The organism is Geminicoccaceae bacterium (genome assembly GCA_020638465.1).
Classification (GTDB): Bacteria; Pseudomonadota; Alphaproteobacteria; order Geminicoccales; family Geminicoccaceae; genus JAGREO01.
Genome location: JACKIM010000001.1, coordinates 1 through 115,343 on the forward strand (window position 1 = coordinate 1; position 115,343 = coordinate 115,343).

Below are 115,343 nucleotides of genomic sequence, written 5' to 3' on the forward strand. Positions count from 1 at the left end.
CCTTGATGAACCCGCGGGTCGTCTCGACCCCGACCACTTGGTCGCCGTCGCGGCGGATGCCAGTCACTTCGCAATTCTGGATGATATCGACACCGAGACTGTCGGCGGCCCGAGCATATCCCCAGGCCACGGCATCATGCCGTGCGGTACCGCCGCGCCGCTGCAAGGCCGCCCCCACGACCGGGTAGCGCGCATCGCGACGGATATCGAGCGGCGGGCAGTAGGACTTCGCCTCCTCGGGGGAGAGCCACTCATTGTCCACGCCGTTCAGCCGGTTGGCATGGATATGCCGCTTGAACACCTGCACATCGTGGACATTGTGCGCCAGCATCATCACACCGCGCGGACTGTACATGGTGTTGTAGTTGAGCTCCTGCGACAGCCCCTCCCACAACTTCACCGCATGATCGTAGAGCCCGGCGCTCTCGTCATAGAGATAGTTCGAGCGGATGATGGTGGTGTTGCGGCCGGTATTGCCGCCACCCAGCCAGCCCTTCTCCAGCACTGCGACATTCGTCAGCCCGTGCTCCCTCGCCAGGTAATAGGCCGTGCCCAAGCCGTGACCGCCGCCACCGACGATAACAGCGTCATAGGCGGGCTGAGGCTCGGGACTGCGCCATGCGCGCTGCCAGTTGCGATGGCCGGTCAGCGCATTGCGGGCAATCGAGAATATCGAATATCGCTGCATGGTGGGCGTATTCTCCACTGCGAATTTCCGGCCTTTCAACTAAAGCAGAAGGCCGGAAACTCTTTTGTCGTCGCGACGCCCTCCTTTGCAGGCACGCCGCCGTTACATCACCGCGCCGATCTGCCACGGGATGAACTCGTGGTCGCCGATGCCGAGCGCCTCGGACTTGCTCTTTTCTCCCGATGCCACCCGCAGCAGCGTGTCGAGGATCTCACGGCCCTTGCTCTCGATAGTCGCTCCACCAGTGAGGATATCACCACAGTTGATGTCCATGTCCTCCTCCATGCGCTCGTACATGGCGGTGTTGGTGGCGAGCTTGATCGATGGCGCGGGCTTGTAGCCGAAGCACGAGCCGCGACCGGTCGTGAACGCGACGATGTTCGCCCCCGACGCCACCTGCCCCGTGACCGAGGCCGGATCGTAGCCGGGACTGTCCATGAACAGGAAACCGCGCTCGGTGGCCGGTTCCGCATATTTGAGCACCTGGTTGAGATTGGTCGTGCCCCCCTTGGCCGCGGCTCCGAGGCTCTTTTCCAGGATGGTGGTGAGCCCGCCCGCCTTGTTGCCCGGCGAGGGATTGTTGTTCATCTCGCCGCCATTGGATGCGGTGTAATGCTCCCACCACCTGATCCGCTCGATCAGCTTTTCCGCGACCTCCGGCTTCGCGGCTCGACGGGTGAGGAGATGCTCGGCACCGTAGATCTCCGGCGTCTCGGCAAGGATGCCCGTACCGCCCTGAGCCGCGAGAAGATCGGTCGCATAGCCCAGTGCGGGATTGGCGGTGATGCCCGAATAGGCATCCGAGCCGCCGCATTGCAGCGCCACCGACAGCTCGCTCGCCGATACGCGCTCACGCTTCGCCTGCGCCGCATGCGGCAGCATCTCGCGGATCATGCCGACCGCGCGCTCGACGGTCTTGCGCGTGCCGCCCGTCTCCTGCATCGTCATGTGCTGGAACAGCTCGCCACGCTTGATGCCGTAGGCTTCGAGCAGGAAGTCGATCTGGTTGACCTCGCAGCCCAGCCCGATCATCAGGATGCCGGCGAAATTCGGATGCCGCGCATACCCCCAGAGCGTGCGTTGCAACGCGGAGAAGCCCTCGCCGCGGTCGGCCATGCCGCAGCCGGTCGAATGGGTGAGCGCCACCACGCCGTCGACCCCCGGGAAATCCTTGAGCACGTCTTCCGGAAAGGTCTGCTGGATGAACTTGCACACCGATGCCGAACAGTTCACCGACGAGAGGATGCCTATATAGTTGCGCGTCCCGACCTTGCCCGACGGCCGCACGAAACCCTCGAACGTGTCCCGGTCGGCCTCGGCCACCATCGCCAGCGGCTTCGCGTCCTGCCCGATGGCATAGTCGCGCTCGAAGTCCTGCATCTCGACATTCTGCACATGGACGTGATCGCCCGGCAGGATGTCGCTGCTGGCAAAGCCGATGATCTGGCCGTAGCGGCGTACCGGCGCGCCCCTGTCGATCTTGCCGGTTGCAATCTTGTGACCAGCGGCAATCTTCTCCGTGGTGGTGACACCCTCGCCGGCGAGGGCGATTCCCTTGTCAATCGCCGTGCGGGCGATGACGACATTGTCGGAATCGTTCAGGCGTACTGTCTGCGGCAGCGAACTCATGACCTTTCTCCCCGTCTGAGCATCGTCTTTGCCCGGTTGAATAGCGCCGGCGGGCGCCCGTGGCCACTGCAATCGCCGGGAGAACACCGATCCGGCGCCATGCGGCCGGAATCCTCACGGCATCTTCCGGCCGCGCAGCAGGGCGAGCGGCAGGGCGCGCAGGAGCGCCAGCAGCAGCAGATAGGCCGTTCCGCCGATCGACAGCCCGGCGAACCAGTGCATGCCCAGGGCCGTACACGCCTGCATCGACAGCCAGCCGCCGGCTGCCGCCACCAGGATCCACCCGGCCCGCGACTGCGCGAACCCGGCCCTGCCCGTCGCGATGGCGGTCCGGGCGAGACCGATGGCGAGCCCCGTCTCGATGGTCGCCGTCGCAAGGGCGGCGCCGATGAAGGACAGCCAGGGGATCAGCAGGCCGTAGGTCGGGATGGCCATGGCCAGCAGCACGATGTCGACCCGCATCGCCCGGACCTGAAGGTCCACGGCCATCAGGAAATGACGGAAGATCTGGCCGCATGCATTGGCGGCGACCGCGACACCGATCAGGCACAGCGCCGGATAGGCATCGACGAATTCCGGTCCGGCCAGCAGCGCGAGGATGTCCCTGCCGAAACCGAGAAAGGCGATGACCGTGCCCGCTCCGAAGATCAGCATCGTGTCGAAGGAATCGGTCACCAGCCTGTTCGTGTGGCTGTCGTCGCCCCGGGCCATCGACGTCACGAGCATCGGCATCAGCATGCCGCCGAAGAGAGCCGCGATCCCGGCAAGGATCTCGAAGATCTTGCTGGGCACGCCATAGAGCCCGACAGCACTTGCGCTGCCCAGCAGCGAGAGCATCAGGATATCGCCGCGCAGGATGGCCATCAGCGCCAGCCTCGAACCGGCGATGGGCAATCCGTCCCTAAGGAGTCCGCGCCACTCGCGCGGAGCCAGCCGGGGACGGAACGGTTCGAGACGTGCGGCCAGCGTCCAGACCACGAGCAGTTGCACGATGCCGCCCGCGACCATGGCCATGACCATGGCGATGACGCCCGCCTCCGCACGCGCGGCCAGGTAGATCCCGCCGAGCATGACCAGGCCGCCCAGCGTCTCGGCCAGCATCTGCAGGTCCTGGCGCAGGTGCTTCTGGAAGACGCCCTGCAACAGCATGCAGGTCTGGAAGAGCACGTAATAGGGAGCGGCGACCAGCACGCCGGTCCAGACGACCGGCTCGTAGGGCAGCAGGTCGACGGCGATCGCCACGATCGCCATGATGGCCGTGGAAGCCACCAGCCGCAGCATCACGCCCGCACCGAGTATGAGGGAACTGTCGGCCGCAGGATCGGAAATGCGGCGCAGGACGATGAATTGCAGTCCCAGGTCGCCCAGCACGGCGCCGATCCCCGCCAGCGTCAGGATCGTGCGGTAGTGGCCGTAGCCCTCCTGGCCGAGGTGACGCGTCAGCAGGGCGATGGAAGCGAAGCCGATGACGATCGTGAAGACCCGGCCGACGAGAACCGCGACCATGTTGGTCGCAAGCCCCGATGACATGCCCGTTCGGCCGGTCATGGAACGCCTGCGGCCAGGCCGCTGTGGACCCGCTTTCCTGGCATGTCATGCATGTCGGGATTTCCCCACTTGCGAATTGACGGCGGAATGCCTCCGGGGCCGGCCCGAACGATAAAGGCTCTAGTGATAGCCGAGACGCGCCATCCCGTCGCCCATCACATCATGGAAATGCGCGGAGATCCTGTCGGTGAAATGATTGCGCCAGTCGCCGGCGACACCCTTGCGGTTGTGGGCGTGGATGTCCTCGTCCCCCTGCTCGCGCGGCCCGGTCAGCGTCTGGAAATTGTTGCGCGCATAGAGCGTCTCGAATGCCTCCGACGACATCGGCACCTTGAGGTAGTCGAGCAGCATGGCGAGAAAGGCGCGGTTGTCGGCGGCGAGATCCTCGTAGCGCATCAGGCGGACATGCCGGTCGCCATCGGCCTCCATCCACGAGAGCTGCGCTGTGAACGTTCCGTATTCGTGCAGCTTGTCGATCAGGAAGATCATGCCGTCCTCGAATTCGAGGGACTCCAGCCGGGGCCTGAGTTCATCGACCGGCCTCACCAGCGGATGCGAGTAACGCGCCGAGAAGTACCAGGAAACGATCAGGTCCCGGGGATCGCGCATGACGAAGAAGGTGCGGTAGCTTTCGGGCTTGGGAATGGCCCTGTAGGTTGGGTAGTCGATATACAGGTGGGTTCCGATGGTTCCCCTGTCGAGCGGTTCGTCGATCCGGGCATCCGCGAGGCCGAGGTCGATGAAGGGCACCGAAACCAGGCCGGTGTGGTCTGTGAACAGCGGATCGGCGAAGACACCGCGAAACCACTGGCTTGCCGTCTTCTGCGTGCAGCAGTGGTAGATATTATCGAAAGGTGAATATTCCTTGGTACGCAGGGACCGGTAGTTACGCCAGATCGGTGCGATCAGGGGTGCCCTGTTCGCGAATTCCACGATCTTCGTCCGCAAGGTTTTTGCTGCCAAGGTCTGTCTTCCCTTTGAGCCGCTGGAACAGACACCGTCCATGGCGCCCCGGAGCCATGGACGGTGGTCACCACGCTGCCAAGCCGGGGGGATGAAACCATCGGTCTTGCAGGTCGACTTCGATTTCATATCCGAAGTATTACAGGTCACGGCAGTAACTAAACGATACAGCCACCAGCCGTCCAGAGTCGAAGTGTAGAATCGGCGAAAACCATGGAGATCCGCACGGAGTACAGGGTACGGGTCGAAGCTTGCTTGTTATTAGGAAAATATACCTTGACAGACCATCGCACCATGTTGCATGCTTGATGCATGGTCACATCGAACGCTCATATGTCGACGCCGTCGGAGCGGCAGTCGCGCGGGATCCTGGAACGGCTGGCGGGTTTCTGCCTGCAGCTCGCCCGCAGGACCCGGGAGCGCGTGATGGCGGGCCACGATCGCCCGAATGCCGACAATGGCGCGGGCGCACCGGACGGTAGCCGCCGGAAGGGCGGTGTGTCCGGATCGGACGATGGCGCGAACCGCCGGGTCGGCGGCAGTCCGGATACCGACATGGGCGCGCGGATCCTGATGGCGCGCAAGCTGATCCCGTCGGCGCGATATTTCATCGAGGCCATGCACGGGCATTGCGGGCTCACCGGAAACCGCACCCTGCTGCTCGGCCGCATGTGGCTCGACGCCATGGCCCTCATGGAGCCGGACGAGGCGCTGAGGCGGCTGCTGTGCCGGGTCCTGCCGGGCCATGACGGCAGCGCGGCCGGGACCGCGGAGTTCCTCGGGCTGCTGATCGATGGCGGCGCGGACATCGCACCGGGCAATGCCGCCTCCCGGCAACCATCCCCGGATCCGGACCTTGCCCGCGGCGAGCGCATCGTCGCGCGGTGGTTCGTCCGCTTTTTCCTGAGCGAAATCGTCGGACTGGAGGAATATTCCCGCCGGGCCCGCCGCATCCGGCGGCGGATGGCGGGACGGGAGCGTGCCGGCGGGCTTGCAGATATCCGCACCCGTCCGGCCGGCGGTCGGTGGCTGCATTCTTGCAGCCCGCATCGGCATGGCCGTCGCGGGACGGTGTTGCCCCGAAGGCCGGACGTCCGTTCCGGGATGCACGGCCGCGGCATCGGTGGACGAGGTCCCCCGCCCGGTTCTCCGGGCGCGTTCTCGCGCGCCTCGCCGCATGTTTCCTTCCGGCGGGTCCCGGCCCGGCCGGCAACGTCCCGCATCCAATTTTCCTACACCTGAAGATAATCCCGAACAGGCGTCAGACGGGCGATGAAACTGTCCGGGTGACCGGCCCCGCCGGGCGACCGCCGCACCGGTCTGCCGCGGCACCGGGACTGAGCCTTTGCGCCAGCACGAGGATGCCCATCGCCAGCATCGCCGGGATGATCGCCACCGGGCTGCCATACTGCACCAGTCCGGCCGTGCCCGCCCAGGCGATCGTGGCCCCGGCCTCGCACAACGCGGCGATGCGCGAGGTGGTCTGGCGGTGGCGGAAGTGGCTGCGCCTGGCCTGCCCCCGGAACCAGAGCTGGATCGCCGTCGCCGAGGCGCAGGCGATCGTGACCGACACCAGGCCCACGAGTGCGGCGCGGGGCGAATGAAGGGCGAGCAGGCCGATGACCGGAAGGGCGAAGAGCGCGACCGCCCCCACCACGGCCTCGATCTTGGCGCGCAGGACACGACCCGGCTCGACGGGCGCGCTGGCCACCAGATCGGGGGCATCCTCGCCCGACACCGTGAGCCAGGCGAGCCCGCCGGCGAGCTGGCCCGCGGCCATCACCAGCACCGGCAGCACCACGACGTCGACATGCGACGACGAGCCGAACTGGAGCCACAGCAGGACAGCCGGCGGAATGAGGTAGAAGATCTGCATCAGCGATTGCGACACCAGCCACGGATCGCGGCGCAGCAGCAGCCACTCCTTCTGCCTCAGGGTGCGCGAGGGGCTGTCGGTGGCAAAGCGGTGACGCCGCGGCGGACGGGTGCTACGCGCCATCGATACCGCGCTGGCGTGAAGCACCAGCGGCCCGAACCGGTCGCGCAGGGCGTGAATGACGGCAAGGAGCATGGCCACGCAGACCGAGGCCAGCACCAGCAGCGGCAACGGATCGCCGGCAAGGGCGCGGATCGGCAGCCACAGCTCGCTGCCGGCATCGGGCATCGACCGCATCACCGCATCCGAGCCGAAGAAGGCGAAACGGGAATATCCCTGGAAGGAGATGATGGCCGCGAGATTGACGCCGACGATGAACACCGCGCCGATCACCGCCGAGACGATCTGCGCGGCAAGCCGCGTGCGCCGCGCACCCAGCCAGCGGAACAGCAGCAGCGTCACGACCACCGCCAGCGCCGTCGCCGCGGCGGCAAGGGCCGGGATGACGGCATAGCCGCACAGCCAGCCCCACCCCTGCAGCACGGCCATGACGTTGATGAACGGGCCCGCCGCCATCGCCGTCATCGCGCCGGAGGTGATGGCGATGGTGCCGATGCGCACCGCCGAGACGACGCCCGCATCCAGCGGCGAGGACAGCAGCAGGTCGAGATCGCCCCGGGCATAGAACACCCTCGTCACCTGCTCGATCGCCTGCGAGAGCATCATCATGAAGGAAAGCAGCAGCGTGCCGGCCAGGGGCACGAGCAACGCCTTGTCGGACAGCACGTCGCGACCCGCCAGCGACGAGAGCATGCCATAGGCGACGAGGTGCAGGAACGCGACACAGGCCAATGCCCACAGCACCACGGTGCGGCCCTTCCACCGTCGCCGGGCCGTCATCATCGAATGGAAGTCGCGCCAGGCCAGCCGGAGTTCGTGGCGGGCGATGAGCGCCAGATCCGACCGCCCGCTCAAGCCACCGGCTCCGGCTCGTCGACGAGTTTCAGGAATACTTCCTCAAGCGACGAGCCGCCATGCCCCGAGCGGTGGCGGAGATCCTCCAGTGTTCCCTCGGCCAGCAGCCGTCCGTCTCGGATCATGCCGATGCGTTCGGCCATGCGCTCGGCCACCTCGAGAATATGCGTGGTCAGAATCACCGTTGCCCCGCCGCGCACCCTCTCCAGCAGCACATCCTTCACCCGCCGCGCGGCACGGGCATCGAGCCCGGTGAGCGGTTCGTCGAGGATGATGAGCCTGGGATCGTGGATGAGCGCGCCGGCGAGCGCCACCTTCTGGCGCATGCCCTTGGAGAAGCTCTCGCAACGTTCATGGGCCTGCTCCCGCAACTCCAGCGTCTCGATCAGATCCCGCGCCGAACGTTCGGCAGCAGCGGCATCCAGCTTCCACAACCCCGCCACCAGTTCGAGATATTCCAGAGGCGTGAGGCGATCGTAGATCATCGGCTCGTCGGGCACCCAGGCCGTGATCCTCTTGGCCGCGACAGGATCGGCCAGCGCGTCGATCCCGAAGATGCGCACCGATCCGGCATCCGGAGGCAGCAGTCCCGCGACCATGCGCAGGGTCGTCGTCTTGCCCGCACCGTTGGGACCGAGCAATGCGTAGAACTCCCCGGGCGACACATCGAGATCGAGACGGTCGACGGCAGGCTTGTCATAGACCCTGGTCAGACCCCGGAGTTCCAGGGCAGGAGAATTCGAAGGCATGGCGGTATGGCAACCTCGCGTGCACCGGCGGAAAAATCCATGGCTACATCATCACGCCTAAGGAAGTGTGAAAATACGCCGGAAGTGATGCCCAATCCGATGCAAACAGGACGCAGCGGAAATTTGATCTTGCAAAAACGGCTATTATTCCTATAAATCCTCGTATCGAACATTCCCGCCGACAAGGCCTTGTTGACGGGCCACCGTCTTTGGGCAAATGACCAGCGGCACAATCAAATCAGAAGAAGATTTCTGGAAGGCCCGCGTCGCCAATGGGACAGAGGTGAAGGAATGTGGACGATATCGGTACCGGTCACGTCGAACTCGACCATGGCGGAATTTCGGCCATGAGCAGCAGGATGTCGAGAACAGCCTCCGCGGTCATCCGCGCCGCACTCCTGTGCCTGGGGGTCTTCGCAGCCGCCAACGGTCCGGCACGGGCCGCCGACCCGGTTTACGACTATCCGATCGACGATCCGTTCGCGGCCACGGTCGTCGGCACGCCGACCAGCCAGCAGGCGCCGCTGAACGTCCCCTCCTCGATCGGCGAGAACTACCTCGACGCCCGGCCGGACAGGGATTATCCGGACATCTTCTGGTATACCAGGAAGATGCGCTATCTGGTGGCGCTGCAGGATCATCCCGCACCGCTGGCCTTCGTGATCTCGGGAACCGGCAGCAATCACAAGTCCATCAGTACGGTGGCGCTGGCCTTCGCACTCTTCGACCAGGGCGCTCATGTGGTCACGCTGCCCTCGCCGACCCACCCCAATTTCATCGTCGCCGCCTCGCGCTATTCACGTCCCGGATCGACCGATGACGATGTCAGCGACCTCCTCGACGTGATGACGCAGATCCGCGACGAGCTCGTCGACGACGGTGCCCGGATCGACGGCTACCTGATCACCGGCTACAGCATGGGTGCCTTCCATGCCGCCGTGGTGGCGGAGGCGGATTCGCGGCTTCACAGGTTCGATTTCGACAAGGTGATGCTCGTCAATCCGCCGGTCAGCCTCTACGAATCGGCAAAGCGGCTGGATGCGATGCTGCTCGAAGGTATTCCCGGCGGAATGCTGCACTTCAACGAATTCTACAGCAAGTTCATGCAGGGATTTGCCGATGTCTATGTGGAGGCCAGGGACATCGACCTTACCGGCGACTTTCTCTACGACATCTACAAGGAGCGCGAGATCAAGGGCGAGGACATTGACTTCAAGGCCCTTATCGGTCTCAGTTTCCGGCTGAGCGCCGCCAACCTGATCTTCACGACCGATGTCATGAATCGTGCCGACTACGTGGTGCCGGCCAATGTCGAACTGGGAACCAGCACGTCGCTGACCGACTATTTCAAGGTCTGCGCGCAACTGGACTTCAACGACTACATCACCGAACTGTTCCTCCCGCTGGTCAAGAAGCAGAAGCCTCCCGGAATTCTCGAACAGCTGGTCGACAAGGCCAGCCTCCGCTCGATCGAGCCATACCTGCGCAATTCCCCGAATGTCGCGTTGATGACGAATGCGGATGACGTGATCCTCGGCGATGGCGACATCCAGTGGTTCGAGGATGTGTTCGGCGACCGCGCGAAGATATGGCCGAACGGCGGTCATCTGGGCAATCTCCGCCACCATTCGTTCATCGACTATTTCAAGGGTTTCTTCACCATCGGCGGGGAGGGCAAGTGATGAATGCGAAGACCCTGCGCGTCATGCTGGCCGCGTCCTTCCTCGGCGGTTGCGCCTCCACGTCCGAAGTCGTGACGGGCGGAACGGCGCCACAAAGGCCGATGCACAGCGCCGCGGACTACAACTTTCGCGACGATGGCCCCGCGGATATCTACGACCCGTTCGAGTCGGTCAACCGCACGATCTACACGTTCAATGCGCGTTTCGATGAATATGTCTTCCTGCCGATAGTCTACGCCTACGAAGCCGTCATGCCGGATCCCCTTGAAGACAGGATCAGCGATTTCTTCTCCAACCTGTCGGAAATTCCGACCTTCGCCAATTCCCTGCTGCAAGGCAACATGGACCATGCCGGCAGGGCGCTGCACCGGTTCGCCATCAACACCACGGTCGGCCTGCTCGGCTTCGTCGACATCGCGTCGGCCGCGGGCGTGCCCCAGGAGCGCGAGGATTTCGGCCAGACGCTGGGCGTATGGGGAATGGACAACGGTCCCTACATCGTCCTGCCGATCCTGGGCCCGTCCAATCTGCGCGATACAACCGGGCTGGCGGTGACGACACTCGCGACCATGACGGCGATCCCCGGCGATACCCAGGACACGACGGCGTACAAGGCCGCCAATTACGGGCTGCGGCCGGTGAATGTCCGGCGCAATATCGGCTTTCGCTACTACAATACATCTTCACCGTTCGAATACGATCTCGTCCGGTTGCTTTATACGCAGAAGCGGGAACTCGACATTGAGCGATAAGGGACGAAAGCACCGCGCATATCACACAACGACAAAAATTCCTTTTGAAGAGAACTTTTCAGAAAATCGGCGTGCCGGGGGCGAATTTCATCCCCCGAGAGCGTCAGGCTTGCCAAGACCGGACAGTGCCGGCAGTTTTGCGGTGCCATGACATGTCACAATGAGGAATCGCCCATGCTCATCAGCCGTCGTCTCCTCCTGCAATCCGCGGCCATGGCCGGGCTGGCGTCCGCGCCGGTACTGGCACAGGAGCCCCTGAAGATCGGGTTCGTCTATGTCGGCCCCATCGGCGACCATGGCTGGAGCTACCAGCATGAGCAGGGACGTCTCGCGGTCCAGGATCATTTCGGCGACAAGGTCAAGACCACCTATGTCGAGAATGTCTCCGAGGGACCGGACGCCGAACGGGTCATCCGCCAGCTTGCCAGCAGCGGCCACGACCTTGTCTTCACGACCTCCTTCGGTTTCATGAACGCCACCGACAAGGTCGCCCGACAGTTCCCCAAGGTGACATTCGAGCACGCCACCGGCTACAAGCAGCGCGCCAACCTGGCGACCTATCTGACCACCACCTATCAGGGCCGCTACGTTTCCGGTTTTCTCGGTGGAAAACTGTCGAAGACCGGCAAGATCGGTTACATCGCCTCGTTCCCCATCCCCGAGGTGGTTCGCGACATCAATGCCGTGCAGCTTGGCCTGCAGCGTGCCCGCGACGACGGCGAAATCGTCATCATCTGGGTCAACAGCTGGTACGATCCGGCCAAGGAAGGCGACGCCGCACGCGTGATGATGAACCAGGGCGTGGACTTCATCATCCAGCATACCGACAGCCCGGCGGCCATGCAGGTGGCGAACGAGAAGGGCATCTGGGCGGTGGGACAGGCCTCCGACATGAGCAAGTTCGGCCCCAAGGCGCAGGTGACGGCCGTCATCGACGACTGGGCTCCCTACTACATCCGCCGCACCCAGGAGGTGATGGACGGCACCTGGAAGACCGGCGACCACTGGGGCGGCCTGCAGGACGGCATGCTGAAGCTGTCGCCGATCAATCCGGCCGTTCCCCAGGAGATCGCGGACGAGGCGATGAAGATCGCCGGTTCCATCGCCGACGGCAGCTTCCACCCGTTCACCGGCCCGATCCGCAACCAGGCGGGCGAGGTCAAGGTCGCCGAAGGCACGGAGATGACGCACGAGGAACTGGCCGGCATGAACTGGTATGTCGAGGGAGTGAAGGGCGAACTGCCCCAGTAACCGGCCGGCATCGGAAGGATGCCTGAATAACAGCATTAAAACCGTGGAATCCGGTCGTCAGTATTTGCCGGGTTCCCTTGACGGGCGGTCCGTATCTCCGGGCCGCCCGGTCCAGCAACAGGGGAAGCCGGGCATGAACGATCCGGTCATATGGAACCAGTGGCATGTCGTCGGCATCGACAGCGAATTGAAGCCGTCGGCGAGATTGCGGACGCGGCTGCTCGACCGGCAACTGACGCTGGAGCGGGACTCCGGCGGCCAGCCATCCGCAACACTGGAAGATGATCGCAAACTGCCGACTTTCGCCCGTTACGGATTCATCTGGACGACGCTCGGCGAGCCCGTGGCGCCCTTGTTTCCCGTGCCGGAAGTGGACGAACCCGATCGCGTCAATGTCGTCACCGGCTCGGTAGCAGTACGCGCCTCAGCTCCGCGCTGTATCGAGAATTTCCTCGACATGGGACATTTCCCCTTTGTCCATACGGGGCTGCTCGGCGAGGAACCGCATACCGAGGTCAAGGACTACAAGGTCGAGATCGACGAGACCCGCGACGAGGTGATCGCGACCGAATGCCAGTTCTACCAGCCGCGCGCGGCTGCGGCGTCCAGCGGCGGTGCGCGGGTCGAGTACATCTACCGCGTGCCGCACCCCTATTGCAGCGTGCTCTACAAGTCCTGTCCCTTCGATGCCGCCCGCTTCGACATCGTCGCCATATTCGCCCAGCCGATGAGCGAGGAGCACACCTTCGCCCACACGCTGATGTCCATCGTCGACGACCGCAGCAGTCGCACCGACATCCGGCATTTCCAGCTCAGCATCTTCGGTCAGGACAAGCCCATTCTCGAAAACCAGCGGCCACGCCGCCTGCCCCTCGATCCGCGCGCCGAAACGCCGATCCGCGCGGACCGTTCGTCGATCTTCTACCGCCGCTGGCTGCGGGCGAAGAACGTCGCCTATGGCACCATCCCGGCCGGAACATGAACATGAACACACGCGATCCACGCCGGGACGGGTGGCATCCGGTGGCGAGTTCGGCGGACCTCGTCCGGCGCCACATCTTTCACGGCCGCCTGTGGGGGCAGGAACTCGCCATCTGGCGGGCCGACGACGGCAACGTCAATGTCTGGGAAAACCGCTGCCTGCATCGCGGCGTGCGACTGACCATCGGCGTCAACCTCGGCCACGAGCTGATGTGCCAGTACCATGGCTGGCGCTATGCCAACCGTTCCGCCGGCTGCACCTACATCCCGGCCCATCCCGCCGATGCGCCGGCACGCACGGTGTGCAACCGGACCTTCGCCGCCATCGAGTGCCACGGCCTTGTCTGGGCCTGTCTGGACAGCGGAAGCGAAGCTGCATCCCTCCCCGAAGTGCCGGAAGGCAGTTCCCTGCTGCGCGCCGTCAGTATCGACGCCCCCGCCGACGACGTCGCGGATGCGCTCAGGGAACGGGGAGCGCGGCAGGAAGATACTTTCCGTTTGTGGGACGAGGAATGCAAGGTTCGCTTCATCCTCCAGCCAGCCGATGCCGGGGTCACGATCGTGCGCGGCATTCTCGCCCCGGATGCCGCCTCCGGCCTCGACGATCTGCGGGCCCTCGATCATCGGCTCTGCCTGCTGCGTGACACGGTCGAAGCTGGCGTGCGCAAGCCCGTGGTCGCCATCGAACCCGAATTCTCCAGGGTCCCGGCCGAACTGGCGACCATGCCGGAGCGTGCGCCACGCAGTGCTGTCCATCGCATGCTGGTCGAGCGCAAGTGGCCGGTGGCCGGGGACGTCATGGCCTTCCGCCTGTCGCCGCTGGACGGGATGCTGCCATCGTTCCAGCCGGGTGCGCACATCGACGTTCACCTGCCCAACGGCCTCATCCGCCAGTATTCGCTGACCAACGGCCCCGATGACACGACCGCCTTCGTCATCGGCGTCAAGCGCGAACCGGACGGCAAGGGCGGATCGGCAGCATTGCACGACCATGTCCGCGAGGGCGACGTTCTGGCCGTGGGTGAGCCACGCAACAATTTCCCGTTGCGCCGCGACCAGCTCCACACCCGCCTCATCGCCGGCGGCATCGGCGTCACCCCGCTGCTGGCGATGGCCCGCACGCTGGACCTGTCCGGCGTTTCCTTCAGGATGCATGTCCTCGCGCGGACGAAAGGGGCCCTGCCCTTCGCCGGCGAGCTGGAACGGTTCGGCGACCGCGTGCAATTCCATCTCGGCCTCGACCCCGAACAGAGCTCGGCGGCATTTCGTGCGATCCTCGCCGGGCAGGGCGAAAAGGAGGCGGTCTATGTCTGCGGCCCGCCGGCGATGCTCGATGCCGTGCGGCGGATCGCAGCGGAAAGCGGATGGGATGACGACCAGGTCCACTTCGAGTATTTCGCCAACGAGCACGACCTGGACAAATCCAGCGGGTTCGCCGTGGATCTCGCGCGTTCCGCGCTCACCCTCGATGTCCCGCCCGGGCGCAGTATCGTCGAGGTCCTGCGCGACAACGGCATCGACCTTCCCACCTCCTGCGAGAAGGGAGCCTGCGGCACCTGCCGGGTCGAGGTGATCGAGGGGGAGATCGACCACCAGGACGTCTATCTTACCGAAGCCGAGAAGGCCGACGGTCGGTGCATGATGGCATGTGTGTCGAGAGCCCGCGGCGACCGTCTGGTGCTCGACCTGTGAGACGACCATGATCACGCTCTACGACTACGAACTGTCGGGCAATTGCTACAAGATCCGGCTGATGCTGGGTTTTCTCGGCCTCGACTACACCACCCGCCATGTGGATTTCTATCCGGGCCTCGAACACCGCAGCGATGCCTTCAGGGCCATCAACCCGCTGGCACAACTGCCGGTGCTCGACCATGACGGTTTCATCGTCCGCGATGCCCAGGCGATCCTCACCTATCTCGCCAGCGCCTTCGACGACGATCGCAACTGGGGCTTCGGCCGGAGCGCCCGCCGTGACGGCGATATCGCCCAGTGGCTCGCCTTCGGCAACGAACTCACCGGCAGCATCGGTGCCGCCCGCCTGCATGATGCGTTCCTGTTCGAACTCGACGCCGATGCCGCCCGCAAGCGCGGCAGGCAACTCCTGCGGATCCTCGACCAGCACCTGTGGTTCATGGAGCGGCAGGAGCAGGACTGGGTCGTCGCCGGCGATCGCCCGTCCATCGCCGATATCGCCTGCTTCCCCTATGTGGCGCTCAGTGAGGACGCCGGTCTCCCGCGCGAGGAGTGCCCGGCCGTGCGGCGCTGGATCGACCGTTTCAAGCGCATCGAGGGATTTCGCGTGATGTCGGGTGTGTTTCCCGCACGCTGATCCACGGCCGCGGTCCGTACAAAGGTTGAAAGCCCGAGGATCGGCGTACAATGTGATGGAACATCACGACAAGGGGGAGAACATCACGTGGCAGAATTCGACGATCGTATCGCCCTGGTCACCGGAACCACCGGAATTGGCCGGGCATCGGCACTCCGGCTGCAATCGGCCGGTGGACAGGTGGTGGCCCTGGGGATCGACGAAGCGGCCAACGAGGCGCTTGCCCGCGAAGGCGTGACGGTCATCGGCACCGATGTCGCCGATGCTGGACAAGTCGAGAAGGTCTTCGAACGAATAAAGTCACTTCACGGCGGCCTCGATATCATCGTCAATTGCGCCGCCATCCACCCTTATGCCGACCTGGTCGATACCACACCCGAGACCTTCGCCCGTTGCATGGCGGTCAATGTCGGCTCGATCCACCTCACCGCCCGTTACGGAGTGCCGCTGATGCGCGGTCGCGGCCATGGCAGCATCGTCAATCTCGCCAGCGTCCAGGGACATGCCTGCCAGAAGGGCGTGGCGGCCTATGTCGCCAGCAAGGGGGCGATCCATGCCCTCACCCGCGCGATGGCCCTCGAACTCGCACCCGCCGGCATTCGCGTGAACTCGGTGAGCCCCGGATCGGTGCGCACGCCGATCCTCGAACTGGCAGCCCGCACCTTCGACGGCCCGGACGCCGATGTCGAGGAAGCCTTCCGCCGCTTCGGCGCCTCCCACCCGCTGGGGCGCATCGGCGAACCGGAAGAGGTCGCCGAGATGGTCGCCTTCCTCGCCAGCGACCGCAGCTTGTTTTGCACAGGTGGAGATTATCTCATAGATGGTGGCTTGACCGCCGGTATCGGTGTCAGCTGAGACCTTGCCCGACTGACCTTTGCCGGACGTTTGCACCACGTTGCGCGTGGACAACCGGACGGCAATCGGACCGCAAGCGATAACCCATTGGTCCATGCCGATAAAAAGCGTCGCATTCGAGACTATTTTCAGTCGAATTGACAGCGTATTGAGGAAACGCCGACGGTTGTCACGGCCAAGGGTATTCCGCCAATGCGTTGTTAGGAGTTGCAATTGCATTCCGGATAGTGCCTCCTTCCCGTAACGATCAGGCTGAAGGCAGGTGTTTTTTCGTTACAGGATAACTTGCCGAAGAACAGAGGATTCACGGATGGCAATCATCTCTAATCGTTTCATGAAATCGCTGCTGACCGCCACCATGCTGGCCGCCGGCGTGACGGCACCGGCAATGGCCAAGACTCTGGTGTATTGTTCGGAAGGCTCGCCCGAGGGATTCGACCCCGCCCTCTACACCGCCGGCACGACCTTCGATGCTTCGTCGCGTCCGGTCTACAACCGTCTGGTCGAGTTCAAGCAGGGCACCACCGAGCTCATTCCCGGTCTTGCCGAAAGCTGGGAGATTTCCGACGACGGGCTGGAAATGACGTTTCACCTGCGTTCCGGGGTGAAGTTCCAGACGACCGACTGGTTCACGCCGACGCGCGACTTCAACGCCGACGACGTCCTCTTCAGCTTCAATCGCCAATTGAAGAAGGATGATCCCTGGAACCAGTATGTCGCCGGTGCCGCCTGGGAATATTTCGATGGCATGGACATGCCCAATATTCTCAAGGAGGTCGTCAAGGTCGACGACATGACGGTGAAGTTCGTCCTCAACAAGCCCGAAGCGCCGATGCTGGCCAATCTCGGCATGGACTTCGCCTCGATCATGTCGGCCGAATACGCCGCCCAGCTCGAAGCCTCGGGCGCCAAGGACGATCTCAACCAGCAGCCCGTGGGCACCGGTCCCTTCCAGTTCATCGCCTACCAGAAGGATGCCGTGATCCGCTACAGGGCCAACCCTGACTACTGGAACGGCAAGCAGGCGATCGACGACCTCGTGTTCGCCATCACGCCCGACAGCTCGGTCCGGATCCAGAAGCTGGTGGCCGGCGAGTGTCAGGTCGCCCCCTACCCCAACCCCGCCGACCTCGACATGCTCAAGGCCGACGAGAACCTTCAGGTCATGGAGCAGGAAGGCCTCAATGTCGGCTATCTCGCCTACAACACCCAGCAGGAGCCGTTCAACGATGCGAGGGTGCGCAAGGCCCTGAACATGGCGATCAACAAGCAGGCCATCATCGACGCCGTGTTCCAGGGACAGGGCCGGATCGCCAAGAACCCGATCCCGCCGACCATGTGGTCCTACAATGACGCGATTCAGGACGATCCCTACGATCCGGATCAGGCCAAGGCCCTGCTGAAGGAAGCCAACATCAACGACCTGAAGATGAAGATCTGGGCCATGCCGGTGGCCCGTCCCTACAATCCGAACGCGCGGCGCATGGCCGAGCTGATCCAGGAGGATTTCGCCAAGGTCGGCGTCACGGCCGAGATCGTTTCCTATGAATGGGGCGAATATCTCAAGAAGTCCCGGGAAATCAGCCGTGATGGCGCCGTGCTGCTGGGATGGACCGGCGACAATGGCGATCCCGACAACTTCCTTGCCACCTTGCTCAGCTGTTCGGCAGTGGAGAACTCCAACCGGGCGCAGTGGTGCTACCAGCCCTATGAGGAGCTGATCCAGAAGGCCAAGCAGATCTCCGACCAGTCCGAGCGCACGAAGCTCTACGAACAGGCCCAGGTGATCTTCAAGGAACAGGCACCGTGGGCGACCATCGCCCATTCGGTCGTGTTCATGCCGATGTCCAAGAAGGTCAAGAACTACATCATGAATCCCCTCGGCTCGCACCGTTTCGACGGCGTCGATATCGAGGAGTAGCAATCCCGCGAAACGGGTGGTGGCCGGAAGGCTGCCACCCGGCTTCCCACAAAACGCCGGTCCCGTTGCGCAATGACATGAAGGCCCTCCGGAAGGACAAGCAGAGACCATGAGTGCCGATCGTCGTCTCGACAGTGCCTTTTCCATCATGGACGGACATGGGCTGGATGCACTGGCCCTCGTTCCGGGCGTCAACTTCCTCCGCCTGATCGGCCGCGACTTTCACCAGAACGAACGCCCGCTGGTCGTCGTGATCACCCGGTCCGGCAAGGTCGCCTCGATAGTCCCGCATCTGGAAATGGCTTCCTTCGCCACTCTCAACCTCGATGGGGACGTCTTCGACTGGCGCGATGAGACCGGCTACGAAGCCGCCTTCGAAGCGGCCGGCAAGGCGCTGGGCGCCGTCGGCAAGCTCGGCGTCGAAGGCCAGCGCATGCGGGTGTTCGACTTCCTCGCCCTGCAGCGGCATCTTGATGCCACCGCCATCGTCGACGCCCATGCCGCGATCTCCTCGCTCCGCCTGCACAAGAGCGAAAGCGAACTCGCCACCCTTCGCGAAGCCATCCGCATTTCCGAGGCGGCACTGGAAGCGACGTTGCAGCAGGTGCGCGTCGGCCTCACCGAAACCGGGATCGAGGCCATTCTCGTACGCGAACTGTTCGCCCACGGTGCACAGGGCCTCGCCTTCAATCCGATTGTCGCGGCCGGCGCCAATTCCGCGCAACCGCACGCCCATGCCCGCCCGGACTACAACATCCGCCCCGGCGATGCGCTGCTGTTCGACTTCGGCGCCTGCTACAACGGCTTCAATGCCGATATCACACGCACCTTCTTCGTCGGGCAGGCGAGCGATGAGGACCGGGCATTCTACGAGACGGTGCTCGCCGCCAATCGCAAGGGCCGCGAGACAGCGGGTCCGGGCACCACTGCCTCCGACCTCGACGATGCCGTCCAGAACGTGCTCGAAGCCTCGCCCTATGCCCGCTTTCGCCGCCACAAGACCGGCCATGGCCTCGGTCTCGACGTTCATGAGGCGCCACAGATCATGCGCGGAAACCCACAGGTGCTGGAACCGGGCATGGTGTTCACCATCGAACCCGGACTCTATCGACTGGGTGAAACCGGCGTGCGCATCGAGGATGACGTCGCCATCACGCAGGATGGTTGCGAGGTGCTCACCAGCTTTCCACGGGAGCTTCGACTGGTCGCATGCTAGCGTATCTGGCAAAACGTCTTGGCCTGATCCTGCCGACAGCCTTCGGCATCACGCTGGTGTCCTTCGGCTTCATCCGCATCCTGCCCGGCGACCCGGTGCTGCTGATGGCAGGCGAGCGCGGGCTCAGCGACGAGCGCTACAACGCGCTGCTCAAGCAGTTCGGTTACGACCAGCCCTTGTGGCAGCAGTATTACCACTATGTCATCAATCTCCTTTCGGGGGATTTTGGCACATCGATCGTCACCAAGAAGCCGGTACTGACCGAGTTCCTGACGCTGTTCCCGGCAACGCTCGAACTCTCCATCTGCGCGATGCTGTTCGCCATCCTGCTGGGCATCCCGGCGGGCATCCTCGCAGCGACCAAACGCGGTTCGTTCCTCGACCAGACCGTCATGGGCACGGCCCTTGTCGGTTATTCCATGCCGATCTTCTGGTGGGGCCTGCTGCTGATCATCGTCTTTTCCGGCTTTCTCCAGTGGACACCCGTTTCCGGGCGCATTTCCCTGATCTATTTCTTCGAACCGGTCACGGGTTTCATGCTGGTCGACAGCCTGCTCTCGGGCCAGAAGGGCGCATTCGCTTCAGCGGTGAGCCACCTGATCCTGCCCTCGGTGGCGCTCGGCACCATACCGCTGGCGGTCATCGCCCGGCAGACGCGCTCGGCCATGCTGGAAGTACTGGGCGAGGACTATGTCCGCACCGCAAGGGCCAAGGGGCTGTCGCCCCTTCGGGTGGTGGGCCTGCACGCGTTGCGCAATGCCATGATCCCGGTCATCACCGTCATCGGCCTCATGGTGGGAAGCCTGCTCGCCGGCGCAATTCTCACCGAGACGATTTTCTCCTGGCCGGGAATCGGCAAGTGGATGGTCGATTCGATCTTCCGCCGTGACTATCCGGCCGTGCAGGGCGGACTGCTGCTGATCGCCGCCGTCGTGATGGTGGTCAACCTGCTGGTCGATGTCATGTATGGCGTCATCAATCCACGGATCAGGCACAACTGAGATGGCGACGACGACCGACACCTCCATCGCCAGCCGCGACCGCCGGCGCCGCCTCGCCGAATTCTGGTATTATTTCTCGGAGAACAAGGGGGCCGTGGGCGGCCTCGCAGTCTTCGCCCTCCTGGTCGTCATCGCCCTGTTCGCGCCGGTCATCGCACCGTTCGATCCCAGCGAACAGTTCCGCGACGCACTGCTTGTCCCGCCGTACTGGGAGGAAGGGGGGCGGATCGAATACCTGCTGGGAACCGACGCCATCGGCCGCGACATGCTTTCGCGGCTCCTGTATGGCGCACGCTACTCGTTGTTCATCGGTTGCATCGTGGTTTCGCTGGCCCTGGCAGGTGGCATCACCATCGGGCTCATCGCCGGGTTCCTGCGAGGCTGGGTCGACACGGTGATCATGCGGGTCATGGACGTGATCCTGGCCTTTCCCTCGCTGCTGCTCGCCCTCGTGCTGGTCGCGGTCCTGGGGCCGGGCCTGATCAATGCGATGATCTCCATCGCCATCGTCCTGCAACCCCAGTTCGTGCGGTTGACACGTGCGGCCGTCCTGTCGGAATCCACGCGCGAATATGTCACCGCAGCGCGGGTGGTCGGCGCTTCGCCCCTCTACCTGATGACCCGCACCATCCTGCCCAACTGCCTGCCCCCGGTCATCGTGCAGGCAACCCTGTCATTTTCCGAGGCCATCCTGTCCGCCGCCGGGCTCGGCTTCCTCGGCATGGGTGCGCAGCCGCCGACACCGGAATGGGGAACGATGCTGGCCGAGGCGCGCGAGTTCATCCTGCGCGCCTGGTGGGTCGTCACCTTCCCCGGCCTGGCCATCCTGATCACCGTGCTCGCCATCAATCTCATCGGCGATGGCCTGCGCGATGCGCTCGACCCGAAGCTCAAGAGGTCCTGATGCCGCTTCTGGAAATCGATAATCTCAGCGTCGATTTCGCCACGGCAGGCGGATCGTTCCGTGCGGTCGACAGCGTTTCGTTGACCTGTGACGAGGGTGAAATTCTGGCAATCGTCGGGGAATCGGGCTCGGGCAAGTCGGTGTCGATGCTGGCGATGATGGGGCTCCTGCCCTGGACGGCGAAGGTGACCGCGCGCTCGATGCGCTTCGACGGCCAGGACCTGCAGGGCCTTTCCGGCCGCCAGCGGCGCAGGATCATCGGCAGGACCATGGCGATGATCTTCCAGGAGCCGATGTCGAGCCTCAATCCCTGTTTCACCGTCGGTTTCCAGATCGGCGAAAGCCTCAGGACCCATCTGGGGCTCGACCGCAGGGCCCGCCACAGGCGGAGCATCGAACTGCTCGAACAGGTGGGAATTCCCGCACCTGAAGACCGTCTTAAGGCCTACCCCCACCAGCTTTCGGGCGGCATGAGCCAGCGGGTGATGATCGCCATGGCGCTGGCCTGCAATCCCAAGCTGCTGATTGCCGATGAACCGACGACGGCACTTGACGTTACCATTCAGGCACAGATCCTCGACCTGTTGACGAGTTTGCAGAAGGATCACGGCATGGCGCTGGTGCTGATCACCCACGATATGGGTGTGGTTGCCGAGACCGCCCACCGGGTGCAGGTACAATATGCCGGACAGAAGGTCGAGGAGCAGGAGGTCCACGGGCTCTTCGCAGCGCCGCACCACCCCTACACTTCCGCCCTGCTCGCCGCCCTTCCCGAACGCGCCACCGAGCGCAGGCTGCCCTCCATTCCGGGCGTGGTACCGGGCCAGTTCGACCGGCCGCCCGGCTGCCTGTTCGAGCCGCGCTGCTCCCTCGCCCAGACTTCGTGCCGACAGGGTGCCAGGCGGCAGGATGCACGGCTGGGCCATGCGCTGTGCAACTTCCCCCTCCACGCGGAGGAGGTCGCGTCATGAGCGGACCGGTGATCGTTGCCGACAATCTCAAGCAGCACTACACGGTCAGCCGCGGCGCCTTCCAGGACAAGGCCACGGTCAAGGCGCTCGACGGGGTCAGCTTCACCGTCGATGCGGGTCGCACGCTGGCGATCGTTGGCGAATCCGGCTGCGGCAAGTCAACATTGGCCAGGCTCGTCACCATGATCGAGCAGCCAACCAGCGGCGAGTTGCGCATCGGCGGACTGCCGGTGAACAAGCCCACGGCCGAACTCCGCCGCAAGGTGCAGATCATCTTCCAGAACCCCTATGGTTCGCTCAATCCCCGCCACAAGATCGGCTTCATCCTCGAAGAACCGCTGGCGCTCAACACCAGGGACAGTGCCAGCGAGAGGCGGGCGAAGGCCGAGGCGATGATGCAACGGGTCGGCCTGCGCCCCGAGCACTATGACCGCTATCCGCACATGTTCTCCGGCGGGCAGCGCCAGCGCATCGCCATTGCGCGCGCACTGATGCTGAACCCCGAGATCCTCATCCTCGACGAGCCGGTCTCCGCCCTCGACGTCTCGATCCAGGCACAGATGATCAACATCCTGGTCGACCTTCAACAGGAGTTCGGCCTGACCTACCTGTTCATCAGCCACGACCTTTCCGTGGTCCGGCATCTGGCCGACGATGTGATGGTCATGTATCTGGGCCGGCCGGTGGAATATGGTCGCGCCGAGGAGATTTTCTCCCATCCGCGCCATCCCTATACGGCAGCCCTCCTGTCGGCAACGCCAATGGCCGATCCAGGCCGGGACAAGAAGCGCATCCGGCTCGACGGCGAACTCCCCTCGCCGCTCGACCCGCCCCCCGGCTGCGCCTTCAATCCGCGCTGCTGGCTGGCGCAGGCGGATTGCCGCCAGACCTCCCCGTCGCTGGAACTGGGACAGGGGCGCCACGCCTGCCTGCATCCGCTGGATGGCAGCGCTGCGACATGATGCCGCACGCGCACGGCCGTCCGCCCGAGGCCCGAGCTGCAAGGACGCAGGTCAGCGAAGATCCTTCCAGGGCGCCTCGCCGGCGACATCGACCAGCTCATAGCCCTGCTCGCCGACACAAGGTCCCAGGATGGCGACGATCTTCGCTTCGCCGGTACCGGCGTTGAAGGAAGCGTGGACCATGCCCGCGGGGACGAACGCCGCATCGCCGGGACCAAGGATGCGCTTTTCCCGGTCGACCCACTGTTCAACCTGACCCGCAACCACATAGAGGACTTCCTCCTGGTCGGGATGTTTATGGAAATCGTGGCCCTTGCCCGGGTCGAGGCTGACGTCGATGACGGTGAGCTGGCCGGCACCGGTCGTGGGCGGATGGCTCATCCAGCGCAGGCGCCCCCATTCCAGCGATTCCTGTGGCGTCTCCGCGGCCGGCACGAACTTTCCACGCATGTATCATCTCCCCAGATTGACAAAGTTTCTTGTCTGCTCGGTGAGCGCCTTTTCCGTAGGCAGGCGCTCCATCGAGCTGGCACCGTAGAATCCCTGGCACAGCCTGGTGTTGTCCAGCACGTAACGGGCGTCGTCCGGCATCGAGATCGGACCGCCATGACACAGCACGATGATGTCTTCGCGCACCGAGCGGGCGGCCTGCGCCCAGCTATCGATGAGAGCCGGACATTCCTCAAGCTTCAACGCGGTCCCGGCGCCAATGTCGCCGCCCGTGGTGAGCCCCATGTGCGCGACGATGATATCGGCCCCCGCGCCGGCCATGGCCCGCGCCTCGTCCTCGCTGAAGACATAGGGGGTGGTGAGCAGGTCAAGCTTTACCGCTTCAGCGATCATCTCGACTTCGAGATCATAGCCCATGCCAGTCTCTTCCAGATTGGCGCGGAACGTGCCGTCAATCAGTCCCACAGTCGGGAAGTTCTGCACACCGGCGAAACCCATCTCCTTGAGTTGCCGCAAAAACAGACCGCGCAGCATGAACGGATCGGTACCGTTGACCCCGGCAAGGACCGGCGTATGACGCACGACCGGCAACACCTCGCGGGCCATTTCCACCACGATCTCGTTGGCATTCCCGTAAGCGAGAATGCCGGCAAGCGAGCCTCTTCCCGCCATGCGGTAACGACCCGAATTGTAGATGACGATGAGGTCGATGCCGCCCGCCTCCTCGCACCTCGCCGAAAGCCCCGTCCCCGCACCGCCACCGACAATCGGCTCGCCACGTTCAATCTTGCCGCGCAGGCGCTTGAGGATTTCGGCCCGGGAGGGAGCGGTCATGGCATGATCCCGAGGAAATTCTCGACGAGGGCCTCGGCAAATTCCGCATCGTTGATGTTGCAGGGCAGACTGATGAGACGGCGGGAATCGGTGACCTTCACCTCGGCCCTGAGCGTATCGAACAGGGCCGCATCGGCCTCGGGATCGTGAAAAGGCTTGCCGGGAGTATCGAGCATCGAAACGCCGCCCTCGGGCAGGAGAAAGCGCACAGGCCCTTCCATCCGGTTCAGCCGCTTGGCAATCCAGCTGCCGAGCCGCCTGTTCTCGTCCGGCGAGGTGCGCATGAGCGTGACATTGGGGTTGTGTGCCACGAGGTTCCGGTGCTTGAAGTGACCGGGTACCGTGTCGAAATTCCCGTAATTGACCATGTCGAGAGCGCCGCATGATCCCACATAGGGGATCTTCGTGCGGATGATCGCACCCATCCGGTCCTCGGTCGCAGGCAGCGCACCCCGCATCAGCAGATCGGCAATTTCCGTCGTCGTGGTATCAATGACACCAGCGAACATTCCCGAATCGACAAGCTTCTCCATCGACCGGCCGCCGGTGCCGGTCGCATGGAACACCAGGCAATCGAAGCGGTCCTCAAGCAACGCCGTCACCTTCTGCACGCAGGGCGTGGTCACGCCGAACATCGTCAGGCCGATGGCCGGGCGCGCGGCACTTGCCGGAATGGCGTCGCGATGGCGGATCATGCCGGCGAGCGCATGGGCGGCGTTGCCCAGCACGGCACGGCTGATACGGTTGAGCCCCTGCACGTCAGTGACGGCATACATCATCATGATGTCCGCCGGACCGACATAGCTGGCGACATTGCCGGAAGCGACGGTGGAGACCATGATCTTGGGCACGCCCACGGGCAGCGCCTGCATGGCCGGCGTGACCATCGAGGTGCCGCCGGACCCGCCCGCGCCGATCATGCCGCCGATGTCGTCGCGCGAGCGGACCATGTGTTCGAAGGCCACGGCCATGGCACCCACCGCCTTGCCACGGTGATCCTGGTCGAGGACCGCCCCCGCACCGTCGGGATGATGGGCCGCAACCTCGTCCGGCTTGATATCGGCCTTCGAACCGTCGCTGCGGGTGCCGATGTCGACGCGCACGGTCTCCACACCGGCCGCCTTGAGCAGCCGGTCGATATAGCCGAGTTCGTCGGCCTTGGTATCGAAGGTGCCGACGACAAAAGCCTTGCTCATGACGCTTCCGCTGATTGATGGATCGGGATGGCCCCCTTCATCCCTTTCCTGTGGCCTCCTGTCAATTGCCACACCCCGTTCTTGCCGGTTCGACGCCGGCTGTGACATGTTCCCCGCAAGCAACTATGGGGAGGTAACCGATCATGGCCAGTCCGTCCGCCAAGCTGATCGGCATCGATGTCGGCACGTCGGGTTGCAAGACCATCGTCATCGACGCGCAAGGCCGGGTCCTTGCCCGCCATCTGGTCGAATATCCCCTCTCGACACCGAAACCCGGCTGGGCAGAACAGGACCCGGACCTCTGGTGGCGGGCAGCCCTGGACGGTCTGCGCGCCGTGGTCGGCGAGATCGGCGACCGCTCGTCGATCCTCGCCATCGGCCTTTCCGGGCAGATGCACGGGCTGGTTCCCCTCGACCGCGACGACAGGGTGATCCGCCCGGCCATCCTGTGGAACGACCAGCGCACGGCGGCGCAATGCCGGGCCATCACCGAGGCCGCGGGGGGACTCGACGGTCTGCTGGCGATGACCAACAACCAGATGCTGATCGGCTATACCGGCTCGAAGATCACCTGGCTGCGCGACGAGGAACCCGCCCATTTCGAGCGGCTGCGCTGTGTGATCAACCCCAAGGATCACATCCGCCTCGAACTCACGGGCGAGAAGGCCACCGACGTCTCCGACGCCTCGGGCACGGGCCTGTTCGATGTCCGCAACCGCCGATGGAGCTTCGAGCTCATCGACCGCATCGGGCTCGACCGTTCGCTGTTCCAGCGTGCCCACGAGAGCCATGCTGTCACGGGCAGGTTGCGGCCGTCGCTCTCGGCGGAACTGGGGCTGCCCGCCGGCCTGCCGGTGATGGCCGGCGGCGGCGACGCGGTGATCCAGACCACCGGCAGCGGTCTTATCGAGCCGGGCATCGTCCAGTCGATCATCGGCACGGCAGGCATCGCCGCCACCGCGCTGGCCGACTGTCCCGACAATCCCGACGGGCGGCTGCAGATCTTCTGCAACAACAGCCCCGACCGCTGGCACTGCATGGGCGTGTCGATGAATGCCGGTGGCGCCTTCAACTGGCTGCGCAACACGCTGTCCGCATTCGCCGGAAGGAAACTCGATTTCAACGCGCTCACGGCACTGGCCGAAGACGTGGCACCCGGCGCGGAGGGGCTGTTCTTCCTCCCATGGCTGCTGGGCGAGCGCTGCCCCCATCCGGACCCGAACGCCCGCGGCGGCTTCGTCGGGCTGACGCTTCGCCACGGTCCCGGCGAGATCATCCGCGCCGCCATGGAAGGCGTTGTCTACAGCATGCGCGACATGTTCGAGCTGATGCGGCCGCTGGGCGTCGATCCACGCGAGGTGCGCGCTTCGGGCGGCGGAGCGGCGAGCCTGCTGTGGCGACAGATGCAGGCCGACATCATCGGCGCGGAGGTGGTCACGGTCGCCGGTGCGGCGGAGGGCGGCGCGTACGGTGCGGCACTGGTGGCCGGCGTCGGTGCCGGAGTGTGGAGCGACCTGGAAAGCGCCTGCGCCATGGTCGAGGTGGAGACGCGGCTCGTCCCGGACACGGCCCGCAAGCCCGCCTACGACGCCGCATACGGCATCTACCACGATTTCTACGAACGCCTGAAACCCCAGTTCGACAGGATTGCGGAAATGGGGTGAGCCTGCCTGCCCCATCGGGACGGGAGTCGGCTGGACGGTCCGACGATGGGGAATTTACCGCAATGTGCCCAGGTACCAGACGTAGAGCTGAGCGGTGAGGATACCGAGGATGGCGGCCACCGCGAGGACGAGGAGGACGATGCCGACCACGTTCGCGAGCTTTCTGAACGGGACCCCCGGACGACAGAACGGGATGAGGTTGAAGGCAAGTGCACCCACCACCACGGTGACGCAGCCTATGGAGAACAGTTGCAACGAGAATGGCTGGAAGATGAGGACGATCGATCCTACGCACAGGAGGATGATCGCCCATTCGATAGCCTTGGCCTGAATTGCGCTCATGCTGCCCTCACCGCCTGGTCGTCACTGCCGAAAACATGCACGGCACCCGGCTGGAAACGGACATGAACCCGGTCTCCCTCGCCAAGCGGCGTGCGCCAGTCCGTGACCACGCGCAGATCGTGCATGCCGTCATTGAGGTGGGCCAGGGTCTCGGCCCCCATGGGTTCGATCATGTCGATCTTCGACGACAGGCCGTCGCTGACGTCCTCGTGGACAATCTCCAGGTTGCGCGGGCGGATGCCCAGCGTCACGTTCGTCCCCTGCCGCAATCGCGAAACCGCCGGATCGACCGTCAGATCCAGCGTCTGGCCGCCCTTCAGGGCGAATGTGGCGCCGGTTTCGCCCTCCATGCCGGCGAGCGTTGCCGGGATAAGGTTCATCTGCGGTGTGCCGATGAAGCCGGCGACGAACAGGTTGGACGGCTTTTGGAAGATCTCGTGCGGAGTGGCCACCTGTTCGATACGGCCGTCGCGCATGACGGAGATACGGTCGGCCATCGTCAGGGCTTCGAGCTGGTCGTGGGTCACGATGACGGTTGGCCGGTGGAGACCCTGCAGGACTTCCTTGACCTCGCCCCGCATCTCCTCGCGCAGTTGCACGTCAAGACGCGACAGCGGCTCGTCGAACAGGAAGCAGTTGGGATCGCGGATGATCGACCGGCCCACCGCGACGCGCTGCTTCTCGCCTTCGGCCAGTTCGCCGGGCTTGCGACCCAGGATCGAATCGAGCTGAAGGACCCGCGACGTCCCGGCGACCTTCTCGCGGATCTGCCTCGATGACAGCCCCTCGGCATGAAGCGGATAGGCGAGGTTCTCCGCGACCGTCAGGCTCGGATAGAGCGCATAAAACTGGAAGCTCATGGCGACGTTGCGCTCGCGGGCGGCCAGGTCGTTGACCCTTTGCCCGGCGAGCAGGATATCGCCCGATGAAGCCCATTCCAGCCCGGCGATCATCCTCAGCGTGGTCGTCTTGCCGCATCCTGAAGGTCCCAGAAGGCATAGCACCTCGCCCTCGCCCACATCGAGATCGATCGCATCGACGGCCGTCAGACTGCCGAACGTCTTGGTGAGTTGTTTCAGCTCGATGGTCATCTACTTCTTCACCGTGCCGAAGGTCACACCACGCAGCAGCTGGTTCTGCAGCAGGAACGTGACGAAGAAGATCGGGATGAGGAACAGCGTCACGATGGCCGCCAGCAGGCCGTAATCGACCCCGACCTCGCCGCCCAGCGTACGCGCCATGGCCACCGGAACCGTCCGGGTATCGACGCCGGTGAGCAGCAGGGCGAAGAGGAACTCGTTCCAGGTGAGGATCAGGCCGAAGACGAAGGTGGCGGCAAGCCCGGCCAGCACCTGGGGAATGCACATGCCGAAGAACACCCGCCCCTCCGTGGCACCGTCCATGCGCGCCGCATCCTCGATCTCGGGGTTGAGCTCGTCAAAGAAGCTCTTCACCAGCCACACCGAAAACGGGATGTTGAAGGCGGTGTAGAGCAGGATGATGCCCCAGTAGGAGCCGGCGAGGCCGGTCAGGCGGAACATCAGGAAGATGGGGATGATGACGACGATGGGTGGCATCATGCGGGTGGTGAGGATGACGAACAGGTAGGTATCGTTGCCTTTGAGCGGATGTCTTGAAAAGGCATAGGCTGCCAGGGTACCGACAATCAGCGCCAGAAGAACCGATGTCCCGGCAATGAAGATCGAATTGAAGAAATACAACAGGAAGTCGGTTTCCTGGCTGCCACCGCCGGCGATCGACTGGCGATAGAACACGCTCGTGAAGTTCTCCAGCGTCGGCGTGAAGAACAGCTTGGGCGGTATGGCCAGCGCATCCGTCCGGGTCTTGAAGGCGGTGAGGATGATCCACAGCACGGGCAGGAAGTACAAAAGGCTTATGATTGCGGTGATGGCTGTATAACCCCAGCCGGCCTTGCCGATCTCCCGACGTCTTGCAGCCATCAGCTGACCTCCTCGGCGCGCCGGTTGACGGCGTAGAGATAGAGATTGGTGAGCACGATCACCACGAACAGGACGATATAGGCCAGGGCCGCCGACTGGCTGGTACGGAAATTCTGGAACGCCAGCCGGTAGACATGCACCGCGATCGTCTCGGTGGCCGAACCCGGACCGCCTTCGGTGATGATGTAGACAATGTCGAACAGCTTGAACGTCTCGATGGTGCGGAACAGCACGGCCAGCAGCAGCAGGCTCTTGATGTACGGGAAGGTGATCGTCCAGAACCGGCGCCATGACGACGCCCGGTCGATCTCGGCAGCCTCGTAGAGGTATTTCGGCACCGAGACGAGGCCCGCCAGCACCAGGAGCATGACGAACGGCGACCACATCCAGGCGTCGGCGATGACGATGCCGACGATCGCGCCAAGCGGTGTGGCCAGTTGAACATAGGGTTCGCTGGTGAAGTGATTGACGATCCAGCTGACCATGCCGAAGGTCGGCTCGTAATACAGCTTGAAGAACACACCCACCGAGACGAAGGACAGCATCATCGGCGTCAGGACGAGCATCAGCAGGATGCGGCGCAGGGGGAAGGTCCTGGCGAACAGCAGCGCTAGCAGGAAGCCGATGACCAGTTGCAGCAGGACCGACGAGCCGACGAGCACCGCCGTCGTCTGGAAACGCTCCCATACCCTGTCGTCGGTGAGCACGCGCTCGAAGAAGCGCAGCCCCTGGAACTCCGGAACCGCCTGCCGGTTGGCGCGATAGTTGTAGAAGCTCAGGCCGAACGACCAGAGCAGCGGAAAGATGTTCATCACGAAGAGTATGGCAATGGCCGGTGCCACCAGGAGCGCACCGCGGCGCTCGGGTGACATCATCCAAGCCAGGAACCCGCCCTCTCCGGCTCCCTGTACTGCAGCTCTGTTGACCATCTCGCGCTATCCGCCCCCACGTCTTGCGAGTTCGCCGAACGGGGAGGATCCGGCCATTGCCCGGCACGGACCCTCCCCGACCGTTTCAGGTTACTCGATCAGCCCGGCATCCTCGAGCAGCTGCTGCTGGAACTCGGCCACCGAATCGAGCGCCTCCTTCGCGGAGATCTGCCCGGTGATCGCCTTGTCGAACTCTTCCTGCTGCTGGGTCAGCATCTCGAAGAAGTCCGGGATGTGCCAGACATCGCGCTGCCAGTCGATCATCTCGACATGCGCGCGGTTCCAGGGCCGCAGGCCGTCATATTCAGGCTCCGCCATGACCGACCGGAGACCCGACTGGCCGCCATTGGCGACGAATTCGCGCTGGGTCTCGGGCTTGAGCCACCACTTGACCACGTTGAGCGCTTCCTTGACCACCTCGTCGCTGTTCCAGGTGGTGAGCACGAAGGGCTGCCCGCCGATATTGCCCGTGCGGTCGATGTTGCCGTCATCCTGCCGCAGGCCCGGTGCCGGGCCGAAATCGGCCAGATCGGCGACTGTCGAGGTCTTCGGGTCGAGGACGGGCTCGCCAAGTCCGACCCAGTCGATGGTGCTCGCCACCTTGCCCTGCATGAACAGGTCCTGGATGACGAAGATGTCCATCTGCCCGGTCTGCGCCACCGGCGGCATGTAGGGCAGCAGGCTGAGATAGTGCTCGAATGCCTTGACCGCGACATCGGAATTGACGACGCCCTCGGCCTGTCCGTCAGGTGCCTTGGTCTCGTCCCAGATACCCCCGCCATACTGCCAGACGAAGGCATTCACCTCCATGGTCGAGAAGTCGTAACCCTTACCGGCCTGGTACGAAATGCCGTAGAAATCGTCCTCGGCGACGCCGTCACCCAGTGGCTCGCCCTTGGCGCGCTTGAAGAACTTGCCGATCTTCTCGTAGGTGCTCCAGTCGACGTCCTGCCAGTCCTCGTAGGTGCAGGGCAGCTTCTCGTCGAACTGCTGCTGGAAATTCGCCGCTTCCTTCTCGTTGCAGAACAGGTCCTTGCGGAAATAGGTCACGTAGGTGTCGGGGAACTGCGGGAAACCGTAATAGTGGGTGTCCGGGGCCGGCCACTCGCCCGCTTCCTCAAGCTGCTCGCGGGTCTTGTGCGGATAGGTCGAATAGGCGGAGACCAGGGCCGGATGCAGATCCTTCATGATCGCCGTCAGCTCGGGATCGGCCTTCATGTACTCGGTCAGGTCGAGATAATAGCCGCCCTCGACGAACGCGCCCAGCCACTGGCTGTCGGTGACGATCATCTGGTACTTCTGCTCGCCCGAGGTCAGCGAGGCGGCAACGCGCTCGTAGAAGCTCGGCCACGGTATGAAATCCATGTCGAGCTTGGTATTGTTGCCGTCCGGCGACTGATAGGTTTTGTCGAAATACTCTTTCATGAAACGGGTTGGCGGCCAGTCGGGCGCCGCCATGGTGATGGTGATGTCGGCGGCCCGCACCGAAGCCGTCCCCATGCAGGCCACGACCGCCAACGACGATGCTCCGAGGACGAGCCGCCGCCTTATCGATGAGCTCATGTTTGTGCCTCCCTTGATGCTCATGACTTCGCCCGGTGAACTGTCAACTAGACCAACCTCGCGCCCGTATCCCTGCCGAACAGGTGGATATCCGACACGCTGAAGGAAATCGGTATGTTCTGCCCCGCATCGAGCCCCGCTGCCGCCTCCTCGCGCAGGACCATCCTCAGTCCGCATCCGGGGGGAACGTCGAGGTCGAGGATGGTCACGTCGCCGAGAGGCTCGGTCAGGTGGATGCGGGCATCGAGCGCCACCGTTCCGGGCGCGCCATCGCCATGCCCGAGGGCGATATCGTGCGGACGGATGCCCACGGTGACGGAGCGCCCGCCGTCCGCCGGCAGTTCGCCGGCATCGAGTCTGGCAAACGGCAGTTCGACTTCCGGCCGTCCTCCACCGCCGCCGCGGATCTCGCCATCCACGAAGTTCATGGCCGGCGCGCCGACCATCCCGGCGACATAGGTGCTGCCGGGATCGCTGTAGAGGGCCTTGGGGGTGTCGATCTGCACGACCCTGCCGTCGCGGATGACCGCCACCCGCTGCCCCATGGTCAGCGCCTCAAGCTGGTCCGGCGTGGCATAGAGCATGGTCATGCCGAGTTCGCGATGCAGCCGCTTGAACTCCGCGCGCATGTCGTGGCGCAGCTTGGCGTCGAGATTGGTGAGCGGCTCGTCGAGCAGCAGCAGCCTCGGACGGCGGATGATGGCACGTCCGATGGCCACGCGCTGCTGTTCGCCGCCCGAAAGCGTCGGCGGCTTGCGGTCGAGCGTATGGGTCACCCGCAGCAGTTCGGCAATCTCCCCCACGCGCTTGCGGATCTCGGAGGAGGACATGCCGTCACGTTGAAGCGGATAGGAGAAATTCTTGCGGATGGTGAGATGGGGATAAAGGGCGAAGGTCTGGAAGATCATCGCCATGTCGCGGCCCTGCACCGGCGCATCGGTGATGTCGCGATCATCCATGACGATACGGCCGCCACGAAGCTTCTCAAGGCCCGCAATCGCGCGCAGGGTCGTCGTCTTGCCCGATGAACTGGGGCCGAGCACACAGAAGAACTCGCCATCCAGAACATCGAACGACATGCCGCGCAGGGCTTCCACCGGCCCGAAATGACGCTCGACATCGACAAGGCGCAAGCCTGCCAAATCGCCACCCTCCCCTTTTTCATCTTGGTTTCTTTTGTGCCGGGCCATGATCAAATGTGCAAGCAGGGAATGGCACGGCCCGAATCCGGTCGCCAAAGAGTATCCTTCGCGCAACCGGTTGACCGGCAACGGCTTTGTTCCCCGCGATTTTTTTCGCTCCGGACTTTACAAGACCGCCGCCCCGACGCCATAATGCGGCTTCAGCCTCAAGCTGAGCATGGGTTCCAGGACGACGAGATCGACAGGATGACTGTGATTGGCGCAAGCAGTGACGCGAAAGGGCCGCACCGGGCTCCGCAGCTGCATGTCCTGACCCCGGGTGGCATTTCCGCCGCCGCGTCCATTCTTTCGCTGGACCTCGCCCTTCGACTTACCGGCCCCTGAGCCAGCCGACCCGCGCATGCGGCAGCCCGCTCAGGGGACTGATCGAACATCCCGACTGCACACAGATCGAAGACGAGAGAACCAGACATGAGCGAGAATCCGTCCCATTCGGACCACATTGTCATTTTCGACACCACGTTGCGCGACGGCGAGCAGTCGCCCGGGGCGTCGATGAACACGGACGAGAAACTGCAGGTGGCAAGGGCACTTGAGGATCTGGGTGTCGATGTCATCGAGGCCGGTTTCCCGATCGCGTCCGAAGGCGATTTTCACGCCGTGCGTGAAATTGCCAAGATCGTGAAGAACAGTGTCGTCTGCGGGCTGGCGCGCGCCGCCAACGGCGACATCGACCGTTGTGCGGAGGCCATCGAACCCGCGGAACGCGGCCGCATCCACACCTTCATCTCCACCAGCCCGCTGCACATGAAGTTCAAGCTGCAGATGGAGCCGGAAGAGGTGCATGAGCGGGTGGTGTCCTCGGTGACCCGCGCGCGCGGCTATACCGACGATGTCGAATGGAGCTGCGAGGACGGTTCGCGTACCGAGCACGACTTCCTATTCCGCTGCATCGAGAGCGCTATCAGGGCCGGCGCGACCACCATCAATATTCCCGACACGGTGGGTTATTCATACCCTGAGGAATATGCCGACCTGATCCGTGCGGTGCGCAACAACGTGCCCAACATCGACAAGGCGATCATCTCGGTCCATTGCCACAATGACCTCGGCATGGCGGTGGCCAATTCCCTGCGCGCGGTTCAGGCCGGTGCCCGGCAGATCGAATGCACCATCAACGGCATCGGCGAGCGGGCCGGCAATGCGGCACTGGAAGAGCTGGTCATGGCGGTCAGGACCCGCCAGGACCTGCTGCCCTATGCGAGCCGCATCCGGACGCAGGAGATCATGCGCGCCTCGCGGATGGTCAGTGCGTTCACGGGCTTTGCCGTGCAGCCCAACAAGGCCATCGTCGGCGCCAACGCGTTCGCCCATGAAAGCGGCATCCATCAGGATGGCATGCTGAAGAACGCCGAGACCTACGAGATCATGAAGCCCGAGGATGTCGGGCTGGGCAAGTCGAACCTGGTCATGGGCAAGCATTCCGGCCGCCACGCCTTCAAGACCAAGCTGAAGGACCTGGGGTACGAACTGGGCGACAATGCGCTGAACGAAGCCTTCCAGCGCTTCAAGAACCTCGCGGACAAGAAGAAGGAGATCTTCGACGAGGACCTGGTCGCACTGGTCGATGACGAGATCGCCACCGAGAGTCAGGATGTGCGCTTCGTCGAATTGTATGTGCAGTGCGGTTCCAAGCTGCGGCCGACGGCCGAACTGGTGCTGGAGATTCACGGCGAGGACAAACGGGCGGTCGAGACCGGCGACGGTCCGGTGGACGCGACGTTCAACGCGATCAAGGCTCTGGTCCCGCATGCCGCGAAACTGCAGCTTTTCCAGATCCATGCGGTGACCGAGGGGACCGATGCCCAGGCCATCGTCACTGTTCGCCTTGAAGAGGATGGCCGCACGGTCAACGGCCAGTCGGCCGACACCGATACGCTGGTGGCGTCGGCGAGGGCCTATGTCGCCGCACTGAACAAACTGTTCACCAAACGTGGAAGATCGGCTCCTTCCGCAATTTCCGCTTGAAACATGTCGTTTGTCACATCTAAACCATTGCGTGCATGACAAGCGATGCGCTCGACGCTATAGAGCGCATAATCGATCTCGATAATCGCCTGAGGGGAGAGGCAAGGAGCCTCTCCCCTCATGTCGACGATCAAGCCCCGGAGCCGTTGCTGGTCATATGTTCGCCCGAATTTTAGGCCTCTTCTCCGCCGATCTCGCGATCGACCTGGGTACCGCCAACACCCTTGTCTACGTCAAGGGTCGAGGTATCGTTCTCAATGAACCATCGGTTGTAGCCATCCAGACACTGCGAGGACGAAAGCAGGTCCTTGCGGTGGGCAACGAAGCCAAGCAGATGGTCGGCCGCACCCCCGGGAACATCGAGGCCATCCGGCCGCTTCGCGACGGCGTGATCGCCGATTTCGAGGTGGCGGAGGAAATGATCAAGCATTTCATCCGCAAGGTGCACCAGCGGCGCGGCTTCGCCAGCCCGCAGGTCATCATCTGCGTGCCGTCGGGCTCCACCGCGGTCGAGCGCCGCGCCATCCAGGAAGCCGCCGAGGCGGCCGGTGCGAGGCGCGTGCACCTGATCGACGAACCCATGGCGGCTGCCATCGGCGCCGGCCTGCCCGTGACCGATCCGACAGGCTCCATGGTCGTCGACATCGGTGGCGGGACCACCGAGGTCGCGGTCATCTCGCTCGCCGGCATCGTCTATGCCCGCTCGATCCGGGTCGGCGGCAACAAGATGGACGAGGCCATCATCAACTACATCCGCCGCAACCACAGCCTCCTCATCGGCGAGGCGACGGCGGAAAACATCAAGAAGCTGATCGGTTCGGCCTGCCTGCCCGAGGACGGCAATGGCGAGGTGATGGAAATCAAAGGCCGCGACCTGATGAATGGCGTACCCAAGGAAATCGTCATCTCCGAGCGGCAGATTGCCGAAAGCCTCGCGGAGCCGGTCAACGCGATCATCGAGGCGGTCAAGGTCGCGCTCGAACATACAGCACCGGAGTTGTCGGCGGACATCGTCGACAAGGGCATCGTCATGACCGGCGGCGGTTCGCTGCTGGGCAATCTCGACTTCGTCCTGCGTCATTCAACGGGGTTGCCGGTGAGCCTGGCCGACGAGCCGCTGACCTGCGTGGCCCTGGGCACCGGTCGTTGCCTCGAAGAGATGAAGGCCCTCAAGCACGTCCTGCATACGGCCTATTGACGGCCTGCCTGCCAGGAGAGCCATCCCGACATCGTCCCCTCGCCGGGTGGAGGCCAGTTCCGCCCCGGGCCGGATGCCGCATTATTTTCGTCACATGGTTGAGAGAAACAAGACCGGGGGCTATTCCTGCACGGTCATACTCCCCATCTGACAGAATGTCGGGCCTTGGAGCTGAACACGCGCATTAGGCGCAGATCGGGCCTTTTAACTCGCCTATTTGGTGATATGATCGTTGTCATGAACAAACCCGAGGGTGCCCCCAGATGAGATCGGCCCTGCACCATCTGTCGGTCGCGGCGGTCCACATCCGTGCATCGACACAGCGCATGCTGCTGACGACGCTCATCTTCATTTCGGTGGCCGTTCTCGTTCTGGGCAAGGTTGACCTGCGGCTTATCCGAGCCACCTCGGACGGGATCGCCGATGGCAGCCTGTCGATTCTCTCGCTGCTGCGAAAGCCGATCGAACTCACCCGCGACACGGCCCAGACGTTCGGTGGCATTCTCGCGGTATTCGAGGAGAACCAGAGGTTGCGCGCCGAGAACGAGCGACTGCTGGCGGTCCAGTCCCGGGCAGTCCTTCTCGACGTGGAGAACGAAGGTCTCCGCGAACTGCTCAACGCTCCGCGCATTCCCCGCACGCGACACTTTACCAGTGCGGCAGTGGTCGCCGACAGTGCCAGTCCGTTCGTCCACACCATGCTCATCGATGCCGGCCGCAATCGCGGGCTGGAACCGGGAATGCCGGTGATCCGCCCCGAAGGCCTCGTCGGCCGCCTCCTCAGTGTCGGCAGCCGGACGGCACGGCTCATGCTGCTCACCGACTTCAACTCCCGCGTGCCCGTGGTGGTCAGCCCCTCCGGCGACCGGGCCATCCTCGAGGGAGACAACAGCGGCGAGCCCAAACTGCGTTTCCTGCCGCTGCAACCGCGTTTCTCGGTAGGGGACGAGGTCGTCACCTCGGGACAGGGCGGGCTGCTCCCCCCCGGAGTGGCCATCGGGCAGATCGTCCACATCGACGACCAGACCGTCTCGGTACGGCCCAACATCGACTGGACCCGACTGGACCAGGTTTCCGTCCTCCAGTTCCAGCCGATCACCCATGACGCGGGCATCGACGAGGAGGCGGACCAGCTTTTCTACGGCCCCCACCGGGTCTATCCCGAGCCGGCGGTCCAGAGGGAACAATCGCGGGCGACACCCGAATCTCCCACGGCACCGGCCGACGCCGGCGGAAGCGTCGAATGATCGAGGACTGGCTCTACAGTCATCCGGGGGACATCCTCGGCCGGCTGCTGCCGCCGCTGACCGCCATCGTCGCCCTGTTCATCGACCTGATGCCCCTGCCATCGGCCTCCCCCGAGGCGATCATGCCGTCGCTCCTCGTCTGCGTCGTGTTCTACTGGACGATCTCGCGGCCGGATCTGCTGGGAATCGTCTGGATCTTCGTGCTCGGCATGGTGATCGACGGCATCGGTGGAATGCCGCTGGGACTGACATCGCTCGTCTTCCTTGTCGCCCGCAACATGCTGATGCCGCGCGAACGGTTCCTTTCGACCACCTCGTTCATCGTCATATGGGCCAGCTTCGTCGTCGCCGCCACCGCCGTGCTCGGCATGCGCTGGGTGGTGGCCTGCATCTGGTACGGACAACTGTTCGAGCTGCGGCCCATGGTTCTCGAACTCGCACTGACCGTCGCGGTCTATCCGGTCGTGAGTTACAGTCTCGGCTCGATCCGCGAACTCTTGCCCAAGGCCAATCATGTATCAGGAAGCTGAACGCCTGCGCAGTTTCACCCGGCGGGCGATCTTCACCGGCGCCGCGCAAAGCGCCCTGTTCCTCGGCATCGGCGCACGGCTGTACTACCTTCAGGTCAGCAAGGCCGACGACTACGCACTGCTGGCCGAGGACAATCGCGTCAACCAGCGACTCCTCATCCCGCCTCGCGGGCGCATCTACGATATTGCGGGGCGCCCCATCGCGCGCAACGTCCCGACCTATCGCATCCGGGTGATCCGCGAGCGCACCCGCGACCTGCGCAGGACGCTGGAACGGCTGGCCACGCTGGTCGAGCTCAAGCCCGAGGCCATCGATGAAGTGGTCCGGCAGGCACAGGCCCGCCGGGCATTCGTCCCGGTGGATGTACGCGAGGGCCTCACCTGGGAGGAGGTATCGCGCATCGCCGTGCGCGCACCCGAACTGCCCGGCATCGTCGTCGATTCGAGCCTGCTTCGGGACTATCCCGATGCGGAGGTCCTCGCCCATGTGCTCGGATATGTCGGGCCGGTCAACGAGCGCGAGTTGAAGGACGATCCGGACCCGTTGCTCAAGATCCCCGAGTTCCGCATCGGCAAGAACGGGATCGAGAAGACCTACGATCACCTGCTGCGCGGCCGTGCCGGGTCGAGCCGGGTCGAGGTCAACGCCGTCGGCCGCGCCATTCGCGAGCTGGCACGGGACGAGGGCGATTCCGGCAAGGATCTCAACCTGTCGATCGACATCGAGCTGCAACAGTTCTGCTTCAACCGGCTGGCCGGCGAGAAGGCGGCCGGAGCCGTCGTGGTGGACGTGCACACCGGCGCTGTCCTGGCCATGGCCAGCATTCCCACCTTCGACCCCCGCGCGTTCAACAATGGCCTGAGCCAAACCGTATGGCGCGAATGGCGTGACAATCCGCAGCATCCGCTGGTCAACAAGTGCATTCGGGGCCAGTATCCACCGGGTTCGACCTTCAAGATGGTGACGGCCCTGGCCGCGCTGGAGTCCGGCGTGGTCACGCCAAATTACGAGGCATTCTGTCCCGGCTACATGCGCCTGGGGCGGGCACGCTTTCATTGCTGGAAACAATGGGGCCACGGGCGTATCGCCCTCAACCAGGCGCTGGCCCAGTCCTGCGATGTGTATTTCTACGACGTGGCGCGCCGGGCCGGTGTGGACGCGATCGCGGCGATGGCCAACAAGCTCGGCCTCGGTCACAAGCTCGACATCGACGTACCCGGCGAACGCGGGGGGCTCATCCCGACGCGGGAATGGAAACTCGAAAATATCGGCGAACCCTGGCAGAAGGGCGAGACACTGGTGGCGGGCATCGGCCAGGGCTTCGTCCTGGCAACGCCCCTGCAACTTGCCATCATGACGGCAAGGCTGTGCAATGGCGGCAAGGCGGTCAAGCCGTGGTTCGTTCGACCGACCGAGGTCGAGAATGTCGCGGCCATCGACATCTCGCAAGGATCGCTGCATGCGGTCCTGCGCGGCATGCACGAAGTCATCAACGGCAACCGCGGGACCGCCCGCGGTGCGCGTCTGGACATCCCCGGCATCACCATGGCGGGCAAGACCGGCACCTCGCAGGTACGCCGCATCACCCGCTCCGAACGCGCACAGGGCCTGCACAAGCTCAAGAACCGGCCATGGGAGGAACTCGACCACGCGCTGTTCGTCTGCTTCGCACCCTACGAAAATCCACGCTATGCCGTGTCGGTGATCGTCGAGCATGGCGAAAGCGGCAGCAAGACGGCAGCGCCGATCGCCAAGGACATCATGACCAGGGCGCTCGAACTCGATCCGATCGGTCGCGAGAAGAAGATGGCACGCGCATGAGGAAGATCCCCCGTTGAGCATGGCCACCCGCATCAAGCCGATGGAACTGCGTCTCTCGGAGAAGCTCTGGGGGGTGCACTGGCCACTGGTCGCCCTGATCATCGTGATCGGACTGGTGGGCTATGTCGTGCTCTATTCGGCGGGCGGGGGCAGCCATCAGCCCTGGGCCGCAAGACACGGGTTGCGGCTGGCCTTCGGCACGTTGGTGATGCTCTTGATCGCCCTCGTCGATGTGCGCGTCCTGTTCCGCTATGCCTATGCGATCTATGGAATCTGCCTTGCCCTGCTGGTGGCGGTGGAGATCATGGGCAGTCTGAGCAAGGGTGCCCAGCGCTGGATCGATCTGGGCATCGTCCAGTTGCAGCCATCGGAACTCATGAAGATCGCGCTGGCACTGGCACTGGCACGCTATTTCCATGCTTCCTATCTCGACGAGGTCAGGCGCCCGTCCCATCTGCTGCCCGCCCTGCTGCTGGCCGGCGTTCCGGCAGCACTGGTGCTCAAGCAACCCGATCTCGGAACGGCCGTCATGCTGATGGCCATGGCCATCGCCGTGCTCTTCCTTGCCGGTGTCCGCCTGTGGAAATTCGCCCTCGCCATCGGCGCGGTGGCAGCGGCCCTGCCCATCCTCTGGAGCCAGCTGCACGACTACCAGAAGGCCCGCGTGCTCACCTTCCTCGAACCCGAACGCGATCCGCTGGGCACCGGCTACCACATCATCCAGTCGAAGATCGCGCTGGGTTCCGGGGGACTGTGGGGCAAGGGCCTGCTCAACGGCACCCAGGCACAGCTGTCGTTCCTTCCCGAAAAACAGACCGATTTTGCCTTCACCATGCTGGCCGAAGCCACCGGCCTCGTCGGCGCGGCCGTTGTCCTGGCCCTGTGTCTCAGCGTGATCCTGCTGGTGATTTCCATTGCCCTGCGATCGGTCCATCAGTTCGGCCGGCTGCTCGCGATGGCCATCGCCGTCAATTTCTTTCTCTATGTCGTCATCAACGTCGCCATGGTCACGGGCCTGATCCCCGTCGTCGGCGTACCGCTGCCGCTGATTTCCTATGGCGGGACCGCCATGCTGACCACGCTCGTGGGTTTCGGTCTGGTCCTGAGCATCGATGTCCACCGCCATACCCCGATTCCGAGATTCCCCAGCGGGCGATGATCGCCCGTCGTGGCCAATGGGACATCAACGAAACACCGTCGAAGAAACGTGGAATCGATTGCACAACCTTCAGGCGAACCACCTCGCAGCGACAGATTTACCCATCCAGCAAAAATTCTTCAATTTCCCGGTCTTTGAACGGCATACCTATACATTTTTGGTTGGATTCGACCTAAATTTCCAGTTTCATTAACAGCAATCAATTGACTAAATTGGCTTGCAGCGTTTGTCTGTCATGCAACCTAGCGCGTAGTGGCCACCGATCTCATCGACCCGAGAATCGATCATCGCATTGGAATGAAAATGTTGGGCGATCAGCAGACACGTCTTTCTTATGAATCCACATCGACCTCGACGTCCTCATCGGCCCAGGTGGCCGCGACTGTCCTCCCCTCATCGACAAGTGTGTCCCTCGTGGTCTCGACCCTCGACGACGTGGTCGACGCCTCCGATGGCGTGCTCAGCCTGCGCGAAGCCGTGACACTGGCCAATACGCGAAGCGGGCACGATACCATCACGATCGCCGACGACATCAGGGGCGGAACGCTGCAGTTGAATGTCGGCAGGTCAGGCGGCACCCTTGAGGTCACTGACGACCTGGCCATCGATGGCGGCTCCGGGAGCGATCCGCGGACCTCGATCCGCAGCGAAGGGGAATATGGCTCGCTTTTCAGGTTCGAGGGGGTGAGCGGCCACATCGAGGACCTGACGCTGCTCGACCGCAGCGACTACGGCTCGCCGCTCGTTTCCGGCAGCGATGCGCAGATCGAACTGCAGCGGGTGGATATCAGCGGATATTCGGAGTTTTCGATGGGACTCGCCGCCAGTGGCGGCAGCCTCGCCATCATCGAAACCACGGTCGACGTTTCGGGACAGTCGCCGACGGGCATCAGTACCACCAACGGCACCAAGCTGGAGGTCATCGACAGCTACGTCACCATCGACGGTGAGGGTGCCACCGCAGTCGATGGCGACGGCACGGCCGTCGTGACCGGCTCGACGGTGGAGGCCCGGGGCAATTACAGCTCGCTCGGCATCGAGTTCAGCGGCGACGTGACGATGACGAATTCCACCATCGTCGCCGTGTCGCACAGCGCCTTCGAAAGCTACGCCTCCGCTTCGGACCGGGCCTTCGTGCTGAAGGACGGCGGCAGCGCCGCGCTCGATCACGTCACGATCATGGGCTCCGAACAGCCCATCTTCGCATCGGACGACCAGACAGGCTATCTCGCCATCGAGGTTCAGGGCGGCGCCAGCCTCGTCCTGGAGAACAGCCTCGTTGTCGGCGACCATGGCACATTGACCAGCACCGGCAACGTCACCGACGGTGGCGGGAACGTGCTGAGCGACCGGGACGGGGTGAGCATTGCCGACGTGTTCGCAACCGGCGAGCTCGCGGACAATGGCGGGCCGACGCCGACGCTGGCATTGCTGGACGGTTCCTCCAACCCGGCCGTCGGGGCCGCCGTGCCGTCGGGCGGCGACGAGGTGGACCAGCGCGGGTTCGCCCGCGACGTGGCTCCCGACGCGGGAGCGTTCGAGGCCGGGGCGGGATCGCCGCTGGCGTCACCCCTGCCCGAACTGCACGAGAAGGTCGCCGTCGCCGAAGCGGACATCAACGGGGCGGAGCGCTCGGACTTCGTCATCGGCGCGAGCGGCGATGCCATCGTCACCTTCATGGACGAATATGCCGGCTACCAGAGCACGCTCGGCGTCTATCTCGTCGGCGAGAATGACACCATCGGCGATGTGCGCATCGTCTTCGACCGCATCGAGCACGCGCAGGCCTCCGACGAAGCGTCGGCATCGGCCCGCCCCGGCGGCGGCCCGCTCGACACCGGCGACAGCGTGGCCCTGAGCGAACTGTACGACGCCGACCAATTGCAGGAAGGCACGGAGTTCGGCCTGTTCCTGATCTCCGACGGCACATCGCGCAACGACGCCTCGGTGTTCGACAGCGGGCATCTGGAGTTCCGCGACGGCGACGGAGCGGCAAGCCTGTCTTCCACCACGCCGGAACTCGTGCACGTCGCCGGCGACGGCAGCGAGACGGCGGTTTCCGGGTCGGTCATGCATTTCAGCGACGCCGACGACGACCTCGCCAATGTCCTCAATCCCGGCGGCGGCACACAGGTCATCTCCGGCCTGCTCGACACCGGCGAGACCGTGCTCGGCATCGAGGACAAGCCGCTGGCCCGCTCCGACGCCGACTTCAACGACATCATCATCGCCGTCGACACATCCCCCAGCCTCGACATTCTCGTCGCCGCGGAGACGGTGACCGCCTGAACGAACGGGCAGTCCGGCGGCGTTGCAAGGCCGGAAGTTTCCCGGTTTATCCGAAAATGCGACATATGGGAGGGGCAATCCGGATTGGGGGTTGCCCCTCTTCGTTTCTGCACAATAATGTCATCATTGATTGTCCTGCCGTTCTTCGGGGAGAGAAACGATGACATTGCCCTATTCCGGAATGTTCGACGAAGAGGCTTCACGCCTGGCCCTCGCATCGACGAACACCCCTCTCGTCGTCACGACCGTCGATGATATCGTCGATGCGTCCGACGGCGTGCTGAGCCTGCGCGAGGCGGTAACGCTGGCCAACGAGACGCAAGGACTCGATACCATTACGTTCTCCGATGACGTCATGGGCCGTACCGTTCATTTGACAGAAAGTGAAGGCAATCATAGCGATGGCATACGCATAACGGACGATATAATAATCAATGGCGGCGAGCCCGGGACAACTATTCAAACAGATTTCGGAGACTTAATAGACTCTAGTTTAATCCTTATTTTTGATGGTGTGGATGCCTACACACAAAATCTGAATTTGACGAATGATAATTCTTCCAGAGGTGCCTCAGCCATCTCTTCGAGAGATTCGAATGTCGTGATGGAGCATTCCGATATCAATGTTCACAACCAGTACTCATCTGGCATCAGTGTATTCGGAGGAAAATTTACCCTGATCGATAGTATCGTCGATGCCTCAGGCGACAGTCCTACTGGCATCGGGGTATCCGGAGGAAAATTTACCCTGATCGACAGCATCGTCGATACCTCAGGCGAGGGTCCTGGTAGTATACGGACCTTCAATGATGCTGTATTTCACATTATTGACAGTGAAATTTCTGGCTTCACACCCTATTCGGGAGCATATCCCATTGGTGGTAGCGGTTCGATGTTCATAACCGGCTCGACGATCGATGCATTCGGCAGTTACCGTTCCCTAGGAATAGAGTTTTCAGGACAACTGGAAATATCGAACTCTACCATCCTTTCCGTGTCGAAAGATAGCACCGGTAACGGTGATCCCGGGGACCGGGCAATCCGGCTGTATGGTGGAGAGGGCGTGCTCGATCACGTGACAATCCTTGGCCCCGACGAACCGGTTTACAATGTTCCCGGAGAGGGATGGGACTTCATCGCCCTTGAAACTCTCGGTGACGCAAGACTCACCCTTCAGAACAGCATTATTGCAGGGAAATACGATACCTCGACAGGTAAAGGCGATATCACCGATGGTGGCGGGAATGTGCTCAGCGACCGGGACGGGGTGAGCTTTTACGACGTGTTCGCGACCGGTGAGCTCGCGGACAATGGCGGGCCGACTCCAACATTGGCGTTGCTGGACGATCCCTCCAATCCGGCCATCGGTGCGGCCATACCGTCCGGTGGCGACGAGGTCGACCAGCGGGGATTCACCCGCGATGCGGCTCCCGACGCCGGCGCGTTCGAGGCCGGGGCCGGTACGCCGCCTCTCATCCCCCTGCCCGAGTTGCACGAGAAGGTTGCTGTCGCCGAAGACGATATCAACGGCATAGTCAATTCGAGCTTCATCATCGGCAAGGACGGCGATGCCGTCATCACCTTTCTGGACGAGTATGCCGGCTACCAGAACACGCTCGGCGTCTATCTCGTCGGCACGCGTAGCACCATCAGCGATGTCCGGATCGTCTTCGACCGCATCGAGCACGCACAGGCCTCCGACGAGGCGTCGGCATCGGCCCGCCCCGGCGGCGGCCCGCTCGACACCGGCGACAGCGTGGCGCTGAGCGAGTTGTACGACGAGGGCGAGCTGCACGAGGGCACGCAATTCGGCTTGTTCCTGATCTCCGACGGCGCATCGCGCAACGATGCCTCGGTGTTCCACAGCGGACACCTGGAGTTTCGCGATGGCGACGATGCGGCGACCATGTCATCCTATTATAGGCCGCCGGAACTCGTGCACGTCGCCGACGATGGCAGCGAGACGACGGTCGCGGGGCCGATCATGCATGTGGGCCAAGCTGGTACCACCCGCTATGGCAACGGGCTCAACCCGGACCGCGGGGTCCAGACCATCTCCGGCCTGTATGACCCGGAGAACAGACTCCTCGCCATCGAGGACAAGCCGGTCGCCCAGTCGGACGCCGACTTCAACGACCTCATCATCTCCGTCGACCTGGCTCCCGATAGCGGCACGCTGATCGCATAGGCGAACGGGCAGTCCGGCGGCGCTGCAAGGCCGGCGGAAGTCTCCCGGTTTATCCGAAAATGCGACATATGGGAGGGGCAATCCAGATTGGGGGTTGTCCCTCTTCGTTTCTGCATAATAATGTCATCATTGATTGTCCTGCCGTTCTTCGGGGAGAGAAACGATGACATTGCCCTATTCCGGAATGTTCGACGAAGAGGCTTCACGCCTGGCCCTCGCATCGACGAACACCCCCCTCGTCGTCACGACCGTCGATGATATCGTCGATGCGTCCGACGGCGTGCTGAGCCTGCGCGAGGCGGTAACGCTGGCCAACGAGACGCAAGGTCTCGATTCCATCACCTTCTCGGACGATATCGCCGGCGAGACCGTTACACTGCGATACATCGGAGATCCCTCCAATGCCCAGGTCGACCGTCTCACGATAACCGACGATATCGCCGTTTTCGGCGGGTCCGCACAGACCGAGACAACCTCCATCAATGGCGCGTTGTTCATGACCTCCGATGTAGGCATCGCCCATTTCGAGGACCTGGGAATTTCCGACAGAATCAGCATGTATTCTTCCGATCCGTTCATAAGCCGCGCCGCCCATAGCGAATTGGAAAATGTCTCGATAAGCGGAGGAGGCCAGATCGGTGGCAGCGCGATCTGGGGCGGATACGGCAGCCTCTCGATCAAGAACAGTGTCATCAGTTGGGGCGGAGAATATACCACCGGTATCAGTAGCGACGGACCCGTCGAGATCATCGACAGTACTATTTCCGCAAGCGGAACCTCCTACACAGAACTCCTGGATTCCAGCATGCATTTCGGGGGGGACCTGTTCATTTCCGGTTCGGCCCTGGATATGATTAACCTCTATGATATGATCGGCATGACCGTCGATGCGGACCTCGTGATTGAGAATTCCACGCTGCTCGCTCCAGGAGACCTTCCAGCCATCGTGCTGACCAATGCCGGCGAAGCCGTGCTTGACCATGTAACAATAGCCGGCATGTCTATTCCCAGCTTTTATTTTCCTGAACGGGGAGCCATGCTGATCACCGAGGAATCGTCACTCACCCTGAAGAACAGCCTCGTCACCGGCAGTTACGCTGATTACCCCACAACGGTAGACAGGATCAATTCTTACGATGATAGCAGGACATTCATTGAGGGCGGAGGCACGTTCATCGATGGCGGCGGCAATGTGCTCAGCGACCGGGATGGTGTTACAAACGCAGACGTTTACGTAAACCTGAGAGGCCCTTGGGGATTTCCCACACTGAAAGACTATGGCGGGCCGACGCCGACACTGGCATTGCTGGACGATCCCTCCAACCCGGCCATCGGTGCGGCCATACCATCGGGCGGCGACGAGGTGGACCAGCGGGGATTCACCCGCGATGCGGCTCCCGACGCCGGCGCGTTCGAGGCCGGGGCCGGTACGCCGCCTCTCATCCCCCTGCCCGAGTTGCACGAGAAGGTTGCCGTCGCCGAAGACGATATCAACGGCATAGTCAATTCGAACTTCATCATCGGCAAGGACGGCGATGCCGTCATCACCTTTCTGGACGAGTATGCCGGCTACCAGAACACGCTCGGCGTCTATCTCGTCGGCACGCGTAGCACCATCAGCGATGTCCGGATCGTCTTCGACCGCATCGAGCACGCACAGGCCTCCGACGAGGCGTCGGCATCGGCCCGCCCCGGCGGCGGCCCGCTCGACACCGGCGACAGCGTGGCGCTGAGCGAGTTGTACGACGAGGGCGAGCTGCACGAGGGCACGCAATTCGGCCTGTTCCTGATCTCCGACGGCGCATCGCGCAACGATGCCTCGGTGTTCCACAGCGGACACCTGGAGTTTCGCGATGGCGACGATGCGGCGACCATGTCATCCTATAGGCCGCCGGAACTCGTGCACGTCGCCGACGATGGCAGCGAGACGACGGTCGCGGGGCCGATCATGCATGTGGGCCAAGCTGGTACCACCCGCTATGGCAACGGGCTCAACCCGGACCGCGGGGTCCAGACCATCTCCGGCCTGTATGACCCGGAGAACAGACTCCTCGCCATCGAGGACAAGCCAGTCGCCCAGTCGGACGCCGACTTCAACGACCTCATCATCTCCGTCGACCTGGCTCCCGATAGCGGCACGCTGATCGCATAGGCGAGCGGGGCTTCCGACGTCCGGACAACTCCTCCCGCCCCGGCCTCAAACGGCGGGGGCGGGAAAATGCTCCCGCCAGAGGCGGGCGATGTCGATGCGCCGGGCGAACCATACACCCTCGTGCGACTGCGCATGGTCGATGAAGCGTTCCAGCGCCCTGAGCCGGCCGGGGCGGCCGACGAGGCGGCAGTGCAGTCCCACAGACATCATCCGCGGCGCCTGCGCCCCTTCCTCGTAGAGGACATCGAAGCTGTCGCGCAGATAGGCGAAGAACTGGTCGCCGGAATTGAAGCCCTGCGGCGTGGCGAAACGCATGTCGTTGGCATCGAGCGTGTAGGGAACGATCAGCTCGTGCCGATCCCCGACCTTCTCCCAGTAGGGAAGGTCATCGGCATAGGAATCCGCGTCATAGAGAAAGCCTCCATGCTCGCTGACCAGGCGGCGGGTGTTGGGGCTGACGCGGCCGGTATACCAGCCCAGCGGGCGGGTTCCGGCGACCCCGGTGAGGATCTCCACCGCCTCGGCGACATGGCGGCGCTCGGTCTCCTCGCCGACATACTGGTAGTCGATCCAGCGCAGGCCGTGGCTGGCGATCTCGTGCCCGGCATCGACCATTGCCCGGATGACGTCCGGGTTCCGGGCGGCAGCCATGGCCACCGCGTAGCAGGTCATGGGCACGCCCTTTTTCTCCAGCAGGCGGAGAATGCGCCACACACCGGCCCGCGAACCGTATTCGTAGAGCGATTCCATGGCGATGTTGCGCACGCCCATGAGCGGCGATGCCCCGACCATCTCGGAGAGGAACGCCTCGCTGTGGGCGTCGCCGTGGAGGATGCAGTTCTCCCCGCCCTCCTCGTAGTTCAGCACGAGCTGCACGGCTATTCGCGCATCGCCCGGCCATGGCGCGCGGGGTGGGGTACGGCCGTAGCCGACGAGATCGCGGGGATAGGTCATGTGGATGTGTGGCTCCTTGCCGTCGTTGTGCCCATGGCATCCTCGCGATGGCCGGCACCCCAGACGGACCGGGCCAGTTCGAGCATGTTCAGGCCCATGATCCGCCGCCGGTCGCTGTCGCCGTAGCCGCGCCGGTCGAGCCCTTCGAGGATTTCGGGGATCTGCTCGGGCCGGGCACAGCGCACGCCCTGCAACCCTCCCGCACCATAGCCGAAGGCCGATGGCCACCAGTAGCCCCGGTCGACCCCGAAGGGAAAGTCGTCGAAACCGGCGCCCGGATAGGAATAGTCCAGCCCCAGCCCGACGTGAAGCGGCCCGATGCGGTCGGCAAGGTAGTCGATGCAGTCGAGAATGGCCGGCGTCCCGGCGGCAACGTCGGTGAGGAAGCGGCCGATGCCGTTGACGCAGACGACCCCGCCGCGGGCGGCACAGGCATCGATCTGCTCGTCCGTGACGTTGCGCCTGTCATCTCGGATCGCCCGGGGATTGGCATGGCTGAAGAAGGCCGGCGAGGAGGAGCATTCGATGATGTCGAGGCTGGAACGATGGCCGGTATGCGAGCAGTCCATGAGCATTCCCGCCTCGTTGACCGCACGCACGACCTGCCGCCCGAGCGCGGACAACGGCACGTCCTCGTCGTAGCAGCCGCCACAGGCATTGTTGTTGCGGTTGTAGGCAAGGTGGATCTGGCGCACGCCCAGGTCGTGGAACATCCGTACCATGTCGGGACGGTCCAGGAGCGGCATCGCCCCTTCGATGTCGAGCCCCACCGCCAGCCGTCCCGTCCGGCGGGCATTCTCGACATCGCCCGTGCCACGGGCGAGCACATAGCGGTCGGGCATCGCCGCGATCTGCCGCCGCCAGCTCGCGATCAGCGGCAGGATCTGCTCGACCGGGTTCATGTCCATGCCGACATTGACCGAGACGAAGCCGGTACCGGCCAGCCGGTGGCGTTCGAGCATGCCGATGTCCACCGCCGGGTCGAGCGGCAGGCAGGAATGCGCGTCCCATATCAGGACGGGTCCATGGCCCGCCTCGTCGCCACTCGCAACATCATCCATCGGGAATCATCTCCAGCAGGTTCGGGCACAGAGTAGCAGCCCGGCAACCGCCTGACGACTGTTGCGGAACCGGCCGCGACGAAAGGCGAGCAGCCGGCCGTCAGCCTTTCGTTAGCGGTTTGATGCGAAACTCGCTGCCGCGACCGACCCGCAAGCCCATTCCATCGGAGTGAAGCCGTTGTCCGTGTCATCCGCCTCCCGTTCCAGCCTCTCCACCGGCCACATCCTGATCGGCCTGCTGCTGCTGGTCGTCCGGAGTCTGATCGCCCGCCCGCGTACCTCCCTGGTCTCTGCCGGGCTGATCGGCTTCGGCCTCACCGGTCTGTGGCAGGAACTCGACAGGACGATGCACTGGAAGCAAACGCATGGCATGGTGCTGGCAGCGATCGACAACCGGACGAACAACCCGTTCCGCAACATGATCGTCCGCTACACCGATGCCCAGGGCGACAGCCACGACATCCTCGACGGTGCCGCCGCCGCCTATCTCGATCAGGGCCCCGAGGCGGCCCGCAACGTCCCGGTGATGTACGATCCCGCGATGCCCCGCATCGCCCGTGTGGCGACATCGTTCCAGTGGTGGGAATCGGCCCGCTATATCCTGCTGGGCCTTCTCCTGCTCGCCTTCGTCGTCATCATCCCGCAATTCGCCCGCCGCATGCGCTAGTGGATTGATCGAGGCAAACAGATCAGGCCGTGTGACAAGTCGGTTTTCAAGATTCCGTTGTCGGGTAGAAGGCGGCATGATTGCGCATGGGCGGGTCGAGGATTATGTTGGCGAAAACAACCCCGTGTGGTTCATCGACGCCTTTGTCGACAGGCTTGATCTGGATGCTGCGGGTTTCACGCAGGCGAGGCCGAAGGCGACGGGGTGACATCGCCGTCCTCATCGACCTGTCCGTTCCTCATCCGTGCACCCTCGTTGCGGCGTGGATGCGGACTATCGCATAGGTTGAACCAAGAGACCATGGGCTCACTGCCCACATCGGGGACAAAACAACTGATCAGTGTTTTTCGCCATCCACTGCCGGATCGGCCCCCATCCGCTCGACCAGGAGCGTACCCGCACGCTTCACAGGGCAATAGTCCCACCAATCCCATTCCTCATCCTCACCCATGCCCTTTTCGCGCCTTGCATCTGCAACCGCTTCGATCAGAGGGTTGGGTGGATTTATTGGTGTTATATCCGGGCCGGCACTAGTCCCATTCCAAAGATTATGAATTAACTTTCCCTCCAGGTTATTTAAATATTCTGCTCTATCTGGGAAATAAAAATTACCTTCATCCACTGTTTGATATCTTGTTACATATAATTTACCATCTTCTTCCCAGATTTTAAAATTTTCAAATCTCATCCAATAAATAATACCTTTTCGATATTCTGGTCTTAGCGGGCCTTTGAGAAACTTATCTTCCCCGTTTTCCCAACAGAACGGCTGATATTCCATCTTGTTATACGGTGATCGCACAAAAACCTCGAAGGCGAGAACCGCCACCACAAGGGCAGCGAAAACAATGATCTTCTTGCGATGACGGTTCATAGCCCGTTTATTTTTCCAGTCTCAATAGATCTTACCCCATTTCGACTTCAACAGCCGCAGGGAACCTCCTGACTGGTATTCCAGTTCCGCCTCGACGTCCTGTCGCCTGTCGAACTGCATGGCAAAAGGCGCGGCTTCCGGATTTCCTGTTCGTGCCTGCTCGGCCTCCAGGATCCGGGCTTCATGGGCTCCCGGCTGTGCGCCATGGAAATCGAACATGTTGTCGCCATCTTTGGTATCGAAACCGTTCGTCACGGTTCCGTCGATATATAGCATATATCCCTCCCGGCGTGCACTGAAATTGCCTTTGGAGTGAATTTCTCCACGTCCGAAGGCCAGATATGCGAGTTGGTCCCGGTTCTTCACTGTTCGACGATGCAGCGCCATTTCCATGATTGGCGCGATAGCGGTCTTTTCTTTTGCGTCGGATCCGTTTCGTCCTCGCGATGGAAGGACGCAAGCGCCATATCGTCACCGATACGATCGGACCGAGAGTTCATGCGGTGGCACATAGATCGATCCATTGGTATCTTGAGGCGACTCGTCCAACCGTTCGGCTATGTGCGGCAAACGACGGAAAATGGCTATTGGATGCGGCAACCGGCGTTCCCGGTTTTGTTCCGAAGTGGCGGAAGCGGTGGGATTCGAACCCACGATACGGTTGCCCGTATGCCAGTTTTCAAGACTGGTGCCTTCAACCACTCGGCCACGCTTCCCGGTGCAGGGCGGGTCCTATCTGCCAGTTTGTGGTGAGCTTGGCCAGATCGAAGAAAGGGATATGCGGCAGGTTGCATCACGCGGGGGCTGGCTGTAGCTTCCGCGCGGGTTTTCGTGCTTCCGGAGCTCCTCCTCATGTCACTCGACCAGGCCACCGTCTCGCGGATTGCGCGACTTGCACGCATTTCCGTACCCAGGGAGGACGAGCCTTCGCTCGCAGCCGAACTGTCGCAGATATTCAACTGGATCGAACAGCTCGGCGAGGTGGACACTGACGATGTCGAGCCGTTGCGGTCGGTGATGGAACTCCATCGCGAATGGCGGGCGGACGTCGTGAACGACGGCGACAGGGCCGGTGATGTGGTGGCCAACGCGCCCGCCGTCCATGACGACTGTTTCGTGGTGCCGAAGGTAATCGAGTGATGAAGGAACTTCTCGAACTGTCGATGACCGAAGCACGGTCGAAACTGGCCCGTCGCGAGATCAGCTCCGTGGAACTGACGCAAGCACACGTGGATGCCGTGGCCGGTGCCCGGGACCTCAATGCGTTCATTCTTGAAACGCCGGACAGGGCGCTGGAAATGGCCAGGGCCAGCGATGTTCGGATCGCCGCCAACGAGGCCGGGTTGATGGAGGGCCTGCCGGTTGCGATCAAGGATCTTTTCTGCACGAGTGGCATCGTATCGACGGCAGCCTCGCATATCCTCGATGGCTTCGTGCCGACCTACGAGAGCCGTGTAACAGCCAATCTCTGGAAGGCCGGGGCGGTTTGCCTCGGCAAGACCAATCTCGATGAGTTCGCCATGGGCTCGTCCAACATGACATCCCATCATGGCAGAGTGAAGAATCCGTGGACCCGCAAGGGCGACAATGCCGATCTGGTACCGGGTGGCAGTTCGGGCGGATCGGCGGCAGCGGTGGCAGCGCGGATCGCCCTTGCAGCTACGGGAACCGATACAGGCGGATCCATTCGCCAACCTGCGTCATTCACCGGCATCGTCGGATTGAAGCCCACCTATGGCCGCTGCTCTCGCTGGGGTATCATCGCCTTCGCCAGTTCGCTCGACCAGGCCGGGCCGATGACGCGCACGGTGGCGGATGCAGCCCTGATGCTGCAGGCCATGGCGGGTTTCGATGCGAACGACATGACCTCCGCAAACCTTCCCGTCCCCGACTGGCCGGCAACCCTGAAAGGCGATGTCCGCGGGCGCCGGATCGGCATCCCCAGAGAATATCGCGTCGACGGCCTGCCTGCCGACATCGAGAGACTGTGGCAGCGGGGCAGTGAGCAGCTTCGGGACGCGGGGGCGGAAATCGTCGAGATCGGCCTGCCGCATACGAAATATGCCCTCCCCACCTATTACATCATCGCTCCGGCGGAAGCGTCTTCGAATCTCGCACGCTATGACGGAATGCGCTTTGGCCTGCGGGTCGAGGGAGAGGACCTGACAGACACCTACATGCGCAGCCGGGCGCAGGGCTTCGGCACCGAGGTCAAGCGGCGCATCCTGATCGGCACCTATGTCCTGTCGGCAGGATATTACGATGCCTACTATGTCAAGGCGCAGAAGGTCCGGCGAAGAATCGTCGAGGATTTCAGCAAGGCCTTCGAGACCGTCGATGCCATCCTGACACCGACAGCTCCCTCGGCACCCTTCCGGGCAGGCGAAATGATGGACGACCCCGTGGCCATGTACCTCAATGACGTGTTCACGGTCCCCTCTTCCCTGGCCGGACTGCCGGCGATCTCGGTGCCGGCGGGGCTGGATGGCGAAGGACTGCCGCTCGGATTGCAGGTGATAGGCCGGCCGTTCGACGAGCAGACCGTGCTCGATGTCGGCGCTGCCCTCGAACGGGCAGCCAGCTTCGATGTCCGACCTTATGGACTTGGAGAATGACCCCATGAGCTATCGCATCGAAGGTGCCACCGGCAGCTGGGAGATCGTTTGCGGGCTTGAGGTCCATGCCCAGGTGGCCACGGAATCCAAGCTCTTTTCCGGCGCCTCCACAGCGTTCGGTGGCGCCCCCAACTCCCATGTGGCCATGCTCGACGCGGGCATGCCGGGCATGTTGCCGGTGGTCAACGAGCGGGCCGTTGAAATGGCTGTGATGACCGGGCTCGGCCTGAATGCAAAGATCAACAACCTGTCGATCTTCGAGCGCAAGAACTATTTCTATCCGGATCTGCCGCTTGGCTACCAGATCAGCCAGTACCAGGCACCCATTGTCGGAGAGGGTGTACTGACAATCGACATGGAGGATGGCAGCAATCGCCCCATTCGCATCACCCGGTTGCACCTGGAAGCCGATGCCGGCAAGTCGATACACGACCGCTTGCCCAACGAAACATTGATCGACCTCAACCGCTGCGGCGTGGCCCTGATGGAAATCGTGAGCGAGCCTGACATCCGCTCGCCCGAAGAGGCAGCAGCCTACATGCGCAAGCTGCGGTCGATCCTGCGCTATCTGGGCACATGCGATGGCGACATGGAAAAGGGCAATCTGCGATGCGATGCCAATGTTTCCGTTCGCCGCGCCGGGTCCGATGAGCTGGGCACACGTTGCGAAATCAAGAATCTCAATTCCATGCGTTTCGTTGCCCGTGCGATCGAACATGAGGCACGCCGTCAGGTCGAGCTGATCGAAGGTGGCGGCCATGTCGTGCAGGAAACCCGCCTCTATGATTCCGACAAGGGCGAAACCCGGTCGATGCGTGGCAAGGAAGAGGCCCACGACTACCGCTACTTTCCCGACCCGGACCTCCTGCCCATCGTGCTCGGGGACGATCTCGTCAAGCGGCTGAAGGCTTCCCTGCCGGAGCTGCCGGACCAGAAAAAGGAACGCTTCGTCCGTGACCATGGCCTGTCGGCCTACGACGCCGACGTGCTGACCGGGGAACGGGCCACCGCCGAATATTTCGAGGTGCTGTCCGCGGGACGCGATGCCAAGCAGGCCGCCAACTGGGTCATCAACGATCTTTATGGCGCGCTGGGCCGCATGGGCCTGTCCATCGAGCAGAGCCCCGTTTCGGCCGACCGGCTGGGCAGGCTTCTCGACCTCATCGGCGATGGCACGATTTCGGGGAAGATCGCCAAGGACATCTTTGCGTCAATGTTTGACGATGACCGTGAGCCATTGGCCATCGTCGAGGCTAGGGGTTTGCGGCAGGTCTCCGATGCCGGTTCGATCGAACCCATTGTCGATGCGGTCATTGCCGCCCATCCGGAACAGGTGACAGCCCTGCAGAAAAATCCCAAGGCCATCGGCTGGCTGATCGGACAGGTGATGAAGCAAAGCCAGGGCAAGGCCAACCCGAAGATGGTGGGTGACCTGCTCAAGGTGAAATTGGAACTCGACGGGTAGACGTTCCGAAATGCCATCACTGCCCGCCGGCAGGTCACCCCGCACCGATGATCAAACCTGTTGCCTGCCCTCCCGGCCGGCAGCCGACCCCACGAAAGTCCGATAGCATGGCTCCACGCGCCAATCCCAAGAAGCTCAATGCGTTGCAACTGAAGACCCTGACCATCCTGCAATATCTGACAAGATTTGAGGGCTGGTCCCACCCGGCCGACGAGAATGGCGATGTCACGCTCAAGGGCCTGCCATCAGCGCATGGCAATCATTTCCATGTGGGGGATGCCGTCGTCGCGACGCGGGACACCAGCGGCCTGTTCAATGCGGCGGTCTACACCGTCCTTGAAAAGAGGGGGCTTGTCCGTCCGTCGGGAAACGGGCTGCCGGTGGTGACACGAGAAGGTATCGAATACGAGACCGGTATCGCCGACCAGATTCTCCATACATCGGACCATTGACACGGGTTCGAGGGACTATGCCCTCCATTCCTGTTCATTGATGCCTGAAAGTGTATCGGAGTTTCTGTAACTTTGACGCAAGCGGTTGGGCGGGGTTCCATACGCCATGGTGAAATGCCTGTAGAACTGCGTCATTGAATTGAAGCCGCACTGGGTCGCGATCGTCGTGATCGCGACATTGCTTTCGAGCAGCATCGCGCGAGCGCGCAGGAGACGCATGCGGATGATGAATTTCTTCAGTGGAAGCCTCATGGTGCGGGTAAAGAGGGCCTGGGCATAATTGGCATGAAGACCGGTACTCCGGGTGACGTCCGCACTGGTCATGTTTTCGCCAAGATTTTCGAGCACGAAGCGGATCATGGCCACAACGTGCCGGACGTGGGTCGAGGCGAGGTCGCCCTCTGCGTCACCATTCTCCCATGGCTGCCGTACAAAGGTGAATGGCTGGATTGAGAGACGACGGAACAGGGCGTTGAGCTCCATCTTGACGATTTCGCTGCGCTCGACATCGCGGCTGCGATAGTCGCGGTACCATCGCTCGACATGCTGACGATTACAGAGATCTGCGGGAGCCGCAACGATGCCGCCCGACAGCAACGCCACCTGGAGACGGGCGATGTGTGGCATGATCAGGAACGAGTCGAGAGGCAGGTAGAGATTGCAGAGTTCCGGTACCGGGCCATCGCGATCATCCGCAGCCTCTATGGCCGCGAGCTGATGGGGGATGCCGGCCCAGAAGAAAACCGGTTGGCCGGCAGGTACGCGAATTTTCTCTCCATCGAACTGATAGACCAGATCGGATGTCGTGGAGAGGTTGCCTTCGATATGACCATGCCAATGCGGCCCATCCATGGTGACCGGGGCAAAGATTCGCATTCCGAACCGACCGAAGGCACGATTGGCAGCGTAGAAGCGGCGGTCGTGCCGCACGGTGCTCGTCAACGGACCACTCATGCGGAGACCTTCCTCCATCATATCTTGAAAACCCGGAAAGATTAGTCCCAATCCCGCATTGCTGCCAAGATCGTTATGGCGCAATCTGTAGATCAGTGGTTTCGTGCAGGAAGGGGCGACATTTTACCGGATCGGCAACAATGTGGTCGTCCGGTGGATTTCGTGGCCGGTGCATCGCAAATCACACCAATAAAGGGAGGTATGATGCGCAAGACCTGGACAGGTGCCATTACCGCTGCACTTCTGGCGAGCGTTTCGGCATCCGCCTTGCGGGCAGAGATGGTCGAGCCGACAATTGCGCCGGATCCACCGAAATTCTCGGCGCAGGGAAAAGTGGATTTCGTCAAGCGATCGGACATCCTCGGATATCAGGCGCTGGATTCCTACAGCGAACCGGACTGGGTAACCGAGAAGTTCGTCAAGACGGGCAAGCTGCCGCCCGTGGCAGAACGCCTGCCCAGGGAACCGATGGTCTACAGGACCGGCAACATGCCCGACGGTGTCGGCGAATATGGCGACGTCATGCGTCATGTCATTGGCGGGCGGCCCGAAGGCTGGAACTATATCGCCGGCCAGAGCCAGGGATGGGGCGGCATCGACATCGGCATGTCGGAGTGCCTCACGCGCACGGGCCCGCTGTTCCAGGTCGAGGCGGACGATCTGGAGCCTTTGCCCAATCTCGCCAGGGGCTGGGACTGGAGCGAGGACGGCAAGAGCCTGACCATGCACCTCATCGAAAACGCGAAGTGGTCGGATGGCGATCCGTTCGATGCCGACGATGTGATGTTCTACTGGGACGACAATGTTCTCGATCCTGAGATTACACCGCTCAACGGAGCGACACCCGGCACTTTCGGTGAAGGCACCACGCTGGAGAAAGTCGACGAATATACGATAAAATGGCACTTCGCCCGCGCCTTCCCCAAGGAAGTGCTGTTCGACATGGCCTACGGCAATTTCTGTCCCGGCCCGTCACATCTCCTCAAGCCGCAACATCCGCGCTATTCTGACAATACTTATGAACAATATCGCAATGCATTTCCTCCTGAATACATGAACTTTCCGGTAATGGGAGCATGGGTTCCGGTGGAATACCGCCCCGACGATATCATCGTCCTCAGACGGAATCCCTATTACTGGAAGGTCGATGAGGAAGGGCATCAGCTTCCCTATCTCGACGAGATCCATTACCGCCTGTCGACATGGGCCGATCGGGATGTTCAGGCCGTGGCCGGTACCGGCGATTTCTCCAACCTGGAACAACCCGAAAGCTTCGTCGAGGCGCTCAAGCGCTCGGCGCAGCCCGATGCTCCCGCCCGGCTCGGATTTGGCCCGCGCATCATCGGATATACGCTCTTCCCCAATCTGGCCGGCAACGGCACGGGCGAGCCGGATGAACGCGAACAGGCCGTGCGCGACCTCAATCGCAACCTCGATTTCCGCATGGCCGTGAGCTACGGACTCGACCGCGAGCGTCTCGGCCAGTCGCTGGTCAAGGGACCGTTCACGGCAATATACCCGGGCGGCATCTACGGCGGCACGTCGTTCTACGACCAGGCGTCGACGGTCTACTATCCCTACTCCATCGAGACCGCGAAGATGCATCTCGAAAAGGCGGGGCTGGTCGACACCGATGGCGATGGCTTCGTCAACTTTCCTCAAGGCACGGCGAACGGTTACAATGTCGAGGTCACGCTGCTGGCCACCAACGACTACGCCACCGACCTGAGCCTGATGGAAGGTGTGATCGCCATGATGGAGCAGATCGGGTTGCGGGTCATCGCCCGGCCATTGTCCAACAACGACCGCGAGGCCGCACGCCTGTCCGGTCGCTACGACTGGCAGATATGGCGCAATCGTTCCGAACTCATCACGGTCGTCCAGAACACGCCGGAGCTTGCACCCGTCGGTCCGCGCACCACGCCCACGCATCTGGCCAATGCCAACGATGAACTGGACCTGCTGCCGTTCGAGCAGGAGATGGTGGACAAGGTGAATGCGTTCGTTGCCAGCAACGATCCGGATGAGCGCAAGGAGCTGATGAAGGCCTATCAGAAGCTCTACACGGAAAACCTGTTCGGCATCGGCCTGACCCAGTATCCGGGTGCTCTCATCATCAACAAGCGCTTTTCCAACATACCGCCCGGAGCGCCGATATTCATGTACAACTGGGCAGAGGACAACATCATCCGCGAGCGGGTGTATGTCGCCTCGGACAGGCAACAGGATTACCAGTTGCATCCCGAGACCCTGCCCGGGGCACCAGGCGGCGAAGGCCCGGTCGAGTAGTCGGCGACAGAACGGCCCGGCGGTACGCACCCGAATACCGTACCGCCGGAAGCTTCCTCCCAACACGTATGCTACGGACAGGTTGAGGCGATGCTCAGGTTCATCCTGATGCGTGTCCTGCAGGCCATTCCCGTCCTGCTGGTCATGAGCATCATCACGTTTGTCATCATCCAGGCGCCACCCGGCGATTATGGTGACTTCATCCGCACCAACATGATCACCCAGGGAAATGCGACCATCGAGGCGGCTACGGCCGCCGCCGACCGGTACCGCGAGGAACACGGGCTCAACGACCCGCTTTACGTCCAGTATTTCAGCTGGATCTCCGGGATCATCGCCCGTGGCGACTTCGGCTTTTCCTATTTCTACAACAAACCCGTGGCCGATGTGGTTGCCGAGCGGCTGCCGCCCACCATCGGGCTTGCCATTACCTGTCACATTCTGGCTTCGCTGCTCGGTATAGGCTTCGGCATCCTCGCCGCCACGAGACAGTACAGCTGGATCGATACACTCCTTTCCTTCGTCTCGTTCCTCGGCATGACGATCCCGCGCTTCCTGCTGGCGCTGATCATCCTCTACGTGCTGGCCTTCAAGCTCAACGTACAGGAACTGGGGGCGTTCTTTTCCTCGCGCTATGGCGGCCAGCCCTGGATCCTGGGCGCATTCGATTTCAACTGGGCCAAGCTGTGGAACCTGATCCAGCACATCTGGCCCGTGGTGATGATCGCCACCTTCGGCGGCCTCGCCTACAACATGCGGGTGATGCGCGGCAATCTGCTGGATACGCTGAATGCCCAATATGTCGAGACGGCCCGGGCCAAGGGTCTGAGCGAGGCCAAGGTCATCATGCGCCATGCCGTACCCAACGCGCTGCACCCGCTGGTGGCCTATCAGGGCGTGGTGCTGCCCTACATGCTCACCGGCGAGATCGAAGTGGCGATCGTCTTCTCACTGGCCACCGTGGGTCCCGCCATCGTCGGTTCGATGAGCATCGGCGATGTCTACGTCACCGCCACATTGCTGCTGGTACTGGGCGCCACGCTCATCATCGGCAACATCATCGCGGACCTGCTGCTGGCGATGCTCGATCCCAGGGTCCGGCTGGGAGGCGAGAAATGACCGAGGCACCCATGCGGTCCCTGTTCGACGAGGAACCTCCCATCCTGGAGGAAGGCCCGGACCGGCGCATTTCAACGACTGGCAAACAGGCCCAGGGCTATGCGGCCCTCGTCTGGCGACGGTTTCGCAAGTCGATCCCGGGCATGGTCGGCCTGTTCCTCGTCAGTTCCCTTCTGGTCGTGTCGATCTTCGCCCCCTTCTTCGCTCCGCTCGACCCCAAGAAGCCCTATCTCGGGTTCGCTCCACCCGACAAGATCAGCTTTTATTCAAAGGAAGATGGCTGGCAGTTGTGGCCCGTCACCTATCCCATCGTCGAGACCGACGAGCTTGACCCCATCACCTACCAGCCGATCACCGGCCCCGATCTCGACCATCCGCGCCCGGTACGGTTCTTCGTCAAGGGATGGTCCTATAATATGCTGGGGATGTTCCCCAGCGATATTCACTTCATCGGCAATGCCGACGGTTCGCCCCTTCATCTGCTGGGCACGGACAAGCTTGGGCGGGACATTCTCTCCCGCGGTATCATCGGCTCGCAGATCTCGCTGGCGATTGCACTGATTTCCATCACCTTCATCACCATTGTCGGAACACTGGTCGGCATCACTTCGGGCTATATCGGCGGGACGTTCGATGCCTGGTTCCAGCGCTTTGTCGAGATCATCCTGGCATTCCCGCAACTGCCGCTCTACCTGACCCTGACCACGCTGATCCCGGTCACGGCCTCCTCCGGCTTCTTCCTGACCTTCGTCGTCATCGTCATCGTTGCCCTGGGCTGGGCGCAGCTCTCGCGCGAGGTACGCTCGAAGACGATGTCGCTTGCCCGTATCGATTATGTACGGGCGGCCATGGCCGTGGGCGCGAGCGACCGGCGGATCGTCCTGCGCCATATCCTGCCCAACGTTCTCAGCCACGTGATCGTCTCCATCACACTGGGAATACCGACCATCGTGCTGCTGGAATCCTTCCTCGGCTTTCTCGGCTTCGCCGTGAAACCCCCTTTGATTTCGTGGGGCCTGATGTTGCAGGACGCCGCGGCGTTTTCGGTGCTTGGTTCCTACCCCTGGATTCTCTCTCCGGTGGGCTTCGTGCTGATCACGGTCTTCGCATTCAACGCGCTTGGCGATGGTCTGCGCGACGCCATTGATCCATACTGAGATGTGGAACCCATGATGAACGATACGATCATGCGCCGCAATGCCGAAGGCGACCTCATCCTCGATGCCCGCAATGTCGCGGTCAGCTTCCGGGTCGACGGTGGCATTGTCGAGGCGGTAAGGAATGTTTCCTTTGAACTCTACCGTGGCGAGACCATCGCCATCGTCGGAGAGTCGGGGTCCGGCAAGTCGGTCACCGCGCGCACCATCATGCAACTGCTCTCCAAACGGGCGGTGATATCGCCGACGACGTCCATCAGACTCGATGGCAAGGAACTGACGGCATTCACGCCGAAGCAGATGCAGGCCCTGCGCGGTGACCGGATCTCGATGATCTTCCAGGAACCGATGAGTTCGCTCAATCCGGTCTACACCATCGGCAGGCAGATCTGCGAAGTCCTGCACCTTCATAACCGCTTGAGCCGCAGGGAAGCCATGAAACGGGCAAGGGAACTGCTCGAAGAGGTGCAGATCCCGCAACCGGAAGAGCGCCTGCGGCAATATCCGCATCAGCTCTCGGGCGGACAACGGCAGCGGGTGATGATCGCCATGGCGCTGGCCAACCGGCCTGAAATCCTGATCGCGGACGAACCCACAACCGCACTCGACGTCACGGTTCAGGCGCAGATCCTCCAGCTCATCCATGAGCTCAAGCAGCGCTACGGCATGGCCGTCATTCTCATCACCCACGACCTTACCGTCGTGGAGCAGTTCGCCGATCACGTCTACGTCATGCAGCATGGCGAGGTTCGCGAGCACAATGCCACCCGGGAACTGTTCGCCGATCCGCGACATCCCTACACGCGCCGCCTTCTCTCGTCCGAACCCAAAGGGGTTGCGGCCGCCTTGCAGGCGGACAGCGGCGTGATTCTCGAAGGTGAAAAGGTCAGGGTCGTTTTCCAGCTCAAGAAAGGCGGAATCTTCAGTTCGGCCACAACCGAGCTGGTGGCCGTCGACAATCTCGACATTCGGCTGCACCGCTCAGAGACCCTTGGGCTCGTGGGTGAATCGGGCTCGGGCAAGACCACGTTCGGCCAGGCGCTCCTGCGGCTCATCCACAACGATGGCGGGCGGATCGTCTTCGACGGCCAGCCGATCGACGGTTTCGACCGCAAGGCGATGAAGCCCTTGCGCAGCCATATGCAGATCGTCTTCCAGGATCCGTTCTCTTCGCTCAACCCGCGCATGAGTGTCCGCCAGATCATCGAGGAAGGGCTGATCGTCAACAATATCGGCACCAACGGCAACGACAGGCTTGAGAAAGTTCGACAGGCACTGCGCGATTCGGGCATGCCCGACGATATACTCTCGCGCTTTCCCCATGAATTCTCGGGAGGCCAGCGCCAGCGGCTGGCCATTGCCCGCGCGATTGCCATGGAACCCGAATTCATCCTGCTGGACGAACCGACCTCGGCCCTTGATCTTTCCGTTCAGGCACAGATCATCGAGCTGTTGCGCAAGCTCCAGCGCGAGCGCGGGCTTTCCTATCTCTTCATCAGCCATGACCTGAAGGTCGTGCGCGCCTTGTGCCACCGGGTCATGGTCATGCAGTTCGGCAGGATCGTCGAACAGGGACCGGTGAGCGAAGTGCTGGTCAACCCGCAAACCGACTATACCCGCAAACTCGTTCGTGCCGCCTTCGAAATCGCGGCCTGAGGAAGTTCACCCATGCCTGCCCATCCCAAGATCGCCTTCATCGGTGCCGGTTCGACGGTATTCACCAAGAACATCGCCGGCGACATCCTCCAGCGCCCTGCTCTCGCCCATGCCGAACTGGCATTGATGGACATCGATGCCAGGCGACTTGCCGAATCGGAGATCGTCGTCGGCAAGCTGGCCCGCACGCTCGACGTACCTGCGCGCATCACCACCCATGCCGATCGCCGCAGCGCCCTCGATGGAGCGGACTTTGTCGTCGTCTCCTTCCAGATCGGCGGCTACGAGCCCTGCACGGTGACCGATTTCGAGATCCCGAAGAAGTTCGGCCTGCGCCAGACCATTGCCGACACGCTGGGTGTCGGCGGCATCATGCGTGGGTTGCGCACTGTTCCCCATTTGTGGGCGATTTGCGACGACATGCGGGAAATGTGCCCAAATGCGGTCATGCTCCAGTATGTCAATCCCATGGCGATCAACACATGGGCAATAACATCCCGTTATCCCGATATTCGTCAGGTTGGTCTCTGCCACTCGGTACAGGGCACGGCCTGGGAACTCGCTCGCGATCTGGACATTCCCGTGGAGGAGATCCGCTACAGGGCCGCGGGTATCAATCACATGGCCTTTTATCTCGAATTCGAACATCGCCAAAAGGATGGTTCCTACAGGAACCTCTATCCTTCACTCGTACAGGGCTACCGCGACGGAAAATTCCCCAAGCCGAGCCACTGGAATCCGCGCTGCCCCAACAAGGTGCGATACGAGATGCTTACCCGGTTGGGGTATTTCGTCACCGAGAGTTCCGAGCATTTTGCCGAATATACACCGTATTTCATCAAGAACGGTCGTGAGGACCTGATCGAACGCTTCGGCGTACCGCTCGACGAATACCCCAGACGCTGCATCGAACAGATCGACCGCTGGCGGAAACAGGCCACGGCGTTCGAAGAGGCCGAACGCGTCGAGGTCAAACCCAGCCGCGAATATGCCTCCGAGATCATCAACTCGATGGTCACCGGAGAACCCTCTGTGATCTACGGCAATGTCGCCAACAAGGGATATATCCCCCAACTACCTCAAGGTTGTTCGGTGGAAGTTCCCACGCTGGTGGATGCCAACGGGCTGCAACCGACCGTGGTGACCGATATTCCGCCGCAGCTCGTCGCCCTCATGCGCACCAACATCAATGTCCAGGAACTCACCGTACAGGCTATGCTGCATGAGAAGCCCGAGCACATCTATCATGCAGCCATGCTCGATCCGCACACGGCCGCCGAACTCGATCTCGACCGGATATGGGAACTCGTCGATGCCCTGATCGAGGCCCATGGGGACTGGCTGCCGGCATGGGTCCGCAAGGACCGCCCCGCATCGGTCGCGGCCTGAACAATGCAGACACGGCCGCCCCGTTTCGTGATCGTGGGTGGTGGCACCGCCGGATGGCTGGCGGCACTCATGATCCGCGATGCGGCCCGTCGTGCCGCCATGCCGATCCACCTCACGGTGGTGGAATCGAGTCGCATTCCCACCATCGGCGTCGGAGAGGGGACGACGGCCGTCTTTCGCATGATGCTGCGCCATTTCGGTTTCGATGAAGCCGAATTCCTGCGGGCCACCGGTGCCACGATCAAGTTCGGCATCCGTCATCGCGACTGGCGGACGACCGGCCACACCTATGACGGCCCCATCGACGATCCGCATCAGGTCCTGGGCGACACCAACGGGTCCTGGCTCGACATTCATCAGGTCGCCGCCGGGCGGTCCGTTGCCGAAACCCATCTTTTCGCCGCACTTCTCGACCGCGAGAAAAGCCCCTATGCGCGAAAACCCGATGGTTCGCTGGTTGCCGCGGGCCCCTTCCACCATGCCTATCACTTCGATCAGGCCCTGGTCGGCCAGTATCTGCGCACCAAGGCCCGGGATATCGCCGTCGTCGACGCCGAGGTTCGGGGATGCCGCATGGAGGAGGACGGCATTGCCGCCCTCATCACCGACAATGCCGGCGAGATCGAAGGTGACTTCTTCATCGACTGTTCGGGTTTCAGGCGGGTGCTGATCGAACGGCAAATGGGCGCAACGTGGACGTCCTTTGCCGATGTCCTGCCGGTCAACCGGGCGATGCCATTCTGGCTTGAAATCCGCGAGGATGACGAGATTCCACCCTACACGCTGGCATGGGCACAGGGATCGGGCTGGATGTGGACCATACCGACACGCTACCGGCTTGGCTGCGGCTATGTCTATGACGACAGTTTCATCGGTCCCGACGAGGCCAGGGCGGAGATCGAGGCGGCACTCGGACGGTCGATCGAACCGCGGGCCGACCTGCGCTTCGAGACGGGCCGGCTCACGTCGCCCTGGATCGGCAACTGCCTCGCGCTGGGTCTCGCTTCGAGTTTCCTCGAACCGCTGGAAGCCACCTCCATCCATGGCACCATCGTCCAGCTGATGATCTTCACCCACTTCCATCTCAAGTCACCCGCTGCCATGACGGAGGCCGACCGCCGCTCGTACAACGCAGCGGTTGCCCGGCAAGTCGATGACTTTAGCGATTTCATCAATCTGCACTATGTGAGCGAACGCGAGGACACCCCGTTCTGGCGGGCGATGCGCCATGAACGCATCGGCTTGACGACGCGCGAGCGACTGCACCGCTGGCGGTCGAAAATGCCTTCGGCCGCCGATTTCGCCGAATTCCCCGGCCGTTTCCCGCACATCCAGCAACAACTGCACTACCCGGTGCTCGACGGGCTCGGACTGCTGTCACGCAAGATCGCTCGCGCGGAGATGGCCGCAAGACCAAGGCTGAGCGCCCACGCACGGGCAACGGCAAGATCGCTCATCGCGGAATACAGGCACGCGGCCGGCAGGACGCTCGGTCACCGCGCCTTTCTCGAATCACTGTGACAGGACCAGCCATGTCGACACCATTCAAGATTGCCATCATCGGAGCCGGCAGTGTCGGTTTCACCAAGAAGCTGTGCCGGGATCTGTTCAAGGTGCCGGAATTTGCACAAGTGGAAATAGCACTTACCGATATCAATCCACACAATCTCGATATGATCCGGCAGATCATCGGGCATGTCGTCGAGGTCAACAATCTGCCGGTGACGGTCAGCGCCACGACCGACCGACGTGCCGCTCTCGAAGGAGCACGCTACATCCTCAACTGCGTGCGCATCGGCGGGCTGGATGCCTTTGCCGATGACATTCGCATCCCGTTGAAATACGGCATCGACCAGTGCGTGGGTGACACCATCTGTGCCGGCGGCATCATGTATGGCCAGCGCACCATTCCTGCCCTTCTCGAATTTGCCCGCGACATCCGCGAGGTGGCGGAGCCGGGCGCGTGGCTGCTCAACTATGCCAATCCCATGGCCATGAACACATGGGCCTGCATCGACCATGGCGGCATCAACACCGTCGGCTTGTGCCACGGGGTGCAGAACGGCTGGCGGCAGATGGCCCGCGCACTGGGCATCGACGATCACCGCGAGTTGGACATCATCTGCTCGGGTATCAATCACCAGACGTGGTACATCGATATTCGGCACGGGGATCGCGTGATCGGCAAGGACGAACTGATCGCCGCCTTCGAACGCCATCCCGTATTCTCCCGCCAGGAGAAGGTGCGCATCGATGTGCTGAAGCGCTTTGGCTATTATTCCACGGAATCGAACGGCCATTTGTCGGAATACCTGCCCTGGTACCGTAAAAGGGCCGACGAGATCGGCCGCTGGATCGACATGTCCGACTGGATCCACGGGGAGACCGGCGGATACCTGCGCTACTGTACAGAGAATCGCAACTGGTTCGAGGAGGATTTCCCCCGCTTCCTCGAAGAGGCGGGCCAGCCGCTCGCCGACCACGAACGCACCGACGAGCACGCCAGCCACATCATCGAGGCGATGGAGACGGGCCGCAGCTATCGTGGACACTTCAATGTCAGGAATGGCGGAATCATCACCAATCTGCCGCAGGACTGCATCATCGAGAGTCCCGGATTCGTCGACCGTTTCGGCATCAACATGATCGAGGGCATCACCTTGCCGGATGCCTGCGCCGCCACCTGCATGGCCTCGATCAACGTCCAGCGCATGAGTGTCAGGGCGGCCATGACGGGGGATGTCGACCTTCTCAAGCTGGCGGTCCTTCACGATCCGCTGACAGGCGCCGTCTGCACACCCGATGAAATCTGGCAGATGGTGGATGAGATGCTGGTAGCCCAGGCGGCCTGGCTGCCGCAATATGCCGATGCCATCCCGGCCGCCCGCGAAAGGCTGCGCAACCCGAAGGTCGCGACGCGGGAGTGGAACGGTGCCGCGCGGCGACAGGTCCGCAGCGTCGACGAACTCAAGAGCGCATCGGAACGGTCCGCGAGCCCCGGTCATGCACTGGGTACGAAGGTGATGGGGTGAACACCTCGCCTGTGGAGCCGGCTCGTCTCGGCATCTGCTATTATCCCGAACACTGGGACGAAAGCCTGTGGGCGGAAGACGCATCGCGCATGCGCGAATCCGGCATCCTCTACGTGCGCATCGGCGAGTTCGCCTGGACCCGAATGGAACCGGACCCCGGGAAGCTCCGGCTCGACTGGCTGGACCGGGCCATCGAGACGCTGGGAACGGCAGGCCTGCGGGTAGTCATGTGCACCCCCACCGCTACCCCGCCGAAATGGCTGGTGGACCGCATGCCGGACATGCTGGCCGTCGATGCCGGCGGCCAGCCCCGCCGCTTCGGTTCGAGGCGCCACTACGATTTCAGCCATCAGGGCTATATCGAGGAGTGCCGCCGCATCACCCGCATTCTGGGCGAGCGCTTCGGGCGGAACCGGCATGTGGCCGCATGGCAGCTCGACAACGAATATGGTTGCCACGAGACGGTGCTGTCGTTCAGCGACACCGCACGCGACGGCTTTCGCCTCTGGTTGCAGGAACACTACACCACGATCGGTGACCTCAACCAGGCGTGGGGGAATGTCTTCTGGTCGATGGAATACCGCCACTTCGGAGAAATCGACCTTCCGTCAGCCACCGTCACCGAGGCCAATCCAGCTCACTGGATGGATTTCCGCCGCTTCGCCTCCGACAAGGTCGTCGCCTTCAACAAGGCCCAGGCGGACATCCTGCGCGAGCTCAGTCCCGGACGACGGCTTATCCACAATTTCATGGGTCGCACGCTGAGCTTCGATCACTTCGATGTCTCCGCCGACCTTGATGTGGCTTCATGGGACGCCTATCCGCTGGGCTTTCTCGAACGGTTCGGCGACACGACGCAAAAGGAGCGGTTCGAGCGGCAGGGCGATCCCGACTTCCAGGCCTTCCATCACGATCTCTACCGGACCTGCGCGGCGAAATGGTGGGTCATGGAGCTGCAGCCCGGTCCGGTGAACTGGGCACCCTGGAATCCTGCACCTCGTGCGGGGATGGTAAGACTGTGGGGAATGGAGGCCGCTGCTCACGGTGCCGAAGTGGTGAGTTACTTCCGCTGGCGGCAGGCGCCTTTCGCACAGGAACAGATGCATGCCGGTCTCCTGCGACCCGACTCGCACCCGGCACCGGGGCTTGCCGAGGCAACGCGTCTCGCCCGCGATCTGGACGAAATCGGTCCACTCGGCAACCTTGAGGCCGATGTGGCGCTGCTTTTCGACTACACTTCGGCCTGGGCCTGGGAAATCCAGCCGCAGGGCCGTGATTTCGATTACTTCACACTCGTGTTCGAGTGCTATCGCGCCTTGCGGGCCAAGGGTCTCTCCATCGATGTCCTGCGACCGGATGCCGATGACTGGGGCAAACGAAAGCTGGTCATCGTGCCGGGACTGTTTGCCTGGAGCGAACAAAGCCGCAAGGCATTGGCTGCCTTCGAAGGCGTGGTCATGATCGGCCCCCGTTCGGGCTCGAAGACACGGACCTTCCAGATTCCCGCAGGTCTGGCGCCGGATCTCGGACCGGAGGTGATGGACATAAAGGTGACAAGAGTGGAAAGTCGCCATCCGGGGCCGATGATCGCGGTGGGCAATCATGGCCACCTGCATCGCTGGCGAGAGGATATCGAGGTCGGGCCATCGGCTGAAGCCGTGTGGCGCGACGAGGACGACATGCCCGTGCTGCTGCGTCAGGAGCGTCGCCACTATCTGGCAGGGTGGCCGACACCCGAGTTGTGGCTGTCACTTATCGACGAACTGGCGGCGGTAGCAGGTATCGATACCGTCGACCTGCCGGCGGGTCTGCGCCTGCGTCATACGGCAGCCGGAACATTCGCGTTCAACTACGACAGCCAGCAAAGCTGCGATCTTGCCGCGCTGGGCCTCAAGGGCTTTGCCCCGTCGACAGTTCCGCCTGCCGGCTGTGCCTTCGCACGCAGCCGCTAGCAACGCTCACAGGCTCGTATGCATCCGGTAGCCGGGAGCGAAGGCCAATCGGACGAAGGTGATGGGACAGGGGCCATCGAACGTTGTACGCTCGATGATGAACAGTGCCTGTCCGGGACTGGTACCAAGTATCCGGGCTTCCTCATCACCGGCATTGCTCGCCGTGAAGGTAAAGTCGCCGCGGGTAAAGGGCGCATTGACCACCAGCCATTCATTGGCACTGATCTTCGCCAGGTCGGCTTTCAGGATGTCCGGCGTCGCAGCGAGGTGAAGCCACCTGTCCTCGAACATGTGCGGGCGGCCGTTGGCGAGGTGCACCGCGCGCACATGCAGCATCCGCGTATCGGCCGGCAGATCGAGGCGCGCGCGGATATCGGGCGGTGGCGGCCCCTCCTCGCGATCGAGCAGGCTGTAGCCGTAACGTTCGCCACGAGCCTCGACATCATGACGGGTGATGGAAATGTCGAGAGTGGCCTTGCGTACCGGATGCAGTGCAACCCGCGTACCAGCCCTGCGACGTCGATCCAGCAAACCGGAATCCGCGAGCATCCGCAGCGCACGATTGACGGTGGAACGCGCACAGCCGAACTCGCAGGCCAGCTCGGCCTCACCCGGAATCATCTCTCCGGGCTTCCAGATGCGCGCATGGATACGGCGCAGTACTTCATCATGTACGGCCTGCCAGTTGTTCAGCGCGGTCTCGCTCAAAGGGCGCTCCCGAGCTCACGCATGACCGCCCGATAGCGTCGCACGATCGCATCGCGACGGATGTGCCGCCCCTCGTGCACGAGATGACGCCCGGCTGACCAGACATCGCTGACCATCCGGTCATCGCCGGCGAAGATCCAGGCGTCGATGAGCCCGTCCCCCTCACGTCCTTCGAGATCGACATGTCCGGTATCGAGCGCCAGCAGGTCGGCCCACTGGCCGACGGCGATGACGCCCCTTCCGCGCCCGGCGGCCCGTGCGGCACCCCGCACCGCATCCTCGAACAACCTTCGACCGGTGGAGCGCTCGCGGGTGGCGAGGACCGCTCGCGAACGATCCCGCAGGCGTTGGGAATATTCCAGCGTGCGCAATTCCTCTGCCAGTGCGATGCGGATATTGGAATCGGAGCCGATGCCGAACCGCCCCCCGTGATCGAGCCAGCGCACACCATCAAAGATACCATCGCCGAGACTCGATTCGGTGATCGGGCACAAACCCGCGACCGCGCCGGTACGAGCCAGACCTTCGGTCTCGGGCGGCAACATCTGGGTACAGTGAATGAGACACCAGCGGCCATCCACTTCCGCATGGTCCAGCAACCATTCCACCGGCCGAGCACCCCATGCAGCCTCGATCTCCTCGACCTCGGCGGTCTGTTCGGCCAGATGCATGTGGAAGGGGGCATCGGGCTCCATGATCGCAAGACTGGCGAGATGGTCCCTAGGGACTGCGCGCAGGGAATGCGGAGCGATGCCGAGGCGGTTGTCGGCCGGAAGCTGGCGCACAGCCTCAGCGGCGCCCTCGACCAGTCCGGAGAAGCGGTCGAGGTCGTTGAAGAAGCGGATCTGACCGGCGGTCAGCGGGCGACCGTCACATCCACCATGATGATAGTACACTGGCAGAAGGGTGAGCCCGATGCCGGTCTCGGCGGCAGCCGCGGCGACCCTCGCCGACATCTCGGCAAGTGCGGCATAGGCGACGCCACCGGGCTGGTGGTGAAGATAGTGGAACTCGGTGTTGTTGGCGTAGCCTGCCTCAAGCATCTCCATCTGCACGAAAGCCGTGATCGCCTCGACATGGTCCGGTGTCAGCCGATCGAGGAAGCGGAACATGAGCTGGCGCCATGTCCAGAAACTGTCGCGGGGATCGGGTCCGCGGCGCTCGGTAAGACCGGCCATGGCACGCTGGAAGGCATGCGAATGGAGATTGGCCGGTGCCGGCAGGATCGCTCCGAACAAGGTTTCGTCCCCGGCTGCGCAATCCTGCTCGATGGCACCGATACGGCCGTCATCGTCGATAGCGATGCGCACATCGCTGCGCCATCCCCCTTCCGTCAAAGCCCGCCGCGCCCGAATGACTTCCGCCATGCACCTCCTCCTCCACGATTGGTGATCAACCCTTCTTGACAGGGTTAATATGTCCATACATATTGCGAAAAATTCCGATCAAATCAAGTCGAGAGAATCATGCTGCTGCACAACACCAGACTCGCGACCATGTCCGGCAAAGCGCCCTACGGCCTTGTCGAGAACGGTGCGCTGGTGGTCGAGGCGGGACGGATCGTCTGGGCCGGTCAGCTGAATGCGCTGCCGCGGGAACATGCCCACCATGAACGTATCGACCTCGCAGGCCGCCTGACAACGCCTGCCCTCATCGATTGCCACACGCACATCATCCATGGCGGCGATCGTGCCGACGAATTCGAGATGCGGCTGAACGGCGCTACCTATGAAGAGGTATCGCGCGCTGGCGGCGGCATCGTCTCCACGGTGCGCGCCACCCGCGAGGACAGTGAAGACGAGTTGCTCGAAGGCAGCCTGCGTCGGGTCGACCACCTGATCGCCGAGGGTGTGACGCTGATCGAGGTCAAGTCCGGCTACGGTCTCGATCGCGACACCGAACTGAAAATGCTGCGCGCCGCACGGCGGATCGCGGAACATCGTCCGGTGCAGGTGTGCACCAGCTTCCTTGGTGCCCATGCCGTACCCGCCGAATACAAGGGACACGCCGACACCTATATCGACCAGGTCTGCATTCCCACACTTGAGGCAGCCCATGAAGAGGGACTGGTGGACGCAGTGGATGGCTTTTGCGAGAACATCGCATTCGATACCCAGCATATCGAACGGCTCTTCGTGGCGGCACGTGGGCTGGGATTGCCCGTCAAGCTGCATGCGGAGCAACTGTCACAACAGGGCGGTACGCGCCTCGCAGCACGTTATGGTGCGCTCAGCGCCGATCATCTCGAATATGCCGATGCGGAGGATGCGAAGGCCATGGCCGCTGCCGGGACGGTGGCCGTGCTGTTGCCCGGTGCGTTCTACACGCTACGCGAAACGAGAATTCCGCCGGTGGCTGCCTTTCGCGAGCACGATGTGGCCATGGCGGTGGCAACCGACTGCAATCCGGGCTCATCGCCCCTGACGTCCCTGTTGCTGGCCATGAACATGGCCTGCACGCTCTTCCGCATGACACCGCAGGAAGCTCTGGCTGGCGTGACCCGACACGCAGCGAAGGCACTGGGCGAGAAGGATCGCGGCCGGATCGAAGCCGGCTGCTTCGCCGATCTGGCGATATGGGATGTCGACCATCCGGCGGAACTCTCCTATCGTATCGGATTCAATCCCCTGCACCGCCGCATGTATGGCGGACGCCTGGAGATGGCGGCATGACCATGACGCTCACGCCGGGTGAAACGACGCTCATCCAGCTCGAATCGATATGGCGCTGCGGGCATCCGGCGAACCTGGATCCCCGCGCGCGTCCGGCAATCGAGCGGGCGGCGGCGATCGTGCGCGAGACTGCACGCGGCGAGGCTGCAATCTACGGTGTAAATACCGGGTTCGGCAAACTCGCCAGCGTGCGCATCGAACCGCATGATACCGAAACCCTGCAGCGCAACCTGATCCTCTCCCACTGCTGCGGTATCGGCGAACCCCTCGATCCGGCAACGGTGCGGCTGATGATGACGCTCAAGCTCCTGTCGCTGGGACGGGGCGCGTCCGGTGTGGCTTACGAGACCGTGTCGCTGATCGAGGCCATGCTGCGGAACGATGTCATACCCGTGGTTCCGCATCAGGGCTCGGTCGGAGCGTCGGGGGATCTCGCGCCACTGGCTCACATGACAGCCGTGATGATCGGCGAAGGCGAGGCCCTGTTCGGGGGACAGCCCATGGCGGGCGGCGAGGCCCTGCGCCGGGCAGGCCTCAAGCCGGTGGTTCTCGGCCCCAAGGAGGGGCTGGCACTGATCAATGGTACCCAGTTCTCCACCGCCTGCGCGCTGGCCGGGCTGTTCGAGGGCTGGCGCAACGCTCACGCATCCGTGGTCATTGCAGCGCTCTCCACCGACGCCATCATGGGCTCGACGGCACCGCTGCTGGACGAGATACATACCCTGCGCGGCCATCCCGGCCAGATCGATGTGGCCAGGGCGATGCGCGCGCTGATGGAGGGAAGCGAGATTCGCGAGAGTCATCGCGACGGCGACAGCCGGGTGCAGGATCCCTATTGCATCCGCTGCCAGCCACAGGTGACGGGTGCGGCCATCGACCTCCTTCGCAGCGCAGGACGCACGCTGGAGATCGAGGCCAATGCGGTGACCGACAATCCACTGGTGCTTGTCAGTCAAGGGCAGGTCGTTTCCGGCGGCAATTTCCACGGCGAACCGGTGTCCTTTGCCGCCGATATCATCGCGCTCGCATTGTCGGAGATCGGCGCCATCGCCCAGCGGCGGGTGGCGCTGATGGTCGACCCGACACTGAGCTTCGACCTGCCGCCCTTCCTCACCCCCGATCCGGGACTCAATTCCGGGCTGATGATCGCCGAGGTGACCACCGCAGCGCTGATGAGCGAGAACAAGCACAGGGCCCATCCCTGTTCGACCGATTCGACGCCGACCTCGGCCAATCAGGAAGACCATGTGAGCATGTCAGCCCATGGCGCCTTCCGTCTCTTCGCGATGAATGCCAATCTCAACGTCATTCTCGGCGTGGAGATGATGTGTGCGGCGCAGGGTGTGGAGTTCCGCGCACCACTGCGGACCAGCGCTCCACTGCAGCGGGTCGTCGGGCACATTCGCGAGTCGATCCCGGGCCTGACCGGAGACCGCTTCCTTGCACCGGATCTCGTGCGCGCCGCCGCAATGATCAGGGATGGTTCGCTGCTCGACGCCGCCGGTCCGGCCGTCCTTTCCACATTCCGTTGAGTGGAGTTCCGAGGTGAACGACCCGAGACACAATATCCGCGACATCTTTCCCGCAACCGGCAACAGGATCACCGCGAAGAGCTGGCTGACCGAAGCACCGATGCGCATGCTGATGAACAACCTTCATCCCGACGTTGCCGAAAACCCGCATGAACTGGTGGTTTACGGCGGTATCGGCCGGGCAGCGCGTACCTGGAAGGATTTCGACGCCATCGTCGCCAGCCTGAAGACACTCGACGATGACGAAACGCTCCTGGTGCAGTCGGGCAAACCCGTAGGCATCTTCCGTACGCACACGGACGCTCCGCGGGTCCTGATCGCCAACTCCAACCTCGTGCCTCACTGGGCCAACTGGGATCACTTCAACGAACTCGACCGCAAGGGCCTCGCCATGTACGGCCAGATGACGGCAGGCTCGTGGATCTACATCGGCAGTCAGGGAATCGTGCAGGGCACCTACGAGACGTTCGTCGAAGCCGGCCGTCAGCACTATGACGGCGATCTGAAGGGCCGCTGGATCCTGACCGGGGGACTGGGCGGCATGGGCGGCGCACAGCCGCTGGCGGCGGTGATGGCCGGAGCCTGCTGTCTTGCGGTCGAATGCGACGAGACCCGCGCGGATTTCCGCCTGCGGACCCGCTATGTCGACGAGAAGACCCACGACCTCGACGATGCGCTGGCGATGATCGAACGCTGGACGGCGGCCGGAGAAGCCAAGTCGGTGGCATTGATCGCGAATGCCGCCGATATCTTCGCCGAGATCGTCAAGCGCGGGGTAAGGCCCGACATCGTCACCGACCAGACCTCGGCACATGACCCGGTGCACGGCTATCTTCCCCAGGGCTGGACCGTCGCCGAATGGCGGGCAAGGCAGGAAAGCGATCCGAAGGCAGTGGAAAAAGCTGCGCGCCACAGCATGAGGACGCATGTTGCGGCCATGGTCGATTTCTGGAACGCCGGCGTGCCGACACTGGACTACGGCAACAACATCCGCCAGGTCGCCCTTGAGGAGGGACTGGCGAATGCCTTTGCATTTCCCGGCTTTGTCCCGGCCTATATCCGCCCGCTGTTCTGTCGCGGCATCGGACCGTTCCGCTGGTGTGCCCTGTCCGGCGACCCCGAGGACATCTACCGGACCGATGCCAGGGTCAGGGAACTGGTGGACGACCCGCATCTGCACAACTGGCTTGACATGGCGCGCGAGCGCATCAGCTTTCAGGGCCTGCCGGCACGCATCTGCTGGGTGGGGCTCGGCGTCCGCCACAAGCTCGGCCTCGCCTTCAACGAGATGGTGCGAACGGGCGAGCTTTCAGCACCGGTGGTCATCGGCCGGGACCACCTCGATTCGGGCTCGGTGGCATCGCCCAATCGCGAGACGGAAGCGATGAAGGATGGTTCGGATGCCGTATCAGACTGGCCGTTGCTGAACGCGCTGCTCAACTGCGCTTCGGGCGCAACGTGGGTGTCGCTGCATCACGGCGGTGGTGTCGGCATGGGATTTTCACAGCATTCGGGCATGGTCATCTGCTGCGACGGCAGCGACGATGCCGCAAGGCGGATCGGGCGTGTATTGTGGAACGATCCGGCCACGGGTGTCATGCGCCACGCCGATGCGGGCTATGACATCGCCGTCGATTGTGCACGGGAGAACGGGCTGAGGCTGCCCGCCATTCTCGGAAATTGAAGTGTTGCATCCGAATGACCACGGGAGAGATTCGATGATCAAGCGACGTGCGTTGATGGGAGCCGGTGTCACCGGCATTGCCGCTGCAACGACCGCCAGCAGCTTTCCTGCCCCGGCCATCGCCCAGGACAAACGGCAGTGGAACATGGTTACCGCATGGCCCAGGAACCTGCCGGGGCCGGGCGTGGCGGCGCAAATGCTGGCCGACCGCATCGCCATGCTCTCCGGCGGCCGCATCGAGGTGAAGCTGCATGCGGCGGGCGAACTGGTGCCGGGCAACGGCGTTTTCGATGCCGTGGCCGAGGGCACGGCCGATCTTTATCACGCCGTCCCGGCGTATTGGGGCTCGAAGTCCAAGGGTATCCTGTTGTTTGGCTCGCAACCCTTCGGTCTTCGTGCCGACGAGCAGGTCGGCTGGCTGACCCATGGCGGCGGGCAGGCCCTCTATGACGAGGTCTATGGCCAGTTCGGGCTGAAGCCGTTCCTGTGCGGCAATTCGGGACCGCAATGGCAGGGATGGTTCCGCAACGAGATCAACTCCGTCGATGACCTCAAGGGTCTCAAGTTCCGCACGACCGGACTCGCATCGGAGATGTGTTCGAAGCTCGGCATGGCCGTGCAGGCGATGGGCGGACGTGACATGTTCCAGGCGCTGCAATCGGGTGCACTCGATGCCGGCGAGTTCATCGGTCCGTGGTCGGACAGTGCCCTGGGCTTCTACCAGGTGGCAAAGTTCTACTATTGGCCCGGTGTCGGCGAACCGTCCTCCGCAGAGGAATGTGCCGTCAACGCGAAGGTCTACAACGAGTTGCCGGAAGACCTGCAAGCGGCGGTGCGACTGGCCTGCGAGAGCCTGTATAACACCGTCTGGACCGAATATGAGACCAAGAGCGCGCAGGCCCTGCAACAGCTGGTCGCCGATCAGGGTGTACAGGTGAGAAAACTGCCCGATGACGTCGTTCTCGCCATGGGCAAAGCCGCCGATGAGACGATCGCCGAGTTGCGCGATGACAACGATCCGCTGGTGAAGAAGATCACCGAGAGCTTCGTGAGCTATCGCGACCTTATCGGCCCCTACATGGTGTACGCCGACAACGGCCAGATGAACGCCCGTGCGCTGGTTCGCGGCTACTGACACCGCCCATGACGCAAGGAGCTGGAGCCCTCGACCGTCTTGCCTCCTCGCTGGACGCGGTCAATCGACATGTCGGCATGACCGTGCGCTGGTTCGCGCTGGCGATGGTGCTGTTGCAGTTCGCCATCGTGCTTTTGCGCTATGTCTTCGGCTTCAGCTCCATCGCCCTCAATGAAAGCGTGCTCTACCTGCATGCCTCGCTGTTCATGCTTGGCGCAGGTTACACCCTGCTCATTGACGGGCATGTGCGGGTCGACATCTTCTATGCGCCGGCGCGTGCGCGAACCAGAGCCATCATCGACGCCTTCGGGCATCTGTGCATGCTCATCCCGTCAATGACCGTCCTGCTCTACTGGTCGTGGCCATCCGTGGCCCGTTCATGGGCGATTCTCGAAGGAGCGATCTCCGTGGGCGGGATTCCCGCCGTCTTCCTGTTGAAATCGCTGATTCCGGCCTTCTGCATCCTGCTCATCGTCCAGTCGCTCGCCTGCTTCCTTCGCCAAATTGTCATCCTGGGAAGCAGCGGCCGTGACTGAATATCTCGATTTGCTGATGTTTGCGGCCCTGATGGGCTGCATCCTGCTGGGCTTCCCCGTCGCCTTCTCCATCGCCGGCGTCGCGGTTGCCTTTGCCGGACTGGGCTGGGCCACCGGGCACATGAACATCGCCCTGCTGGGTGCCCTCGGCCAGCGCGTCCATGGCGTGCTCACCAACAACGTGCTGATCGCCATTCCGCTGTTCGTCATCATGGGCGTTGTCCTTGAGAAGAGCCGCATCGCCGAGGAACTGCTCGACACCATGGGCCGGCTGTTCGGGCAGCTCAGGGGCGGCCTCGGCATCTCGGTGGTGCTGGTGGGTGCGCTGCTCGCGGCATCCACGGGCATTGTCGGCGCCACCGTCACCGCCATGGGCCTCATCGCCCTGCCCTCCATGCTCAAGGCCGGCTACGATCCGCGGCCTGCCTGCGGGCTGGTCTGCACGGCCGGAACCCTGGGCCAGATCATCCCGCCATCGACCCTGTTGATCATCCTGTCCGATGTGATGTCATCCGCCTACCAGCAGGCTCAATATGCACAGGGCAAGTTCACCATCGAGACCATCTCGGTCGGTCAGATTTTTGCCGGTGCACTCATGCCGGGCCTGACCCTGGTGGCGATCTACATTCTCTATATCCTCCTGCGTGGCGCAGTCAGGCCCGGCGACATGCCACCGGCACCGGCCAACCTCGGCCGGCCGGCGGCAAGTGAAGTGGCACGCGCCATCCTGCCGCCCGTGCTGCTCATCATCGCCGTCCTGGGCGCCATTCTGGGCGGCGTGACCACACCGACCGAGGCTGCCGCCGTCGGGGCCGTCGGGGCCATGCTGATGGCCGGCCTGCGCCTCGGGGCGCCACGCTGGCTGCTCATGAGCGGCATCATCGGCCTTGCCGTGCTGGGTGTCGTCGCCGGCGTCGCTCCGGTCCGGTTCCAGCGCAGCGACATTACCCACGTCGAGGAATGGCTCGGTGCGGGATATGCCGCCCTCGCACTCATCGGCATTGTGGCGATCGTCGTCGCCTTGCGTCGTGCTGACAGGGCGGGCGTACTGCGGCCCGCCCTCACTTCGACACTCGGCGTCACCTCCATGATCTTCGCCACGCTGATCACGGCCAGCATGTTCTCGCTCGTGTTCATCGGGCTGGGCGGCGAGGAGCGCATGGCCGAAATCCTGAAATCGATGCCCGGCGGTCCCCATGGAGCGTTGATATTCTGCATGGGGCTGATTTTCATCCTGGGCTTCTTTCTCGATTTCGTCGAGATCACCGTCATCCTTCTGCCCCTGGTCGCCCCGTCCCTGATCCTCATGGGGCACGATCCGGTCTGGCTGTCGATCCTGATCGCCATCAACCTGCAGACGAGTTTCCTCACCCCGCCCTTCGGCTTTTCTCTATTCTACCTGCGCGGTGCCGCACCGCCGGAAGTGACGACCGGGCAGATCTATGCGGGCGTCGCGCCATTCATCGGCCTGCAGATCGTCGCCATGACCGTCATCTGGTTCCTGCCGTTCATCGCGACCTGGTTGCCTTCAGCGATCTATTGATCATGGATCGTCCGGCTGGATGCCGAGATGGGCGGCAAGGGCAGCCAGACGTTCGTTGCGCCATTCCATGCGGCGCGACAGTCGTTCCGGCGACGCCTCGTGCGGCCAGGCGTCCAGCAGCTTCCCGGTGACGGCGGGCTCGAAGACCTGCGCCCCCGGCGGATCTTGCGCGAGCCGCTTGTAGAACCCCGTATACCGCTCGCAATAGTCGCGAATTCCTCCCGGTGCGTTGAGTTCGATGGTGGCGAACGGACCGATGAACGACCAGCGGCGGGCAAGACCGTCCGTCAGGGTGGCATCGAGGTCCTCGGGACTGACCACGCCATCGGCGACCAGCCGGAACGCTTCGGCCAGCAGGGCTCCCTGCAGGCGGTTGAGGACGAACCCCTCGACCTCCCGTTCGACCATCACCGGGGTCTGCCCGACGCCCTCGTAGATCGACCATGCCTTCTCAAGCTCCGGCCGGCCGGTCCATGGCGCACCGCAAATTTCGACAATGGGCACAAGATGCGGCGGGTTGACGGGATGGCCGACAAGGCAGCGGCTCCGGCCTTCGAGGGATTCCGTGAATTTCGAGCACACGATGGCGGAGGTCGACGAAGCGAGAAGGGCGCTTGCGGGTGCGACGCGATCCATGGTCTCGAACAACGAGCGTTTGACCTCGACCTGTTCGGGGCCATTCTCCTGCACGAAGGAAGCACCCTCGACTGCCGCCTCGACACTTTCCACAACGCGCACCCGGCCCGTCACCGCCTCGACATCGCCGAGCAGGCCATGGCGCACGAGGATGTCGCAATCCTGCCCCAGGGAATCCATGAAACGCTCTCGGGTGGCGGGATCGGGATCGAACGCTGTCACCGCGTGGCCGGCACGGGCGAACACGATGGACCACGCACGGCCGATAAGCCCGCCTCCGACGATACCGAGCTGTTCCATCGGCCATCCCTCCCCGTCATGAGCTGCCGCAGGACCTGCTCGAACACGGCGGCCGGTCCGTGCCCTTGAACGTCCGGCCGCCAGTTGATCGCGGTTCAGGCCACTTCGCGAATGATCTTGCGCACCGTCTCGACAATCTTGTCGATCTCCTCTTCGGAGACGATCAGCGGCGGCGACATGGCAATCGTATCGCCGGTTATGCGCAGCATGATGCCATGTTCATGGAACCCCCTGCGCATCGCCTCATAGGCACGCTGACCGGGCTTGCCCGGCAGGGGCGACATTTCGACAGCACCCATGAGCCCGAGATTGCGGATATCGATGACGTTGGGCTCCCCCTTGAGGCTGTGCACAGCCTCCTGCCACTTGGGCGAGAGCGAGGCGGCGCGCTCGAAGAGCCCCTCCTCCTTGTAGACCTCAAGGGTCGCAAGAGCGGCAGCACAGGCGACCGGGTGGGCGCTGTAGGTGTAGCCGTGGAACAGTTCGATCAACCGCTCGTCGGCCTGACTGCCGATGATGGTGTCGTAGATCTCCTTCGAGGCCATCACGGCACCCATGGGGATTACCCCCGAGGTGAGGCCCTTGGCAGTCGTCACAAGGTCCGGTTCGACACCGAAATACTCGGCGGCGGATCCCTTGCCGAGGCGACCGTAAGCCGTGATCACTTCGTCGAAAATCAACAGGATGCCGTATTTCTTCGTGATCTCGCGCAACTTCTGGAGATAGCCTTTGGGCGGCGGATAAACCCCGATGGAACCTGCCACCGGCTCGACAATGACGGCAGCGATGTTGGAAGCATCGTGCAGGGCCACCAGCCGTTCCAGTTCGTCGGCAAGTTCGGCACCACTTTCAGGCTGTCCCTTCGTGAAGGCATTCTTCGCGATGTCGAGGGTATGCGGCAGGTGATCGACCCCGCCCAGTGCCTGGCCGAACCACTTGCGGTTGGCGACCATCCCGCCCACGGAAATTCCGCCGAAGCCAACTCCATGATATCCGCGCTCGCGCCCGATGAGCTTGGTGCGGGTCCCCTCGCCGCGCGCACGCTGGTAGGCCAGCGCGATCTTGAGCGCCGTATCCACCGATTCCGAGCCGGAATTGGTGAAAAAGGCATAATCGAGTTGCCCCGGGAACAGGTTGGCCAGCTTCGAGGCCAGTTCGAAGGCCTTGGGATGGCTGAACTGGAAGGACGGAGCGAAATCGAGCTCGGCCACCTGGTCCTGCACCGCCTTGACGATGCGCTCGCGGCCATGACCCGCGTTGCAGCACCACAGCCCGGCGGTTGCATCGAGAATCCTGCGCCCGTCGGCGGAGGTGAAATGCATGCCCTCGGCCTTGGACAGCAGCCGCGGTGCCGCCTTGAACTGCTTGTTGGGGGTGAACGGAATCCAGAACGCCTCAAGATCGTTGGGCGCTGATGTCGCATTTTCAGTCAGCATCGACTTGCTCCCTTCAGGTGGGATCATACATCCGACTAGCGTATCGGGCTGTCAATCGCACGCTTGTAGCGCTATCAGCAAGATGAAGGAATACAGGAGACCCTTAATGACAGAAGCGACCGAAGTCGCAGCGGCAGCACTCGCCAAGGCGTTCGAGACCGAGACCCTGATCGATCCGCTCTCGGATGTGCTGCTGAAGGATCCGGCGACCGCCTATGCGATCCAGTTCCACGCCATCGACCGCATCGAAGGCGCGATCGCCGGCTGGAAGGTCGGTGCCACCAATCCCAAGGCCCAGGCCTCCATGCGGACCGATGGCCCATTCTATGGACCGATCCTGGTCGATTGCGATGCCACGGGTCGCAGTTACGGATCGGTGACGCCGGGCACCATCGGTGCCGAGATCGAGATTGCCTTCCGCATCGGTCACGACCTGCGTCGGCGCAGCACCCCTTACGAAGTCGACGAGGTGCGCGACGTGATCCAGTCGATGCATCCGGCAATCGAGGTCATCGGCCTGCGCCAGAAGATCAGCGGACCGCTCACCGCACTTTGCGCGATTGCCGATTTCGGCGGCAACGTCCTGTTCAAGGCCGGCCCGGCCATCGCCAACTGGCAGAACATCGACCTGACGACGATCGGGGCACGCTGCGATGTCAACGGTCACACGATGAACGAGGGCGTATCGAGCGTGGTTCTGGGCAACCCGCTCAACGCGCTCTGCTGGCTGGCCAACAACGGCCCCGGTCTGCAGGCGGGCCAGTGGATAAGTACGGGCTCGATCACGGCCGTTACGCCGGTCAAGGCAGGCGATACGGTCGTCGGCGATTTCGGGAGCATCGGTTCGGTTTCACTGCTGCTTGAAGGTTGAAGAGTCGTCCAGCGAGGACGTTTCTTCCCGCAGACATGAAAAAACGGCAGCCACGTCAGCGGCTGCCGTTTTGTTTTCATGCCGGCCCGGCAGATATCTCAATCGCGGGCCACGAATTTCCACACTGTCGGCAACACGGCTGCAGCAAGCGCGATCTTGAAGGCGGCACCCGGCAGGAACGGCAGCAGTCCCACCTGCAACACGGGCTTGTCCCAACCGATGAGATAGCCGAGCCACAGGTTGCCGAGAGCAAGGATGATTGCCGTTCCAAGGGTCATCGCCAGCAACGCGGTGACGATATGGCGATCCCAGCCACGGGCGGCCAGCCAGCCGACGACGGCGGCCGAGACGGCAAAGCCCGCCAGATAACCGCCGGTTGGTCCCATCATGTAAGCCAGTCCGATACCGCGTTCGGGGGTGTTGGCGAAGACCGGAAGCCCCATCGCGCCCTCGGCCAGGTAGAGCAGTACGGTGGCTGCGCCCAGACGCCAGCCATAGGCCATGCCGATCATGAGCACGACAAAAGTCTGCATCGTCATCGGCACAGGATAGAACGGCACCTGGATCTTGGCCGAAAGCCAGAGGGCCACCGAGCCCGCCACGGCCAGAACAAGATTGCGGGTGATGCCGGAACCGTTTCGCCCCATCGCTTCGATGAGCGTGGGTTGCAGGGAGGTCGAGGTCGTCATGGAAATGATCTCCGATCGGCGGTCAGGGCTGGCCCTTCGATAATCTCCGGGGCGTCGGATGTCGTTGACGATATTGCCGCCATGAAGTCAAGAGCGCCATGGTGACATGACCTTCACGACGGCATGTCGACCATTTCGCACATTCTCCCGCAAACAGGAGGGCGGGACGGTCCTTTTCCATTTTTTGCCAAGCATGATGGTTGCATCGATGGCTGTTGCCATGGGAGGATTGCGGCATGCTCGACAGTACAGACCACCGTTCGCCAAGCCCGTTTGCCGACCGTCGGTTCCGCTGGATGTTTGCCAGCCAGATCTTTTCCCTGCTGGCGATCGGCATCCTCACCATGGCCCTTTCGCTCGCCGCTTACCGCATCGGAGGGACCGCCGGTGCCGGTATCATTCTGGGGATGATCCTCGCCCTGAAGATGGTGGCGTATGTATTCATTGCCCCGATCGCAGAGATCTGGGTGTCGCGCTTCGCACCGCAAAAGGCGCTGGCGGCGCTGGATTTCCTGCGGATGCTGTTGCTGGTTCCCATGGCGTTTGTCGATCAGACGGCGGCGATTGCGGCGCTCGCCTTCCTTTTCTTCGCCATCTCGGCAGCATTCACACCGCTCTATCAGGCGACCATCCCGCTCATTCTCGATGACGAGGCCGCCTACGCCCGCGGACTGTCGCTGTCCCGGCTCGCCTACACCTTCGAGAGCGTCACCAGCCCGGTACTCGCCGGCATCGCGTTGACGATCATCGCCGAACATTCGCTGTTCCTGCTCGCCGCCTGTTCGCTGCTGCTGTCCATCGCCTCGCTCCTCCTTTCCCATCTGGGCATCGGCGCGACACCGTCAAGGAAGGCACCATTCCTGCAACGGGTCAGCCGCGGTGTCGGCATCGAACTGAGGACGCCCCGCCTTCGAGGGCTCCTGGCGCTCAACCTGGCCCTGTCGCTGGGACTGGGATGGGTCCTGGTCAACAGCGTGGTGTTCGCCGGTGCCCGCTTCGGCGACGATCCCCGAGCCTTTACCACGCTCATGACGGGCTACGGCATCGGTGCTGCCAGCCTGGCGCTGCTGGTGCCGCGACTGCTGAACCATTGCAGCGAGCGATGCGTCATGCTCATCGGTTGCGCCCTGTTCGCCCTCTCCACCCCGGCGATCCTGCTGCCGATGGGTCTCGCGGGATTCGTCCTGCTGTGGGCGGTGCTGGGAGCGGCATCCTCCATGGTGATGACGCCGGGTGGTCTCGTGCTCAATCGATCGGCAGCGCGAGGCGATCGCCCCGCGCTGTTCGCCGCCCAGTTCTCGCTCTCCCATGCCGCGTGGCTGCTGGCTTATCCGCTTGCAGGCTGGGCCGGAACGGTGCTCGGCGTCGAATATGCCCTGCTGGCCCTGGGAACGGCAGCGGCTGTCGTCACGCTGGTTGCCTCGCGGCTGTGGCCCGCAGACGACCCGCTTGAGCGCCGGCACAGCCATGAGAACCTGCCGCCCGACCACCCTCACCTGCGGGACTTGGTGCCCGATGGACCGGGGCGCAGCCATGTTCACGCCTTCCACATCGATGACCAGCATCCACGCTGGGTCATGTAGCGTTCGGGGACGCTCTCCCGTCCAGCAGGCAAATTGTGGACGATGGACGAATACCCCGGAGGCGTTCATAGTGCCACGATAACGGAGGAGCGATGTCGAAGAGGCAAAATGGCGGGCTTGCCGCTCTGGAATCCCGTCTGCATGAGGATCTGGTCTGGTTGTGCCAGCCACCGTCGAACTGGGTCCCTGAACGCTGGCGTGACGATGAACGCATCGTTGATGTGGTCATCATCGGGGGCGGCATGTGTGGAATGGTTGCGTGGCATGCACTCAATGCCGGTGGTGTGCGCAACATGCGCGTGTTCGACTCGGCCGAAGAAGGCTTCGAAGGGCCATGGCTGACCTATGCCCGAATGGAAACGCTGCGCTCCCCCAAGCAACTGACCGGCCCCGCCTTCGGACATGGCGCCCTGACCTTCCAGGCATGGTATCGTGCGACTTTCGGCGATGCATCCTGGGATGCGTTGGACAAGATTCCACGGCCGATGTGGATGGACTACCTCCGCTGGTATCGCAAGGTACTGGGCGTTCCGGTGGAAAACGGAGTGACGCTTGACCGCGTCACCGGTGACGGCGATCTGCTGCGCCTTGAGATTCGCGACCCGGAACGCCGCGTCATTCATGCCCGCAAGCTGGTCATGGCGACTGGTCGCGATGGTACCGGGCATCCCAGCATTCCGGCCTTCATGGATGGCGTGCCGGCACATTCATGGGCGCACACCTCCGATGACATTGACTTCAAGGCACTGCGCGGCAGACGGGTGGCGGTCATCGGGATCGGTGCGTCTGCGGTCGACAATGCAGCCGAAGCCCTTGAAGCGGGTGCCGCCGAGGTCCGGCACCTGATTCGCCGCACGGAGATGCCCACCATCAACAAGCTCATGGGCATCGGCAGTTTCGGCTTCACGGCCGGCTATGCCGACCTGCCCGATGCGTGGCGCTGGCGCATCATGAATTATTCCTTCAGGACACAGACCCCTTCACCGCGAGGTTCGACGCTTCGTGTCAGTCGCCACCCTAATGCCTTCTTCCATTTCGCTAAGGCCACGACGAGCGTTGAGGAAGAAGGTGACGGGTTGCGGATCGGCTTTGCCGATGGGACGTCCATCATGACGGACTTCCTCATTCTTGGGACAGGCTTCACGGTGGATCCCATGGCAAGACGGGAATTCGGCGAGGCCGCCGGCCAAATCAGATTGTGGAAGGACGCCTACACGCCTCCTGAAGATGAAGAAAACCGTGACCTGGGGTATTTCCCCTATTTGGCACCAGATTTCACATTCCGGGAGCGGGTAACGGGACAGGCCCCATGGCTCTCGAACGTCTACTGCTTCAACTACGGTGCCACGGCCAGCCTTGGCAAGGTCAGCGGCGATATTCCCGGTGTGTCGGAAGGGGCCGAATGGCTGGCCCGTGCCATCGCCTCGAAACTCTATGCCGAAGATATCGACCGGCACTGGCAGGCTCTGCTCGATTACGCCAGGCCGGAGTTGCAGGGCGATGAGTGGCGGGTCGATCCACTGCCCGACCCGGACACCACGGACGATACCGGGAAGGAGACTCGAAGGGATGTGGCGTGAGCGATAACGACAACGTGTGGCGCTCAACCGCTGTTGTAGCCAGCGGTATCCAGCCGGATACGCCGGTTGCAGGGGCCGTGTGGGAACGAGCGGGCATCATTGCCCGGACCCAACAGGCCGAAGATGCCGTCTTGCGCCCGACCGATGCGGGAGCATGGTCGCACGCCCTGCGCGCAGCGTTTGCCGCACGCATCGCCCGTCTCCATGGCGAACATCAACTGGCATCGATATTCCTTGACGGACATGGCAATAGCGAAGTCGCCGTCATGGCCGACCCGGAAGATCGTGGCAGCAAGCATGGACTTGAGGTCGTGTTGCAGTTCATGGACAAGGTGGCCGTATCGCCGAGGAACATTGTCGCTGACGACATCACCAACCTTCAACAGGCGGGAATAGCCGATGCCGACATCGTCCGGCTCTGCGAACTCAATGCCTTCCTTGGCTACCAGATCAGGCTGGTCGCCGGATTGCGGCTGATGGCAACGGCATCACCGACGTCGGAGCCGGTGGCATGAGCGAGGTCATCCACAAATTCACCCGTAACGTACCCGGATGGCGTCCCAGGGTCGAACCGGTCCGGCTGGACGAAGCCACGCCCGCCCAGCTTGATGCCCTCAAGGTGACACCGTCGAATACCAAGGTATCCGACTACGTGCTGGTCCTGGCTCACGATGTGGAATCGCTGGCGGTCCGCTCGCCGCTGTTCAACGGCATCATGTACGATCCGGGCGGCATGAGCCGGGCCGAGCGCGAGATCGGTGCCATCGCCGCCTCGATCGTCAACCGCTGCATCTATTGCGCGGCTGTCCATGCCACCCGCCACGCCCAGATCGAGAAGAGCACCGATGTCACGGATGCCATATTCCGCAATGGAGAAAGGACGCAACTGGAGAACCCGCGCGACCGGGTCATCTTCGACTTCGCCCTGAAACTGTCGCAGACACCGTCGCAGGCCGGTGCCGACGACATGGCAGCCCTGCGCGAGGCCGGTCTCGACGAGACCGAGATTCTCGACCTTGTCATGTCGACCGCCCTGTTCGGCTGGGCCAACCGGCTCATGCACGTCCTTGGCGATCCGGTACGCGAGGACCGATGAGCGACGGGACACATGGACTGACCGTCGGCGTCGCCGGTGCCGGGTCCATCGCATTCGGCACGGCAGCACTTCTGGCGCAATACGGGCACCGGCCGATGCTGTGGTCACCGTCCGGCTCCGGCACCAGCGGACTGATGCGCGGTGCACCCCTTGTGGCAACCGGCGCGATCGACGGGCAGTTCCCGATCGATGTCGCAACCGATGCCACCGGACTGGCAGCGGCCAGCGACGTGGTGATCCTCGCATTGCCGGCCTACGGCCACAAGACGGTGATGGATGCGCTTGCTCCGCATCTGCGCGACGGCCAGCCGGTCATCATCTCCTCGCACGCTTCCTTTGGAGCACTCTACCTGGCCCGGCTGCTGGCAGCACGCGGCATCCGGTCGTCAATCGTCTGCTGGGGGACCACCGCGGTCACGGGGCGAAGACAGTCGCCAGCCTCCGTGCAGGTCAACACGGTGCGTGCACAGGTCGATCTTTGCACATTGCCGCAATCCGGCGACAATGAGGCCCTCTCTCTGTGCAACAGGCTGTTCGGCGAACGTTTCCGCCAACGCGACGGACTGCTGGCCATCGCCCTTTCGAACCTCAATCCGCAAAACCACATGGGCATTGCCCTGGGCAACATGACCCGCATGGAGCGGGGCGAAGCCTGGAGCCAGGGACAGAACGTGACGCCCAATGTCGGCCGTCTCCTTGAGGCGCTCGACGCCGAGCGGCTGGCCATTGCCGAAGCGCTGGGTCTTGAGGTCAAGACCATCTTCGAGCACTTCCACCTCTCGTTCCATGTGCCGGTCGCATCCATCTCCCAGATGAACCAGGACATGCACGCGCAAGGCAATGGGGGCACCGGACCGGCGACGGCCGACAGTCGATATGTCACCGAAGATGTTCCCTATGGCCTTGTACCCACCGTCATCCTGGGTGAACTGGTCGGTCGCCCGGCGCGATTGCACAGCGCGGGCGTGGAGATTTTCGGTGCCATGTATGGACGCGACTTCTTTGCCGAAAACGATCTGATCGAAGCGCTCAACCTCGGCAACTGGACCTTGCCGCAACTCAGGGAGGCGGCAGCAGGCGGCTGCCCTCCTGTCACACCATGACAAGGAACGTACAATGAACAAGCTGAACCTCAGGCGCCGTCATTTCCTGGCGGGCGCAACCGCGGCATCGACGGCGATCGCCGCCCCGTCGATCATCCGTCCGGCACGGGCTGCCGGCGGCGAGGTCAACATCTGGACCTACAACAATTTCGTGCCCGAGGACTTCAGGACGCAGTTCGAGGCCGATACGGGCATCAAGGTCAACATCCGTCTGGTCGACGATCAGGGCAAGCAGTTCAACCTGCTGGCCGCAGAGGCGCCCAATCCCACAGTCGATATCGTGACCGTGGCCGGCCACCGCTTCCTGCAGTTCATCTCGTCCGATCTTCTTGCACCGATGGACACCGGCCGCCTGTCCAACTGGGGCAACATCAATCCGGTGTTCTCCGAAAGCGACTGGGCGACCATCAACGACAACAAGTGGGGCGTACCGATCCTCTCGGGTGCCGAAATTCTTGCCTACAACTCGGAAATGGTGGGCGAAGAGGAAGCCCTCACCTGGATGACATTGTTCAGTGACAAATATTCAGGCCAGACCGCCTATATCATTCAGGACATGATGTCGATCGTGATGCTCATGAAGGGCTATGACGGCAACATGATCGCCTACATGGATGATCCGAAGAAGGCTGAGGAGATCGTCAACGAGGCCCGCGACTTCCTCATCGCCAACAAGCCCAAGGTACGCAAGTACTATGACGGTGGCGCGGAAGTCCAGCAGATGTTCGTCAATCAGGATATCGTACTGGCCCATGCCTGGAATGGACCGATCGCCAAGCTCATCACGGACGGCTTTCCCGTGGCGATGACGATTCCCCAGGAGGGAAGTTACGGCTTCGTCTACACCCTCAATATCGCGAACAATGCGCCCAACGCCGACAACGCCTATGCCTTCCTCGACGCACTGCTGGCATCGAGCGAGATCGGTGCGGAGATGACCCGGTCATCCGGCTACATCTCCACCTACAAGGGTGCGGATACCCATCTGAGCGATCTGGAGAGGAAGGCGTCATCCTTCCCGGAGGATCAACTGGCCGGCCTGAAGTTCTTCCGTGCCGAGGCCAACGAGATGAAATACGGTCTCATCGACCCGGCGGTCGAGCAGATCAAGGCGGCCTGATCGCGGCGGCGCCGTAACGATGGCGGACCATTCGCAAGCGGATGGTTCGCCTGCAAATGCAGCGGGAATCGCTCATGGCAAGCCATGCCGGTACAACAATCGCGGAACCGGGGGAGATCATCCCCTCGGGACAACCCACATTGTGGGGCAGGATTTCCCGCTCGCCAGTCTATGCCGCATGGGTCGGTTTTGCCTACGGCTCGACCCGGCGGCAGTTCTGGCTGCTGGCCATCCCGGCGATCGCCTGGATCGCAGCCACTCATCTGGGTCCCATTCTCCAGATGCTGCATGTGAGCCTTTTGGACAGTTACCCTCCCGCCGTCGGTCTCGAACCCGGGCTGACGCTGGCCAACTACCAGCGGTTCTTCAGCGACAGCATCTTCTTCATGCCGTTCCTGCGCACGCTGGCCTTTGCCATGGCGCTCACGGCCGCCACACTGATCATCACATTTCCCGTGGCCTATTTCCTCGCCCGCCATGTCAGGCGCGACAATCAGATGGCTTTACTGTTGCTTCTGCTTATCCCGTTCTGGGTGGGCGAGATCGTGCGCACTTTTGCAATCATGATCCTTCTCGGCAACAATGGTGCGATCAACCTGCTGCTCAGGTGGCTCGGGTTGATCGAGCGGCCGATCCCGTTCATGTATACGGGATTCTCGCTCAGCGTCGGCATCATCTACCTGACCTCGCTGTACATGCTCATGCCTCTCTACTCCGCACTGGAAAAGCTGCCACGGAGCTACAGCGAGGCGGCAGCCGATCTCGGGGCCGGTGCCTGGACGCGCTTTCGGCGGATCACCCTGCCGCTCACCCGCGAGGGCATAGCCTCCGGCTGCACGCTCGTTTTCCTCATTTCCACCGGCTATTACGCGACACCGGTTCTGCTGGGCGGGCCCAGCACCACCGTCTTTGCCGAGACCATCGCCGGCTTCTTTCATGTGGCAGGCGACCAATGGCCCACCGGGGCAGCCTTCGCCTGCCTGATGCTCCTGGTATCGCTGGCGATCACCGGGCTCTTCACCCGCGTCGTCGGCCGCAAGCGGCAGGGGCAGACGCGATGACAGCGGGCACGCGCACGCTGCTGGCGTGCATATTCTGGGCGTTCGTCGTCTATCTCTTCGTGCCACTGGTCCTCATGATCCTGATGGGTTTCAAGGATTCGAAATTCATCGGCTTTCCGATCAACGGCTATACGCTGAAATGGTATACCGGCGTATTTTCCGGCACTCAGGTTTTACCGGTGTTCGGATATTCCCTGTTGATTGCCATTGTCAGTACGGCGATCTCCCTGGTCGTAGGCACCTGGATTTCCTGCCTTCTCAACGGACGCCAGTTCTTCGGCAAGGCGATCATCTACGGCCTCACACTGTTGCCCGCGGTGATACCCGGCATCATCTCGGCCATTTCCTTCCGTATCTACGCGCGCGTGTTCGGCATCGAGCCCGGCATGTGGGCCATCATCTGGTCCCATGCAGTGCACAATGTTCCCTTTGTCGTGCTGGTTGTCGCCGCGAGGCTTTCCACACTGCCGAAAAGCCATCAGGAAGCCGCCCGCGACCTTGGAGCCGATCCGTTCATCGCCTTTGCCCGTGTAACCCTTCCCTATCTACGCCCGGCAATGATCGGTGCCGGCATCTTCTGCCTGCTGTTGAGCTTCGACGATTTCGTTCGCTCATTCTTCCTGGGGGGATATTCCCCCACCCTGCCGGTCATGATCTTTGCCAAGCTGCGTTCGGGCATGTCGCCGGAAATCAACGCCATCGCCTCCGTGGCCCTTCTCCTTACAGCGGTAATCGGAGTGTGGGCGGAGCGTTCGATGCGCCGCATGAAAAAGAGTGAAAGGGCATGATTGCTGACGATCCCGACTGCCTCGTCCATCTCGATGGCATCCGCAAGACGTTCGGCCGGACCGTGGCCGTCGAGAATCTCGACATCCGCATACGCCGCGGTGAATTCGTGACCTTCCTCGGCCCGTCCGGCTGCGGCAAGACCACCACCTTGCGCATGCTGGGCGGCTTCGAGATGCCCGACAAGGGCCGCATCCTGCTCGACGGTCGGGATGTCACCCGTGAACCACCCAATCGCCGCAATGTGAACATGGTTTTCCAGGACTATGCGCTGTTCCCGCACATGACCGCACGGCAGAACATCGCGTTCGGCCTGGAACTCAAGGGCATGTCACGGCAGCAGATCGACGCCCGCACGGCCGAACTCTCTGCGTTTCTCGAACTCGATGCCCATATCGACCGCTACCCCGACCAGCTCTCCGGCGGGCAACGGCAACGCATGGCACTGGCCCGGGCGCTGGCGCCGAACCCGTCACTGCTGCTGCTCGACGAACCCCTGGCTGCCCTCGACGCGAAGTTGCGCGGACAGGTGCAGCAGGAACTCAAGTCGATCCAGCGACGCACCGGCAAGACCTTCTTCTTCGTCACTCATGACCAGGATGAAGCGCTGACCATGTCGGATCGCATTGTCGTCATGAACCGCGGACGGGTCGAGCAATCCGGCACTCCCGAAGAACTCTACCACCGGCCGGCGACCCGTTTCGTCGCTGATTTCCTGGGTGAGACCAATCTGATCGAAGCCCGGGTGAAGGTCCAGAACGGCGGGGAAACGATACTCGACTGGAACGGCAGAACCCTGCGAGGCCATAGCCTCAACGGCGTTCCCGGCCCGGACGAAACCGTCAGCGCGGCGATTCGCCTTGAAAGCCTCATCGTCAGCATCGAACCGTTGCAACGGCACAACGTGCTGCAGGGACGGCTGGCAAACCCGGTCTTCAAGGGGAGCCGTATCGCCGTCGAGATCGCCATCGACGGCTTCGGCAAGCCTCCTCTTCGTACCTACCTGCTGGCCGCGGACATGCCTGCGAACCTCGACCAGCCGGTATGGATCGGCTTCGACGCCGACCGTCTCAACATCCTGCGCGACTGACGGCCGGAAGCACCGATATCCCGTCAGCCTCCGGCCTGCCGGCTTTCCTGCTCATGCTGCAGACGCCGTACCTGCCGGCAGAGGTATTCGAGACGGTGATCGTGAATGCCGAGACTGGTGAGATGCTCGGTGGTATTGAAGAGGTATTCGCAACAATGGCCCAATGGTCCGTGAGCCCGGGCAATCGACCGGACCACATCCTCGGTGCTCAGGCCGCAGGCATACTGGCGGTGCACGCGGTTGATGGTGAAAGCCAGCATCCGCACCGGTCTTTCGCTCCCCTCGATCTTGCCGTTGAGCCAGCGGGCCCGGTAGGCGGCCGTCACCATCTCGCGCCGCCAGACCAGCGGCAGCTCCTCGTCGATCTGCTCCGGCGTCAGCCGAAACGCCACTCCCTTGCAGCTTCCACCACGATCCAGTCCCAGCATCAGTCCGGGACAATCACGGCTGCCCCGTCCCATGTGGGTCCACAGGCAGAAGCGACGATGATAACCGCCAATCCGCGCTATCCGTTGCTCACTGTAGTGGAAGGCCGGGTTCCAGATCAGCGAACCATAGCCAAAAAGCCACAAATTCTCGCCTGGTGGATGTTCCTCAAGTGCGGCTGTTCGTGATGCCGCGAGTTGCTCCTCGCTCTGGATTCCGGCATCGCCGCCCGCAGTCGCTGCCAGCCTCTTGAGCCAGTCCCCGTTCTTCAACGCGTCGCGCGTGAGCATCGCCGCCCCACCACCTTTCCCGACAATCCACGGCAATCTATCGTCAAAACCTGCATCTCGCGAGGCCCGCCGACGCGTTTGCAACCGATAACGCAACGCCATTCTGGCACGATCGTCCACAATACGGCATCATGTGGCCAGGGAACAAGCAACGGAACGAACGCATGTCACCCGGCATCAAACCCGATCCGTCATTGTCGTTGAACCCATGATCGATCCCCTGGGCGGACCCCTTTACATGATCCCTTTCATCCTCGCAGCCATCATCGGCTACCTGTTCGGCTCGATTCCCTTCGGCCTCATCATCGCCCATGCCGCTGGCGCAGGCGACGTGCGCAAGATCGGTTCGGGCAATATCGGCGCCACCAACGTCCTGCGTACCGGCCGCAAGAGTCTCGCACTCGCCACACTTGCGGCCGATATCCTCAAGGGCTTCCTGCCGACACTCGCCGCCGTCTACGGCTTCGGGCCCGATATCGCTGTCGTCACCGGTCTCGGCACGGTCGTCGGCCACTGCTTCCCGGTGTGGCTCAGGTTCAAGGGCGGCAAGGGCGTGGCCACCGCCACCGGCGTCGTCCTTGCCATAACTCCCCTGGCCTTCCCCTTCCTCCTGCTGGTCTTCGCCATGGTGCTCAAGGCCACCCGCTTCGTCTCGCTGGCCTCGATCCTTGCAGCCGCCGCGGCTCCCGTGATCGCCTGGTTTCTGCTCCACCAGCCGCAACCGGCCGAACTCTATGTCATTCTCGCCATCATCATCATTGCCAAACATCACGAAAACATCGGGCGACTGATCGCTGGCAGGGAAAACCGGTTCGAACTGTCAAGGAAGAAATAGGAAACGGTTTCAGGCTGCCCGCTCGATCGCGCGATTGGTTGCCCAGACGATGCGGCGGCCCGGATGGACATCGCCGATGCGCACGGAAAAACCTGCATCCTCCAGTATGGCACCCACGATGCTGTCCGTCGCTTCACCCTGTCGTTCGGCGCCACAGTCGATGGCGATGCGGCGGATGCGGTGGAGTACCGGCAAGGCACCGCGTATCACCTCGGGTTCGGCCCCTTCGGCGTCACACTTGACGAGATCGACATGATCGAAACCGGCCTCGTCGATCAATCGCGCAAGAGTCACCGCTTCGACTTCATAGCTCTCATCGACGACATCGGGGCGCACCAGGGAACTGTCGGCGCCTTCGATACTGGAATAGAATGTCATCGTTCCATTCTCGGCGGCAATCGCCACATTGCGGGTTCTGGCACCCGGACGAGCGCCGACATTGCACTGCAATACCTCGTGGATGGTCCGATCCGCCTCCACGGCCAGAACCTGAGCTCCCCTGCTCAGACAGAAACACGTGAATTCACCGATATTGGCGCCGATGTCGATGATCGTATCGCCCTGGCCAACCTTGAAAAACGTACCCTCGCCGTAATCGCGCGCAAGATCGGCGCAAAAACCCGCCACACCCAACTTGCGGTAACGCCGCCAGCGGCTCAGGACCGCAATCATGATGGTCTCCTTGCCATCACTGACCTGCCAGAACCGTCCCGCCGCCCGAACAGTCAGCCGGTGGAAGTCGGGGTGTTTGCGCTGCTTGACGAAGTTGTGCTTGAAGATGCCGACGAATTCGTCGAGCGTGGAAAGGAACTTGGCCATGGGATGCATCTGATGTCCTGTCAAACCTGTGGCTGGTCGGCCTGAGCGGTGGCCTGAAGGCCCCATCCGCGTTGCCATCCGACATGACAACGGCCGACACCCGTCGAACGAAACCGTCCGAACCTGAGACTCGTCATATGTCAGGAACCATCGCCGATGAGCAACTTCTCATAAGTATCGAGGGACACGTCGCGATTGTAAACCTGCGCGCGCTGGCGAAGCAGCTCCGGATCGGGCGGATTGTCGAGAGCATATTCGATCGCTTCGGCAAACCGGCGCGAATCGCCCACCGGTACGAGTTGGCCGTATCGACCGTCGTCGAGGATCTCGGCCGGACCACTCGGGCAATCGGTCGAGACCACGGCTGTACCACAGGCCAGCGCCTCGATGACCACGTTGGGCAGACCTTCATATCGCGACGATAATGCCAGAACGTCGACATTCTTCATGTAGGCGAGCGGATTCGGCGTCCATCCGGGCATGTCGAAATCGCCCTGCATTCCCGCCTCGTCGATCTTCGCCTGAAGCGAATCCACGACCCGCTTGCGGTTGTTGCTGCTGTCCTTGCCGCCGAGGATCATCAGCCGCACGGGACGGCGACGGCGCAACTGCACGAAGGCCTCCACCAGGGTCTCGAAATTCTTCTGGAATGACGGTCGTCCGACAGCGAGGATGACTGGCGGTCCACCATCGCGGAACCAGGGATGATCGACCGGATCATTGGCGCGCAATTCAAAATCCGGTGTCAGTGTCGGACTGTGGATCACCGTCACCCGCTCTTCGGCAATGCCGAAACGCTCGACAAAATTGTCCTTGACCCCCTGCGATACGGCAGTGATCGTATCCGCTGCGTTATGGACGTGCCGGTACAGGTGGCGGAACTTGCGGTATTCGCGGATGCGCTTTTCCTTGCCGTCGTCGATATGCGAGCGGATGCTCACCATCAGCCGGGGTTTGTGACGGCTGCATGCCACGGCGATGCTGCCCAGGACATTGATGGGCAGTGTTGCCGCGAACAGGCTCTGCGGGCGCATCTCTTCAAGATAGTCGACGAGCGACGGCAACGACACGAGCTGCGCTGACGGCCCCTTGCGATCCGACAACAGGGGAATGATGTCGCGCCATGGGATCCCACGCCGGCGCATGGCAAGGGAAACCCAGTCGAGCTTCGAACCCGACCGGAGTTCGACACGGCGCACATGGTCCGGCAACAACACGTTCAGCTCGCCAGCGGATGACAGGCTGAGAAGGTCCACGTCATGACCACGCTCCGCCATACCCTCGCCGATGAGCATCAGCATCCGCTGAACACCTCCACCGCCGAGATTGTTGACAATAATTGCTATTCGCTGAGGCAATCGCATTTTCCTTCCATCGCCTGAGCAGTGCCGACCGGGCAGCAGCAACCTTCACGACACCGGCTGGCTCGCGGGCGATGAATATGGCGCGATGTAACCGGCGGCAACCCCGCCTTGGCGAACGACCGGAAAAGGTACCTCATGACGACGCCGTGCCGATGTCGCGGACTGTCACCCGACGGGCATTGCGACGAATTTCAGCACCTTGATATCCACGGGCTTCTCGCAATATCCGCTCGCCCCCGCACTCAGCGCCGCCTCGATATCGCACTGATCATTCGAACTGGACAGCATGGTGACAACCGGAATCTCGGCGAATTCCTTTCGCGCACGAATGCGGCGAACAGTCTCGATACCACTGAGCACGGGCATGTTGACGTCGAGCAACACCAGCGAGGGAACGCTTTCGCGCATTCCCACGGTGCGTTCGAGTGCCTCAAGGCAGGCAATGCCACTATCATAACATTCCAGAGGATTGGCCAGTCTGGACGACTGATAGACCCGCTGAATGATCATCTGATAGAACTTGTCGTCATCGACCAGATAGACCGGCCCTTTGCCGCGAACACTGAATTCAATCATCACTCAATCCCTTGAGAGTAAAACAAACGCTGAATTCACCGTTTTCCGGGCAATCGATCCATATTCTGCCGCGATGCATCTCCACCGCCTTCTTGACGATCGACAATCCGATACCCGACCCCACGCCGGAAGCCCCGGAATGCTGCCCCTTGCGGAATGGCAGCAACAGGTCGTCGCCTGCCGCTTCCGAGGTGTCGCGATTGTTGGCAAAGACGATGACCGGCCCGTCATTGTCGGTACCTGGTCTCTCGAATACCTTGATCCACAGACGTTTCGCACCGTGCCGCATGGCGTTCTGGAAGAGGTTGTCGAACAATTGCCAGATGATGTTCGGGTAGCAATCGATGGTTGCCAGCCTGCCGATGTTCAGTTTGACATCACGCTCCTTGAGAGCATTCCGGTGCTCTTCGACAACACCGCTGATGATCGAGTTGAGGGGACGCAATTCACGTGAGACCTGCTGCTCGTCGAGACGGGTGAGCGAGCGCAGATCATCGATGAGCGAACTCAATCGACCGGCGCTGACAATGATCTTCTCAATATAGCCACGAGTTTCAGCACTGGCACCGCTATTGTCCATTTCCAGCAGTCTGCAAAATCCGACGATATTCTTCATCGGTTCGCGAAGATCGTGCGAGAGGATGGAAACGAACTGTTCGAGCTCCGCGTTCATTCGCTTCATCCGGTCCGAATGGGCAAGCAGATCCTGTTCCTTCGACTTGAGCTCGTCATAGGCCTTGCAGAGCTCGACATGATGGCGCGAACGCACGGTCTCGAACTGTTCGGCACGCAGGGCTTCGAGTTCCAGCAACTCTTTTCGAAACTCTTCCAGGCTTGACTGGATTGCACCGATCTCATCATCGCGACGGGGAAATGATACCGCCGTGGAACTATCACGGCTGCGCATACGGGCAATGAGTTCGTGAATCTGGAGAATCGGGGCCAGAATCTGGCGATTGAGATAAAAATACAACAGACCGACCAGAAGCAGGAAGAACACGGCCTCGGCGGTAATAATCCGTGAGAACCAGTCATGTTGAGTGACCTGTTCAACCCGCTCTTCGTCGAGTTCTTCGCGAAACCGTTCGATGGCCTCTCGCAGAACCGCCATCGCGGGATCGATATGGGTCCTTTCGATGAAGCGAACGGTCTGTAACGCGTCGGTCCGGTCTTCCGGCCGGTAGGATTCGCTGATCGAAAGCACCTCGGCGACGAGTATGCCGGACAACCGCTCGATTTCGGCGGCCGTCGCAGCCATGGCGGGTGCCAGCCCATGACCATGCAGATCGGCGAGCCTCGCGCGCCAGTGGGCGTGAGAGACACGGAAGGTGCCTACCGAGGACCGATCTCCGGCGAGATGGGCATAGAGTGCCACGATCATGTCACCGGTTGCGCGCTCGATATCGATCAGGTTGTGCAATATCTTGTTGTCCCGGTTCCCCGCATCGTCGGTTGCCAGGGCATTGTCGACCATGTCCCTGAGCAGTTGTTCCATGGGTCCGAGAATGTCGGTGTCCAGACGCTCGACCGATTGACGGATTTCTGCCGGCAGATCCGGATCGAAACGGCGAAACACGCTCTCGCGAGCCCGCTTCACGCTGTCGGCGAGATAGAAGTCAAGTCGCTCGATGGTATCGCTGAGTGCAGGACTTGTGGCGAGAGCCCGATGTCGCCTCAGCTCGACGAGCTTCTGCGCATGGGTCGAGCGAGCCGTGGCGTCACCGGCGACATGCGCCAGAAGGGCAATCCGGATCTCGGAAAGGTCACGCATCAAGGACATTGCCAGCAACGAGGTCGGCACGATCCCGTCGATGATCTTCATGGTCTGTCGGGTGATCCGTTCATGGAATACGGACTGAATGACGGCGACGACCAGGACGACAATGGAACCTGCCAGTAGCGCCGCGCGGATGCGCCAGGCTATCGATCGGGTGAATTCGCGAAAAATGGGTGTCATGGGCGCAAGGTCCTGAGAAAATATTGATTTTTATTCCTTATCATAGGAATATTATCAAAGTCAAGACCATGACACTTGTGCAGCCGCCGTCCAGTGTCGGCTTCTGGCGCGACGATCAGGTCGTCAGCCGGGCAATCCCGCAAATTCGCGACGGAACAGCAAGAGCTTGCGCGAGATCATCCGGCTTGTTCGAAACCTTCCAGGACATTCACGGTATTGATCCCCACCTCTTCGATGGCATACCCCCCTTCCATGACGAACAGGGTCGGCAGCCCGGCACCCGCGATGCGCTCGCCGTAGCGGAGAAAATCCTCGCTGCTCAACCTGAAGAAGCTGATGGGATCCTTCTCGAAGGTATCGACCCCCAGCGAAACCACCAGCGCATCGGGCGCGAAATCGCCAATGTATCGCAGGCCGTCGTCGAGTGCCAGCCTCCAGTCCCCGAAGGCACTGCCCGGCCGGAGCGGGTAATTGAGATTGAAGCCCTCCCCCGCTCCGTTTCCGGTCTCATCGGCATAGCCGAGGAAATAGGGAAAGGCATCTTCCGGCCTTCCGTGCAGGCTCACGAAAAGAACATCGGACCTGTCGTAGAAGATATCCTGGGTACCATTACCATGATGGAAATCGACATCGAGGATCGCCACACGAGATGCCCCATGATCGAGAAGACTCTGCGCAGCGATCGCCGCATTGTTGAAAAAGCAATACCCGCCATACATGTCCACGGTGGCATGATGCCCCGGTGGCCGGCACAACGAGAAAGCCGCACGATCTCCGTCACGAAGCACGGCGGCTCCCGTGAGAGCAACATCCTTGCTGGCCAGTGCCGCTTCCCAGGTCCCCTCGCTTATCGAAGTCTCGCTGGCCAGTGCATAATAGCCGAGGCGGCCATCGATATTGACGGGACAGCGGGTCCGCATGCGCCGCGCGGGCCAGGCGGTGGGAATTGCCTCTCCGTTGAACCCTGCGGCCTTCCAGTCCGTCCACGCGGTACGCAGGAATTCGGTAAAATCCGGGGCATGGATCCGCAAGACAGGTTCGAGACCGAATCCATCCGGTTCAAGCACCGCGCCCAGCCCGCGTACACGCACGCGTTCGATGATGAATTCGGCGCGATCGGGCCGCTCGAAGGGAAGGATCAGTTCGCCACCGTAGAGTTCGGTCTTCGAATTCCGCAGCTGGTGTTTCTTACTGTAGATTGTTTTCACGGGGCATGTCTCCTGCCTCAGCCGCCGTGAGTATATCGGGCACGGACTCCCGACCCAAGCCCGCGACAGGGACGACATGTCACTCCGATGGGTAGAGGCCCGTCGCGCCGGCTGCGACGAACCCGTCACTCCCATGGAGTGCTTCCAGGCATCCTCTCGTCATTCAGACGGTCAGACTGGCATGGTAATAATTCCTGTAAAATACTTCGGGAATGTGGTCATCCCCGGACCGGGTGTTCGCTACTCAGGAATTGAGGAACCGTTCGACGCTGCTGCGCAGTTCGATCGATTGACGGGAAAGGCTGCTGGCGGAATGGCGGATCTGTTCCGCCGATTTCATCGTGGAGTGCGAACTTTGCGAAACACCCTCGATATTCCGGGCAATTTCGGCGGTCGCCATACTCTGTTGCTCGACGGACGTCGCCACGCTCGTCGAAATCCCACTGACCGATTCCACGGTCTGGCCGATCTTCGTGATCGCTGAAACTGTATGATCGGTCGACGTCTGAATGCGCTCGATCAGCGACTTCACTTCATCCACCGATTGTTTGGTTCGTGAAGCCAGCGCCTTGACCTCTGAAGCCACGACCGAAAAGCCGCGCCCTGCCTCTCCGGCCCTCGCTGCCTCTATCGTGGCGTTGAGAGCCAGGAGATTGGTCTGGTCGGCAATGGCATGGATGACATCAATGACCTTGCCGATACTTTCGGCAGACTGGGCCAGCTGGATCACCCGCTCGTCGGCGGCACGGATCAGATCGACCGAGGTGATCGAAAGGCGGGAGGCTTCACTCACCTGTTGCGAGATGCCGGCGATCGAACGATTGAGCTGCTCTGTCGCCATTCCGACCGAGGTCGAGAGGTTGTTGACCTCGGTCGCCGTAGCGGAAAATGCTCCCGCCGAGGTGTTGAGCTGATCCGAGGTTTCGGCCACCGCCTCGACCAGCCTGGACACCGACTCCGCCATTTCCACGCTTTCGGTGACGACGCTCCAGCTCAGCGCGGCACGTCGCGGCCGGTCCGGGCGCTGCTCGATCTCGGTTATGTACAGCTGAAGCACGTGCGATCCCAGACGGATGCGCGTATGATGAGGAAGATTGGCGGGATCGGCCAGCATCTTGCGCTGATGCGAAGGATGCTTGTGGAAGACATCGATCGACACGCCAACGACCTTTTCCGGTGCCACCGGCAGGGCATCGTGCAATCCCGCAAGAAGCTCGATCGATTTCCGATTGGCAAACTCGATCCGAAACGTTTCGAGATTGCAGACCATCACCGCTGACGGCAGCGAATCAATGACATCTCGCCAGCCATCATCGTCTGCCACCTGTTTCACCTTGGTCGATGCGTTGGTACGAAACATTCTGTATCCTCATCGATACACATCGCCCGTATCATAGCAGCGAGGGGTTAATATAGAAGTTAACGCCGCCGAGAAAATCAGGGGATTGCAGCAGGAACGCCATTGCCGAACGAACGCCACCAACCATCATGCAAAACAGCCATCGGGAGTTATTACAGCCATGGCGGATTGCGTGAACGTATCCGCGATGCTCTCGTGGCCGGCAACCTGAACACGAAGAAGCTGTCGGTTGATGACCTTGCCGCCCTGGACTCATTCCACACCGGCGGCCGGAAAGCGACATTGACGGCCCTCGAAATGCTGCCGTTGCGCCCCGGGTTGCAGGTCCTCGACGTTGGTTGCGGCATTGGCGGCACCGCCCGTCGGCTAGCCGTCGAACACGGTTGCGATGTCACGGCAATCGACCTCTCCAGGGATTATATCGAGGCCGCCATCGATCTTGGACACCTTGTCGAGGGCACGCGACGCTGTCGCTACCTGGTAGCCAGTGCAAGCCAACTGCCCGTGGCAGCTCACCTGTTCGATGCGCTCACCTGCTTTCACGTGTCCATGAACATTGCCGACCGCACTGGCCTGTATACAGAATTCGCAAGGGTGCTCCGGCCAGGCGGCCACGCATGCCTGTTCGATGTGATGCGCACAACCGGACACCCTCTACACTATCCATTGCCATGGGCCGGCGACGAGGGAATGAGCGTCCTGTATACAGTCGGGGAGACCGTGGATCGGCTGCAACGCTCAGGTTTCACGGTCACGGCGCAAAAAAGCCTGCGAGCCTTCGCCATCCGGTTCTTCCACAAGCTCGCAGAACGCAGCCGAATGGCGGAAGATCCTCCCCCCCTTGGCATACATCTCCTTACCGGTAGCAACACACGCGAGAAATTCGCCAACTACCGACATGCCCTGGAAGAGGGTGACCTCGATCCGGTGATCATCACCGCAATATCGTCCGGCAGCGCGACCAACCCGGGCCGATCCATCGAGATGACATCGGACTACTCATTGCCCGGCACGCCGTAGCTGGGGGCATCGGTCGGGTCGAGCGCACGCGTGACATAGGCCTCGAGCTGAGGCTCATAGATGCGCCACAAGGCTTCGAGACCGGCGATCGGATCAGCGTCACTCCAGTCCACGCGCAGATCCGCCACCGGCCATGGGACGTCTCGCACAAGCAGCAGGCCAGCCGAGTGGAGCGGTCCCTCCTCACCGCCGGCTTCCATCCCTGCGCGCATGGCCAGCAGGAGCCGGTCACCCAGCGGTCCCGATGCTCCCTCGAAGGCGGAAACCATCGCTGACGGGACGTCCTCGTTGGCGAGAAGATTGCCGGCACAAATACAATCCTGCCCCGCCGCAGTGGCATGACGCCCCAGCGTGCCCTCGCCGGAATAGCTTGCCGTGTGTCCATCGCGGTCGATGAGCGCCAGTTGGCGAAAGGCAATGAATCGGGTACTTCGCACCACCGCAGCCAAAGCCTCGGTCGCCGATGCTCCCCGCTCCATCAGGTCGAGCCCCAGGGGGCCGAGCGTCGGGTCAGTAATGTTCTGCGTCGACACGGCTCCCGCCCCGGCCCGCGCATGAGCGCAACGGGCGGCGACCGCGGGCGACGAGGACGAAATCGCCAGACCGAACATGCCGCTTGCGGCACAGCGTGCCGAAATCGAGAACGTCATCGCTCTCCTCCCTTCCCGTATCCGGTTCATTGTCGGCGCCCTCGATTCGACAGTCCAGTCCGGTTCCCGAAACGCCGCCGATCGAACAATTTCACCTGTATGCAAAATCCTCTACAAGTCACGCATGGAATGGCAGGATGAAGGAATCGTTCTCAATGCCCGGCCGCATGGCGAACGGGACGCTCTGGCCATCCTCCTGACATTCGAGCATGGCAAGCACGCAGGTCTCGTCCGCGCCGGCGCGACATCCCACAACCGGGCGATGCTCGATCTGGGAAACCGGTTGCAGGTCGTGTGGAAGGCGCGGCTTGCCCAGCATCTCGGCAGTTACACGCTCGAACCCGTGGCCCAACCCGGCGCGTGGCTACTTGACCAACCGCTGGAACTTGCCGGACTGGTCTCGGCCTGTGCGATGGTCGATGCCGGAACAGGCGAACGTGACCCGCACCCAAGGCTGTATGCAGCCCTGCTGCGGCTCACCGGGCGCATCGGCCGGTTCGATGACTGGATGGCCGACTACATCCGCTTCGAGTTGCTCTTGCTGCGCGAAGCGGGCTTCGGTCTCGATCTTGCCGCCTGTGCCGTCACCGGCGCGACCGAAGGCCTCGCCTATGTCTCGCCACGTACCGGACGGGCGGTGACCGATGCGATCGGTGAACCTCTGAAGGACAAGCTCTTGCCGCTTCCACGATTTCTTACCACTGAAGAAGATCACGATATCAGGCAGATCGCGCAAGGGTTGAGGCTTGCCGGTTATTTCTTCAGGCGGCATATAACCGACCCCGGCGACCGGATGATGCCGCTTGCCAGAGAACGATTTTCGAATCTGATCGATGACTGTGCCGGCCAGAACCGGGATCGGTCAGGTGAACACGAGGAGCCACGATGAGCGCTTCCGCCAGCCGGAAAGACCCCGAGATCATTCCCGTCACGTTGAAGGACGCGCTCGGCGAACGCTATCTGGCCTATGCGCTCTCCACCATAACATCGCGCTCGCTGCCCGATGTCCGTGACGGTCTGAAGCCGGTACAGCGACGCCTGCTGTATGCCATGATGCAGCTGCGCCTCGACCCTGCCTCCGGCTACAAGAAATGCGCGCGCGTGGTCGGCGACGTGATCGGCAAGTTCCACCCGCATGGCGACACTGCCGTGTACGATGCACTGGTACGCCTCGCCCAGGACTTCAGCCAACGTTATCCGCTGGTCGACGGCCAGGGCAATTTCGGCAATGTCGATGGCGACAACCCGGCTGCCATGCGCTACACGGAAAGCCGGCTCACCGTTGTGGCCCAGGCGCTGCTTGACGGCATCGACCAGGAAACGGTCGATTTCCGCGAAACCTATGACGGCAGCGAGAACGAACCGGTCGTTCTGCCTGCGGCCTTCCCCAACCTGCTCGCCAATGGCGCGGCGGGCATCGCTGTGGGCATGGCCACCAACATTCCGCCACACAATGCCGGCGAACTGCTGGACGCCCTCGCTTTCATGCTCGACCGGCCGGCCGATGCCCAACCGGTAACGACGGCCGAACTGATGGGATTCATCAAGGGGCCGGATCTGCCCACCGGCGGCACCCTTGTCGAAAGTGCGAAGATGATTGCCGAGGCCTACGAGACCGGCCGGGGCTCGTTGCGCCTGCGTGCACATTACGAGGTCGAGAAGCTCAGCCACGGCCAGTTCCAGGTCATCGTCACCGAGATCCCCTACCAGGTGCAGAAATCCCGACTGATCGAGCGGCTGGCCGAATTGCTTGCGGCCCGGAAACTGCCCTTGCTGGCCGATCTGCGCGACGAGAGCACCGAGGACATCCGGATCGTCCTGATCCCGCGCAACCGGAGCGTTCCAGCCGAACTGCTGATGGAACAACTGTTCCGCCAATCGGACATGGAAGTCAGGCTGTCGCTGAACATGAATGTACTCGACGGCCGCGGCGTACCCGGGGTCATGAGCCTCGCGGACATGCTGGAAGCGTTCATCTGCCACCGGATGGATGTCCTTGTCCGCCGCTCGAACTATCGACTGGGTCGCATTGATGACCGGCTGGAGATCCTCGAAGGTTACCTCAAGGCCTATCTCGACATCGACGAGGTGATCCGCATCATACGCGAGAGTGACGAGCCCAAACCCGAGCTGATGGCGCGTTTCGAACTCAGTGAACGTCAGGCGGAGGCCGTTCTCAACCTGCGCCTGCGGAACCTGCGCAAGCTGGAAGAGATGGAGCTCAAGAAGGAGCGCAGGGAGCTGCTTGCCGAGCGCAAGGAACTCAAGGCACTGCTCGGCGACAAAGGGCTGCGGCGGGCAAGACTGAAACGCGAGATGAACGAGGCCCGCGAGACGTTCGGAGATCCACGTCGTACCCGCCTAGAACAGGCCCCCTCCATCGACCCCGTGTTGCTCGAACAACCGGTCGAACGTGTTCCGGTGACCGTCGTCTGCTCGCAGAAGGGTTGGATCAGAACCCTGCGCGGCCATCAGAATGCACCCGGGGAGATCAAGTACAAGGATGGCGATGGCGAACGCTTTATCCTCAAGGCATCCAGCGCCGACAAGCTGCTGGCGGTGGCCGATGATGGACGGGTTTATCTGCTGGCCGTCGACAAGCTGCCTTCAGGCCGGGGCATGGGCGAGCCCCTGAGCCTTGTCATTGATCTGGGCAAGGGTGTCGACCTGCTGAATCTCCTGGTTCACGATCCCGGGGGCAAGGTGATTTTCGCCACCCGCGACGGTCGCGGTTTCCTTGCCGAGGAAAGGGAGATCGCCGCCCAGACCCGCAACGGGAAACAGGTGGTCAATCTCGGCAGGGGCGACGAACTCCTCGTCGCCAGATCGGTCGGTGTCGATGCAGATGTCGTCTGCGCTATCGGTACGAATCGCAAGCTGCTGGTCTTCGGCATCGACGAACTGCCGGTCATGACCCGTGGCCGCGGCGTCATCCTCCAGCGTTTTCGCGATGCCTATCTCAGCGATGTCATCGCCACCCGTGCAGAACACGGCCTTTCATGGCCGTCAGGCTCGCGCACCCGCCATGAGAAGGACCTTTCGAACTGGAGGGGCAAACGTGCCGGCTCCGGTCGCATGGCGCCCACGGGCTTTCCCCGTTCGCATAAGTTCGAAGAGGTGAACGAGGAATAGCAACCCTCGAATCCTCCAGGCAGACCCGGACGCCAGGCGGTTGACCTGAAGGCAGCGCAATCAGATTGTCGCAGGCAGCGGCTTGCCTTCGATGGCCGCGAGAATGGTAACCATCACCGCATCGGGATTGCTGAACATCAGTTCATGTCCGCCCCGAGTGGCCCCGACATGCCAGAGCGGGTCACCGGAGAACCGGTCAATGACATACTGGTAGGGCTGCGGCACCCGATCATCGGCATAGAGGTAGTAATGCGGTCCGGCGAAGCCGCCAGCGTCATCGGGCATCCGGTCGGTATAGGTGGCCATGGCCTGGGATGTGAGTTTCGGTTGCAGCCAGGCAATCTGTTCTTCGCTCAATCCCTGCCAGATATGTGCATCGGGCGGCGGCACCCGCCACCCTTCGCCCTCCGAATGCACTCGTGCCAGGGTGTCGCGCCGACGTTCTTCCGGCCAGCTGTCCTTGACCGATTGCCCGGCGCCGGTAATGGCTCCTTCGAGATGCACCACGGCCCGCAACCGGTCCCTGATGCGCGTCTCCAGCGCATGCACCAGCGTCCCGCCATAGGAATGACCGACCAGGACGAAATCCTGCCAGTCGCATTGCTCGACCAGCCGCTGGAGCTGGGACACATGATGCAACATGCCGAATTCGGGTCGCAGATTGACCGCGTCGCTGCCCAAACCCGCAAGGCAGGGCGCATGAGCTACATGGCCTTCGGCCCGCAGTCGTGCGGCGATCTCGTCGAATGCCCACCCTCCATGCCAGGAACCGTGGACGAGCAGGATGGTCGTGGATCCGTGCTGGGTCATACCTTGCCGTACCCGTTCGGATACCCGATTTGCAAGCGCTTTTCGATTGTCGAATCGAACGACTGTATGCAGCGCGTCAACCTGTATGCAGACAACAGGCCATCATGGCGCCACGGTTTCGAGGGATCATGCTCATCGACTCGTCATCCGGTAGATGGTCCGCATGACCGGACGCAGGCCCGACGGCAGGCTGGCGGCGATGAACAACCCGAGGGTCCGCGGTTGCATCGGCCGCCGGCGCAGGCTCTTGAGAAGGTGATGCCGTCCCCTGCGCGACTCGCCGGCATCGAGCAGGTACTCGCCATGCCAGAGATGGGCCCAGGCAAACGCTTCGTCGACCAGTGATCTCGGCAAATCAATTGGATAGCGCTCCATGGCCCGTTCGATTGCCTTGAGATAGTTCTGCGAAAAATAGCGCGCCTTCGCGTTGACCGTGAGTTGGTCGGCATGCCCGATCCGGTAGGATGCCATCGGATGGTCGATGAGCGCTACCGGCCCGAGGGCAGAGGCTCGCAGGAACAGGTCATAATCCTCGCCGACATGGCGCATGGAGGGATCGAAACCGTCGATGCGCTCGATCCACTCCCGGCGAATGACCGCGGTCGACAGATGAACCAGATTACCCATTATCATGGGGCCGAGAATACGGCCCATGCGAATCATGACGTCGCCCGGCAGACCACCGGCCGTGATGCCGAGCGATGCTGCGGATTGCTCATGACTGAATACAGGATAGGCGTCGAGCTTGCGATAGGCTGTATACATCTGGCGCAGCCAGCGTTCGCCGACGATCCTGCCGCTGACGTCCACAGCCCGCATGTCGGTCCACACCAACCCCACTTCAGGATGGTTCCGCATGACCGCAAGTTGCGCCTGCAGCTTGCCTCTGTCCCAGGTATCGTCCGAATCGAGAAAGGCGATCAGCGATCCCCTGGCGCTCTCCAGGCCACGGTTCCGGGCGGCCACGACACCCTGGTTGGACTGCCGCAACAGACGTATCCGCCGATCGCCCCCGATCCATCTCTCGACGATATCGGCCGTCCCGTCGGTAGAGCCATCGTCGACGACGACAATTTCGAGATCCTCGACGGGCTGTCGAGCGACACTGGCGATTGCCTCGCCAATACAATCGGCACGCTGAAAGGTGGGAATAATGACGCTTGTCAACATAATTTTTAACCATTTGTAGAATTTCCACGTCAGATAACATTCTATTTTGGATACTTTGGCTCAATTCTGCCTGCCTGATCGACGTATCTCGATATGCGTCACGTTCGGTGATTTTCTCCCGTTTGCACCACAATGATGCCTTTTCCACATGCCGGTATTGCCGCCGCTGGCGGGTTTCGCGGAATTGCTGCATGACGATTTCCACCATGTCAGGATTGCACCTTCTGCGAGAGGAGACCGTTTCATGAAGAGCCTCGAGACCAAACTCGGGCATATCCGCGGTGGCCGGTACCAGCCGAGCGATTTCATCATCGCCGATGCCAAGGACGGCGATATCGGCTTCGGTCGCATGGCCCCCGGAGAGGATCCCGAACGCCCGGGACGTTACCTGCCCCGGTCCACCCATCTCGAAGCCATCCGGGAAATGACCCGTTCGGGGCTGGTCGACATCATGCTGATGTCGGCGTCCACCGCCGAACGTGTCTCGCGCGAAGGGCTCTTCGAGGACAGCGCCGTCACGCCGGCCATTCGCCTGAACGACACGACCGACATCTGGTCCGCCCGTGGCGGCCGCTACAAGGAAACGCCGTCACGGCACCACCGCACCGCCCGCCTCGACCATGCCCGCCGCCACGCCGGCCTCGGTCTCTACTCGATCACATTTTCCAACGAGCGCGACATCGACGCCGAGAATGCCGAGGCCTACAGTGCCTTCCGCCTCGATGCCGCGCGTAACGGCATGCAGCACTTCCTTGAGGTGTTCAATCCGGCTTTTGACATCAATCTGGCCGAGAATGCCGACCTTGGCGGCTACATCAACGACAACATCGTCCGCACGCTCGCCGGCGTGATGGAGGAAGATTTCCCACGCTTCCTCAAGATGCAGTTCAACGGTCCGCGGGCGACCGAAGAACTCGCAAGCTACGATCCCGGCCGGCTGATCGTCGGAATCCTCGGTGGAGCCAAGGGTACGACCCGCGATACCTTCGAACTGGTCGGCCAATCGGAAAGGTATGGCGCTCGCGTGGCTCTGTTCGGCCGCAAGATCATGCAGGCTGAACGCCCACTGGCGCTGGTGGAGCACATGCGCGCGGTGGTCGAGGGCAAGCTGAAGCCGGCCGAGGCCGTGCGGGCCTATCATGGTGTCCTGCAAAAGGAGAAGGTCACGCCGAAACTCGACCTCGAACGGGACCTTGAAGTCACCGAGGACGCACTCAAGGCCGGCGCCTGAAACATCGCCCTTCCCCAAAAGCTGTATACAAACCCGGCGCGACAAACGGGACCAGGCTGCCGACACGGCAGCCTGGCTTGCCTGAAGCAATGGGGCGGCTTATCGTTCGAACAACACCCGCGATGATGGCGAGTGTCGTCCGCACGGTACGAAAACCGGGTCGGGAGGAATGGTCATGGGCGCGGAATTTCTCTTGACGTCGCTGGTGGTGGTGGCCCTGCCCGGAACGGGTGTCCTGTATACACTGGCTGTCGGCCTCGGCCGGGGCATCCGTCCCGGTTTTATGGCTGCACTGGGCTGCACGCTCGGCATCGTGCCGCATGTCATCGCCTCCATCATCGGCCTCGCCGCACTGCTGCATGCGAGTGCCGTGGCATTCCAGACGATCAAGTTCGCGGGAGTGATCTATCTCGGCTGGATGGCCTGGAACATCCTCAAGGACGGTGGGGCACTGGATGTCCGTGAGGATCGCCGGCCGCTGACATCCCCGCAGATCATTCGCCACGCCATTCTCATCAACCTGCTGAATCCCAAGCTTTCCCTGTTCTTTCTCGCGTTCCTGCCCCAGTTCGTCAGCCCCGGAGCCGCGCATCCGACCTTCGAGATGCTCGGGCTCGCGCTGATCTTCATGGCCATGACCCTGGGAGTCTTCGTTATCTACGGTGCCTGTGCCGCCGCCGCCCGTGACCACATCATCTCCCGCCCACGGGTCATGACGTGGCTCAAACGCTGTTTCGCGGGTGCCTTCGCCCTCATGGGGTTGAAACTGGCACTGGCCGATCGCTAGCGGCGTGCCGGTAAAATTCCGGCAGCCGCCGTGAGCATTGAGCGTGGCTATCCGGCCTTCTCGACTTTCCCCTCCACCGCGGCTGCCAGCAGCGTCCGGGTATAGGGTTCCCTGGGGGCGTTGAAGACGTCCGCCGATGGTCCCTGCTCGACGACCCTGCCGTTCTTCATGACAATGACCCAATCGGACATGGCACGAACGACAGCAAGGTCATGGGAGATGAACAGGTAGGTGAGCCCGAGGCTCTCCTGCAGGTCGCGCAACAGCGCGATCACCTGCTTTTGAATGGTCCGGTCGAGAGCGGATGTCGGCTCATCGAGCAGGACGAATTCGGGGCGCAGGACCATGGCCCTGGCGATGGCAATGCGCTGGCGCTGTCCGCCCGAGAACTCGTGCGGATAGCGTTGCATGGATGAAGGATCGAGACCGACACGGTTCATGACCTCAACGACACGGGCCTGCCGCTCGCCTTCCCGGAGCACGGGCTCATGCAGCCTCAGTCCCTCGGCAACGATCTGGCCGACGGTGAGCCGCGGCGACAGGGAGCCGAAAGGATCCTGGAAGACCACCTGCATATGCCTGCGCAACGGCCGCATTTCAGCATCGTCGTAACGGTCGATGCGAGCGGAGGCAAAGACGATGGTCCCCTTCGACGGCAGCAGGCGCAGGATGGCGCGGCCGAGTGTCGACTTGCCGGAACCACTTTCGCCAACGACCCCCACGGTCTGGCCGCGACGAATGGCGAGACTGATGCCGCCGACCGCATCGAGGCTCTTCGTCACCCGCCCGAGCCAGTCGAAGCTGATGGGAAAGGTGACGCGGACACCTCGCGCATCAAGCAGCAATTCCTCGTCTTCGCCGACCGGCGCCTTGGTTCCGTCAGGCTCAGCATCCAGCAGTTCACGGGTATAGGGGTGTGCCGGTCTCGTCATGATGACGGAGGCTTCGCCCTGTTCGACCACCACACCCCGGCGCATGACATAGACGCGATCGGCAAATCGGCGAACGATACCGAGATCATGGGTGATGAACACGAGGCCCATGTTGAAACGGCGCTGCAGGTCAGCCAGCAATTCCAGGATCTGGGCCTGGATGGTGACATCGAGTGCCGTAGTGGGTTCGTCCGCGATGATGATGTCCGGTTCGTTGGCCAGCGCCATGGCGATCAATACACGCTGACGCTGCCCGCCGGAGAGCTGGTGGGGAAACGCACCCATGCGGGCTTGCGGATCGGGGATCCCCACCAAGTGCAGGAGTTCGAGAACGCGCCTGCCGGCATCCTTGCGGGAAATACCCTTGTGGTAGATCAGCGGATCGCCGATCTGCGTCTCGATGGACTGCAGCGGGTCCAGCGAGGTCATCGGTTCCTGGAAGATCATCGAGATCTTCACGCCGCGAATGGCGTTCAACTGCCTGTTCGAAAGGCCGATGAGCTCGGTGCCGCGATACCGGGCACTGCCCGTGGAAGTCCCGTTGCTGGCAAGCAGGCCGATGGTACTCATCACAAGCTGGCTCTTGCCCGAACCGCTCTCCCCGACGACGGCGACGGTCTCACCGGGGTGGAGGTCGAGATCCACGCCCCTGACCGCCTCGACATCGCCATCGGGGGTCCTGAAGGAAACACGCAGATCGCGGATTTCAAGGATGGGCTTTTCAGTCATCGCTGCCCGCCGGCGACTGGGAAGCCTGCATCTCACCGGTCCTTCGGATCGAGCGCATCACGCAGGCCGTCGCCGATGAAATTGAGGCAGAGCAACGTGATCGCGAGAAAGATTGACGGAAACAGCAGCAGATAGGGCGCATCCTGGATGTTCTTCGCTCCCTCGGAAATGAGCACTCCCCAGCTGGTCATCGGTTCCTGGACTCCCAGTCCGAGGAAGGAGAGGAAGCTCTCCAGCAAGATCACCTTGGGAACGAGCAGTGTCATGTAGATCACCACCGGGCCCAGTGTGTTGGGAACGATATGCCGCCAGATGATGTGCCATTGCGACACGCCGAGCGCGCGCGCGGCCTCGACATATTCCTGGCGCTTGATCGACAGGGTCTGTCCACGAACAATGCGTGCCATGTCGAGCCATTCCACAGCACCTACGGCGATGAACATGAGAATGAAATTCCGCCCGAAGAATACCACCAGCATGATGACGAAAAAGATGAAAGGCAACGAGTAGAGAACATCGACGAAACGCATCATCAACTGGTCGATCCGCCCGCCGACGAAGCCTGCCACGGCTCCCCAGGCCACGCCGATGAGCAAGGCGACGAATGTAGCGAGCAGGCCAATCGCGAGCGATACACGGCCGCCGATGAGGATACGGGTGAGCAGGTCGCGGCCATTCTGGTCGGTGCCGGCAAGGAACACCGCTCGCGCCACGGTGGCCTCGATCACCAGCACACGGCCTCCGTCCTCTTCGCTCACGATATGCGAACCAGTGAAGGAATCCACGCGATCGATGTAGCGGGTCATCCGCGGATCGATGGGGTTGTCGGCGCTGAGGCGAACGGTGAGCGTATCGCCATCCACCGAAAAGTCGTCGATGTCGACCTTCGCCCGTCGCAAGGCACGATGCAGGTCAGCGTCGATCTGTGCCGCGGTGGGATAGGGCTCCAGCGAAGGGCGGGTCTTGACGTAGGATTGATACACCTCGTCATACGCATGAGGTGAAATGACCGGCCCGACGATGCAGACGACGGCCATGAGCCCCAGAGTAACGATGGCAGCAACAGCGGCACGATTGGCCCGCAGGCGGCGCAGGGCATCGCTCCAGAGGCTGCGCCCCTTGCGCATCGGGATGACAGGCTCGACGGATGCGGACGTTTCAGTCAAGGCGCACCTTCGGGTCCAGCCATGCATAGAGAATGTCGACGACAAGGTTGAAGACGACGACGAAGACGGCGACCGTGACCACCGTTCCCATGACAAGCGTGTAATCGCGGTTGAGCGCGCCCTGGACAAAATGCCGGCCGATGCCCGGCACGCCGAAGATGGATTCGATGACCACCGAACCGGTCAGCAGTGCTGCTGCCGCCGGCCCCAGATAGGAAACCACCGGCAACAGGGCCCCGCGCAGAGCCCGGCCGATCACCACCCGTTGCGGCAGCCCGTAGGCAAGCGCAGTACGGATGTGGTTGGAGCGCATCACCTCGATCATGCTTCCCCGCGTCAGCCGCGAAATCACGGCGATCTGCGGCAGCGCAAGGGCAAAGATCGGCAGGATCTTGTTGACCAGAGCGCCCTCGCCCCAGCCGCCGGCAGGCAACCAGCCCAGATGAATGGAGAACAGGAGCGTGAGTGCAGGCGCCATCACGAAATTGGGAACGACGATGCCGATGAGTGCTATGGTCATCACGCCATAGTCTGCCGCCCTGTTCTGGCGAAGAGCCGCAATTGTGCCCAGCGTACAGCCAATCAATGTCGCCAGCACCAGCGCCGACAACCCGAGCTGGACGGAGACCGGCAGGCCATCCAGCAGCAATTCGTCGACGGTGAAGTCCCGGTAGACGTAGGAAGGTCCGAGATGACCGGTGAAAAGGCCCTTCAGGTAGTCGAGATACTGGGCCCACAGCGGCTGGTCGAGATGATAGTAGGCCATCAGATTGGCCAGCACCTGCGGTGGCAACGGCCGCTCAAGGCTGAACGGTCCGCCCGGCGCCAGTCGCATCAGGAAAAAAGCCACGGTGATGATCACGAACATTGTCGGTATCGCGGTCATCAACCGCTTGAAGATGAAACGAATCATGGCTGCACCGAAAAAGCCGGAGGCAAGGTGGCCATATCCTGTCCGGCCACCTTGCCATGGACCGTTGGTCCCGCCGTTATTCGCCGATCGACATGAACCGGGAGGGATGGACGTTGCGCAGGTTGTCTTCCCAACCCTTCAATCTGTCGGAAACGAGACTGATTGAACCATAATACAGGAGCGGGATGTAGGGGACGTCGCGAGAGAAGATCTCTTCCGCCTGCTTGAGAATTCCCGCCCTGACGTCGAGATCGACAGTCGCCGCGGCTTCATGCATCAAGGCGTCGTATTCGGGATTTTGATAACGGGCATAGTTCAGTCCCGTATTGTCGCTTTCCAGCAGGAACAGGAAGTTCTGCGGATCGTTGTAATCGCCGATCCAGCCCGCACGGGCGATGTCGTAATCGCCGCGATCACGCAGGATGGCATAATGGGTCTTGGTGTCCGCATTGGTAAGCGTCGTCTCGACACCCAGCGGCTTCCACATGTCGGCAATGGCGGTGGCGGTCTTCTGGTGGTTCTCGGAGGTGTTGAAGCGGATGTCGACCTCAAGCGGATGATCGGGACCGAAACCCGCCTCCTTCATGAGAGCAATCGCCTGATCCTCGCGATCGAGCAGTGGCGTATCCTTGTAAGAAAAGTAGGCCGGCTCGCCATAGTTGTCGATTCCGGGCGGCACCAGGCTGTAACCCGCGACCATCGTGTCGCCCCAGATGTCATGGGCGAGGAATTCGCGGTCGATGACCATCGACAGGGCCTGCCTGACGCGGACATCGTCAAACGGCGCCTTGTCGGTGTTGACGGTGTAGTAATAGGTGCCGAGATAGGGTGCGATACGCAGCGTGTCCCCCAACTTCTCGCGCATGTAGTCCATCTGCTCGACCGGACCGTCGTTGTTGCTGTCCAGTTCGCCGGCCTCGAAACGGCGCAGGGCGGCGGAACGATCCTCCGTCGGGTAATAGTAGACGGTGTCGATGGCGACCGTGTCGGCATCATGGAAATTCGGATTCCTCACGGACTTGATATGCGAGTTGGGCACCCATTCATCCAGCATGTAGGGGCCGTTTGAGACCATCACGCCCGGCTTGGTGAAGTCCTGCGGATTGGACTGCACCGTGCCCGGATGCACCGGCAGACTGGTCTGGTGGGTCAGCAACTGAAGGAAGTACGGGGTCGCACTCGCCAGGGTGATCTCGACCGTCCGGGAATCGACGGCCTTTA

The 115,343-nt window shown here is 62.4% G+C and carries 98 protein-coding genes, 1 tRNA gene and 1 pseudogene (1 of these 100 running past the window's edge); 60 read left to right on the forward strand and 40 right to left on the reverse strand.

The features are described 5' to 3' along the window. The 4 genes from H6851_00005 to H6851_00020 form a co-directional block, all read right to left on the reverse strand. Window positions 1-688, reverse strand: a 688-nt coding sequence (locus H6851_00005; GenBank protein MCB9941992.1) for an FAD-dependent oxidoreductase, incomplete at its 3' end; no start/stop codon positions are given. A gap of 102 nt (window positions 689-790) precedes the next feature. Further along, the gene (locus H6851_00010; GenBank protein ID MCB9941993.1) at window positions 791-2,317 is read right to left on the reverse strand and encodes an altronate dehydratase; all 1,527 of its coding nucleotides are present in this window, start codon (window positions 2,315-2,317) and stop codon (window positions 791-793) included. Window positions 2,318-2,431: 114 nt separating this feature from the next. Further along, window positions 2,432-3,865, reverse strand: a complete 1,434-nt coding sequence (locus H6851_00015; protein MCB9941994.1) for a flippase — start codon at window positions 3,863-3,865, stop codon at window positions 2,432-2,434. Window positions 3,866-3,985: 120 nt separating this feature from the next. Beyond that, window positions 3,986-4,828, reverse strand: coding sequence for a sulfotransferase domain-containing protein (locus H6851_00020; GenBank protein MCB9941995.1), 843 nt, complete (start codon window positions 4,826-4,828; stop codon window positions 3,986-3,988). Window positions 4,829-5,161: 333 nt separating this feature from the next. Here H6851_00020 and H6851_00025 point away from each other — a divergent pair, with 333 nt between their 5' ends. Then, a complete protein-coding gene (locus H6851_00025) occupies window positions 5,162-6,070 on the forward strand; it encodes a hypothetical protein (GenBank protein MCB9941996.1) in 909 nt (302 codons plus the stop codon). Window positions 6,071-6,089: 19 nt separating this feature from the next. Here the strand turns inward: H6851_00025 and H6851_00030 are convergent, their stop codons facing one another. After that, the gene (locus tag H6851_00030) at window positions 6,090-7,679 is read right to left on the reverse strand and encodes a permease (GenBank protein MCB9941997.1); all 1,590 of its coding nucleotides are present in this window, start codon (window positions 7,677-7,679) and stop codon (window positions 6,090-6,092) included. Further along, entirely contained in the window at window positions 7,676-8,428 is a 753-nt protein-coding gene (locus H6851_00035) for an ABC transporter ATP-binding protein (GenBank protein ID MCB9941998.1), read from the reverse strand. Before H6851_00035 ends, H6851_00030 begins: the two co-directional genes overlap by 4 nt. Before the next feature lie 293 nt (window positions 8,429-8,721). On the opposite strand from H6851_00035, the gene H6851_00040 reads away from it, so the two are divergent. From H6851_00040 to H6851_00100, 13 genes are all read left to right on the forward strand, one after another. Beyond that, window positions 8,722-10,110 (forward strand): alpha/beta hydrolase, encoded by a 1,389-nt coding sequence (locus H6851_00040; protein MCB9941999.1) that lies wholly within the window; start codon window positions 8,722-8,724, stop codon window positions 10,108-10,110. Then, window positions 10,110-10,862, forward strand: a complete 753-nt coding sequence (locus H6851_00045) for a VacJ family lipoprotein (GenBank protein ID MCB9942000.1) — start codon at window positions 10,110-10,112, stop codon at window positions 10,860-10,862. The genes H6851_00040 and H6851_00045 overlap by 1 nt, the downstream gene beginning before the upstream one ends. 174 nt (window positions 10,863-11,036) lie before the next feature. Further along, window positions 11,037-12,113, forward strand: a complete 1,077-nt coding sequence (locus tag H6851_00050; protein ID MCB9942001.1) for a BMP family ABC transporter substrate-binding protein — start codon at window positions 11,037-11,039, stop codon at window positions 12,111-12,113. Between the two features lie 133 nt (window positions 12,114-12,246). Next, a complete protein-coding gene (locus H6851_00055) occupies window positions 12,247-13,095 on the forward strand; it encodes an aromatic ring-hydroxylating dioxygenase subunit alpha (protein ID MCB9942002.1) in 849 nt (282 codons plus the stop codon). A 2-nt stretch (window positions 13,096-13,097) separates the two neighbouring features. Further along, window positions 13,098-14,786 (forward strand): 2Fe-2S iron-sulfur cluster binding domain-containing protein, encoded by a 1,689-nt coding sequence (locus H6851_00060; GenBank protein MCB9942003.1) that lies wholly within the window; start codon window positions 13,098-13,100, stop codon window positions 14,784-14,786. Between the two features lie 7 nt (window positions 14,787-14,793). Continuing rightward, on the forward strand, window positions 14,794-15,426 hold the full coding sequence (locus tag H6851_00065; protein MCB9942004.1) for a glutathione S-transferase family protein: 633 nt from the start codon (window positions 14,794-14,796) through the stop codon (window positions 15,424-15,426). 87 nt (window positions 15,427-15,513) lie between these two features. After that, a complete protein-coding gene (locus H6851_00070; protein MCB9942005.1) occupies window positions 15,514-16,281 on the forward strand; it encodes an SDR family oxidoreductase in 768 nt (255 codons plus the stop codon). A gap of 334 nt (window positions 16,282-16,615) precedes the next feature. Further along, entirely contained in the window at window positions 16,616-18,202 is a 1,587-nt protein-coding gene (locus tag H6851_00075) for an ABC transporter substrate-binding protein (GenBank protein ID MCB9942006.1), read from the forward strand. Window positions 18,203-18,311: 109 nt separating this feature from the next. Further along, window positions 18,312-19,418 (forward strand): aminopeptidase P family protein, encoded by a 1,107-nt coding sequence (locus H6851_00080; protein ID MCB9942007.1) that lies wholly within the window; start codon window positions 18,312-18,314, stop codon window positions 19,416-19,418. Next, window positions 19,412-20,419, forward strand: a complete 1,008-nt coding sequence (locus H6851_00085; protein MCB9942008.1) for an ABC transporter permease subunit — start codon at window positions 19,412-19,414, stop codon at window positions 20,417-20,419. Before H6851_00080 ends, H6851_00085 begins: the two co-directional genes overlap by 7 nt. Before the next feature lies 1 nt (window position 20,420). After that, window positions 20,421-21,323 carry an ABC transporter permease subunit gene (locus H6851_00090; GenBank protein MCB9942009.1) on the forward strand — a complete coding sequence of 301 codons (903 nt, stop codon included), beginning with the start codon at window positions 20,421-20,423 and terminating at the stop codon, window positions 21,321-21,323. Next, window positions 21,323-22,294: an ABC transporter ATP-binding protein gene (locus H6851_00095; GenBank protein MCB9942010.1), complete on the forward strand. Its 972-nt coding sequence runs from the start codon at window positions 21,323-21,325 to the stop codon at window positions 22,292-22,294. Before H6851_00090 ends, H6851_00095 begins: the two co-directional genes overlap by 1 nt. Continuing rightward, window positions 22,291-23,256, forward strand: a complete 966-nt coding sequence (locus tag H6851_00100; protein ID MCB9942011.1) for a dipeptide ABC transporter ATP-binding protein — start codon at window positions 22,291-22,293, stop codon at window positions 23,254-23,256. The genes H6851_00095 and H6851_00100 overlap by 4 nt, the downstream gene beginning before the upstream one ends. A gap of 51 nt (window positions 23,257-23,307) precedes the next feature. Here the strand turns inward: H6851_00100 and H6851_00105 are convergent, their stop codons facing one another. The 3 genes from H6851_00105 to H6851_00115 are packed head-to-tail and all read right to left on the reverse strand — an operon-like array spanning window position 23,308 to window position 25,736. Then, the gene (locus tag H6851_00105) at window positions 23,308-23,706 is read right to left on the reverse strand and encodes a cupin domain-containing protein (GenBank protein MCB9942012.1); all 399 of its coding nucleotides are present in this window, start codon (window positions 23,704-23,706) and stop codon (window positions 23,308-23,310) included. Between the two features lie 3 nt (window positions 23,707-23,709). Then, on the reverse strand, window positions 23,710-24,540 hold the full coding sequence (locus H6851_00110) for a phosphoenolpyruvate hydrolase family protein (GenBank protein ID MCB9942013.1): 831 nt from the start codon (window positions 24,538-24,540) through the stop codon (window positions 23,710-23,712). Beyond that, window positions 24,537-25,736, reverse strand: coding sequence for a Tm-1-like ATP-binding domain-containing protein (locus H6851_00115; GenBank protein ID MCB9942014.1), 1,200 nt, complete (start codon window positions 25,734-25,736; stop codon window positions 24,537-24,539). The genes H6851_00110 and H6851_00115 overlap by 4 nt, the downstream gene beginning before the upstream one ends. Before the next feature lie 143 nt (window positions 25,737-25,879). Here H6851_00115 and xylB point away from each other — a divergent pair, with 143 nt between their 5' ends. Beyond that, window positions 25,880-27,400 (forward strand): xylulokinase, encoded by a 1,521-nt coding sequence (xylB, locus tag H6851_00120; GenBank protein ID MCB9942015.1) that lies wholly within the window; start codon window positions 25,880-25,882, stop codon window positions 27,398-27,400. 54 nt (window positions 27,401-27,454) lie between these two features. On the opposite strand, the gene H6851_00125 is transcribed toward xylB, so the two are convergent. The 6 genes from H6851_00125 to H6851_00150 form a co-directional block, all read right to left on the reverse strand. Beyond that, window positions 27,455-27,742, reverse strand: coding sequence for a hypothetical protein (locus H6851_00125; GenBank protein MCB9942016.1), 288 nt, complete (start codon window positions 27,740-27,742; stop codon window positions 27,455-27,457). After that, window positions 27,739-28,833 (reverse strand): ABC transporter ATP-binding protein, encoded by a 1,095-nt coding sequence (locus H6851_00130; protein MCB9942017.1) that lies wholly within the window; start codon window positions 28,831-28,833, stop codon window positions 27,739-27,741. The genes H6851_00125 and H6851_00130 overlap by 4 nt, the downstream gene beginning before the upstream one ends. Beyond that, window positions 28,834-29,703, reverse strand: coding sequence for a carbohydrate ABC transporter permease (locus H6851_00135; GenBank protein MCB9942018.1), 870 nt, complete (start codon window positions 29,701-29,703; stop codon window positions 28,834-28,836). After that, window positions 29,703-30,632 carry a sugar ABC transporter permease gene (locus H6851_00140; protein ID MCB9942019.1) on the reverse strand — a complete coding sequence of 310 codons (930 nt, stop codon included), beginning with the start codon at window positions 30,630-30,632 and terminating at the stop codon, window positions 29,703-29,705. The genes H6851_00135 and H6851_00140 overlap by 1 nt, the downstream gene beginning before the upstream one ends. A gap of 90 nt (window positions 30,633-30,722) precedes the next feature. Then, window positions 30,723-32,195 (reverse strand): carbohydrate ABC transporter substrate-binding protein, encoded by a 1,473-nt coding sequence (locus H6851_00145; GenBank protein MCB9942020.1) that lies wholly within the window; start codon window positions 32,193-32,195, stop codon window positions 30,723-30,725. Between the two features lie 47 nt (window positions 32,196-32,242). Next, complete coding sequence (locus H6851_00150) at window positions 32,243-33,337, reverse strand: ABC transporter ATP-binding protein (GenBank protein MCB9942021.1); 1,095 nt, start codon at window positions 33,335-33,337, stop codon at window positions 32,243-32,245. A 246-nt stretch (window positions 33,338-33,583) separates the two neighbouring features. Between H6851_00150 and H6851_00155 the strand changes: the two genes are divergently transcribed. The 10 genes from H6851_00155 to H6851_00200 all read left to right on the forward strand — a co-directional run bounded on the left by H6851_00155 (window position 33,584) and on the right by H6851_00200 (window position 47,950). Next, window positions 33,584-33,721 (forward strand): hypothetical protein, encoded by a 138-nt coding sequence (locus H6851_00155; GenBank protein ID MCB9942022.1) that lies wholly within the window; start codon window positions 33,584-33,586, stop codon window positions 33,719-33,721. Between the two features lie 87 nt (window positions 33,722-33,808). Beyond that, window positions 33,809-35,365 (forward strand): 2-isopropylmalate synthase, encoded by a 1,557-nt coding sequence (locus tag H6851_00160; GenBank protein ID MCB9942023.1) that lies wholly within the window; start codon window positions 33,809-33,811, stop codon window positions 35,363-35,365. Window positions 35,366-35,522: 157 nt separating this feature from the next. Continuing rightward, a complete protein-coding gene (locus tag H6851_00165; protein ID MCB9942024.1) occupies window positions 35,523-36,563 on the forward strand; it encodes a rod shape-determining protein in 1,041 nt (346 codons plus the stop codon). Between the two features lie 263 nt (window positions 36,564-36,826). Continuing rightward, window positions 36,827-37,810 carry a rod shape-determining protein MreC gene (gene mreC / locus H6851_00170; protein MCB9942025.1) on the forward strand — a complete coding sequence of 328 codons (984 nt, stop codon included), beginning with the start codon at window positions 36,827-36,829 and terminating at the stop codon, window positions 37,808-37,810. Further along, window positions 37,807-38,340 (forward strand): rod shape-determining protein MreD, encoded by a 534-nt coding sequence (gene mreD / locus H6851_00175; protein ID MCB9942026.1) that lies wholly within the window; start codon window positions 37,807-37,809, stop codon window positions 38,338-38,340. Before mreC ends, mreD begins: the two co-directional genes overlap by 4 nt. Then, window positions 38,324-40,162, forward strand: a complete 1,839-nt coding sequence (gene mrdA, locus H6851_00180; protein MCB9942027.1) for a penicillin-binding protein 2 — start codon at window positions 38,324-38,326, stop codon at window positions 40,160-40,162. The genes mreD and mrdA overlap by 17 nt, the downstream gene beginning before the upstream one ends. Before the next feature lie 19 nt (window positions 40,163-40,181). Continuing rightward, window positions 40,182-41,321 (forward strand): rod shape-determining protein RodA, encoded by a 1,140-nt coding sequence (gene rodA / locus H6851_00185; protein MCB9942028.1) that lies wholly within the window; start codon window positions 40,182-40,184, stop codon window positions 41,319-41,321. A gap of 405 nt (window positions 41,322-41,726) precedes the next feature. Continuing rightward, a complete protein-coding gene (locus tag H6851_00190; GenBank protein MCB9942029.1) occupies window positions 41,727-43,610 on the forward strand; it encodes a DUF4114 domain-containing protein in 1,884 nt (627 codons plus the stop codon). Window positions 43,611-43,770: 160 nt separating this feature from the next. Further along, a complete protein-coding gene (locus tag H6851_00195) occupies window positions 43,771-45,798 on the forward strand; it encodes a hypothetical protein (GenBank protein MCB9942030.1) in 2,028 nt (675 codons plus the stop codon). Window positions 45,799-45,961: 163 nt separating this feature from the next. Next, a complete protein-coding gene (locus H6851_00200; protein MCB9942031.1) occupies window positions 45,962-47,950 on the forward strand; it encodes a hypothetical protein in 1,989 nt (662 codons plus the stop codon). Between the two features lie 45 nt (window positions 47,951-47,995). On the opposite strand, the gene puuE is transcribed toward H6851_00200, so the two are convergent. After that, window positions 47,996-48,904 (reverse strand): allantoinase PuuE, encoded by a 909-nt coding sequence (gene puuE, locus H6851_00205; GenBank protein MCB9942032.1) that lies wholly within the window; start codon window positions 48,902-48,904, stop codon window positions 47,996-47,998. Next, window positions 48,901-49,965, reverse strand: coding sequence for a membrane dipeptidase (locus H6851_00210; GenBank protein MCB9942033.1), 1,065 nt, complete (start codon window positions 49,963-49,965; stop codon window positions 48,901-48,903). Before H6851_00210 ends, puuE begins: the two co-directional genes overlap by 4 nt. Before the next feature lie 178 nt (window positions 49,966-50,143). Between H6851_00210 and H6851_00215 the strand changes: the two genes are divergently transcribed. Then, complete coding sequence (locus H6851_00215; protein ID MCB9942034.1) at window positions 50,144-50,632, forward strand: DUF3592 domain-containing protein; 489 nt, start codon at window positions 50,144-50,146, stop codon at window positions 50,630-50,632. Window positions 50,633-50,969: 337 nt separating this feature from the next. Here H6851_00215 and H6851_00220 read toward each other — a convergent pair whose 3' ends face one another. The 3 genes from H6851_00220 to H6851_00230 form a co-directional block, all read right to left on the reverse strand. Beyond that, window positions 50,970-51,506: a hypothetical protein gene (locus H6851_00220; protein MCB9942035.1), complete on the reverse strand. Its 537-nt coding sequence runs from the start codon at window positions 51,504-51,506 to the stop codon at window positions 50,970-50,972. Window positions 51,507-51,527: 21 nt separating this feature from the next. Beyond that, window positions 51,528-51,899, reverse strand: coding sequence for a hypothetical protein (locus H6851_00225; protein ID MCB9942036.1), 372 nt, complete (start codon window positions 51,897-51,899; stop codon window positions 51,528-51,530). Between the two features lie 233 nt (window positions 51,900-52,132). After that, window positions 52,133-52,222, reverse strand: a tRNA-Ser gene (locus H6851_00230). A 136-nt stretch (window positions 52,223-52,358) separates the two neighbouring features. Between H6851_00230 and gatC the strand changes: the two genes are divergently transcribed. The 4 genes from gatC to H6851_00250 all read left to right on the forward strand — a co-directional run bounded on the left by gatC (window position 52,359) and on the right by H6851_00250 (window position 56,038). After that, the gene (gatC, locus tag H6851_00235) at window positions 52,359-52,646 is read left to right on the forward strand and encodes an Asp-tRNA(Asn)/Glu-tRNA(Gln) amidotransferase subunit GatC (protein ID MCB9942037.1); all 288 of its coding nucleotides are present in this window, start codon (window positions 52,359-52,361) and stop codon (window positions 52,644-52,646) included. Further along, window positions 52,646-54,121 carry an Asp-tRNA(Asn)/Glu-tRNA(Gln) amidotransferase subunit GatA gene (gene gatA / locus H6851_00240; GenBank protein MCB9942038.1) on the forward strand — a complete coding sequence of 492 codons (1,476 nt, stop codon included), beginning with the start codon at window positions 52,646-52,648 and terminating at the stop codon, window positions 54,119-54,121. Before gatC ends, gatA begins: the two co-directional genes overlap by 1 nt. Then, complete coding sequence (gene gatB, locus H6851_00245) at window positions 54,105-55,586, forward strand: Asp-tRNA(Asn)/Glu-tRNA(Gln) amidotransferase subunit GatB (protein MCB9942039.1); 1,482 nt, start codon at window positions 54,105-54,107, stop codon at window positions 55,584-55,586. Before gatA ends, gatB begins: the two co-directional genes overlap by 17 nt. Before the next feature lie 107 nt (window positions 55,587-55,693). Then, window positions 55,694-56,038 carry a hypothetical protein gene (locus H6851_00250; GenBank protein ID MCB9942040.1) on the forward strand — a complete coding sequence of 115 codons (345 nt, stop codon included), beginning with the start codon at window positions 55,694-55,696 and terminating at the stop codon, window positions 56,036-56,038. A 15-nt stretch (window positions 56,039-56,053) separates the two neighbouring features. On the opposite strand, the gene H6851_00255 is transcribed toward H6851_00250, so the two are convergent. Continuing rightward, window positions 56,054-56,992, reverse strand: a complete 939-nt coding sequence (locus tag H6851_00255) for a helix-turn-helix domain-containing protein (protein MCB9942041.1) — start codon at window positions 56,990-56,992, stop codon at window positions 56,054-56,056. Between the two features lie 204 nt (window positions 56,993-57,196). Between H6851_00255 and H6851_00260 the strand changes: the two genes are divergently transcribed. The 8 genes and pseudogenes from H6851_00260 to H6851_00295 all read left to right on the forward strand — a co-directional run bounded on the left by H6851_00260 (window position 57,197) and on the right by H6851_00295 (window position 69,586). Further along, complete coding sequence (locus tag H6851_00260; protein MCB9942042.1) at window positions 57,197-59,281, forward strand: ABC transporter substrate-binding protein; 2,085 nt, start codon at window positions 57,197-57,199, stop codon at window positions 59,279-59,281. Window positions 59,282-59,371: 90 nt separating this feature from the next. Continuing rightward, entirely contained in the window at window positions 59,372-60,400 is a 1,029-nt protein-coding gene (locus tag H6851_00265; protein MCB9942043.1) for an ABC transporter permease, read from the forward strand. A gap of 11 nt (window positions 60,401-60,411) precedes the next feature. Further along, window positions 60,412-61,557 (forward strand): ABC transporter permease, encoded by a 1,146-nt coding sequence (locus tag H6851_00270; GenBank protein ID MCB9942044.1) that lies wholly within the window; start codon window positions 60,412-60,414, stop codon window positions 61,555-61,557. A gap of 12 nt (window positions 61,558-61,569) precedes the next feature. Beyond that, window positions 61,570-63,213 carry an ABC transporter ATP-binding protein gene (locus H6851_00275; GenBank protein MCB9942045.1) on the forward strand — a complete coding sequence of 548 codons (1,644 nt, stop codon included), beginning with the start codon at window positions 61,570-61,572 and terminating at the stop codon, window positions 63,211-63,213. Between the two features lie 12 nt (window positions 63,214-63,225). Next, on the forward strand, window positions 63,226-64,602 hold the full coding sequence (locus H6851_00280) for an alpha-glucosidase/alpha-galactosidase (protein MCB9942046.1): 1,377 nt from the start codon (window positions 63,226-63,228) through the stop codon (window positions 64,600-64,602). 3 nt (window positions 64,603-64,605) lie between these two features. After that, entirely contained in the window at window positions 64,606-66,123 is a 1,518-nt protein-coding gene (locus H6851_00285; protein ID MCB9942047.1) for a tryptophan 7-halogenase, read from the forward strand. Between the two features lie 11 nt (window positions 66,124-66,134). Continuing rightward, window positions 66,135-67,634: an alpha-glucosidase/alpha-galactosidase gene (locus H6851_00290; GenBank protein MCB9942048.1), complete on the forward strand. Its 1,500-nt coding sequence runs from the start codon at window positions 66,135-66,137 to the stop codon at window positions 67,632-67,634. Between the two features lie 26 nt (window positions 67,635-67,660). Next, window positions 67,661-69,586 (forward strand): annotated as a pseudogene (locus H6851_00295) (beta-galactosidase). Window positions 69,587-69,592: 6 nt separating this feature from the next. Here the strand turns inward: H6851_00295 and H6851_00300 are convergent. Further along, window positions 69,593-70,294 carry a UTRA domain-containing protein gene (locus tag H6851_00300; protein MCB9942049.1) on the reverse strand — a complete coding sequence of 234 codons (702 nt, stop codon included), beginning with the start codon at window positions 70,292-70,294 and terminating at the stop codon, window positions 69,593-69,595. Further along, window positions 70,291-71,661 carry a formimidoylglutamate deiminase gene (locus H6851_00305; GenBank protein MCB9942050.1) on the reverse strand — a complete coding sequence of 457 codons (1,371 nt, stop codon included), beginning with the start codon at window positions 71,659-71,661 and terminating at the stop codon, window positions 70,291-70,293. Before H6851_00305 ends, H6851_00300 begins: the two co-directional genes overlap by 4 nt. Window positions 71,662-71,760: 99 nt before the next feature. On the opposite strand from H6851_00305, the gene H6851_00310 reads away from it, so the two are divergent. From H6851_00310 to H6851_00335, 6 genes are read left to right on the forward strand one after another with little or no spacing between them, the layout of a single operon-like run. After that, window positions 71,761-72,966: an imidazolonepropionase gene (locus H6851_00310; GenBank protein MCB9942051.1), complete on the forward strand. Its 1,206-nt coding sequence runs from the start codon at window positions 71,761-71,763 to the stop codon at window positions 72,964-72,966. Beyond that, window positions 72,963-74,498, forward strand: coding sequence for a histidine ammonia-lyase (gene hutH / locus H6851_00315; GenBank protein MCB9942052.1), 1,536 nt, complete (start codon window positions 72,963-72,965; stop codon window positions 74,496-74,498). The genes H6851_00310 and hutH overlap by 4 nt, the downstream gene beginning before the upstream one ends. A 13-nt stretch (window positions 74,499-74,511) precedes the next feature. Next, window positions 74,512-76,182, forward strand: a complete 1,671-nt coding sequence (locus H6851_00320; protein MCB9942053.1) for a urocanate hydratase — start codon at window positions 74,512-74,514, stop codon at window positions 76,180-76,182. A 34-nt stretch (window positions 76,183-76,216) separates the two neighbouring features. After that, a complete protein-coding gene (locus tag H6851_00325) occupies window positions 76,217-77,317 on the forward strand; it encodes a TRAP transporter substrate-binding protein (GenBank protein ID MCB9942054.1) in 1,101 nt (366 codons plus the stop codon). 8 nt (window positions 77,318-77,325) lie between these two features. Next, on the forward strand, window positions 77,326-77,853 hold the full coding sequence (locus H6851_00330; protein ID MCB9942055.1) for a TRAP transporter small permease subunit: 528 nt from the start codon (window positions 77,326-77,328) through the stop codon (window positions 77,851-77,853). After that, window positions 77,846-79,396, forward strand: coding sequence for a TRAP transporter large permease subunit (locus H6851_00335; protein MCB9942056.1), 1,551 nt, complete (start codon window positions 77,846-77,848; stop codon window positions 79,394-79,396). The genes H6851_00330 and H6851_00335 overlap by 8 nt, the downstream gene beginning before the upstream one ends. Here the strand turns inward: H6851_00335 and H6851_00340 are convergent, their stop codons facing one another. After that, the gene (locus H6851_00340) at window positions 79,397-80,332 is read right to left on the reverse strand and encodes a 3-hydroxyacyl-CoA dehydrogenase (protein ID MCB9942057.1); all 936 of its coding nucleotides are present in this window, start codon (window positions 80,330-80,332) and stop codon (window positions 79,397-79,399) included. It abuts the gene before it with no gap. Between the two features lie 95 nt (window positions 80,333-80,427). Next, window positions 80,428-81,768 (reverse strand): aspartate aminotransferase family protein, encoded by a 1,341-nt coding sequence (locus tag H6851_00345; protein MCB9942058.1) that lies wholly within the window; start codon window positions 81,766-81,768, stop codon window positions 80,428-80,430. Between the two features lie 106 nt (window positions 81,769-81,874). Between H6851_00345 and H6851_00350 the strand changes: the two genes are divergently transcribed. Further along, window positions 81,875-82,639 (forward strand): fumarylacetoacetate hydrolase family protein, encoded by a 765-nt coding sequence (locus tag H6851_00350; protein ID MCB9942059.1) that lies wholly within the window; start codon window positions 81,875-81,877, stop codon window positions 82,637-82,639. A gap of 98 nt (window positions 82,640-82,737) precedes the next feature. Here the strand turns inward: H6851_00350 and H6851_00355 are convergent, their stop codons facing one another. Then, window positions 82,738-83,328, reverse strand: coding sequence for a biotin transporter BioY (locus H6851_00355; GenBank protein MCB9942060.1), 591 nt, complete (start codon window positions 83,326-83,328; stop codon window positions 82,738-82,740). Window positions 83,329-83,564: 236 nt separating this feature from the next. Here H6851_00355 and H6851_00360 point away from each other — a divergent pair, with 236 nt between their 5' ends. From H6851_00360 to H6851_00400, 9 genes are all read left to right on the forward strand, one after another. Next, a complete protein-coding gene (locus H6851_00360; GenBank protein MCB9942061.1) occupies window positions 83,565-84,911 on the forward strand; it encodes an MFS transporter in 1,347 nt (448 codons plus the stop codon). Window positions 84,912-85,003: 92 nt separating this feature from the next. Then, entirely contained in the window at window positions 85,004-86,491 is a 1,488-nt protein-coding gene (locus H6851_00365; GenBank protein ID MCB9942062.1) for an NAD(P)/FAD-dependent oxidoreductase, read from the forward strand. Next, the gene (locus H6851_00370) at window positions 86,488-87,006 is read left to right on the forward strand and encodes a hypothetical protein (GenBank protein MCB9942063.1); all 519 of its coding nucleotides are present in this window, start codon (window positions 86,488-86,490) and stop codon (window positions 87,004-87,006) included. Before H6851_00365 ends, H6851_00370 begins: the two co-directional genes overlap by 4 nt. Then, window positions 87,003-87,587 (forward strand): peroxidase-related enzyme, encoded by a 585-nt coding sequence (locus tag H6851_00375; protein ID MCB9942064.1) that lies wholly within the window; start codon window positions 87,003-87,005, stop codon window positions 87,585-87,587. Before H6851_00370 ends, H6851_00375 begins: the two co-directional genes overlap by 4 nt. Further along, complete coding sequence (locus H6851_00380; protein MCB9942065.1) at window positions 87,584-88,690, forward strand: NAD/NADP octopine/nopaline dehydrogenase family protein; 1,107 nt, start codon at window positions 87,584-87,586, stop codon at window positions 88,688-88,690. The genes H6851_00375 and H6851_00380 overlap by 4 nt, the downstream gene beginning before the upstream one ends. 13 nt (window positions 88,691-88,703) lie before the next feature. Further along, window positions 88,704-89,810, forward strand: a complete 1,107-nt coding sequence (locus H6851_00385; GenBank protein MCB9942066.1) for an extracellular solute-binding protein — start codon at window positions 88,704-88,706, stop codon at window positions 89,808-89,810. Window positions 89,811-89,884: 74 nt separating this feature from the next. Further along, window positions 89,885-90,871 carry an ABC transporter permease gene (locus tag H6851_00390; GenBank protein MCB9942067.1) on the forward strand — a complete coding sequence of 329 codons (987 nt, stop codon included), beginning with the start codon at window positions 89,885-89,887 and terminating at the stop codon, window positions 90,869-90,871. Continuing rightward, window positions 90,868-91,659: an ABC transporter permease gene (locus H6851_00395; GenBank protein MCB9942068.1), complete on the forward strand. Its 792-nt coding sequence runs from the start codon at window positions 90,868-90,870 to the stop codon at window positions 91,657-91,659. Before H6851_00390 ends, H6851_00395 begins: the two co-directional genes overlap by 4 nt. Beyond that, a complete protein-coding gene (locus tag H6851_00400; GenBank protein ID MCB9942069.1) occupies window positions 91,659-92,747 on the forward strand; it encodes an ABC transporter ATP-binding protein in 1,089 nt (362 codons plus the stop codon). The genes H6851_00395 and H6851_00400 overlap by 1 nt, the downstream gene beginning before the upstream one ends. 23 nt (window positions 92,748-92,770) lie before the next feature. Here H6851_00400 and H6851_00405 read toward each other — a convergent pair whose 3' ends face one another. Continuing rightward, window positions 92,771-93,463 (reverse strand): gamma-glutamylcyclotransferase, encoded by a 693-nt coding sequence (locus H6851_00405; protein ID MCB9942070.1) that lies wholly within the window; start codon window positions 93,461-93,463, stop codon window positions 92,771-92,773. A gap of 208 nt (window positions 93,464-93,671) precedes the next feature. On the opposite strand from H6851_00405, the gene plsY reads away from it, so the two are divergent. Then, the gene (plsY, locus tag H6851_00410; GenBank protein ID MCB9942071.1) at window positions 93,672-94,298 is read left to right on the forward strand and encodes a glycerol-3-phosphate 1-O-acyltransferase PlsY; all 627 of its coding nucleotides are present in this window, start codon (window positions 93,672-93,674) and stop codon (window positions 94,296-94,298) included. Window positions 94,299-94,307: 9 nt separating this feature from the next. On the opposite strand, the gene H6851_00415 is transcribed toward plsY, so the two are convergent. The 6 genes from H6851_00415 to H6851_00440 all read right to left on the reverse strand — a co-directional run bounded on the left by H6851_00415 (window position 94,308) and on the right by H6851_00440 (window position 101,582). After that, window positions 94,308-95,117, reverse strand: a complete 810-nt coding sequence (locus H6851_00415) for an FkbM family methyltransferase (protein ID MCB9942072.1) — start codon at window positions 95,115-95,117, stop codon at window positions 94,308-94,310. A gap of 140 nt (window positions 95,118-95,257) precedes the next feature. After that, complete coding sequence (locus H6851_00420) at window positions 95,258-96,475, reverse strand: glycosyltransferase (protein ID MCB9942073.1); 1,218 nt, start codon at window positions 96,473-96,475, stop codon at window positions 95,258-95,260. A gap of 171 nt (window positions 96,476-96,646) precedes the next feature. Continuing rightward, window positions 96,647-97,057 (reverse strand): response regulator, encoded by a 411-nt coding sequence (locus H6851_00425; GenBank protein MCB9942074.1) that lies wholly within the window; start codon window positions 97,055-97,057, stop codon window positions 96,647-96,649. Next, window positions 97,050-99,014, reverse strand: a complete 1,965-nt coding sequence (locus H6851_00430; GenBank protein MCB9942075.1) for a HAMP domain-containing protein — start codon at window positions 99,012-99,014, stop codon at window positions 97,050-97,052. Before H6851_00430 ends, H6851_00425 begins: the two co-directional genes overlap by 8 nt. Before the next feature lie 176 nt (window positions 99,015-99,190). Continuing rightward, window positions 99,191-100,222: a histone deacetylase family protein gene (locus H6851_00435; GenBank protein ID MCB9942076.1), complete on the reverse strand. Its 1,032-nt coding sequence runs from the start codon at window positions 100,220-100,222 to the stop codon at window positions 99,191-99,193. A gap of 244 nt (window positions 100,223-100,466) precedes the next feature. Beyond that, window positions 100,467-101,582 carry a histidine kinase gene (locus tag H6851_00440; protein ID MCB9942077.1) on the reverse strand — a complete coding sequence of 372 codons (1,116 nt, stop codon included), beginning with the start codon at window positions 101,580-101,582 and terminating at the stop codon, window positions 100,467-100,469. Between the two features lie 168 nt (window positions 101,583-101,750). Here H6851_00440 and H6851_00445 point away from each other — a divergent pair, with 168 nt between their 5' ends. Continuing rightward, window positions 101,751-102,602, forward strand: coding sequence for a class I SAM-dependent methyltransferase (locus tag H6851_00445; protein ID MCB9942078.1), 852 nt, complete (start codon window positions 101,751-101,753; stop codon window positions 102,600-102,602). Here the strand turns inward: H6851_00445 and H6851_00450 are convergent. Further along, window positions 102,578-103,252, reverse strand: coding sequence for a DUF1028 domain-containing protein (locus H6851_00450; protein MCB9942079.1), 675 nt, complete (start codon window positions 103,250-103,252; stop codon window positions 102,578-102,580). The two genes, H6851_00445 and H6851_00450, sit on opposite strands and share 25 nt — an antisense overlap. 124 nt (window positions 103,253-103,376) lie before the next feature. Here H6851_00450 and recO point away from each other — a divergent pair, with 124 nt between their 5' ends. Together recO and parC are read left to right on the forward strand one after the other, a co-directional pair. Then, complete coding sequence (recO, locus tag H6851_00455; GenBank protein MCB9942080.1) at window positions 103,377-104,141, forward strand: DNA repair protein RecO; 765 nt, start codon at window positions 103,377-103,379, stop codon at window positions 104,139-104,141. After that, on the forward strand, window positions 104,138-106,384 hold the full coding sequence (parC, locus tag H6851_00460; protein ID MCB9942081.1) for a DNA topoisomerase IV subunit A: 2,247 nt from the start codon (window positions 104,138-104,140) through the stop codon (window positions 106,382-106,384). Before recO ends, parC begins: the two co-directional genes overlap by 4 nt. A 60-nt stretch (window positions 106,385-106,444) precedes the next feature. On the opposite strand, the gene H6851_00465 is transcribed toward parC, so the two are convergent. Together H6851_00465 and H6851_00470 are read right to left on the reverse strand one after the other, a co-directional pair. After that, window positions 106,445-107,194, reverse strand: coding sequence for an alpha/beta hydrolase (locus H6851_00465; GenBank protein ID MCB9942082.1), 750 nt, complete (start codon window positions 107,192-107,194; stop codon window positions 106,445-106,447). Between the two features lie 132 nt (window positions 107,195-107,326). Next, complete coding sequence (locus tag H6851_00470) at window positions 107,327-108,364, reverse strand: glycosyltransferase (protein MCB9942083.1); 1,038 nt, start codon at window positions 108,362-108,364, stop codon at window positions 107,327-107,329. A 244-nt stretch (window positions 108,365-108,608) separates the two neighbouring features. Here H6851_00470 and H6851_00475 point away from each other — a divergent pair, with 244 nt between their 5' ends. Together H6851_00475 and H6851_00480 are read left to right on the forward strand one after the other, a co-directional pair. Next, window positions 108,609-109,595, forward strand: coding sequence for a hypothetical protein (locus H6851_00475; GenBank protein MCB9942084.1), 987 nt, complete (start codon window positions 108,609-108,611; stop codon window positions 109,593-109,595). Window positions 109,596-109,770: 175 nt separating this feature from the next. Then, window positions 109,771-110,382 carry a LysE family translocator gene (locus H6851_00480; GenBank protein MCB9942085.1) on the forward strand — a complete coding sequence of 204 codons (612 nt, stop codon included), beginning with the start codon at window positions 109,771-109,773 and terminating at the stop codon, window positions 110,380-110,382. Window positions 110,383-110,429: 47 nt separating this feature from the next. On the opposite strand, the gene H6851_00485 is transcribed toward H6851_00480, so the two are convergent. The 4 genes from H6851_00485 to H6851_00500 all read right to left on the reverse strand — a co-directional run. After that, window positions 110,430-112,043, reverse strand: coding sequence for an ABC transporter ATP-binding protein (locus tag H6851_00485; GenBank protein MCB9942086.1), 1,614 nt, complete (start codon window positions 112,041-112,043; stop codon window positions 110,430-110,432). Window positions 112,044-112,075: 32 nt separating this feature from the next. Further along, a complete protein-coding gene (locus tag H6851_00490; GenBank protein MCB9942087.1) occupies window positions 112,076-113,236 on the reverse strand; it encodes an ABC transporter permease subunit in 1,161 nt (386 codons plus the stop codon). Further along, the gene (gene oppB, locus H6851_00495; GenBank protein ID MCB9942088.1) at window positions 113,202-114,122 is read right to left on the reverse strand and encodes an oligopeptide ABC transporter permease OppB; all 921 of its coding nucleotides are present in this window, start codon (window positions 114,120-114,122) and stop codon (window positions 113,202-113,204) included. Before oppB ends, H6851_00490 begins: the two co-directional genes overlap by 35 nt. Before the next feature lie 76 nt (window positions 114,123-114,198). Then, window positions 114,199-115,343: the 3' portion of a peptide ABC transporter substrate-binding protein gene (locus H6851_00500; GenBank protein MCB9942089.1), read on the reverse strand. The gene runs 445 nt beyond the window's last position; 1,145 of the gene's 1,590 nt are visible here — the last part of the coding sequence; its start codon lies off the right edge, out of view; the stop codon is at window positions 114,199-114,201.

Excerpts from the sequence above, each read along its gene's own strand:
- H6851_00330 (MCB9942055.1), top strand. The coding sequence starts at position 77,326 with ATGACGCAAGGAGCTGGAGCCCTCGACCGTCTTGCCTCCTCGCTGGAC.
- H6851_00485 (MCB9942086.1), bottom strand. The coding sequence starts at position 112,043 with ATGACTGAAAAGCCCATCCTTGAAATCCGCGATCTGCGTGTTTCCTTC.
- H6851_00060 (MCB9942003.1), top strand. The coding sequence starts at position 13,098 with ATGAACACACGCGATCCACGCCGGGACGGGTGGCATCCGGTGGCGAGT.
- H6851_00200 (MCB9942031.1), top strand. The coding sequence starts at position 45,962 with ATGACATTGCCCTATTCCGGAATGTTCGACGAAGAGGCTTCACGCCTG.
- H6851_00050 (MCB9942001.1), top strand. The coding sequence starts at position 11,037 with ATGCTCATCAGCCGTCGTCTCCTCCTGCAATCCGCGGCCATGGCCGGG.
- gatB (MCB9942039.1), top strand. The coding sequence starts at position 54,105 with ATGGACTTGGAGAATGACCCCATGAGCTATCGCATCGAAGGTGCCACC.
- H6851_00025 (MCB9941996.1), top strand. The coding sequence starts at position 5,162 with ATGTCGACGCCGTCGGAGCGGCAGTCGCGCGGGATCCTGGAACGGCTG.
- H6851_00260 (MCB9942042.1), top strand. The coding sequence starts at position 57,197 with ATGCGCAAGACCTGGACAGGTGCCATTACCGCTGCACTTCTGGCGAGC.
- H6851_00270 (MCB9942044.1), top strand. The coding sequence starts at position 60,412 with ATGCGGTCCCTGTTCGACGAGGAACCTCCCATCCTGGAGGAAGGCCCG.
- H6851_00015 (MCB9941994.1), bottom strand. The coding sequence starts at position 3,865 with ATGACCGGCCGAACGGGCATGTCATCGGGGCTTGCGACCAACATGGTC.
- H6851_00255 (MCB9942041.1), bottom strand. The coding sequence starts at position 56,992 with ATGAGTGGTCCGTTGACGAGCACCGTGCGGCACGACCGCCGCTTCTAC.
- H6851_00115 (MCB9942014.1), bottom strand. The coding sequence starts at position 25,736 with ATGAGCAAGGCTTTTGTCGTCGGCACCTTCGATACCAAGGCCGACGAA.
- mrdA (MCB9942027.1), top strand. The coding sequence starts at position 38,324 with ATGTATCAGGAAGCTGAACGCCTGCGCAGTTTCACCCGGCGGGCGATC.
- H6851_00405 (MCB9942070.1), bottom strand. The coding sequence starts at position 93,463 with ATGCTCACGCGCGACGCGTTGAAGAACGGGGACTGGCTCAAGAGGCTG.
- H6851_00080 (MCB9942007.1), top strand. The coding sequence starts at position 18,312 with ATGAGTGCCGATCGTCGTCTCGACAGTGCCTTTTCCATCATGGACGGA.
- H6851_00450 (MCB9942079.1), bottom strand. The coding sequence starts at position 103,252 with ATGACGTTCTCGATTTCGGCACGCTGTGCCGCAAGCGGCATGTTCGGT.
- H6851_00355 (MCB9942060.1), bottom strand. The coding sequence starts at position 83,328 with ATGACGACCTCGACCTCCCTGCAACCCACGCTCATCGAAGCGATGGGG.
- H6851_00125 (MCB9942016.1), bottom strand. The coding sequence starts at position 27,742 with ATGAGCGCAATTCAGGCCAAGGCTATCGAATGGGCGATCATCCTCCTG.
- rodA (MCB9942028.1), top strand. The coding sequence starts at position 40,182 with ATGGCCACCCGCATCAAGCCGATGGAACTGCGTCTCTCGGAGAAGCTC.
- H6851_00090 (MCB9942009.1), top strand. The coding sequence starts at position 20,421 with ATGGCGACGACGACCGACACCTCCATCGCCAGCCGCGACCGCCGGCGC.
- H6851_00350 (MCB9942059.1), top strand. The coding sequence starts at position 81,875 with ATGACAGAAGCGACCGAAGTCGCAGCGGCAGCACTCGCCAAGGCGTTC.
- H6851_00085 (MCB9942008.1), top strand. The coding sequence starts at position 19,412 with ATGCTAGCGTATCTGGCAAAACGTCTTGGCCTGATCCTGCCGACAGCC.
- H6851_00100 (MCB9942011.1), top strand. The coding sequence starts at position 22,291 with ATGAGCGGACCGGTGATCGTTGCCGACAATCTCAAGCAGCACTACACG.
- H6851_00465 (MCB9942082.1), bottom strand. The coding sequence starts at position 107,194 with ATGACCCAGCACGGATCCACGACCATCCTGCTCGTCCACGGTTCCTGG.
- H6851_00395 (MCB9942068.1), top strand. The coding sequence starts at position 90,868 with ATGACAGCGGGCACGCGCACGCTGCTGGCGTGCATATTCTGGGCGTTC.
- H6851_00365 (MCB9942062.1), top strand. The coding sequence starts at position 85,004 with ATGTCGAAGAGGCAAAATGGCGGGCTTGCCGCTCTGGAATCCCGTCTG.
- H6851_00480 (MCB9942085.1), top strand. The coding sequence starts at position 109,771 with ATGGGCGCGGAATTTCTCTTGACGTCGCTGGTGGTGGTGGCCCTGCCC.
- H6851_00225 (MCB9942036.1), bottom strand. The coding sequence starts at position 51,899 with ATGGAAATGGCGCTGCATCGTCGAACAGTGAAGAACCGGGACCAACTC.
- H6851_00415 (MCB9942072.1), bottom strand. The coding sequence starts at position 95,117 with ATGGCCAAGTTCCTTTCCACGCTCGACGAATTCGTCGGCATCTTCAAG.
- H6851_00250 (MCB9942040.1), top strand. The coding sequence starts at position 55,694 with ATGGCTCCACGCGCCAATCCCAAGAAGCTCAATGCGTTGCAACTGAAG.
- hutH (MCB9942052.1), top strand. The coding sequence starts at position 72,963 with ATGACCATGACGCTCACGCCGGGTGAAACGACGCTCATCCAGCTCGAA.
- xylB (MCB9942015.1), top strand. The coding sequence starts at position 25,880 with ATGGCCAGTCCGTCCGCCAAGCTGATCGGCATCGATGTCGGCACGTCG.
- H6851_00160 (MCB9942023.1), top strand. The coding sequence starts at position 33,809 with ATGAGCGAGAATCCGTCCCATTCGGACCACATTGTCATTTTCGACACC.
- H6851_00285 (MCB9942047.1), top strand. The coding sequence starts at position 64,606 with ATGCAGACACGGCCGCCCCGTTTCGTGATCGTGGGTGGTGGCACCGCC.
- H6851_00430 (MCB9942075.1), bottom strand. The coding sequence starts at position 99,014 with ATGACACCCATTTTTCGCGAATTCACCCGATCGATAGCCTGGCGCATC.
- mreC (MCB9942025.1), top strand. The coding sequence starts at position 36,827 with ATGAGATCGGCCCTGCACCATCTGTCGGTCGCGGCGGTCCACATCCGT.
- H6851_00290 (MCB9942048.1), top strand. The coding sequence starts at position 66,135 with ATGTCGACACCATTCAAGATTGCCATCATCGGAGCCGGCAGTGTCGGT.
- H6851_00075 (MCB9942006.1), top strand. The coding sequence starts at position 16,616 with ATGAAATCGCTGCTGACCGCCACCATGCTGGCCGCCGGCGTGACGGCA.
- H6851_00065 (MCB9942004.1), top strand. The coding sequence starts at position 14,794 with ATGATCACGCTCTACGACTACGAACTGTCGGGCAATTGCTACAAGATC.
- H6851_00385 (MCB9942066.1), top strand. The coding sequence starts at position 88,704 with ATGAACAAGCTGAACCTCAGGCGCCGTCATTTCCTGGCGGGCGCAACC.
- oppB (MCB9942088.1), bottom strand. The coding sequence starts at position 114,122 with ATGATTCGTTTCATCTTCAAGCGGTTGATGACCGCGATACCGACAATG.
- H6851_00010 (MCB9941993.1), bottom strand. The coding sequence starts at position 2,317 with ATGAGTTCGCTGCCGCAGACAGTACGCCTGAACGATTCCGACAATGTC.
- mreD (MCB9942026.1), top strand. The coding sequence starts at position 37,807 with ATGATCGAGGACTGGCTCTACAGTCATCCGGGGGACATCCTCGGCCGG.
- H6851_00055 (MCB9942002.1), top strand. The coding sequence starts at position 12,247 with ATGAACGATCCGGTCATATGGAACCAGTGGCATGTCGTCGGCATCGAC.
- H6851_00325 (MCB9942054.1), top strand. The coding sequence starts at position 76,217 with ATGATCAAGCGACGTGCGTTGATGGGAGCCGGTGTCACCGGCATTGCC.
- H6851_00165 (MCB9942024.1), top strand. The coding sequence starts at position 35,523 with ATGTTCGCCCGAATTTTAGGCCTCTTCTCCGCCGATCTCGCGATCGAC.
- H6851_00220 (MCB9942035.1), bottom strand. The coding sequence starts at position 51,506 with ATGAACCGTCATCGCAAGAAGATCATTGTTTTCGCTGCCCTTGTGGTG.
- H6851_00380 (MCB9942065.1), top strand. The coding sequence starts at position 87,584 with ATGAGCGACGGGACACATGGACTGACCGTCGGCGTCGCCGGTGCCGGG.
- H6851_00265 (MCB9942043.1), top strand. The coding sequence starts at position 59,372 with ATGCTCAGGTTCATCCTGATGCGTGTCCTGCAGGCCATTCCCGTCCTG.
- H6851_00095 (MCB9942010.1), top strand. The coding sequence starts at position 21,323 with ATGCCGCTTCTGGAAATCGATAATCTCAGCGTCGATTTCGCCACGGCA.
- H6851_00340 (MCB9942057.1), bottom strand. The coding sequence starts at position 80,332 with ATGGAACAGCTCGGTATCGTCGGAGGCGGGCTTATCGGCCGTGCGTGG.
- H6851_00425 (MCB9942074.1), bottom strand. The coding sequence starts at position 97,057 with ATGATTGAATTCAGTGTTCGCGGCAAAGGGCCGGTCTATCTGGTCGAT.
- H6851_00275 (MCB9942045.1), top strand. The coding sequence starts at position 61,570 with ATGATGAACGATACGATCATGCGCCGCAATGCCGAAGGCGACCTCATC.
- H6851_00390 (MCB9942067.1), top strand. The coding sequence starts at position 89,885 with ATGGCAAGCCATGCCGGTACAACAATCGCGGAACCGGGGGAGATCATC.
- H6851_00360 (MCB9942061.1), top strand. The coding sequence starts at position 83,565 with ATGCTCGACAGTACAGACCACCGTTCGCCAAGCCCGTTTGCCGACCGT.
- H6851_00035 (MCB9941998.1), bottom strand. The coding sequence starts at position 8,428 with ATGCCTTCGAATTCTCCTGCCCTGGAACTCCGGGGTCTGACCAGGGTC.
- recO (MCB9942080.1), top strand. The coding sequence starts at position 103,377 with ATGGAATGGCAGGATGAAGGAATCGTTCTCAATGCCCGGCCGCATGGC.
- gatA (MCB9942038.1), top strand. The coding sequence starts at position 52,646 with ATGAAGGAACTTCTCGAACTGTCGATGACCGAAGCACGGTCGAAACTG.
- H6851_00305 (MCB9942050.1), bottom strand. The coding sequence starts at position 71,661 with ATGGCGGAAGTCATTCGGGCGCGGCGGGCTTTGACGGAAGGGGGATGG.
- H6851_00475 (MCB9942084.1), top strand. The coding sequence starts at position 108,609 with ATGAAGAGCCTCGAGACCAAACTCGGGCATATCCGCGGTGGCCGGTAC.
- H6851_00195 (MCB9942030.1), top strand. The coding sequence starts at position 43,771 with ATGACATTGCCCTATTCCGGAATGTTCGACGAAGAGGCTTCACGCCTG.
- H6851_00045 (MCB9942000.1), top strand. The coding sequence starts at position 10,110 with ATGAATGCGAAGACCCTGCGCGTCATGCTGGCCGCGTCCTTCCTCGGC.
- H6851_00110 (MCB9942013.1), bottom strand. The coding sequence starts at position 24,540 with ATGACCGCTCCCTCCCGGGCCGAAATCCTCAAGCGCCTGCGCGGCAAG.
- H6851_00210 (MCB9942033.1), bottom strand. The coding sequence starts at position 49,965 with ATGGATGATGTTGCGAGTGGCGACGAGGCGGGCCATGGACCCGTCCTG.
- H6851_00145 (MCB9942020.1), bottom strand. The coding sequence starts at position 32,195 with ATGAGCTCATCGATAAGGCGGCGGCTCGTCCTCGGAGCATCGTCGTTG.
- H6851_00105 (MCB9942012.1), bottom strand. The coding sequence starts at position 23,706 with ATGCGTGGAAAGTTCGTGCCGGCCGCGGAGACGCCACAGGAATCGCTG.
- gatC (MCB9942037.1), top strand. The coding sequence starts at position 52,359 with ATGTCACTCGACCAGGCCACCGTCTCGCGGATTGCGCGACTTGCACGC.
- plsY (MCB9942071.1), top strand. The coding sequence starts at position 93,672 with ATGATCGATCCCCTGGGCGGACCCCTTTACATGATCCCTTTCATCCTC.
- H6851_00375 (MCB9942064.1), top strand. The coding sequence starts at position 87,003 with ATGAGCGAGGTCATCCACAAATTCACCCGTAACGTACCCGGATGGCGT.
- parC (MCB9942081.1), top strand. The coding sequence starts at position 104,138 with ATGAGCGCTTCCGCCAGCCGGAAAGACCCCGAGATCATTCCCGTCACG.
- H6851_00130 (MCB9942017.1), bottom strand. The coding sequence starts at position 28,833 with ATGACCATCGAGCTGAAACAACTCACCAAGACGTTCGGCAGTCTGACG.
- H6851_00440 (MCB9942077.1), bottom strand. The coding sequence starts at position 101,582 with ATGTTTCGTACCAACGCATCGACCAAGGTGAAACAGGTGGCAGACGAT.
- H6851_00140 (MCB9942019.1), bottom strand. The coding sequence starts at position 30,632 with ATGGTCAACAGAGCTGCAGTACAGGGAGCCGGAGAGGGCGGGTTCCTG.
- H6851_00310 (MCB9942051.1), top strand. The coding sequence starts at position 71,761 with ATGCTGCTGCACAACACCAGACTCGCGACCATGTCCGGCAAAGCGCCC.
- H6851_00345 (MCB9942058.1), bottom strand. The coding sequence starts at position 81,768 with ATGCTGACTGAAAATGCGACATCAGCGCCCAACGATCTTGAGGCGTTC.
- H6851_00490 (MCB9942087.1), bottom strand. The coding sequence starts at position 113,236 with ATGCATGGCTGGACCCGAAGGTGCGCCTTGACTGAAACGTCCGCATCC.
- H6851_00280 (MCB9942046.1), top strand. The coding sequence starts at position 63,226 with ATGCCTGCCCATCCCAAGATCGCCTTCATCGGTGCCGGTTCGACGGTA.
- H6851_00155 (MCB9942022.1), top strand. The coding sequence starts at position 33,584 with ATGACTGTGATTGGCGCAAGCAGTGACGCGAAAGGGCCGCACCGGGCT.
- puuE (MCB9942032.1), bottom strand. The coding sequence starts at position 48,904 with ATGACCTATCCCCGCGATCTCGTCGGCTACGGCCGTACCCCACCCCGC.
- H6851_00470 (MCB9942083.1), bottom strand. The coding sequence starts at position 108,364 with ATGTTGACAAGCGTCATTATTCCCACCTTTCAGCGTGCCGATTGTATT.
- H6851_00135 (MCB9942018.1), bottom strand. The coding sequence starts at position 29,703 with ATGGCTGCAAGACGTCGGGAGATCGGCAAGGCCGGCTGGGGTTATACA.